Annotated in this window: 80 protein-coding genes and 1 other annotated feature (2 of these 81 cut by a window edge); of the genes, 36 read left to right on the top strand and 44 right to left on the bottom strand. The window is 56.8% G+C overall.

The window, feature by feature from the left end; genetic code table 11:
• From nhaR to nhaA, 3 genes are all read right to left on the bottom strand, one after another.
• Window positions 1-605: the 5' portion of a transcriptional activator NhaR gene (nhaR, locus tag NH461_RS13695; RefSeq protein ID WP_261600884.1), read on the bottom strand. It extends 283 nt beyond the left edge of the window; the window shows 605 of its 888 coding nt (coding positions 1-605); its start codon is at window positions 603-605; its stop codon lies beyond the left edge, outside the window.
• Window positions 606-706: 101 nt separating this feature from the next.
• On the bottom strand, window positions 707-973 hold the full coding sequence (locus tag NH461_RS13700) for a hypothetical protein (RefSeq protein WP_261600885.1): 267 nt from the start codon (window positions 971-973) through the stop codon (window positions 707-709).
• 1 nt (window position 974) lies between these two features.
• Window positions 975-2,135, bottom strand: a complete 1,161-nt coding sequence (gene nhaA / locus NH461_RS13705) for a Na+/H+ antiporter NhaA (RefSeq protein ID WP_261600886.1) — start codon at window positions 2,133-2,135, stop codon at window positions 975-977.
• 484 nt (window positions 2,136-2,619) lie between these two features.
• On the opposite strand from nhaA, the gene NH461_RS13710 reads away from it, so the two are divergent.
• Window positions 2,620-3,762, top strand: a complete 1,143-nt coding sequence (locus tag NH461_RS13710) for a Na/Pi symporter (protein WP_261600887.1) — start codon at window positions 2,620-2,622, stop codon at window positions 3,760-3,762.
• 123 nt (window positions 3,763-3,885) lie between these two features.
• Window positions 3,886-5,223, top strand: coding sequence for an IS4 family transposase (locus NH461_RS13715; protein WP_261600266.1), 1,338 nt, complete (start codon window positions 3,886-3,888; stop codon window positions 5,221-5,223).
• Window positions 5,224-5,406: 183 nt separating this feature from the next.
• Here NH461_RS13715 and NH461_RS13720 read toward each other — a convergent pair whose 3' ends face one another.
• The 5 genes from NH461_RS13720 to rppH form a co-directional block, all read right to left on the bottom strand.
• Window positions 5,407-6,258 carry a thymidylate synthase gene (locus tag NH461_RS13720; RefSeq protein ID WP_261600888.1) on the bottom strand — a complete coding sequence of 284 codons (852 nt, stop codon included), beginning with the start codon at window positions 6,256-6,258 and terminating at the stop codon, window positions 5,407-5,409.
• Between the two features lie 141 nt (window positions 6,259-6,399).
• Window positions 6,400-7,206 carry a prolipoprotein diacylglyceryl transferase gene (lgt, locus tag NH461_RS13725; RefSeq protein ID WP_261600889.1) on the bottom strand — a complete coding sequence of 269 codons (807 nt, stop codon included), beginning with the start codon at window positions 7,204-7,206 and terminating at the stop codon, window positions 6,400-6,402.
• A gap of 56 nt (window positions 7,207-7,262) precedes the next feature.
• Window positions 7,263-8,066 carry a sulfite exporter TauE/SafE family protein gene (locus NH461_RS13730; RefSeq protein ID WP_261600890.1) on the bottom strand — a complete coding sequence of 268 codons (804 nt, stop codon included), beginning with the start codon at window positions 8,064-8,066 and terminating at the stop codon, window positions 7,263-7,265.
• Window positions 8,067-8,075: 9 nt separating this feature from the next.
• Window positions 8,076-10,331, bottom strand: a complete 2,256-nt coding sequence (gene ptsP, locus NH461_RS13735) for a phosphoenolpyruvate--protein phosphotransferase (RefSeq protein ID WP_261600891.1) — start codon at window positions 10,329-10,331, stop codon at window positions 8,076-8,078.
• A 26-nt stretch (window positions 10,332-10,357) separates the two neighbouring features.
• Window positions 10,358-10,879, bottom strand: coding sequence for an RNA pyrophosphohydrolase (gene rppH / locus NH461_RS13740; RefSeq protein ID WP_255388501.1), 522 nt, complete (start codon window positions 10,877-10,879; stop codon window positions 10,358-10,360).
• A gap of 698 nt (window positions 10,880-11,577) precedes the next feature.
• Here rppH and mutH point away from each other — a divergent pair.
• The gene (gene mutH, locus NH461_RS13745; protein WP_261600892.1) at window positions 11,578-12,246 is read left to right on the top strand and encodes a DNA mismatch repair endonuclease MutH; all 669 of its coding nucleotides are present in this window, start codon (window positions 11,578-11,580) and stop codon (window positions 12,244-12,246) included.
• Window positions 12,247-12,254: 8 nt separating this feature from the next.
• Here mutH and NH461_RS13750 read toward each other — a convergent pair whose 3' ends face one another.
• Window positions 12,255-12,557, bottom strand: coding sequence for a DUF6482 family protein (locus NH461_RS13750; protein ID WP_261600893.1), 303 nt, complete (start codon window positions 12,555-12,557; stop codon window positions 12,255-12,257).
• Window positions 12,558-12,782: 225 nt separating this feature from the next.
• Between NH461_RS13750 and NH461_RS13755 the strand changes: the two genes are divergently transcribed.
• A complete protein-coding gene (locus NH461_RS13755; RefSeq protein ID WP_261600894.1) occupies window positions 12,783-13,817 on the top strand; it encodes an NADP(H)-dependent aldo-keto reductase in 1,035 nt (344 codons plus the stop codon).
• Between the two features lie 55 nt (window positions 13,818-13,872).
• On the opposite strand, the gene NH461_RS13760 is transcribed toward NH461_RS13755, so the two are convergent.
• The 10 genes from NH461_RS13760 to xerD all read right to left on the bottom strand — a co-directional run bounded on the left by NH461_RS13760 (window position 13,873) and on the right by xerD (window position 26,304).
• Window positions 13,873-15,210, bottom strand: coding sequence for an IS4 family transposase (locus NH461_RS13760; protein ID WP_261600266.1), 1,338 nt, complete (start codon window positions 15,208-15,210; stop codon window positions 13,873-13,875).
• A gap of 173 nt (window positions 15,211-15,383) precedes the next feature.
• Window positions 15,384-15,629, bottom strand: coding sequence for a hypothetical protein (locus NH461_RS13765; RefSeq protein WP_261600895.1), 246 nt, complete (start codon window positions 15,627-15,629; stop codon window positions 15,384-15,386).
• A 354-nt stretch (window positions 15,630-15,983) separates the two neighbouring features.
• Window positions 15,984-17,324 (bottom strand): sigma-54-dependent transcriptional regulator, encoded by a 1,341-nt coding sequence (locus NH461_RS13770; protein ID WP_261600896.1) that lies wholly within the window; start codon window positions 17,322-17,324, stop codon window positions 15,984-15,986.
• A 226-nt stretch (window positions 17,325-17,550) separates the two neighbouring features.
• Window positions 17,551-18,825: a dicarboxylate/amino acid:cation symporter gene (locus NH461_RS13775; protein WP_261600897.1), complete on the bottom strand. Its 1,275-nt coding sequence runs from the start codon at window positions 18,823-18,825 to the stop codon at window positions 17,551-17,553.
• A 420-nt stretch (window positions 18,826-19,245) separates the two neighbouring features.
• Window positions 19,246-19,683, bottom strand: coding sequence for a hypothetical protein (locus NH461_RS13780; protein WP_261600898.1), 438 nt, complete (start codon window positions 19,681-19,683; stop codon window positions 19,246-19,248).
• A gap of 141 nt (window positions 19,684-19,824) precedes the next feature.
• Window positions 19,825-21,330, bottom strand: a complete 1,506-nt coding sequence (lysS, locus tag NH461_RS13785) for a lysine--tRNA ligase (RefSeq protein ID WP_261600899.1) — start codon at window positions 21,328-21,330, stop codon at window positions 19,825-19,827.
• A gap of 33 nt (window positions 21,331-21,363) precedes the next feature.
• Window positions 21,364-22,462, bottom strand: a protein-coding gene (gene prfB / locus NH461_RS13790; protein ID WP_261600900.1) for a peptide chain release factor 2 whose coding sequence is annotated in 2 segments (ribosomal slippage) — window positions 21,364-22,386 and window positions 22,388-22,462 — 1,098 coding nt in all. Because the reading frame shifts where the segments join, the coding sequence is not laid out codon by codon here.
• A 197-nt stretch (window positions 22,463-22,659) separates the two neighbouring features.
• The gene (recJ, locus tag NH461_RS13795; RefSeq protein ID WP_261600901.1) at window positions 22,660-24,384 is read right to left on the bottom strand and encodes a single-stranded-DNA-specific exonuclease RecJ; all 1,725 of its coding nucleotides are present in this window, start codon (window positions 24,382-24,384) and stop codon (window positions 22,660-22,662) included.
• 124 nt (window positions 24,385-24,508) lie between these two features.
• Complete coding sequence (gene dsbC / locus NH461_RS13800; RefSeq protein ID WP_261600902.1) at window positions 24,509-25,231, bottom strand: bifunctional protein-disulfide isomerase/oxidoreductase DsbC; 723 nt, start codon at window positions 25,229-25,231, stop codon at window positions 24,509-24,511.
• 191 nt (window positions 25,232-25,422) lie between these two features.
• Window positions 25,423-26,304 (bottom strand): site-specific tyrosine recombinase XerD, encoded by an 882-nt coding sequence (gene xerD, locus NH461_RS13805; RefSeq protein WP_261602915.1) that lies wholly within the window; start codon window positions 26,302-26,304, stop codon window positions 25,423-25,425.
• Between the two features lie 220 nt (window positions 26,305-26,524).
• Between xerD and fldB the strand changes: the two genes are divergently transcribed.
• Window positions 26,525-27,043 carry a flavodoxin FldB gene (gene fldB, locus NH461_RS13810; protein WP_261600903.1) on the top strand — a complete coding sequence of 173 codons (519 nt, stop codon included), beginning with the start codon at window positions 26,525-26,527 and terminating at the stop codon, window positions 27,041-27,043.
• A gap of 111 nt (window positions 27,044-27,154) precedes the next feature.
• On the opposite strand, the gene brnQ is transcribed toward fldB, so the two are convergent.
• Window positions 27,155-28,444, bottom strand: coding sequence for a branched-chain amino acid transport system II carrier protein (gene brnQ, locus NH461_RS13815; RefSeq protein WP_410000082.1), 1,290 nt, complete (start codon window positions 28,442-28,444; stop codon window positions 27,155-27,157).
• A 483-nt stretch (window positions 28,445-28,927) separates the two neighbouring features.
• On the opposite strand from brnQ, the gene NH461_RS13820 reads away from it, so the two are divergent.
• Window positions 28,928-29,650 (top strand): tRNA1(Val) (adenine(37)-N6)-methyltransferase, encoded by a 723-nt coding sequence (locus NH461_RS13820; RefSeq protein ID WP_261600905.1) that lies wholly within the window; start codon window positions 28,928-28,930, stop codon window positions 29,648-29,650.
• Between the two features lie 170 nt (window positions 29,651-29,820).
• Window positions 29,821-31,050 carry an ATP-dependent RNA helicase SrmB gene (gene srmB, locus NH461_RS13825; protein WP_261602916.1) on the top strand — a complete coding sequence of 410 codons (1,230 nt, stop codon included), beginning with the start codon at window positions 29,821-29,823 and terminating at the stop codon, window positions 31,048-31,050.
• Window positions 31,051-31,153: 103 nt separating this feature from the next.
• Here srmB and yaaA read toward each other — a convergent pair whose 3' ends face one another.
• The gene (yaaA, locus tag NH461_RS13830; protein ID WP_261600906.1) at window positions 31,154-31,927 is read right to left on the bottom strand and encodes a peroxide stress protein YaaA; all 774 of its coding nucleotides are present in this window, start codon (window positions 31,925-31,927) and stop codon (window positions 31,154-31,156) included.
• Window positions 31,928-32,036: 109 nt separating this feature from the next.
• Window positions 32,037-33,467: an alanine/glycine:cation symporter family protein gene (locus NH461_RS13835; protein WP_261600907.1), complete on the bottom strand. Its 1,431-nt coding sequence runs from the start codon at window positions 33,465-33,467 to the stop codon at window positions 32,037-32,039.
• A 497-nt stretch (window positions 33,468-33,964) separates the two neighbouring features.
• Here NH461_RS13835 and NH461_RS13840 point away from each other — a divergent pair, with 497 nt between their 5' ends.
• Window positions 33,965-34,144: a DUF3545 family protein gene (locus NH461_RS13840; RefSeq protein ID WP_261600908.1), complete on the top strand. Its 180-nt coding sequence runs from the start codon at window positions 33,965-33,967 to the stop codon at window positions 34,142-34,144.
• Window positions 34,145-34,259: 115 nt separating this feature from the next.
• On the opposite strand, the gene NH461_RS13845 is transcribed toward NH461_RS13840, so the two are convergent.
• From NH461_RS13845 to nfo, 3 genes are all read right to left on the bottom strand, one after another.
• The gene (locus NH461_RS13845) at window positions 34,260-34,793 is read right to left on the bottom strand and encodes a hemerythrin domain-containing protein (RefSeq protein WP_261600909.1); all 534 of its coding nucleotides are present in this window, start codon (window positions 34,791-34,793) and stop codon (window positions 34,260-34,262) included.
• A 120-nt stretch (window positions 34,794-34,913) separates the two neighbouring features.
• Window positions 34,914-35,585, bottom strand: coding sequence for a uracil-DNA glycosylase (gene ung / locus NH461_RS13850; protein ID WP_261600910.1), 672 nt, complete (start codon window positions 35,583-35,585; stop codon window positions 34,914-34,916).
• A gap of 429 nt (window positions 35,586-36,014) precedes the next feature.
• Window positions 36,015-36,869: a deoxyribonuclease IV gene (gene nfo, locus NH461_RS13855; RefSeq protein ID WP_261600911.1), complete on the bottom strand. Its 855-nt coding sequence runs from the start codon at window positions 36,867-36,869 to the stop codon at window positions 36,015-36,017.
• Window positions 36,870-37,175: 306 nt separating this feature from the next.
• On the opposite strand from nfo, the gene grcA reads away from it, so the two are divergent.
• Window positions 37,176-37,553, top strand: coding sequence for an autonomous glycyl radical cofactor GrcA (gene grcA, locus NH461_RS13860; RefSeq protein WP_261600912.1), 378 nt, complete (start codon window positions 37,176-37,178; stop codon window positions 37,551-37,553).
• Between the two features lie 240 nt (window positions 37,554-37,793).
• Here grcA and thrC read toward each other — a convergent pair whose 3' ends face one another.
• Genes thrC through thrA form a run of 3 tightly spaced genes read right to left on the bottom strand, consistent with a single transcriptional unit; the run spans window position 37,794 to window position 42,500 of the window.
• The gene (thrC, locus tag NH461_RS13865; protein ID WP_261600913.1) at window positions 37,794-39,080 is read right to left on the bottom strand and encodes a threonine synthase; all 1,287 of its coding nucleotides are present in this window, start codon (window positions 39,078-39,080) and stop codon (window positions 37,794-37,796) included.
• Between the two features lie 2 nt (window positions 39,081-39,082).
• Window positions 39,083-40,039: a homoserine kinase gene (gene thrB, locus NH461_RS13870; RefSeq protein WP_261600914.1), complete on the bottom strand. Its 957-nt coding sequence runs from the start codon at window positions 40,037-40,039 to the stop codon at window positions 39,083-39,085.
• A gap of 1 nt (window position 40,040) precedes the next feature.
• A complete protein-coding gene (gene thrA, locus NH461_RS13875) occupies window positions 40,041-42,500 on the bottom strand; it encodes a bifunctional aspartate kinase/homoserine dehydrogenase I (RefSeq protein ID WP_261600915.1) in 2,460 nt (819 codons plus the stop codon).
• A gap of 87 nt (window positions 42,501-42,587) precedes the next feature.
• Window positions 42,588-42,705 (bottom strand) — a sequence feature (Thr leader region).
• A 360-nt stretch (window positions 42,706-43,065) separates the two neighbouring features.
• On the opposite strand from thrA, the gene aceK reads away from it, so the two are divergent.
• Window positions 43,066-44,781: a bifunctional isocitrate dehydrogenase kinase/phosphatase gene (gene aceK, locus NH461_RS13880; RefSeq protein ID WP_261600916.1), complete on the top strand. Its 1,716-nt coding sequence runs from the start codon at window positions 43,066-43,068 to the stop codon at window positions 44,779-44,781.
• A gap of 160 nt (window positions 44,782-44,941) precedes the next feature.
• A complete protein-coding gene (locus tag NH461_RS13885) occupies window positions 44,942-45,400 on the top strand; it encodes a hypothetical protein (RefSeq protein ID WP_261600917.1) in 459 nt (152 codons plus the stop codon).
• A 96-nt stretch (window positions 45,401-45,496) separates the two neighbouring features.
• Here the strand turns inward: NH461_RS13885 and NH461_RS13890 are convergent, their stop codons facing one another.
• Both NH461_RS13890 and NH461_RS13895 read right to left on the bottom strand, forming a co-directional pair.
• The gene (locus NH461_RS13890) at window positions 45,497-46,000 is read right to left on the bottom strand and encodes a putative 4-hydroxy-4-methyl-2-oxoglutarate aldolase (protein WP_261600918.1); all 504 of its coding nucleotides are present in this window, start codon (window positions 45,998-46,000) and stop codon (window positions 45,497-45,499) included.
• Window positions 46,001-46,036: 36 nt separating this feature from the next.
• Window positions 46,037-46,441, bottom strand: a complete 405-nt coding sequence (locus NH461_RS13895) for a DUF3293 domain-containing protein (RefSeq protein ID WP_261600919.1) — start codon at window positions 46,439-46,441, stop codon at window positions 46,037-46,039.
• A gap of 397 nt (window positions 46,442-46,838) precedes the next feature.
• Here NH461_RS13895 and arcA point away from each other — a divergent pair, with 397 nt between their 5' ends.
• A complete protein-coding gene (gene arcA, locus NH461_RS13900; protein ID WP_261600920.1) occupies window positions 46,839-47,558 on the top strand; it encodes a two-component system response regulator ArcA in 720 nt (239 codons plus the stop codon).
• Window positions 47,559-47,669: 111 nt separating this feature from the next.
• Here arcA and NH461_RS13905 read toward each other — a convergent pair whose 3' ends face one another.
• From NH461_RS13905 to NH461_RS13920, 4 genes are all read right to left on the bottom strand, one after another.
• Window positions 47,670-48,296 (bottom strand): hypothetical protein, encoded by a 627-nt coding sequence (locus NH461_RS13905; RefSeq protein ID WP_261600921.1) that lies wholly within the window; start codon window positions 48,294-48,296, stop codon window positions 47,670-47,672.
• A 3-nt stretch (window positions 48,297-48,299) separates the two neighbouring features.
• Entirely contained in the window at window positions 48,300-50,666 is a 2,367-nt protein-coding gene (arcB, locus tag NH461_RS13910; RefSeq protein WP_261600922.1) for an aerobic respiration two-component sensor histidine kinase ArcB, read from the bottom strand.
• Between the two features lie 128 nt (window positions 50,667-50,794).
• Window positions 50,795-52,621, bottom strand: a complete 1,827-nt coding sequence (locus NH461_RS13915; protein WP_261600923.1) for a diguanylate cyclase — start codon at window positions 52,619-52,621, stop codon at window positions 50,795-50,797.
• Window positions 52,622-52,681: 60 nt separating this feature from the next.
• Entirely contained in the window at window positions 52,682-53,614 is a 933-nt protein-coding gene (locus tag NH461_RS13920; RefSeq protein WP_261600924.1) for a TIGR01212 family radical SAM protein, read from the bottom strand.
• Window positions 53,615-54,248: 634 nt separating this feature from the next.
• On the opposite strand from NH461_RS13920, the gene gltB (NH461_RS13925) reads away from it, so the two are divergent.
• From gltB (NH461_RS13925) to NH461_RS13965, 9 genes are all read left to right on the top strand, one after another.
• Window positions 54,249-58,796: a glutamate synthase large subunit gene (gene gltB / locus NH461_RS13925; RefSeq protein ID WP_261600925.1), complete on the top strand. Its 4,548-nt coding sequence runs from the start codon at window positions 54,249-54,251 to the stop codon at window positions 58,794-58,796.
• The gene (locus NH461_RS13930) at window positions 58,789-60,261 is read left to right on the top strand and encodes a glutamate synthase subunit beta (protein ID WP_261600926.1); all 1,473 of its coding nucleotides are present in this window, start codon (window positions 58,789-58,791) and stop codon (window positions 60,259-60,261) included. Before gltB (NH461_RS13925) ends, NH461_RS13930 begins: the two co-directional genes overlap by 8 nt.
• A gap of 425 nt (window positions 60,262-60,686) precedes the next feature.
• Entirely contained in the window at window positions 60,687-65,150 is a 4,464-nt protein-coding gene (gene gltB, locus NH461_RS13935) for a glutamate synthase large subunit (protein WP_261600927.1), read from the top strand.
• Window positions 65,151-65,163: 13 nt separating this feature from the next.
• Entirely contained in the window at window positions 65,164-66,576 is a 1,413-nt protein-coding gene (locus NH461_RS13940; protein WP_261600928.1) for an FAD-dependent oxidoreductase, read from the top strand.
• 121 nt (window positions 66,577-66,697) lie between these two features.
• On the top strand, window positions 66,698-67,396 hold the full coding sequence (gene mtnN, locus NH461_RS13945) for a 5'-methylthioadenosine/S-adenosylhomocysteine nucleosidase (RefSeq protein WP_261600929.1): 699 nt from the start codon (window positions 66,698-66,700) through the stop codon (window positions 67,394-67,396).
• Entirely contained in the window at window positions 67,396-68,352 is a 957-nt protein-coding gene (locus NH461_RS13950; RefSeq protein WP_261600930.1) for a cobalamin biosynthesis family protein, read from the top strand. The genes mtnN and NH461_RS13950 overlap by 1 nt, the downstream gene beginning before the upstream one ends.
• 2 nt (window positions 68,353-68,354) lie before the next feature.
• A complete protein-coding gene (gene btuF, locus NH461_RS13955; RefSeq protein ID WP_261600931.1) occupies window positions 68,355-69,176 on the top strand; it encodes a vitamin B12 ABC transporter substrate-binding protein BtuF in 822 nt (273 codons plus the stop codon).
• 132 nt (window positions 69,177-69,308) lie between these two features.
• Entirely contained in the window at window positions 69,309-69,920 is a 612-nt protein-coding gene (locus NH461_RS13960; RefSeq protein ID WP_261600932.1) for a TRIC cation channel family protein, read from the top strand.
• A gap of 170 nt (window positions 69,921-70,090) precedes the next feature.
• Window positions 70,091-70,507, top strand: a complete 417-nt coding sequence (locus tag NH461_RS13965) for a VOC family protein (RefSeq protein WP_261600933.1) — start codon at window positions 70,091-70,093, stop codon at window positions 70,505-70,507.
• 95 nt (window positions 70,508-70,602) lie between these two features.
• Here the strand turns inward: NH461_RS13965 and tyrS are convergent, their stop codons facing one another.
• Window positions 70,603-71,790: a tyrosine--tRNA ligase gene (gene tyrS / locus NH461_RS13970; RefSeq protein WP_261600934.1), complete on the bottom strand. Its 1,188-nt coding sequence runs from the start codon at window positions 71,788-71,790 to the stop codon at window positions 70,603-70,605.
• A 129-nt stretch (window positions 71,791-71,919) separates the two neighbouring features.
• Between tyrS and NH461_RS13975 the strand changes: the two genes are divergently transcribed.
• Window positions 71,920-73,239 carry a peptidoglycan DD-metalloendopeptidase family protein gene (locus tag NH461_RS13975; RefSeq protein ID WP_261600935.1) on the top strand — a complete coding sequence of 440 codons (1,320 nt, stop codon included), beginning with the start codon at window positions 71,920-71,922 and terminating at the stop codon, window positions 73,237-73,239.
• A gap of 210 nt (window positions 73,240-73,449) precedes the next feature.
• Here NH461_RS13975 and erpA read toward each other — a convergent pair whose 3' ends face one another.
• Together erpA and clcA are read right to left on the bottom strand one after the other, a co-directional pair.
• A complete protein-coding gene (gene erpA / locus NH461_RS13980; protein ID WP_261600936.1) occupies window positions 73,450-73,791 on the bottom strand; it encodes an iron-sulfur cluster insertion protein ErpA in 342 nt (113 codons plus the stop codon).
• A gap of 60 nt (window positions 73,792-73,851) precedes the next feature.
• Window positions 73,852-75,255, bottom strand: a complete 1,404-nt coding sequence (gene clcA, locus NH461_RS13985; RefSeq protein ID WP_261600937.1) for a H(+)/Cl(-) exchange transporter ClcA — start codon at window positions 75,253-75,255, stop codon at window positions 73,852-73,854.
• A gap of 247 nt (window positions 75,256-75,502) precedes the next feature.
• Here clcA and hemL point away from each other — a divergent pair, with 247 nt between their 5' ends.
• The 14 genes from hemL (at window position 75,503) to NH461_RS14055 (ending at window position 98,021) form a co-directional block, all read left to right on the top strand.
• Complete coding sequence (hemL, locus tag NH461_RS13990) at window positions 75,503-76,798, top strand: glutamate-1-semialdehyde 2,1-aminomutase (RefSeq protein ID WP_261600938.1); 1,296 nt, start codon at window positions 75,503-75,505, stop codon at window positions 76,796-76,798.
• A gap of 322 nt (window positions 76,799-77,120) precedes the next feature.
• On the top strand, window positions 77,121-78,170 hold the full coding sequence (locus NH461_RS13995) for an AI-2E family transporter (RefSeq protein ID WP_410000113.1): 1,050 nt from the start codon (window positions 77,121-77,123) through the stop codon (window positions 78,168-78,170).
• Between the two features lie 110 nt (window positions 78,171-78,280).
• Window positions 78,281-79,300, top strand: a complete 1,020-nt coding sequence (gene rsmC, locus NH461_RS14000; RefSeq protein ID WP_261600940.1) for a 16S rRNA (guanine(1207)-N(2))-methyltransferase RsmC — start codon at window positions 78,281-78,283, stop codon at window positions 79,298-79,300.
• Window positions 79,301-79,626: 326 nt separating this feature from the next.
• Window positions 79,627-83,022, top strand: a complete 3,396-nt coding sequence (locus tag NH461_RS14005; RefSeq protein ID WP_261600941.1) for a response regulator — start codon at window positions 79,627-79,629, stop codon at window positions 83,020-83,022.
• A 661-nt stretch (window positions 83,023-83,683) separates the two neighbouring features.
• Window positions 83,684-85,363 (top strand): ABC transporter substrate-binding protein, encoded by a 1,680-nt coding sequence (locus NH461_RS14010; RefSeq protein ID WP_261600942.1) that lies wholly within the window; start codon window positions 83,684-83,686, stop codon window positions 85,361-85,363.
• Window positions 85,364-85,499: 136 nt separating this feature from the next.
• Window positions 85,500-86,486, top strand: a complete 987-nt coding sequence (locus NH461_RS14015; protein ID WP_261600943.1) for an ABC transporter permease — start codon at window positions 85,500-85,502, stop codon at window positions 86,484-86,486.
• Between the two features lie 2 nt (window positions 86,487-86,488).
• On the top strand, window positions 86,489-87,514 hold the full coding sequence (locus NH461_RS14020; RefSeq protein ID WP_261600944.1) for an ABC transporter permease: 1,026 nt from the start codon (window positions 86,489-86,491) through the stop codon (window positions 87,512-87,514).
• On the top strand, window positions 87,514-88,485 hold the full coding sequence (locus NH461_RS14025) for an ABC transporter ATP-binding protein (protein WP_261600945.1): 972 nt from the start codon (window positions 87,514-87,516) through the stop codon (window positions 88,483-88,485). Before NH461_RS14020 ends, NH461_RS14025 begins: the two co-directional genes overlap by 1 nt.
• Window positions 88,486-88,512: 27 nt before the next feature.
• The gene (locus NH461_RS14030; RefSeq protein WP_261600946.1) at window positions 88,513-89,508 is read left to right on the top strand and encodes an ABC transporter ATP-binding protein; all 996 of its coding nucleotides are present in this window, start codon (window positions 88,513-88,515) and stop codon (window positions 89,506-89,508) included.
• 10 nt (window positions 89,509-89,518) lie between these two features.
• Window positions 89,519-91,255 carry a glycoside hydrolase family 9 protein gene (locus NH461_RS14035; RefSeq protein ID WP_261600947.1) on the top strand — a complete coding sequence of 579 codons (1,737 nt, stop codon included), beginning with the start codon at window positions 89,519-89,521 and terminating at the stop codon, window positions 91,253-91,255.
• A 4-nt stretch (window positions 91,256-91,259) separates the two neighbouring features.
• Window positions 91,260-92,135, top strand: coding sequence for a BadF/BadG/BcrA/BcrD ATPase family protein (locus tag NH461_RS14040; RefSeq protein ID WP_261602917.1), 876 nt, complete (start codon window positions 91,260-91,262; stop codon window positions 92,133-92,135).
• Window positions 92,136-92,145: 10 nt separating this feature from the next.
• A complete protein-coding gene (locus NH461_RS14045; protein WP_261600948.1) occupies window positions 92,146-94,113 on the top strand; it encodes a beta-N-acetylhexosaminidase in 1,968 nt (655 codons plus the stop codon).
• A 6-nt stretch (window positions 94,114-94,119) separates the two neighbouring features.
• Window positions 94,120-96,525 carry a GH36-type glycosyl hydrolase domain-containing protein gene (locus tag NH461_RS14050; protein ID WP_261600949.1) on the top strand — a complete coding sequence of 802 codons (2,406 nt, stop codon included), beginning with the start codon at window positions 94,120-94,122 and terminating at the stop codon, window positions 96,523-96,525.
• A gap of 83 nt (window positions 96,526-96,608) precedes the next feature.
• Window positions 96,609-98,021 carry a phosphoglucomutase/phosphomannomutase family protein gene (locus NH461_RS14055; protein WP_261600950.1) on the top strand — a complete coding sequence of 471 codons (1,413 nt, stop codon included), beginning with the start codon at window positions 96,609-96,611 and terminating at the stop codon, window positions 98,019-98,021.
• A 155-nt stretch (window positions 98,022-98,176) separates the two neighbouring features.
• On the opposite strand, the gene NH461_RS14060 is transcribed toward NH461_RS14055, so the two are convergent.
• The 7 genes from NH461_RS14060 to NH461_RS14090 form a co-directional block, all read right to left on the bottom strand.
• The gene (locus NH461_RS14060; protein ID WP_261600951.1) at window positions 98,177-99,040 is read right to left on the bottom strand and encodes a glycosyltransferase; all 864 of its coding nucleotides are present in this window, start codon (window positions 99,038-99,040) and stop codon (window positions 98,177-98,179) included.
• A 73-nt stretch (window positions 99,041-99,113) separates the two neighbouring features.
• The gene (locus NH461_RS25795; RefSeq protein ID WP_315903227.1) at window positions 99,114-99,764 is read right to left on the bottom strand and encodes an acyltransferase; all 651 of its coding nucleotides are present in this window, start codon (window positions 99,762-99,764) and stop codon (window positions 99,114-99,116) included.
• Window positions 99,765-99,768: 4 nt separating this feature from the next.
• Window positions 99,769-105,222, bottom strand: coding sequence for a non-ribosomal peptide synthetase (locus NH461_RS14070; RefSeq protein ID WP_261600952.1), 5,454 nt, complete (start codon window positions 105,220-105,222; stop codon window positions 99,769-99,771).
• Window positions 105,219-107,015: an ABC transporter ATP-binding protein gene (locus tag NH461_RS14075; protein WP_261600953.1), complete on the bottom strand. Its 1,797-nt coding sequence runs from the start codon at window positions 107,013-107,015 to the stop codon at window positions 105,219-105,221. Before NH461_RS14075 ends, NH461_RS14070 begins: the two co-directional genes overlap by 4 nt.
• Complete coding sequence (locus NH461_RS14080; protein ID WP_261600954.1) at window positions 107,008-108,783, bottom strand: ABC transporter ATP-binding protein; 1,776 nt, start codon at window positions 108,781-108,783, stop codon at window positions 107,008-107,010. Before NH461_RS14080 ends, NH461_RS14075 begins: the two co-directional genes overlap by 8 nt.
• A 75-nt stretch (window positions 108,784-108,858) precedes the next feature.
• Entirely contained in the window at window positions 108,859-112,437 is a 3,579-nt protein-coding gene (locus tag NH461_RS14085; RefSeq protein ID WP_261600955.1) for a beta-ketoacyl synthase N-terminal-like domain-containing protein, read from the bottom strand.
• A 26-nt stretch (window positions 112,438-112,463) separates the two neighbouring features.
• Window positions 112,464-115,343, bottom strand: the 3' portion of a protein-coding gene (locus tag NH461_RS14090) for an SDR family NAD(P)-dependent oxidoreductase (protein ID WP_261600956.1). It continues 1,890 nt past the right edge of the window; the window shows 2,880 of its 4,770 coding nt (coding positions 1,891-4,770); its start codon lies off the right edge, out of view; it ends in the stop codon at window positions 112,464-112,466.

Consider the following 115,343-nt stretch of genomic DNA (forward strand, 5'->3'; position numbering starts at 1 on the left):
CCCATCGCCGTCCGGCGCCCCGGCACCAGCAACTTGTAATCTTCGATACAGGCCGGAAAATTCAGGGTTTTGGCTGGAGAAGAGCAGAAAAAACTCATGCTCGACTCGCCCAGCTTCTTACTGTAGAGCCCCGGGCTTTGCGTCGAATCGACCGGACAGTCGGACAGGATCATATCGAGCTTATGCTGTGACAGCTGTTCGAGCAGCATTTCATGCGTGGACTCATAACAGCGCAGGTGGATCCGCTCATCTTCAGGGATCCCTTCGAGCAGGACCTTACTGACCAGGCGTTTTGACAGGGCATCGGCAACCCCCACTTCCAGCAACTGATTTTCCCGCTGGGTATAGTTGACGATATCGAGCATCTCATAACTGAGATCAAACATCTTATCGGCGTACTTGAACACCAGTTGCCCCAGCTCGGTCGGCTCAATGTTGCGGCCAACCCGCTTGGTCAGCTTGCCTTTGAGCCGCTCTTCCAGCGCCCGGATCTGACCGGTGACCGTTTGCGGTGCCAGAAACAGCGCATCGGCAGCCTTGGTCACCGACCCTTGTTTGCAGACCATCCAGAAGTAATAGAGGTGGTTGTAATTAAGATGAGACATGTCGCCGTTACGAATCCAATAAAAAACCCCAGAGCCGCAGCTTACGCTGAGCCTCCGGGGTCTTCAATAGCCTGAGTCAAGGATTCACCAAACCAGTGCGGTTAATTGGTCGAAGTTTCCGACAGTGTCTCCAGGTTGACCGATTTGCGGTAACGCTCGCCAACACGCTGTTCGAGGGCACGGGCGCGAAAGTTATCTTCCTGCTTCATCATTGCTGCAGTCTCAACACTCGCCTTACCCTGGCTAACCCCTGCCAGATAAGCCTGGCAAATTTCCGTATCTTTGTTGTGGGTGGTACAGCTCTCATAATCCGGAGCTGCCATCGTCGCTGACGATACCAACAATGCAACGCTCAGAAGATAACGCATATTATGCCTCCGCTTTTGGTAAAGACCGACTCAACATGGCATAACCGATCACAGCCGAGACGGTGGAACCTAACAGGATACCCAGGCGCGAATAAGTGCTGAAATCTTCCGGAGCACCCACAAATGCCAGGGATGAAATAAAGATCGACATGGTAAATCCAATCCCGCACAGCACTGAGACCGCAAAAATGTGGCGGAACCCAATACCGTCAGGCAGCTTCGCAATGCCGCTTTTCACCGCCAGGTAGCTGGCACTGAAGATCCCGAGCGGCTTACCGATGAACAGACCCAAGGCAATCCCCAGCGGCAGCATCGAGGTCAGGCCGGCCAGTGACACGCCTTCCAGCGAGATCCCGGCATTGGCAAATGCGAACAGCGGCAGAATAAAGAACGCAACAGACGGATGCAGGGCATGCTCAAGATGCTTCAGCGGTGAATGCTGTTTGCCATCTTCCGATTCCTTGCCCGACAGCGGAATCGCAAAGCCAAGCACCACACCGGCCAGAGTCGCATGCACCCCAGACTTCAGCACGCTGATCCACAGCACCGCACCCACCACCAGATACCAGGACAGCTTGGTGACGTTTTTCGCATTCATCACGAACAGGGCTGCGGTGGCGGCAAAAGCAACCGTCAGGGCCATGGTTGACAGATCGCTGCTGTAGAACAGAGCAATAATGACAATCACCCCCAGGTCATCAATAATGGCCAGGGCCAGCAAAAACACCTTCAGCGACACCGGTACCCGGTTCCCCAGCAAAGCCATGATCCCCAGGGCAAAGGCAATATCCGTCGCCGCCGGGATCGCCCAGCCTTTGACGGCCAGCGGATCAGCCGCATTAAACGCCACATAAACCAGCGCCGGTGCCAGCATTCCCCCCAGCGCCGCAATGGCCGGGAAGATCGCTTTTTCTTTCGTATTCAATGCACCTTCAATCAGCTCTCGCTTCACTTCGAGGCCGATCAGCAAGAAGAAGACAGCCATCAGACCATCGTTGATCCAATGCGACACAGAAAGCCCGGCGACATAGGTATGCAGTGCGCCGTTATACAGAGGCTCCAGAGGCGAGTTAGCAATTATCATTGCAATCGCGGCGGCAACAATCAGGATAATCCCGCCGGCAGACTCTAATTTGAGAAATTTACGAATTGCATCGGTCATCGACCGTCACTCCTTACCATGAAACAAATGTCACAACGAATGTGTAAAAATAGTTTAGACGTCAGCATCCTGCTCTGAAAAATCGTTTGTTTAGAGATAAGACCTCGAAAAAACCGAAGTATTGGGCGGGATATAAAGCAATATTCCGCATAATTGATGGCCGGAGCTAAAGTTGGCTCTATGAATTACTATGGAATGACTCAATAAGGATAAAATTGCACTGGCTTTGACCGAAAATAGAGCAAAAAACGCCAACTTCAGACAAATGCTAAATGACTAACTAAGTAACTATAAAACATACAATTAATCTGAAACGTTTAAACTCCGTTACATTTCCACCCGCTCAAACTGGTCACAAAAATAACCACAAATTTCCGCTGCCATCATCAATGTCATATTTCTGAAATATTCGATCTCTACCATCGCCCGCAGATTTCACTTTAATGAAACCCAAACGACATACTCTTGTCATGGAGAAATGATTATGACTACCCAAGCCACTACTGCTGAACCGATGAGCAGCTCTATGCGCTGGGTCCGCTGGGCTAATCTGGCGTTCATGCTTTACGTACTACTGGTTGCTGTCTCTATGGTGAGCAGCGGCTTTAAATGGTCAGTAGGCGAACAAGCCAAAACCCTGTTTGAATTCGCGTCCCATCCGGTTGCCGGCCTGATGATCGGCTTGGTGGCGACGTCCCTGATTCAATCGTCCAGCACGGTTACTTCAATTATTGTCGGCCTGGTGGCCGGTGGCCTGCCGGTTGAAACGGCCATCCCGATGGTGATGGGGGCCAATATCGGCACCACGGTGACCAATACGCTGGTCAGCCTGGGCCACGCCCGCTGCAAAGATGAATTCCGCCGCGCGTTTGCCAGTGCCACCGTTCATGACTTCTTTAACCTGCTGGCTGTTGCGATTTTCCTGCCGCTGGAGATGATGTTCGGGATCCTCAATAAAGTGTCGACCTGGTTGGTCACGCCGCTGATGGATGCCGGCAACATGAGCCTCAAGGGCATGAACTTCATGAAGGTGCTGACCAAGCCCGCGGTTGCGGCGGTCAAAGGTCCGCTGGAAGCGCTGGGCAACATGGGTGGCGTGGTGATGATCTTCATCGGTATCGCTCTGATCTTCCTGGCCATTACGGCAATGGGCAAACTGATGCGCAGCCTGATGGTCGGCCGTGCCCGTGAAATTCTGAAAAGCGCCATTGGTCGTGGCCCGATCCACGGCATTGCCTCTGGCACCGTGGTGACGGTTCTGGTTCAGTCGTCATCCACCACCACCAGCCTGATGGTACCGCTGGTTGGGACCGGGGTGCTGAAAGTCCGTGATGTCTACCCGTTCACCCTGGGTGCCAACATCGGGACCTGTATCACCGCCCTGCTGGCCGCGACGGCAATCTCCGGCGAGAACGCCATCTTCGCGCTGCAAATCGCGCTGGTGCACCTGTCGTTCAATGTCCTGGCCACCCTGCTGATTTATGGCGTACCGTTCCTGCGCGAACTCCCGCTGAAAGCCGCGTTCTCCCTGAGCGACCTGGCCAGCCGTAACAAAGCCGCAGTTGCTGCCTACCTGGGCCTGGTCTTTGTCGCGATTCCGGGCTCCATCCTGGCCTTCACGGCCTAACGCCTCTGGCTGTCGCCCACGAAAAAGCCCCGCAGATGCGCAATGCTGATCAGTTAAGGATCGGTTGACTGATCCTTCTGATGCGTCAAAATCGGAAATCATTTACTGGTTTCCGGTTTTTTTATGCCCTTAGCTTCCGCACTCACAGATTTTCTTGAAGAGTCTCCTGTCGATATCTCCCAGCTGACCACTTTCTCTGAACACGTTCCCGACGAGTGGGTTGCCAGAGCTACATCTTTATCGACTCAGGCAACCATCAGACGAAGACGGCTCCCCAGTGATATGGTGCTCTGGCTTATTGTCGGTATGGCCTTTTTCCGCAATGAGCCTATAGCTGAAGTGGCCCGCCGTATGAATGTCTGTGCCGAAGGGTTGGCAAACGAGGAACTCCTGGCCAAGAGTGCTCTGACACAAGCCCGTCAGCGACTGGGAAAGGAAGCGCCTAAATGGCTGTTCAAACAGTGTGCTCAGGTATGGGGTAAAGAAAGGTACCCGGAAGACAGCTGGAATAAACTTCAGGTTTTTGCTGTTGATGGGGCTCTGTTCAGGACCCCGGATACCCCCGGGCTTCGCGAACACTTCGGTTCGGGAAACACATCCGGAAAGCGCCAGACACCTTACCCTGTACTCCGTCTTGTCACCATGATGAACGTGCGTTCCCATATCATCATTGATGCCGATATCAGCCCTTATCGCCGAGGTGAAATACCGCTGGCCCAACCCTTTATCAACTCGCTGCCGGATAACTCGGTGACTTTGCTGGATAAGGGATTTTACGGAGCAAGCCTGTTGCTGGGCATCTCTGCCAGCGGGGCAAACCGACATTGGCTTATTCCTGCTAAAAAAGGCGTGGTATACACACTTCTCGACGAGGAGGAAACCAATGACAACCTTATCGAGATGAAGGTCTCGCCCCAAGCGAGAAAGAAGAATCCGACCCTTCCTGAGAAATGGCAGGTACGGGCAGTCACCTATGAGGTAGACGGGAAAGAGAAAACGGTTTTCACCTCCCTGCCAAGAGAGATGTACAGCGCCGAGCAGGTTGCCACCCTATACCACGAACGCTGGGAGATTGAACTGGGCTACCGCGATATAAAGAGCTCCATGCAGCACAATTCTCTTACCTTGCGGAGCAAAACGGTCGAGCTGGTTTATCAAGAGTTATGGGGGTTGCTTCTCGGCTACAACCTGGTCAGGAGAGAGGCAAGCCAGGCGGCTGTGGCGCATGACAGAGCCCCCACAGAAATAAGCTTCAAGTACGCCTGCCAGTTTATTGCAAGTCAGCTCAGGGTAATGAGTAAGGCACTGTCACCGGGAAACACGCCCAAGAGGCTAAAGGCACTACGGGGGGACCTGTCAGTGCTCTTCAAGGAAAATCGCCCCAGGCCATCTAGGCCCAGGGCAGTTAAGATATCAAAGACCCGCTACCCGGTTAATCGCCATGCAGCTCCCCTTAAGTGAACTGCATTGCCCGCAGATGCGGGGCTTTTGTCATTTAACGGCCGCTACACTCACCTCAGGCTTTTTGAGGCCCGGGCCTATGCTTAGAGACCCAGAGCTCTGCTGAGGCCTAGAAATCTATGCAGAGCTCTAAAGAGCAACGCTGAGACCAGGAATGGATCCCCTTAGGCCGAAAACAGAGACCTAGACCGAAAACGGATACTTGATCGCTTCGTGGTGCTGATAGCCCGTGACTTCAAAATCATCCAGCGTCACCCAGGTTTCGAGATCGTCAAGTGAGCGGATCTCCGGGTTGATCTTCAGCTGCGGGGACGGGAACGGCTCGCGCTTGAGCTGCACATCCCGCATCAACGGCAGCTGATCCTCATAGATGTGCGCATTGATGATCTTGTGATAGGCCTGTCCCGGCTTGTGGCCGGTAATTTGCGCCATCAGCGCCAGCAGCGTAAAGACCTGAACCTGATTGAAGTTCAGCCCCAGTGGGACATCACAGGAGCGTTGATAGCTGGTGAGATGAAGCGTATCCCCCAGTAGGGAGAAGGTATGGGTGTGCATGCACGGGCGCAGACAACCGCGATCAAACTCGCCCGGGTTATAAAAAGTCAGGATTTCCCCGCGGTCATCAATGCCGCGGCTGAGATCATCGACGATTTTTCGCAGCTGATCGACCGTCGAGCCATCCGGCTTCTGCCACCGACGCCCCTGAACCCCGTACACCCGACCCATATCATCCTCACCTTGCCGGTGCGGGTTATTCAGCCAGGCTTCATTCTCGTTGGCGTTGGCATTCCAGGTGTTACAACCAATCGCACGAAACTGCGCAGCACTGTCATAGCCACGCAGATAGCCCAGCAGCTCGGCAATTGCGGCTTTCCAGAAACTTTTGCGCGTGGTGATCAACGGGAACTGGTTGTTCGCGACATCATAACTCAAATCGGCATTCACCACCGTCAGACAACGCTTCCCGGTCCGTTCATTTTCAACCCATACACCGTCATCAACAATGCGCTGACAGAGCGCTAAATACTGCTTCATTTTCCCACCCGTTGTTCGTTGCGCCGCACCGCTGCGGTACACTGTTGGCTCAATTTTATCAGAATGAACGAAAACAGGCAGCCGAAAGGCTGCCTGTCATCAACGGCTCATTCCCTCGGTGCAACCGGGGGATTTCACGGCTTATGCCGTTTTGTTGCTTGGTTGAAACTTATACGCCCACAGCATCAGCAACAGACCGCCGATCACCATCGGCAGTGACAGGATCTGCCCCATGCTGATCCAACCGCCAAACAGCCCCAGGTGCGCATCCGGTTCGCGGAAATACTCGACAATAAAACGGAAGCTGCCGTACCCCAGCAGGAACAGGCCCGATACCGCCCCGGCCGGACGCGGCTTGCGAATAAAGATATTGAGGATGAGCAACAACACCAGCCCTTCGAGGAAGAACTCATATAGCTGCGACGGGTGGCGTGGCAATGGTCCGCCAGTCGGGAATACCATGGCCCACGGCACGTCCGTGGTCCGTCCCCACAGCTCACCGTTGATGAAGTTGCCGAGCCGGCCAACCCCAAGGCCGAAAGGGACCAGCGGCGCGACAAAATCAGCCACGTTGAAGAAAGTCCGCCCCTGCTTGTGGGCATACCAGAACATCGCCGTAATCACCCCGAGCAATCCGCCGTGGAACGACATGCCGCCGGTCCAGACTTTAAATAGATACAGTGGATCGGCCAGGAACAGATCAAAGTTATAGAACAGGACATAACCTATGCGCCCACCCAGCACCACGCCAAGGAATCCAGCGAACAGCAAGTCGCTGACCTGCTCACGGGTCCAGCCACTGCCCGGCTTATCTGCCCGGCGATTGGCCAGCCACATGGCGAACAGGAACCCCAGTAAGTACATCAGCCCATACCAGCGCACTGCCAGCGGGCCGATTTCAATGACCACCGGGTCAATATTCGGAAACGTTAAATAACCTTGGCTCATTCAATCAATCTCAGTCAATCAGGCACCCGCCGGATGGCGGATGACCCGTTCAATCATTATCCCAAAAACATCTTGATACTGATACACAGCAAAAAGACCGCAAAAATTTTCTTCAGTGTCGCCGTCGGTAACTGGCTCACCAAAGCAGCCCCATAACGGGTGGTCACCATGGAGGTGATCACTATCCCGGCCAGGGCCGGCAAATACACATAACCGAGGCTCAGACTCGGCAGCGCCTCATCGCCGACACCGGCAGCAATAAACCCGACCATACCCGCGACCGCAATCAGGGCACCGGACAGGGCCGCACTACCAATGGCCCGCCGCATTTCGACCCCATGCGCACTCAGATAAGGCACCGTCAGCGAGCCACCGCCAATCCCAGCCAGGCTGGAGACAACGCCAATCACCCCGCCACTGCACACGGTCGCCAGCCGACCGGGCAGCGGCCGCGGGCTGGTCACGCGCATCGACATCAACATCTGCAACGCCAGCAGCAGTACAATCACCGCAAATATTTTCGGCAATAAGGCCGTCGGCACCAATTCGGCAATCACACTACCGCATCCCCCGCCAACAATCACCCCGGGCGCCAGACTTTTCACGATCGTAAAGTCGACATTGCCCAGGCGAAGATGGTTCCGCGCCGATGCGCCGGAAGTCAGCACAATACTGGCCAGCGATGTGGCCAGGGCAATATGCATCACCAAGCCCGCATCAATCCCCGCCTGCGGCAACAGCCAGACCAGCGCCGGCACGACCACCAGGCCACCGCCAATTCCCAATAACCCGGCCAGCACGCCAACACAACCACCTAACCCCAAACACATGGCAAACAGCCACCAGGCACTCTCTGTCATCTTTTCCTTCTACTTCCCTGCGCGGATAAAACCGCCTAAACCTTGGGCATCAACAAAAGCGGTAATTTTATCCCGCACTTCATTACCAAACGTCGCTTGCAACGCAAACTGGCTAAGCTGCTCCATGTCCTGAACTGAGATATGGCGCAGCAGATATTTGATCCGGGCAACGTTACGGGTATTCATACTCAGGGAGCGATAGCCCATCCCCACCAGCAGCAACGCACCAATCGGGTCCCCGGCTAATTCACCACACACGCTGACCGGCATCCCCATCTTCCCGGCCGTTTCTTCAATCTGCTTGAGGGCATGCAACACTGCCGGATGCAACGCATCATAGACACTGGCAACCCGGGCATTGTTCCGATCCACCGCCAGTAAATACTGCGTTAAGTCATTACTGCCGACGGAGATAAAATCCACTTTGCCACGCAGCGCCGGAAGCTGATACAAAATCGACGGCACCTCGATCATGATCCCGAGCCGCGGCCGCTTCAGGGTTTGCCCTTGCGCCTGGGCGTACTTGGCGACTTCCTGATACGCCCGGTCAATCAGGGCCTTGGAGTCATCGAGCTCGGCGATGCCGGAAATCATCGGCAACAGGATATCCATATTATCCAGGCCGATACTGGCTTTGAGCATGGCCCGCACCTGGATCAGGAATATTTCCGGGTGATCTAAGGTAAAGCGGATCCCCCGCCAGCCGAGAAACGGATTATCTTCCTCAATCGTCAGGTAAGGCAGCGGTTTATCGCCCCCGACATCCAGGGTCCGCATCACCACTTGTTTCTCACGGTAAGTCGACAGAATCGAGCGATACTGGGCCGTCTGCTCTTCTTCCGACGGGAAACTACGCTGGAGCAGGAACGGGACTTCCGTCCGGTACAGGCCGACCCCGTCAACACCCTCGTTGACGGCAATACTGGTGTCGGCACTGAGACCGGCATTGAGATGAATATAAACGCGCTGCTGATCCTGGGTATAGGTGGCTTTCCCCAGCTCCTGCTCGACCCGTGCCGACAGCTCGTCCTCTTCGCGCATCAGGCGCCGGTATTCGGTCAGCACATGGCGGTCCGGATTGACCAGCAAGTCACCGCGGTAACCATCGACGATCACCTGACGGCCATGCACCAGTTCCGGCACAAAATCCACCCCCATAATCGCCGGGATCCCCAACGCACGCGACAGGATCGCCGCATGGGAGTTGGCCGCGCCCTCCTGGGCGACCACCGCCGCCAGCTTGTCACGCGGAACGCTGGCCAGCATCGCCGCCGTCAGTTCCCGGGTCAGCAGCACAACCGGCTCGTCCCAGTCCCGCTCATGCACTTCACTGTTATGAAGAAAGAACAACAAGCGCTGGCCCAGCTCACGAATGTCCTGCGCCCGCTCCTTGAGATAATCGTCTTTCATATTGGCAAAGCGATCTGAATAAGCTTCCACCACCTGGCGGATCGCCCACTCGGCCATATCCCGGCGGGCCACTCGGGCAAACAAATCCTTGCGCAGCATGGGATCATTGAGTAAATGGCTGAACAGGTCGAAAATCGCCAGTGTTTCTTTGTGCAGCTCGCTGTCAAAGCGCTTGCGCAGGCGGCGAAACTCGTTACTGGCCAGTTCGATGGCGATACTCAGCCGCTCTTGCTCGGCTTCGATATCCAGACAGGACGCCGGCAGCACATGATCCAGTCGCGGCTGGTTGTCATCCCACCAGGCATTGGCGACAGCGACCCCGCTGGAGGCCGCAGAGCCGATCAGATGCAGCCCGTTGCGTTGATCCGGCCACATCCCCTGCGCCTTGGCATGCGCCAGAACCATGGCCAGCTGGGCTGCCAGGGTGATCAGAAAGGATTCTTCACTTTCATCAAATTCGCGCCGCTGGTGCTGCTGGATCACCAGCACGCCCAGGACCTGACGCTGATGAATAATCGGGGTGCCGAAAAAGGAGCCGAACAGCTCCTCGCCGATGCCGGGCATATGTTTGAAATGGGGATGATGATGGGCGTCAGCCACATTGATCGGCTCGGCCGTGCGTCCGACCAGTCCGACCAGCCCTTCATCAAAGGCGAGCGAGACTTGGTGATGGGGCTTGGTCAGCCCCTGAGTCGCCATCAGGGTAAACTGACGTCGCTCATAATCGGCGATATACACCGAGCAGCAATCCGTCTTCATGGCCTGGCAAGTGCTGACCACCAGTTGATCGAGCGCTTCGATCAGACTGGGCGCACTGGCGACTTTCTCCACAATTTCTCTCAGCTGCGTCAGCATAATTCACCTTATCCGGGTTGCCCGGGCTACCCTCGCCGGTTCCTGCGCTTCCCCTTGCGCTCCTTCCTTTCTTTGAACGGCATCGCCATGGCCGCAAACTCCTTTAACGCCCGTCGATAGACATCACGTTTGAAGGACACAACCTGTCGCACCGGGTACCAGTAACTCACCCACCGCCAACCATCAAACTCCGGCGTGTTGCCACGCTGCATATTCACCTTTGACTCATCGCATTCCAGGCTGAGCAAAAACCATTTCTGTTTTTGCCCGATACAAACAGGCTTCGAGTCCCACCGTACCAGACGTTTCGGTAATTTATATCGCAACCAGTGGCGGCTGGATGCCAAAATCCGTACATCTTTTTTGGTAAGCCCTACTTCCTCATACAATTCCCGGTACATGGCCTGCTCAGGCGTTTCCCCTTCATCGATGCCACCTTGGGGAAATTGCCAGGAATGTTGTCCATATCGTCGAGCCCAGAATACTTGGCCATGGCTATTACAGATCACAATCCCTACATTAGGGCGGTATCCATCGCCATCAATCACTGGACGACCTCAAGTATAAATCTTTATTAACAGTGATTTTTTCACAGACGTTGCAATGGGTAAACAAACATTCTAATTAATAACTGTTTTTTCCTACAAAACCCGCAGTTTCTGGATAACTTGTGCGACATGGGGAGTTTATAAACAGGTAAATGAGACCCACCCCACATTTATACACGATTTCTGTGGATAGATTTGTGAAGAAGCTGACATCTGCCATACTTTTGATGACACACCTATTAATAACCCTTCTCGTCAACCGAATAACTACCGACACAAAGTCACATAAAAACATGCAATTAAATAATCATACAAATACACGTTATTCCTTTCCGAACAGATCCTCCGCCCCGAGAAACGGATCGGTTAAATATCAACCAATCTAAAATTTATCCACATCCATTACGTCAAAACGCTCATAAAGCAACCACAACAATGACTAATATCGCAGCAAACCCCTGGATGTATACCCAGATCCAGCGCACTGAAAAAATTTGCCACCGGTCCTGTGGATATCTTTCCTCCTGCGCTGCCCCGAAACCGCGGATCCTCCGCTTTCCCGGTACTGCTGCGTCCGGCCTCTGTTCGCTGAGACGCGGGCGCCGCCGATACACGCAAGGGATGCCTATTATCAGCTTAGATGGGCTGTGTTAGTATGCCCCCCCAGATCCCATTGTTTCACCAGACCCAGATAAACTATGCGTCCAATTCCCCGTTCCGAGCAGGAACTGCTCGACCGCGCCCATGCGCTGGCTGGCTGCACCTTTGATGAACTGGCCGCTCAAGCCGGCATGGTGACGCCGCCGGATCTTCGCCGCGATAAAGGCTGGGTCGGCCAGTTGCTGGAATGGCACCTCGGCGCATCCGCCGGCAGCAGGCCGGTGCCCGATTTTGTCGAGCTGGGCATTGAGCTGAAAACCATTCCGATCAGCTATAGCGGCAGACCACTGGAAACCACCTTCGTCTGTGTGGCCCCGCTCGTCGGCCTGCAAGGCGTCACCTGGGAGAACAGCCATATCCGGCATAAACTGGCGCGGGTGTTGTGGATCCCGGTTGAAGGTGAACGGGATATTCCGCTGGGAGATCGTCGGGTTGGCTCCCCGCTGCTCTGGAGCCCGTCGGCAGATGAAGAGCAACGACTACGCCATGACTGGGAAGAGCTGATGGATATGATTGTGCTGGGCCAGGTAGAAACTATTACCGCCCGCCACGGAGAGGTATTACAGCTTCGGCCTAAAGCCGCGAACGGTAAAGCTCTCACCGAAGCCTACGGCGCCAACGGCCAGATCATTCTAACCCGTCCCCGCGGCTTTTACCTGAAAACCAACTTTACCGCCGAGCTCCTGTCACGCGCCTTCTTGCTATAACCAGGCAGCTATAAGGCAATCGTCATATCTTCGCGGCATTCAGACAACTGACCATCAGGCGAAAATTCATCATAGGGATCGGTCACCCGCAGGATCACGGAGGTTACCCCTAACGGCCGCAACAGATCCTTCACCTGCTCGATCGACTGGAACCGGATCATTTCCTCATTATCATGTTTCAGGGGTTCGAGCTGATTTTTGAACTCCACTTCCATCAGGTAGTCGGAGCATCCCGCATAGCTGGTTAAAATACAGGTCGGCACACTGCCACCGTCCGCTTTCAGCCAGTGCTTTAACTGAGATAATTTCATTGCATCTCCTCGGAACACCGCAGTCAAACTGCCGGTCGTCAATAGGGCGGCTTCGTGCAGCGCGATGCCTTCATGGATCGCCACGTACCGTGTTTAACTATGTGTCAGGTTCGCTCTATCGGCAAGGTCGGTGGCGTAAATTGACTTTGATTTCGATTTATTTCATTGCCTTGGCTTCAGGACAGGTTATAGTCAGACAATCACACGCCAGTCCAAGGAGGGCTCATGGACTATCATCGACTCCCCCACTCCGCGCTCGAAGTCAGTAAAATCTGCCTCGGCACCATGACCTTCGGTGAACAGAACACCGAAGCCGATGCGCATAGCCAACTGGATTTTGCCTTTGAGCGCGGCGTCAATTTTATTGATACCGCCGAAATGTATCCGGTGCCGCCGAAACCGGACACCCAGGGGCTGACCGAAACCTACATCGGTAATTGGCTGAAAAAAACCGGCCATCGGGATAAAGTCGTGCTGGCAACCAAAGTCGCCGGTCCGCGAGGGGTGCCGCATATCCGCGACAACATGGCACTGGATCGCCGCAATATTCATGATGCCGTAGAAACCAGCCTGAACCGGCTGCAAACCGACTACATCGATCTGTATCAGCTGCACTGGCCGCAGCGGGAAACCAACTGCTTTGGCAAGCTCAACTACCAGTACCAGGAGGATCACTCCGGCGTGACGCTCACCGACAGCCTGGAAGCCCTGGCTGAATTGGTGCGGGCGGGCAAAGTCCGTTATATCGGCTTATCCAACGAGACCCCCTGGGGGGTGATGTCGTTCCTGCGCCTGGCGGAAAAGCACGGATTGCCCCGGGTCATTACGATTCAGAACCCTTACAACCTGCTCAACCGCAGCTTTGAAGTCGGGCTGTCCGAGATCAGCCACCACGAGGGCGTTGAACTGCTGGCCTACTCCCCGCTGGCTTTCGGCACCCTGAGCGGGAAGTACCTCGATGGTGCACGCCCAGCCGGGGCCCGCTGTACCCTGTTCGAGCGCTTCTCACGCTATTTCACGCCGCAGGGTGTCGCGGCCACCCAAGCTTATGTGGATATCGCCCGCAAGCACGGCCTCGACCCGGCTCAGATGGCACTGGCGTTTGTCAATCAGCGTCCTTTTGTGGCCGCCAATATCATCGGCGCCACCAACCTGGCCCAGCTCGAAGCCAATATCAACAGTATCGATCTGCACCTGAGCGAGGAAGTGCTCAGCGATTTGGAAGCCGCCGGGATCACTTATTCCAATCCGTGCCCCTGAGTGCCTCGTGCGGATTGAGCTCATGAAAAAGCCCCCGATTCACGGGCAATGCAGTTCACTTAAGGGGAGCTGCATGGCGATTAACCGGGTAGCGGGTCTTTGATATCTTAACTGCCCTGGGCCTAGATGGCCTGGGGCGATTTTCCTTGAAGAGCACTGACAGGTCCCCCCGTAGTGCCTTTAGCCTCTTGGGCGTGTTTCCCGGTGACAGTGCCTTACTCATTACCCTGAGCTGACTTGCAATAAACTGGCAGGCGTACTTGAAGCTTATTTCTGTGGGGGCTCTGTCATGCGCCACAGCCGCCTGGCTTGCCTCTCTCCTGACCAGGTTGTAGCCGAGAAGCAACCCCCATAACTCTTGATAAACCAGCTCGACCGTTTTGCTCCGCAAGGTAAGAGAATTGTGCTGCATGGAGCTCTTTATATCGCGGTAGCCCAGTTCAATCTCCCAGCGTTCGTGGTATAGGGTGGCAACCTGCTCGGCGCTGTACATCTCTCTTGGCAGGGAGGTGAAAACCGTTTTCTCTTTCCCGTCTACCTCATAGGTGACTGCCCGTACCTGCCATTTCTCAGGAAGGGTCGGATTCTTCTTTCTCGCTTGGGGCGAGACCTTCATCTCGATAAGGTTGTCATTGGTTTCCTCCTCGTCGAGAAGTGTGTATACCACGCCTTTTTTAGCAGGAATAAGCCAATGTCGGTTTGCCCCGCTGGCAGAGATGCCCAGCAACAGGCTTGCTCCGTAAAATCCCTTATCCAGCAAAGTCACCGAGTTATCCGGCAGCGAGTTGATAAAGGGTTGGGCCAGCGGTATTTCACCTCGGCGATAAGGGCTGATATCGGCATCAATGATGATATGGGAACGCACGTTCATCATGGTGACAAGACGGAGTACAGGGTAAGGTGTCTGGCGCTTTCCGGATGTGTTTCCCGAACCGAAGTGTTCGCGAAGCCCGGGGGTATCCGGGGTCCTGAACAGAGCCCCATCAACAGCAAAAACCTGAAGTTTATTCCAGCTGTCTTCCGGGTACCTTTCTTTACCCCATACCTGAGCACACTGTTTGAACAGCCATTTAGGCGCTTCCTTTCCCAGTCGCTGACGGGCTTGTGTCAGAGCACTCTTGGCCAGGAGTTCCTCGTTTGCCAACCCTTCGGCACAGACATTCATACGGCGGGCCACTTCAGCTATAGGCTCATTGCGGAAAAAGGCCATACCGACAATAAGCCAGAGCACCATATCACTGGGGAGCCGTCTTCGTCTGATGGTTGCCTGAGTCGATAAAGATGTAGCTCTGGCAACCCACTCGTCGGGAACGTGTTCAGAGAAAGTGGTCAGCTGGGAGATATCGACAGGAGACTCTTCAAGAAAATCTGTGAGTGCGGAAGCTAAGGGCATAAAAAAACCGGAAACCAGTAAATGATTTCCGATTTTGACGCATCAGAAGGATCAGTCAACCGATCCTTAACTGATCAGCATTGCCGATTCACGGGGGCTTTTTCCTTTCAGCATTTAGCATTTAGCATTTAGCTTGCACCTTACTCCGGAGACACCGTAGCAAGGTGCCGACATTACGTGACCCATCGCGATTGATAGCCCCGTCTGAGACGGCGGGCCAGACGACCGGCTCTATCGGCAGGAAACGCATAGTCCACCCGGTTATCAGCGGCGATCCCGATGTCCTGTTTCAGATGCAGCGACAGGTTAGGCATATGCACCCTGACTCGACTGTGTTGGCGCCGCCACTGGGCTTCTTCCCGTTGAACATCCAGACGGATCAATAAAACGGCCAGGCGTAAATAGACTGATTGACGCATAAGTATACTCTCCATGTTAAACGTTGGAGGGTCACAGAGTCTGCCGGGAGAGGCTGAATAAAATCGTCGCCGCGACAGATCTCCGCGGCCCGAGGTTACAGCGGAAAACTGTTAAATGTTGGTGTGTTTCGAGGTATCGCCAGCAGGACACTTCGAGTTCAGATCACTGATTTTCATCTTGTTTCCTCCTGGTCAATAAAAATGGGTGAGAATGGTTTCATTGTAACCAGCCAAACGAATAAAACAAGCATATGTTAGCACTCAATTGCATAAATATGGTTTTGTCCTATTTCATTCGGCATCAGGCTTGCGAATGCCTTGGATCTCACTAAGATCTTAATACTTGGCAGGCGATCATCCCTGCCGATACTGCTGTCGTGGCGGCGGGACCAGATCGTGCTTATTGAGCAGACGATACATCGTGGCCCGCGATACCCCCAGCTCACGCGCTGCAGCCGAAATCTGGCCTTTGTTATTCTCCAGCACCGATAATAACGCGCTGCGTTCAGACTCTTCACGAATCTTTTTCAGGCTTTGCTTATCATCGGCGATCCGCGGCAAGTCGAGATGCTCTAGCTCGATGACCTTGGTTTCACTCAATAAAATCGCCCGCTTCAATTGGCTGATCAACTCACGAACATTCCCCGGCCAGGGATAGGTCAACAGTAATTTCTGAGCTTCCTCGGACAGCGACTTAACAATACTGTTGTACTGGCGCGAGAACTTAGTCAGCAGATAATCCGCCAGCAATAAAATATCTTCGCCCCGTTCACGCAGCGCCGGTACCGTCAGCCCCAGCACGTTGAGCCGATAATACAAATCTTCACGAATCTTCCCTTCAGCCAGTAACGTCTCCAACGGGTAGCGTGTCGAGACAATCAACCGAACATCGGCATGCACTTGCCGCCCGCCGGTCGTCGTGAATCCGCCATCCTCCAGGAACCGGCACAACTCCTGCTGCCGGGCATCATCCAGCAGGGCGATTTCATCGAGAAACAAGACCCCTTTATCCGCCGCGCTGAAGCAACACCGACCGGGATCGGCCGACGTTGTCTCATCAATCAACCAATCGCTGCCGATCCCCTCACCACTCAACGTGATAAAACGCCCCTTGGTCCGGGTGGACGCCTGATGAATCGCCTGGGCCACCAGCTCTTTGCCGGTCCCGATTTCGCCCTGAACAAACACCGGCATATCCGCAGCCGCCATCCGTTTCACCTGATGGCGCAGTTTTTTCATCACCGCCGTGTTGCCCTGCAAGCCATGCTGGCCGAACTGCCCCAGCTCGGGCCAGACCTTGCGCTCCAACTGCAACATGCCGCGTTGGTGGCCGATCGTTTTGAGTAACTGGGATTCCGGGACCGGTGAGGTAAAGTAATCGATGCAGAAGCTGACGATAAACTGACAAATCGCCTCGGTGTTGAGCTGATCTTCCCGAGCCAACGCCAGCCAGCGCGCTTGTTTATTGCGGTTGACCACCCCGGCAACCCCGTTGAGGCTAAAGTTATCCTGGGTCAGATCCACCACCCCGATACAGGGACCGACTTCCAGCAGCAGCGCTTCAGCCGCACGCAAATCGTAACATCGGTAGCAGCGCCAGCCAGCCTGCTCCAGTGCAGTGATCCAAGGAATGTCATTCCCCCCCAGTACGATTAACGTTCCCAGGGCTGAAGTGCGCTTTACATCTGTTCTCATCCTTCACCGCCTATCCTTTTGCCTGCCTCTCCCCATCACGCTCAGGTCTGCCAATGGTGTCGCCATGGCACTGCTGTTTCAGCGCGTGACACTCAAATACCCGCCCAAAAATGTTGCAACTTGTTTACTATTATAATTAACATTTTGATAGTAGCTTGATTATATTTATGGTCCTGAAACGCAAAAAGCGCCCGAAGGCGCTTTAACATCCGCATTTAGTTGCGAGTTAACTCACGGTCACCGTCTCCGGCTGAGCGTCCTCGGTTTCAACACCAATCTCGTTTTCGCTCTTGGCCACAATGGTGTTCACCGCAGTGTCACCGACCACATTCGAGCTGGTACAGAACATATCGTTAATCCGATCAACCGCGGCCACAATTGCCAGGCCTTCAGCAGGCAGACCCAGTTGGTGCAGCAACACACCCACCATCACCACACCGCCCCCCGGAACACCACCGGCACCAATCGACAGCAGCAGAATCGTCAGGCCAAGGGTCACCAAGTCCGCGCTATTAATCGGCTGACCGAAGGCATTGGCAACAAACAGCGTTGCCAGGGTAATGTAAATCGACACACCGGACATATTCATGGTCGCACCCAACGGTACCCCGAAGCCGGCCACAGATTTCGACACCCCCAGCTTGTCAGTCAGGGTACGCATGGTGACCGGAATGGTCGCATTCGAGCTCGCCGTCGACAGTGAAAACAGGATCTGCTCACGAGTATGACGCAGGAACTCTGTCGGCTTGATCCCTGTCGTCAGACCAACCATCATCGGATAGAACACAAAGATCCAGAACACCAGCATGGCCACAACCAGCGCCACATAGCCCGCAACGGACATCAGCGTGGCTGCATCCAGCGTCGCGCCCAATTGCACCATCAGCGCAAAGACACCGTAAGGCGCCAGGCTCATCACCAGGCCGACCAGTTTCATCATCAGCTCATTGGCCATCTTGAAGGTGCGAATCGCCGGGCCACCGCGATGATCCAGGGCCTGGATCGCCAGGCCGGTCAGAATGGCCATAAAGATGATTTGTAACATGTCGCCATCCGCAAACGCCTGGAACGGGTTACTCGGGACAATGTTGACGATCAGCGAGAAGATATCCGGCGTTTCAGTCGTGGTCAGTTCCACGGCTTCCGACACGCTCCCGGCCAGCTCAGCACCTGCACCCGGCTGGAAGATCATCCCGACCGTCAATGCTGCAGCGATCGCAATAATGGTGTTCAGAATGTAGAGACCAAAAGTTTTTCCACCTAAGCGACCAAATGCAGTGATGTCTTTCAGCTCAACGATCCCGCATACAATTGAAACGTAAACTAAAGGAACCACCAGCAGTTTAATCAGTGAAACAAACATCCCGCCGGCACCTTCCGCCAGCCCTAGGACATAAGTGTCCATGAATGTCACGCCGTTAAACAGGTACTGAATCGCAGTCCCGATGATCAGGCCCGCGAAAAGGCCTGCAAAGATTTTTCCTGATAGCGATTGTTGCATCGTCCATCTCCAGTTTGTTGTGCTTGCATTGGATTTATTGACTTCCTGTTCCCACTGTTCCTCGTGGGTTAGGCGACATTTTACACAGTTCAACAACCGGGAAAAGCGAGATATTTACAATGTAGTTACAACAATGGAGCATGAAACAAACGCTTAAAGATCATACATATTACAATATAAATCTCTAAAGCGGTTTAAAATCCGGGGGTTATAGATAAAGCACTCAGCAAAAAAATCTGCGAACACTGTTTTATTTGGCGGGCGTTAAATTATCGTTAATGTGAATCCAGTCACACTCAAAAATTCACTATAAGGATAATTGGGGGAATTTTTCCACTATCGGAAAATAGATATCACGGCTTTGAATCGCGAGACTCAGGCAGAGACACCGCGGTCAAAGCCGTGGCAGATCACAGGGGGTTAACCCGCTTCAACCGCGTTGAGCTGGCGGCAAGTTTCATCCGTCACAACATCCGTGGCAAAGCCGCCGTTACCGGAATACCAGAAGCGCACGCCGAGCCCTGCGCTGATCGGACGGCCAAACTGTTCACAGATATACGGAAAGACATCCTGCTCTGCATCCGCCTTATGTGTATTCCAGTACCAGCGCGGATTCGGCAAACGGTAGATCACGGTCAGCAGCGAGGTCTGCGGCTCAAACTGGAAGGTCTGCACCCCACCACGAAACGGCTGGGACGGGATGTCATTGAGAGCAATCAGCTCTTCCTTGTATTCATCCGGCAGACTGCCGACAAAATCTGAAGCCGGCGGTGTCAGCTTCATCGCCTGACAACCAGAAAGAACAACAGCTGCGACAGCCATCAGGGCAGTGCGTGTTTTGATTTCGATTCGAGTCATAGTCAATCTATCTATTTGATTATCCATAATAACTGCCGGCATTATACACCAAACAAATGCAACAGGTCGCATCAGTTTCAGATCATAACCGCAATAAAAAAAGCCACCGAAGGTGGCTTTTTTCAGACAACCAACAGGCCGTTAGCCCTGTTGCGGACGCATCGCCGGGAACAGGATAACGTCACGGATGGTGTGCGTGTTGGTAAACAGCATGACCAGACGGTCAATCCCGATCCCCTGGCCTGCTGTCGGTGGCAGGCCGTGCTCCAGTGCCGTGATGTAATCGGCATCGTAGAACATGGCTTCATCATCACCGGCATCTTTGGCATCCACCTGAGCCTTGAAGCGCTGATCCTGATCTTCCGCATCGTTCAGCTCCGAGAAGCCGTTGGCCACTTCACGGCCACCGATGAAGAACTCGAAACGATCCGTGATGAACGGATTTTCGTCGTTACGGCGAGCCAGCGGCGATATATCGGCTGGATACTCAGTGATAAACGTCGGCTGGATCAGTTTCGGCTCAGCGGTTTCCCCAAAGACTTCTTCCAGGATCTGACCACAGGTCCAGAAGCTTTCAACCGCAATGCTCAGCGACTCCGCCAGGTTACGCATGAAGTTGATGTCGCTCACTTCAGCGTAAGTCATCTTCTGAATGGTTTCATGGTTCGGGTTGTACTGCTTGATCGCGTCCAGCATGCTCAGGCGCGGATACGGGCCACCGAAGTCGACCGTCTCGTCACCATATGGCAGTTGCGTCGTGCCGCACAGTTCCAGTGCGATGCCGCTCAGCATCTCTTCGGTCAGATCCATCAGATCTTTATAATCCGCATACGCCATATAGAATTCCATCATGGTGAATTCCGGGTTATGGCGCGGCGACAAACCTTCGTTACGGAAGTTACGGTTGATTTCGAACACACGCTCGAAGCCACCCACCACCAGGCGCTTGAGATACAGCTCCGGTGCAACACGCAGGTACATATCGATGTCCAGCGCATTGTGGTGGGTAATGAACGGACGCGCCGTCGCACCACCCGGGATGACATGCATCATCGGCGTTTCAACTTCCATGAACCCTTTGGTGGTCATGAAGTTACGGATCGCGCTGACCACTTTCGAGCGCATCATCATGGCGTTGCGTGATTCTTCGTTCACAATCAGATCAACATAACGCTGGCGGTAGCGCATTTCCTGATCGGTCAGGCCGTGGAATTTCTCTGGCAGCGGACGCAGTGCTTTGGTCAGCAGCACGTACTCGTCCATGTTCACATACAGGTCGCCTTTGCCTGATTTGTGCAGTGCACCTTTAATACCGATGATGTCACCAATATCCAGACCTGAGTACTTTTCTTTCAGCTCTTTCTGTACATCTTTCGCGGCGTAAGCCTGAATACGGCCTGAAACATCCTGAATCGCCAGGAATGGACCACGCTTGGCCATCACTCGGCCCGCGATGGCAACCACGTTGCCTGCTTCTTCCAGTGCTTCTTTGCTCAACTCGCCAAACTGCGCCTGCAGATCAGCAGCCAGGCTATCACGGCGGAACTCATTGGGATGGCCATTTGCCTTACAGCCTTCACGAATCATATCCAGTTTCGCACGGCGTTCAGCAATCAGCTTATTCTCATCTTGTAATTGATCAGTCATGGGTGAACCCTTAAATTCATTAACCGAGGTCGGTTACAGACCAGATTTCAGGCTGGCTTCAATAAAACGGTCGAGGTCGCCGTCCAGTACGGCCTGGGTGTTACGGTTTTCCACCCCGGTACGCAAATCTTTAATCCGGGAGTCATCCAGGACGTAAGAACGGATCTGGCTCCCCCAGCCAATGTCAGACTTGGCATCCTCATTGGCCTGCTTCTCAGCATTTTGCTTTTGCATCTCAAGCTCAAACAGTTTTGCTTTCAACTGCTTCATGGCCTGATCTTTGTTTTTATGCTGAGAGCGGTCGTTCTGACACTGCACCACGGTATTGGTTGGCACGTGGGTGATCCGTACCGCAGATTCGGTGGTGTTGACGTGCTGACCACCGGCACCCGAGGCGCGGTACACGTCAATCCGCAGATCCGACGGGTTAATGTCGATATCGATGTTCTCGTCGACTTCCGGATAAATGAACGCCGAAGCGAACGACGTATGACGACGGCCGCCGGAGTCAAACGGCGACTTACGCACCAGGCGGTGAACGCCGGTTTCCGTGCGCAGCCAACCGTAGGCATACTCGCCGCTGATACGGACCGTGGCCGATTTCAAACCGGCAACATCGCCTTCGGACACTTCGATCACCTCGGTCTTGAAGCCCTTGGCTTCCGCCCAGCGCAGATACATGCGCAGCATCATCGAGGTCCAGTCCTGGGCTTCGGTACCGCCCGAGCCGGCCTGAAGGTCGATATAACAGTCCGCGCTGTCATGATCGCCCGCGAACATCCGACGGAACTCCAGTTGCTCCAGTTTGCTTTCCAGCTCCTGTAGCTCAGGTTCAATCTCGTCAAACGTTTCCTGATCGTTTTCTTCAACCGCCAGCTCCAGCAGACCTTCGACGTCTTCGACGCCCTGATCCAACTGGTTAATGGTTTCCACGACCGCTTCCAGAGATGCACGTTCTTTCCCCAGCGCTTGGGCGCGCTCAGGTTCGTTCCATACATCCGGTTGCTCTAACTCTGCATTGACTTCTTCCAGACGCTCTTTCTTAGCATCGTAGTCAAAGGTACCCCCTAAGGACATCAGTACGCGCTGATACATCCTCAAGACGATTTTTAATAGGATTAATCTCGAACATTGCCAATCTTCACTGCCGAAATGGACATAACCGAAGGATTCTATCGAATTGTAGATAGAATATACAGAGGGGAAGAAAGGGAATCGGCGATTTTTATTATTTAACCCCGATCACAGAAACAGCATGCGGGCTCACTTGCAAAATCTGTTTTTCCCGGACCGGCCATTGCAGCGCGGCCCGGGGCAAGGATCCGGCGCTTACTGCGGCTCGAGATGCTCCACCATCAGCTGAGCACTGCTGTTACCGCGGAACTCGTTGACGTCCAGCCGATAGACCAGATGCACCTGTTGTACCGAGGCATCCGGCCAGCGCCGCAGATCGACGTTGAAGGCAATCCCGTCGATCACGCTGCCGCCATTGACCGGCTCCAGCATCATTTTCAGGTGTTTGCCGCCCACCAGTTTCTGGTGCAGCAGGCGGAAGACACCGTCAAACATCGGCTCCGGAAACTGCTGGCCCCAGGGGCCGCCGGCGCGCAGCAGCTCGGCAGTCGGCAGGTTCAGCTCCTGCGGCGACAACTCCCCGTCACTTAGCAACACGCCTTTGAGGGCATCTTCATCCAGCTCACGGCGCACCGCCTGATCAAACGCCCGGCTAAACGCTTCGAGTTGGGGTTCCAGGATCGTCAGCCCCGCCGCCATGGCGTGGCCGCCAAACTTGAGGATCATGCCCGGATTCTGGGTATCAATCCCATCCAGCACATCCCGCATGTGCAGCCCGGGAATGGAACGGCAGGAGCCCTTGATTTCGCCGTTGCCGGCATCGGCAAAGGCAATCACCGGGCGGTGATACAACTCTTTGATCCGCGAGGCCAGAATCCCAATCACGCCCTGGTGCCAGTCACGCTGGAACAGCGCCAGGCCATAGGGCATATCCTGCTGATTGAATTTGAGCCGCTCGCAGATTGCCAGCGCCTCTTCTTTCATGCCCAGCTCGATTTCCTTGCGGGTCTGGTTCAGCGCGTCGAGCTCTGAGGCCATGCGCCGCGCGGCCGGCATGTTATCGCACAGCAACAATTCCACCCCGAAGGACATATCATCCAGCCGCCCGGCCGCATTGATGCGCGGCCCGAGCGCAAACCCGAGATCGCTCGACACCAGTTTGGCCGGGTCGCGGTTGGCCACCTCAATCAGCGCCCGGATCCCCGGACGGCACTTGCCGGCCCGGATCCGCTGCAACCCCTGATGGACCAGGATCCGGTTGTTGCCATCCAGCGCCACCACGTCAGCCACCGTGCCCAGAGCCACCAAATCGAGCAACTCGGCCAGATTCGGCTCTGCCAGCCCCTGCTCAGCAAACCAGTTGGCTTCCCGCAAGGCAGCCCGCAGTGCCAGCATCAGGTAAAACGCCACACCCACCCCGCACAGCGCCTTGGATGGGAAATCACACGCGTGGAGGTTCGGGTTTACGATGGCATCGGCATCCGGCAAGGTGTCGCCCGGCAGGTGATGGTCAGTGACCAGGACCTGCATGCCTTTGGCTTTCGCGGCTGCCACCCCGGCAATCGATGAGACCCCGTTATCGACCGTCATGATCAGCTCGGCACCGCGCGCCTCGGCCTGCTCAACCACTTCCGGGCTCAGGCCGTAGCCGTCATCAAACCGGTTCGGCACCAGGTAATCGACATTGCGGCTGCCCAGCATCCGCAGCGCCAAGACCGACAACGCCGAGCTGGTCGCGCCGTCGGCATCAAAGTCACCGACCACGATGATCCGCCGCTGCTCGGCCAGCGCCGACACCAACAGCGCCACCGCAGCGTCAATCCCGTAGAGTTGATTGAAACCATGCAGTCCACGGGCACCACGCTCCAAATCGCGGTCCGTGGTCGCGCCCCGGCTGGCATAAATGCGTTTCAGCAACGGATGGATGGCATCGGAAAAGCCGCTGGTATCCGCCGCCGGACGACGTTTTATTTCAATCATAACAAGGTGCGCTCTGTACCAAATCAAGAAAATTGAGGGGGAGTATACCATCCAACCGCGATAAAAAACCCGGCTTCGCTGACACGAAGCCGGGTCTGATTGAGGTTGGCTGAGCTGCCCGGACTTAGCCGCGGCTGTCCAGCAGCTGACGCAGTCGGCTGGCCGGTTGGTAGCCCGGCAGCATGGTGCCGTCTTCCAGGACCAGAGCCGGCGTGCCGTTCACACCCATGGCAACGCCCAGCTCATAGTGCTTGCGCACCAGATCCGCGCGCTGCGGCTGGCCGTTGGCATCGAAACTGCCGTCTTTGGCTGCATCCATGGCTTTCGCCGGATCTTTCGCTGCCCAGATTGCGCTCATCTCGCCAAAGTTCCGCGAGCGCTCGCCGCCGCGCGGAAACGCCAGGTAGCGAATGGTGATCCCGGCATCATTGTAAGCCTGCATCTCACTGTGCAGCTTGCGGCAGTAACCACAGGTGGTGTCAGTAAAGACAGTCACCACATATTTTTCATCTTTGGCCGGATAGACAATCATCTCATCTTCCATTCCGGCCAGTTTCGCCTTGTTGAGCTGCGCCATTTTCTGCTCGGTCAGGTTGACCGGGCTGGCAGCGGCATTGTCATACAGATGGCCCACCAGGAAATAGTTTCCATCGTCAGAAACATAGACGATGCCGCGCTCGGTGACCGCTTCATTCATCCCCGGCATGGGCGAGCTGCTGATCGACGACGGTGCCAGGCCGATGGCCCCCAGTTTACGCTTGATCGCAGCTTCATCCGGTTTGGCAGCCGCCGTAAACGCCGTCATCGCGACCGCAGTTGCAAGTATCGTACGACCCAATAAGTGCATCGACTCTTTCCTTCATTCAGCAAAAATATAGAAACCAGTAAGACCCTCAGAGTCCGGAAATCTTTCGAAGTTCAATCCCCGCCGGCAATGACCGGGTAACCCGTGACCCACCTCGAACCTTTTGAGTATAAGTGCATCATCAGCCTGTCACCAACTTAAGGCATTGTACCGACTCTGGTCTGGGACACAAATCAGGCCCTCGGATGGTGCGTCTGATGCAGTTGTTTCAGGCGCTCGGTGGCGACATGGGTATAAATCTGGGTGGTCGACAAGTCGCTGTGGCCCAGCAGCATTTGTACCACCCGCAGATCTGCGCCGTAATTGAGCAGATGGGTGGCGAACGCGTGGCGCATCACGTGCGGCGACAGCGTGTCGGCATCGATCCCGGCAATCAGCGCATAGTGTTTGATCCGGTGCCAGAAGGTCTGGCGGGTCATCTGCTTACCGCGCTTACTCGGAAACACCACATCCGAGCTTTTCTCGCCCAGCAACGTCGGACGGCCGCTGGCCAGGAACTGTTCGATCCAGTCCACCGCATTCTCGCCCATCGGCACCAGGCGCTCTTTATCGCCCTTGCCGGTGACCCGAACCACGCCCTGGCGCAGGCTGACATTTTCCATCGTCAGGCTGACCAGCTCAGTCACCCGCAACCCGGTGGCATACAGCAGCTCCAGCATCGCCTTATCCCGCAGCTCAATCGGATCGTTCGGATCCGGCGCCTCAAGCAGCGCATCCACCTGGGCTTCGGTGATGTCTTTCGGCAGCCGCTTGGGCAACTTGGGGCTGATCAGCAACGCACTGGGATCATCCTCCCGGATGTTCTCCCGGTGCAGATACTGGAACAGACGGCGGATCGCCGACAACATCCGGGCCCGGGAAGTCTGTTTGTAATCCGCATCGAACAGCCATTGCTGATAGCGTTGCAAGTCATCGACCGACACCGAGCTCAGGCTGCTGCGCTCTTGCTCAATCCAGTGACAGAGCTTATTTAAATCATTGCGATACGACGTCAGTGTATTTTCCGACAGCCCCCGCTCCATCCACATGGCATCCAGAAACTGCTCCAGCAGCATTGCATCGTTTTCCACGCGCGCCTCACCTATATCCACAAAGACATGGATAAATAAACAGTACTTTTCGACATGGTAGTGGATTTCCCGGCAAAAGCAACGGCTCTTCTGTCAGGAAAAGTCATCATGGCGGCGGCCGGCAGCGACAGCATTAGGCAACCGGCGTCAACCTAGGTAAAATCCCCGGTATTGTTAAACTGCACAAAGCAACTGGACTCGCAGCATGAAAATTGGCTTATTCTACGGCTCAACCACCTGTTATACCGAAATGGCGGCAGAGAAAATCCGGGAGTGTATCGGCGCTGAGCTGGTCGAAATGCACAACATCAAAGAAACAGATCCCAGCACGATGAATGATTTCGACATGCTGATCCTGGGGATTTCAACCTGGGATTTCGGTGAGCTGCAGGAAGACTGGGAAGCCGTCTGGGATCAATTGGACGGACTGTCGCTGAGCGGTAAAACCGTGGCCCTGTTTGGCCTGGGCGATCAGGAAGGCTATACCGAGTGGTTTCTCGATGCCATGGGCATGCTGCATGATCAACTGCTGCCGACCGGCGTTCAGTATGTCGGCTACTGGCCGAACGAAGGCTACACCTTTGAAGCCTCGAAAGCCCTGACTGACGATCGGAAATTCTTCGTCGGTCTGGCCCTGGATGAAGACAGCCAGTACGAGCTGAGCGATGACCGCATTACCCAGTGGTGCGAACAAATCCTGACCGAGTACAGCGAGACACTCTGACGGGCTTCCCCGACGAGACAACCCCGTCCAGGGGACACCCGATCCGGCGAGATTCGCCAAGCAAAACGGGATGCCAAGGCATCCCGTTTTCGTATTCAGTCACTTGGCAGTTTAGGCCGTGCGAGCTTCTGCCTGCTCAGTGCCGCCAATAAAGAATGACATCACCAGCGCCGCCAGCGTCGGCAGCACCCACGCCATGCCGTACTCGAACAGTGGCAACACGTTCAGCGCGGACACGTCAATGCCGACAAACTTCGCCGCATCGATCAGGCTGAACAACAGCGATACCAGCAGCACCATGCGGTAACCCATGCGCGGATTGGCCATCTTGCGACGCACAAAGGTCAGGGCAACCAGGGCAACGGCCACCGGGTACAGCGCAAACAGCACTGGGATCGACAGCGCAATCAGCTGGTTCAGGCCAACGTTGGCAACCACGGCACACACTACAGCCAGGATCACAGCCCACTTTTCATAGCTCAGCTTCGTCAGCGAGCTGAAGTAGTCCGCACACGCACTGATCAGGCCGATCGCCGTGGTCAGACAGGCCAGCAACACAATCGTCGACAGGATGATCTGGCCAACCGGACCGAACAAGGCCTGTACATAGGATGCCAGGATCGCACCGCCGTTATCGGCACCAGCAGCGACGGCTGAACTGGTTGCGCCCAGGTAGAACAGGGAAATGTATACGAACGCCAAACCTGCAGCCGCAATAACACCGGCATAGATCAGGTAGGTGCAGGTCGCTTTGTCGTCCGTCACCCCTTTCTTGCGGATCACATCCACAATCAGCATCCCGAACATCAGGGCCGCGAAGGTATCCATGGTGTTGTAACCTTCCAGGAAGCCTTTGGTGAATGCCATGTTGGCGTAATCACCCTGCGCCGCCAGAATCTCGCCCTGCGGGTTGATAAAGACAGCCACGGCCAGCACTGCCAGCACTGCAAACAGCGCCGGGGTCAGGAACTTCCCGATCATGTCAATCAACTTGCCGCGCGACCAGGCAAAAAACAGGGCGACAGCAAAGAAAATGACGGAGAAAACCGTCAGGCTGGTTTGCCCGGCATCGGCGATAAACGGCTTCACTGCCATTTCGTATGCCACAAGACCTGTACGCGGTGCTGCAAAAGCGGGACCAATAATAATGAAGATCAGCACAGCCATCAGGGTCGCCACCGCCGGTGGCAAGTCACGGGTCAAACCTTGCCAGCCACCGCCGGCAACCGCGACCGCAATAATGCCGATCAGCGGCAAGCCAACCGCGGTGGCCAGGAAACCGAACATCGCCGGCAGCAGGTTGTCGCCAGCCGCCAAACCCGCCTGGGGCGGAAAGATGATGTTGCCGGCACCGAGGAAAAACGCAAAGGTCATGAAACCCAGCGCCATTATGTCTGTCATTTTGAGTGTTTTATTCAAACTGCACCTTCCCACTCGTTTGTTATCTGTATGATGTGTCTGCGATATTAGAGTTATATGGCATTCATGACTTATTGCTAAATGTGATATGCCTCGCAGCATAATGAAGAAAAAGAGAACAATAAGCAACCACACAGTCAAAAACACCACAATCTTTGGCTACATCACAAAAAAACCAACACATTCAACCAAATTGAAATTCACTTGCAGAGCATGTAGCTAATAAACTTATGTTATCAAAAAGATATCAAACAGCATCAATTGCTATGATTAACAAAAAATACAATATAACAACGAATCAATCACACCAAATCTCCCACATCCACATCAACCACCGGGGCGAAAGCACACTGCAGCCACCGGGGCTGCTCCGCCCGGCAATCCCCGCTATAATGGCCGCCACACACAGTGGGCTGCCCCTGTGCCCTGACCCCAATTGCAACACAGCGTTCTACGGTAGACACCATGGCCAAAGGCTTTACATTCAAACAATTTCACATCGATGATTTCGGCTGCGGCATGCCAGTCAGCACCGACGGTGTCTTGCTCGGTGCCTGGGCATCGCTGCCGCTCCACGGTCCGCTCCTCGACATCGGCACCGGCAGCGGATTGCTGGCCCTGATGGCCGCCCAGCGCACAGCTCACAGCCAAACCCGGATCACGGCTATCGATATCGACCCGCAGGCAGCCCAGGCCGCCAGCAACAACTTCGCCCACTCTCCCTGGGCCGATCGGTTACACAGCACGGCGCAGGATGTGACGGCCTGGGGCGCGCAGCAACCTGCCGGCAGCTTCGCCGCCATCGTGTGCAATCCGCCCTATTTTAACCATGGCCAGCAAGCCAGTTGCCCGTCCCGCGCCACTGCCCGCCATACCGAGACCTTAAGCCATGACCGCCTGCTGGCCACCATCCGCCACTTGCTGGAGGAGACCGGCCAGGCCAGCCTGATTTTACCGGCCTATGAAGGCCGCCAGTTGCTCCGCGAGGCCGAAAGCCACCAGCTGTTCTGCCACCGGATCTGCGAAATCCGCAGCACCGAGCGCAAACCCGTCAGCCGCCTGCTGATCGCGCTTTCCCCGGTGCCGACCGCGAGCCCGCCCCCGGTTGAGCACCTGTCCATTCACCACCAAGGGGAGTATTCGGAAGCTTTCTGCGCGCTGACCCGGGATTTTTACCTCAAGCTGTAACTGGCGGCGTTACCAGGGCAAATTGGCCCGGCGAAAGTTTTTACCGGGAAACGGTGATCGGAGCGGCAATAATCTCTATAATGCCGCCCCTTATGTTCCTGCATTTTGGTCATGTGCCGACAGAGCCACCCCGCATGACCGGCGTTCGTCTTATTCCCGAGGAGAAACGACTGGTGAGAGACTTTTCCGAATTAGAGCTAGATAGCGAGCTATTACGCGCGATTGAAAAAATCGGCTACGATCGCCCAACCGTGATTCAAGCCCAGGCTATCCCTCATGCCATGGACGGTCGAGATGTACTGGCTTCCGCTCCGACCGGCACCGGAAAGACGGCCGCTTTTCTATTGCCGATGATCCAGCACCTGCAGGATTTTCCGCGCAAGAAGCCGGGACCGGCCCGGGTACTGGTACTGACGCCGACCCGTGAGCTGGCGATTCAGGTTGCCGATCAGGCCCGCGCTCTGGCCCAGTTTACCGACCTGAAAATCTTTACCATCACCGGCGGTATTTCCTACGACGAGCACGCCGAGCTGCTGGGCAAAACTCAGGATATCGTGGTTGCGACCCCGGGCCGCCTGATGGAGTACATCGAGGCCGAGCGTTTTGACTGCCGGGCCATTGAATGCCTGATCCTCGACGAAGCCGACCGGATGCTGGATATGGGCTTTGGCAAAACCGTTGAGCGGCTGCATAACGAATGCCGCTGGCGCCGCCAGAGCCTGTTGTTCTCCGCGACTTTAGAAGGCAAAGGCGTACGCGACTTCTCCCGCACCATTTTGAGTGAGCCGGTTGAAGTCAACGCCGAGCCGCCGCGTCGTGAGCGCAAGAAGATCCACCAAATCTACCACCGCTGCGATCAGATGGAACACAAGCTGGCCCTGCTGGAGCACATCCTCAAGCACCAGGCTGAGCGGACGATCATCTTTGTCAAAACCCGTGAGCGCCTGGCAACCCTGCGCGATCAGCTGGCGGCGATGAAAATCCCATGCTGCTGGATCCAGGGCGAAATGGCCCAGGCATCGCGCAACAACGCCATCAGCCGCTTCCGGGACGGGACGGTCAACGTGTTGATTGCCACCGATGTCGCCGCCCGCGGGATCGATCTGCCAGACGTCAGCCACGTGATCAACTTCGATATGCCGCGCACTGCGGATATCTACCTGCATCGGATCGGCCGAACCGCCCGCGCCGGGAAAAAAGGCACCGCGATTTCCCTGATTGAAGCCCACGATCAGTCGATGATTGAGCGGGTCAGCCGTTACATGAAAGAAGAAGTGCCGGAGCGCTTCATCGAAGGCATGCGCCCGCAGCATAAGAAGCCATCGACGGTGAAAAAGAAGACCAAGAAAAAAGTCGACAAGAAACCAGCGACGGCGAAAAAGAAAAAAGCCAAGAAGTAAGTCAATGGCTTGAACGGCTTCGCTGTTTCTCAGCGGGCAGCCGCGACATAACAAATGGGCCGGTGTTTACCGGCCCGTTTTTTTCATCAAGACTCTCGGTCTGTTACTGCGCTTCGCGTTTAAACACCAGCTCTTTGGCGGTGGATTCATCCGCAGCAAAATAGTACCCGGCCACATCGAACTGCTTGAGTTGCTCAACCGAATCAACCTGGTTGTCGATGATATAACGAGCCATCAGGCCACGGGCTTTCTTGGCATAGAAACTGATCACCTTGTACTGGCCGTTCTTGCAGTCTTTAAACACCGGGGTGATCATCTCACCGTTGAGTTGCTTGGGCTTGACTGCCTTGAAATACTCGTTCGATGCCAGGTTCACCAGGATGTTATCACCCTGTGCCGCGAGTGCCTCGTTGAGCATATCCGTAATGATCCCGCCCCAGAACTGATACAGATTCGCGCCGCGCGGGTTCGCCAGCTTGGTCCCCATTTCCAGACGGTACGGCTGCATCAGATCGAGCGGGCGCAGCAGCCCGTACAACCCGGACAGCATCCGCAGGTGTTGCTGGGCATAGGCAAAATCGGCTTCACTCATGGTCTCGGCATCTAACCCGGTATAGACATCCCCCTTAAACGCCAGGATCGCCTGACGGGCGTTGTCCGGAGTAAAGTCCGGCTGCCAGTCCGCAAACCGGGCTGCATTGAGACCGGCAATCTTGTCGCTGACCTTCATCAGGCTCGCGATATCCATCGGCGTCAGCTCGCGGCAGACGGCGATCAGTTCAGCGGCATGGTCGGTCAGCGCCGGCTGGGTGTAGGTCTGCGTCGCCAGCGGCGATTCATAATCTAGCGTTTTGGCGGGTGACACCACAATCAACATAAGCTGTTCTTCCCGTAAAGGTTCATTCCCCAGAAGGGTAACATTGCTAACAAAAAAAACCACGCGATTGTCGCGTGGCTTTGTCGATTTCTCGGATAGGCAGCAGCGATTAACGCTTGTCTGACTGATCCCAAATCCCTTCTTCCAACTGAGCATGCAGCTCCGGGTAGTCATTGCTGTCGAAGGTCGGCACCTTGCCCAGGCTCAGCTGCTTGTTGTAATCGCGGGCCAGCTTCACCACCGTGCCCGAGAGCAGCACAATTGCCAGCAGGTTGATGATCGCCATCATCCCCATCGAGATGTCCGCCATCTTCCACACCGTCGGCAGATCGGCGACCGCACCGAACATCACCATGCCCAGCACCACCATCCGGAATACCGTCAGGCCGGCCTTGTGGTTATGCTCCAGGAAGATCAGGTTGGTTTCCGCATAAGAATAATTGGCCACCAGCGAGGTAAAGGCAAAGAAGAAAATCGCCACCGCGATGAACACCGCGCCCCAATCGCCGACCTGGGCGCTCAGGGCGCGCTGGGTCAGTTCGATCCCGGTCACTTCGCCGTGCGGTACATACTCTCCCGACATCAGGATAATCGCCACCGTCGCCGAGCAGATCACCAACGTGTCCATAAACACCCCCAGCATCTGTACATAGCCCTGAGACGCCGGATGCGGCGGGTAAGGCGTGGCCGAAGCCGCGGCATTCGGCGCCGAGCCCATCCCGGCCTCATTGGAAAACAAGCCGCGCTGCAGCCCGTTGATCATCCCCTGGGCGATCGAGTAGCCCAGCGCGCCCGAAGCCGCTTCCTGCAGGCCAAATGCGCTGCGGAAAATCATCCCCAGGATCTCCGGCAGCTTTTCCAGGTTCATCGCCATGATGTACAGCGCCAGCAGCAGGTAACACAAGGCCATCGCCGGAACCAGCACTTCAGCCGTACGGGCAATGGCGCGCATGCCGCCAAAAATAATCACCCCGGCCATCATCACCAGGCCAACCCCGACATAAGTCGGATTCCAGCCAAACGCCACGTTCATCGCCTGGGTGATCGAATTGGCCTGAACGGAATTAAACACCAGGCCGAAAGCAATGATCAGACAAACGGAAAACACCACGCCCATCCACCGCATTCCCAGCCCTTTTTCCATGTAATAAGCCGGGCCACCACGATAGTTGCCATCGTCATCACGGGTCTTGTACAACTGAGCCAGGGCACTCTCGGCAAATGCCGTCGCCATACCCAGCATAGCAATCAGCCACATCCAGAAAATCGCCCCCGGTCCGCCGAACGTCAGGGCCACCGCGACCCCGGCCATGTTCCCGGTGCCGACCCGGGCCGCCAGGCTGGTACACAGAGCCTGGAAAGAAGAGATCCCAGCCGGATCGGACTTCCGGCTGTTTTTCATCACACTGAACATATGGCCAAAATGGCGAAACTGAATAAAGCCCAGGCGATAGGTAAAGAAAACCCCGACGCCAATCAGCAGATAAATGAGCACGGAGCCCCATAACAGATCGTTGATAAAATTAATCTGGCTTGACACATCTACCCCTTGAAAATCATCAAAAACAAGTCCAGCCCGTCATCACGTTCGTGCACAGGTCGGATCCTTAAAAACGGGTTGCTTGGCACAACCATTCTCATTGCTATTTTGTTTTATAGTGCTAAGACAGGCAGGTGCTATCGCAGACGGCAGCACGGCCTGAACGCAGCGACCGGATGTGAGAACCATCCACGGCGCTTGCTGCAGGTGGCGCAGGATCATGCAAAGAACGCCGGCAAAAATCAATATGCTCACTAAGAATATGTGCCCAACGCCCTCTCAACAGCCAATCACAACACTCTGACGGTCAGTCCGGCCCGCCGATCCTGACGGCAATTGCTGCGCAAACTGAATACATTTCAGTCAAGTTGATCCAAGTTGCGATCATCTGCACATAAAAATTTCATCAATGAGTAACATTTGCGAAACATGGTAATTTTATTTTTAGCTTCAGTATGATATTTAACTTAGACCAACCTGTAAGAAAGAGGTGCTTTATGGATAGCTATGCATTCGATGACATTCTTGCAACAGACACGCCGCGTCGTGCGGGCCGCAGCAAGCCGGTGAAGCGAAAGTGGCGTGAGATTGAAGCGCTCAAGGACAAACAGCGGCTTCGCAAAGAGTTGGCAGAAATTGATATGTTCCGTGACTATGCCGACGAGATTGATTTCTAAAAACGATTCATTTCCAACATCATGCCCAGATAACGTCACGCGCCGGTACGACGCCGGCACGTTTTGACGCCTAGTGACGGTTCCTTCCTGTCCTGTTGTGCCCAGTCGCACGGACTCAGGCATTCAACCGTTCTGCCAGCGAACGATAGCGCTCCGAGACCTGATCGCCGAACAGCGGATCACACATACATTCCTCATACTGTGCCGAGACATTGACCCAATCCTCTGCCGTAAACGTATTGCGGATCAGCGGAAAGATATATTTCTCCTCAAATTCCAGGTGTGCTTTTTGCCGGCTGACGAACGTGTTGAGCTTGGCTGCAAACACGTCAAGCGGGATCACCGCATCCATCAGGATCATATCCACCGTTTCCGAAAACTCCTGCGTCAGCTTGGCCAACGCCACGTGCTCAGCTTCAAGATCATTCATCCCACGACTGTCAGCATAATGGGACTGGTAATAGTGGTACAGCACGTCTTCTTTCGGATGGTGGCAACACTCAGCATGTTTTTGCAGGTATTCCACAATATCTTTGATCAACTGATAATCCACGTCCTTGCCTTGCTGAATGGCCACCAGCTTGCGCTGCAGGATGTTCAGCAGCCGGATGATGTAGCCATGCTCGGTGTGAATACTTTCCAGCATCATTATCGTTCCCTCCCAAGATACTTCTCCTCATCATCTTTTGAGTGTAAGCCCTGGAAACCGATAATGCCTTGATCTTGATTATTTAATAACCAACTTATCCGAAATGGACATACACCCGACTCACGCCGTCCCGCTCAGCGCCCAGTGGATTTCCGGTTTGTGCATCTGCCGTAACAGTGCATTGGCCTTCGAGAAATGCTGACAGCCGAAAAAGCCGCGATAGGCCGACAACGGAGACGGATGCGCCGAGGTCAGCACGTGGTGCTTGTCACGGTTAATTTTCTTGCCTTTCTTCTGGGCATGGCTGCCCCACAGTAGAAACACCACGCCCTCAAGCTGCTGATCGAGCGCTTCAATGATCCGATCAGTGAAGGTTTCCCAACCCAGCTTGGCATGGGAGTGCGCCTTGCCCTGCTCTACCGTCAGCACCGTGTTGAGCAGCAACACCCCCTGCTCGGCCCAGTGGGTCAGACAGCCGTGCTGCGGGATCTCAAACCCCGGAATATCGGTCGCCAACTCTTTATACATATTGGCCAGGGACGGTGGCGGCTTTACCCCGGGCTTGACCGAAAAACTCAGCCCGTGTGCCTGATCCGGCCCGTGATAGGGGTCTTGTCCTAAAATCACCACTTTCACCTGAGACAACGGGGTCAGGTCAAACGCTCGATAGACTTCCGACTCCGGCGGATAAATGGCTTTGCCTGCCGCACGTTCATCTGCCAGCGTCTGCGTCAGTTGCTGAAAATAAGGCTCCGCCTGCTCGCGGGTAAGAATGTCCTGCCAGCTCATCATAAGGCTGTGGTGACTCCTGAAAATTCACTCAAACGCCTATTTTAGAGCGCTTTCGGACAAGAAGATACAGCCACCAAGCACCGGACTAAGCCCAGACCCGGGCCGGGTCCACGTCAAGCCCGGGCCGGGTTGAACTCTTATGGTTCGACCGGCGGGACAGTCCGGCGCTGTGGCGTTCGCCAATGCCCGCGCCCCTGTACCGGACGATTTGCCTGAGGAAAACGAATGGAATGATAAGTGCCTGATTCTGTCGCCATCGCTGCTGCCGCCTCTGTGAGATGTTCAAAGCAACCCATGAAAAATGTATGCCACGATAGCGATCGGGACAAAAATACAATAAAATCAAACAATTAAAGACCATACTCTCTTGTAGTTCTCCCTCAAGCCGCACCGGTTTGATACATCTGCGCCAAGCCGGTGCGGGCAGGATCAGGCCATTTCGGCTGCAGCAAAGCGACGCAACGTCGCAATTTCTTCAGCCCAGCGCTCAGGCTGGATGGTTTCCAGCACCAGCGGGATGTCATCAAATCGGCTGTCTTGCATCAGGTAGCGGAAACATTCCCAGCCAATTTCCCCCTTGCCGAGGCACTGGTGGCGGTCAATCCGGCTGCCGAGTCCACCTTTGGAGTCATTGAGATGCATGCCCCGCAAGTATTGCATCCCCACCACCTGATCGAATTCCGCAAACGTGGCTGCTGTTGCGGCTTCGGTTCGTAAATCGTAGCCGGCCGCAAAGGTATGGCAGGTATCGATACATACCCCGACCCGGGATTGATCCTCGACCTGCTCGATAATGGCGGCCAGGTGTTCAAAGCGCCAGCCCAGGTTGGTGCCCTGCCCGGCCGTATTCTCAATCACAGCGACCACATCCGGCACAGCGGCATGCGCAACATTGATCGACTCGGCGATCAGCGCCAGGCACGCCTGCTCCGAGATCTGCTTCAGATGGCTACCCGGATGGAAATTCAGCAAAGTCAGCCCCAACTGCTGACAGCGCTGCATTTCGTCAATGAATGCCTGGCGCGATTTCTCCAGCTTCTCCGCCTCAGGGGCGCCGAGATTAATCAGGTAAGAGTCATGCGGCAGAATCATTTCCGGCCGAAAGCCATATTGGCGACAGCGGGCTTTGAAGGCATCAATCACATCCGCCGTCAGCGGCTTGGCAACCCACTGGCGTTGGTTTTTGGTAAACAGGGCAAAGGCATTGGCCCCGATTTGGGCCGCATTCTGCGGCGCATTGAACACGCCGCCCGCGGCGGAAACATGTGCTCCAATAAACTTCATGGTGCTCCTTTGTCGACAAGTTCCCCTGCCGGAGGCCGCCACGGCTCAAGCCGCAGGACCTTAAAATGTAGTAAAATTACCAAAATATCGGATTTTGATTAAACGCTGAATTTATACATAAACCCAATAAATATATCTAAATTAATAATTTATTGACCAAACTCAAAATAAAACCACTTTTTAAATATGGGTTTATTTTTGTAAATTGATCCAAATCAACGACAGCATATCGCAAACCGGTTATATATTACCCAGCTCGACACCGAAATCGAAATAATTAAACGACATCCTGCGGAGGCGTAAGTCATGATCACTGGTATTCAAATTACAAAAGCAGCAAACGACGATCTACTCAACTCGATCTGGCTACTCGATACAGAAAACAATGAAGCGCGTTGCGTTGCAGCGAAAGCTGGTTACGAAGCAGACCAGGTTATCCCTGCTGCTGATCTGGGCGAATATGAGTTCCGTGAAGTGGCTATCGAAGCGCCGACGAAGATTGAAGGCGGCCAGCACCTGAACGTGAATGTGCTCAAGCGCGAAACTCTGGAAGATGCGGCCAAGCACCCGGAAAAATACCCACAACTGACCATCCGCGTTTCCGGCTACGCCGTTCGCTTTAACTCACTGACCCGTGAGCAGCAGCAGGACGTGATTGCCCGTACCTTCACCAACAGCCTGTAATTTCCGGCAAAAGCAGATCGTAGAAAACGGATCGTAGAAAAACAGATCAACAACGGCGCCCGAGGGTGCCGTTTTTGGTTGGCGGCAGGTTGACGCTCCGGATCATACGAAGCCCTCTCACCGCGATCCAATGTCACCTGAGCACAAACAAAAACACCAGCCGGAACCAACCGACTGGTGTTTTTTCAGTTCTGCTCAAGGAAGTTCCCCAAGCTCAAGCCTGATTCAAAGCCGTTTCAGTTAGCCCTGCACGCTACGCAGGACTGCCTTCAGCTGCTCGAAATCATTGTCGCGCTCCAGCGACAACAGCGCCATGGCATTGTGCTTGGCCAGCGGACCCGGCAGCGCAATATCTTTGCCCAGGATCTCATCAACGACTTCCTTGAACTTCGCCGGGTGAGCGGTACACAGGAACAGACCGGTTTCACCTTCAGCCAGTTGCTCGGTCAGGACCCGGTACGCAATCGCGCCATGCGGCTCACACAAATAGCCTTCGGCATCCATCTGACGCAGGGTCTCACTCGCCTGGGCATCGGTCACCGCGCCATAACCCAGCTCACTCAGGCCCCATCCTTTCACCTGACACAGTTCTTCAATTCGCGGCCAGTTATTCGGCTGGCTGACATCCATGGCGTTGGACAGCGTCGGTACCGTCGGCTTCGGCGCCCACTCACCGTCTTTCAGGTAACGCGGGACAGTGTCATTGACGTTGGTGGCGGCAATAAAGCGTTTGACCGGCAAGCCGAGTGCTTTGGCCAGCAGCCCGGCCGTCAGGTTGCCGAAGTTACCGCTCGGGACCGACACCACCAGGTTCTCGCGCTCGGCTTTCGGCAGTTGCGCCACCGCTTCAAAGTAATAGCAAATCTGCGCCATCAGGCGGCTGATGTTGATCGAGTTGGCCGAGTTCAGGCCCACTTCCTGGCGTAGTGCTTCATCATCAAACGCCTGCTTCACCAGCGCCTGACAGTCATCAAACGTGCCCTCGACAGCCACGGTGGTGATGTTACCGCCCAGGGTACAGAACAGTTTTTCCTGCAGCGGGCTGATCTTGCCTTTCGGATACAGGATCACCACCTTGATTTTCTCCATGCCGTAAAACGCATGGGCTACCGCAGCGCCGGTATCACCTGAGGTCGCGGTTAGAATGGTGATGTGGCCGTCATCGTCGGTGACAGCGGCCAGCGACTGGGCCATAAACCGGCCACCGAAATCCTTAAACGCCAGGGTCGGGCCGTGGAACAATTCCAGCGCATAGACCCCGTCTTTGACTTTGGCGACCGGTGCCGGGAAATGAAACGCATTCGAGACCATCTGGGCTACGGTTTCCTCAGCCAGCTCCTCGCCGATAAAAGCCGACAGTATTTTGCTGCTGCGGCTGACAAAATCCATCTCGAGTAAGCTGTCGATATCGCCCAGCTCCGGCAGCTCGTTCGGGAAAAATAAACCTTGGTTACGACCCAGTCCCTGACGGACCGCCTGGCCAAACGAAACCTGCTCTTGGTGCTCTTTTAAGTTATACAACTTCATGGTTATAGCTCACTTCCGGTTACTTGTGATCCCTGTCCGTCCAGCTGGCAGACATGGACAAATCCTTCATCATTCTGAACATAATGGGCTTCGAGCCAACGTGCAATACGCTGGGCCACTTCAATGTCGTTACAGATGCTAAACATGGTCGGCCCGGAGCCGGAGATCCCGCTGGCCAACGCCCCGGCTTGCAGCGCATACTGCCGGGCTTCGGCAAACCCCGGCAGTAATCGTTCACGATAGGGCTCCGCCACCACATCTTTGATCATCGCCGCCGCCAACTCAGGTTGTTGGGTATGACACGCATGAATGAAGCCCCCCAGGTAACGGCCGTGGGCAATCACGTCCTGACGGCGGTACTGTGACGGCAAAATCGCCCGCGCTTCCGCAGTCGGGACCTTGATCCCCGGGTAAGCCATCACCCAGTACCATTGTTCAAAGCACGGTACCGACTGGCTGATAATGCCGAGCTCCTCGACCATAAACTGCAGCCCGCCGAGATAGCAGGGGGCCACATTGTCATAGTGCAGGCTGCCGGAGATCTCCGCTTCCATCTCGCCCATCAGTGCCAGTAGCTCGGTTTCATCAAGCGGCAGATCGTGAAAACGGTTCAGCGCATCCAGTGCCGCCACAATCGAGCAGGCACTGGAGCCGAGCCCGGAGCCAATCGGCATATTCTTTTCCAGCGTCATCGCCACCGGCAGGCACGGCAGCGCGCGCTTTTCCAGCTCGCGGCAAAACACCTGCCAACAACGATAAACAATGTTCTCTTCCGCCACCTGCGGCAGCTTGTCGACAAAATGCCCGACACAGCGGAGCGAGAAGGGCTGCTCACCGGCGGCGACCTGGACCCGATCGCCCAGCAGGGTGCCGTCCACCGGGGACACCGCCGCCCCCAGGACATCAAAACCAACACTCACATTGCCAATCGAGGCGGGTGCATAAACAACAACACTCATTTTATACTCCTAGCTTCCAGCCCAAGGTCCGCATCAGATCGGCAAACACACCGGCGGCTGTCACCTCCGTGCCTGCGCCATAACCGCGCAGCACCAGAGGGATCGGTTGATAGTAACGGCTGTAGAAGGCCAGGGCATTCTCACCGTCTTTAATTTTGAACATCGGATCGTCGGGGTTTACCGCCGCGATCTTCACCGAGCAACGACCGTGATCGATCTCTCCGACATAACGCAGCACTTTTCCTTCCGCCGCAGCTTCAGCCGACAACTGGCTAAAGTAAGCATCGGCCTGCGGCAGGCGGGCCATAAACTCATCGACGCTCCCGGACGCATCAAAGCCCGGCGGCAACGCCTGCTCTACCTCAACATCGTCCAGCTCCAGCGCCAGTCCCGATTCACGCGCCAGGATCAACAACTTGCGGGCCACATCCATCCCGGAAAGATCGTCACGCGGATCCGGCTCGGTAAAGCCGTTATTGCGCGCCACGGTGGTTGCCTCGCTAAAGCTCATGCCCTCGTCCAGTTTGCCGAAGATATAAGACAACGAGCCGGACAGGATCCCGGAGAAGCGCTCCAGCTCATCGCCGGCCGCCATCAGGTTCTGCAGGTTCTCAATCACCGGTAGCCCGGCACCAACGGTGGTCTCGTACATAAATTTACGGCGAGTCCCGCGGGCTGCCTGACGCAGCTGATGATAGTAGGCCATGCTGGCAGTATTGGCTTTCTTGTTCGGGGTGATCACGTGGAAACCAGCGGCCAAGAAGTCCACATATTGCTCGGCAATGCCTTGATCCGACGTACAGTCGATCACCACCGGGTTGATAATATGATGGCGCTGCACCAACTGGATCATCCGCGCCAGTGTCAGCGGCTCATGGGCCTGGCCCATCAGATCGCGCCAGTTTTCCAGCGGCAAGCCGTTACTGTCGAGCAGCAGGCCTTTGCTGTTGGCCAGACCACACACCCGGATCACGATTCCGCTGGAGGCCAGTTTTTCCTGCTGGCGGCGGATTTGCTCCACCAGCTCGCCGCCGACGCCACCGACCCCAATCACGAACACATCGAGGAAGTGCTTACTGTTAAACAGATTTTCATGACACGCCTTGACCGCTTCGGAAACTTTCTCCGCCGGGATCACCGCCGAGATCGCCCGCTCGGACGAGCCCTGGGCAATGGCAATCACATTGACATCGACTTCAGCCAGCGAGGTGAAAAAGCGCGAGGCAACGCCGCGGGAGGTCCGCATGCCGTCACCGACCAGGGTGACGATGGCGGAGTTGTCGAGAAACTCGACCGGCTCGAGCAAACCTTCCTTAAGCTCCAGCTCAAACACATTGTGCAGCGCCTCACGGGCCACCGCTTTGTCCTCACTCTCGATACAGAAACTGATGCTGTATTCCGACGAGGACTGGGTGATCAACACAATCGACACCCCGGCCGCCGACATGGCACCAAACACCCGGGTCGCCATCCCGACCATGCCTTTCATCCCCGGGCCGGAGACGTTGACCATGGTCAGATCCTTGAGCGTGGTGATCCCTTTGATCGCCAACTTGTCTTCCCCGGTGTCCTGGCCAATCAGGGTACCGGCCCCTTGCGGGTTAAAACTGTTCTTGATTAAACACGGAATGTGGAACTGGGCAATCGGGGCGATGGTTTTCGGGTGCAGGACCGAGGCACCGAAATAGGACAGCTCCATGGCTTCCTGGTAGCTGAGCGATTTCAGCAACCGGGCATCCGGCACCAGACGCGGATCGCAGTTATACACCCCGTCAACATCGGTCCAGATCTCACAGCATTCGGCACGCAGGCAGGCAGCCAGCACGGCCGCAGAGTAATCCGAGCCGTTGCGCCCCAGCGTCACCAGTTCCCCTTTTTCGTTGCCGGCGGTAAAGCCCGGCATAATATTGACATGGCCCTGCGGCAGCGGCGACTGCACGAAATTCTGAGTCGAGGCTTCAATATCGACATGTGCTTCCAGATAATCGCCATGCGCCAGCAGGCGCTCAACCGGGTCAATCAGGCTAGCTGGCTGGCCTTTGGCTTCGAGCAGCGCCTTCATCGCCACAATCGACAGGCGCTCACCTTTGCTGATCACTTTGGCATAGACATTGTCCGGGCACAGGCCGAGCAGCTTCATGCCGTGGACATACTGGCGCAGTTGGCCCAGCGAACTGGCCAGCTTGGCATCGACCAGGGCTTTATCAAAGCCAGGCACCCGCGCTTTCAGTCCGCTGAACAAGTCATGAAACACCGCTTCCAGGTCGGCAAGCTGCAACTCGGACTCCCCGGTTTTCACCGTATTGTCAATCACCGACACCAGTTTATTGGTCACCTTGCCCGGTGCCGACAGCACCACCGCCACTTCTTCCTGCTGGGCATTATTGGCAATGATTTCTGCCGCCCGTAAAAATCGATCCGCATCTGCTAGCGATGAGCCGCCAAACTTTAGTACTCGCATTCCCTACTCCCAACGTTCCGTATTCACTGACGACCTGACTGCATAATCAGTGCGGTAGAAAGCAAACTTATTCAATAATAAAAAGGTCAAAAAAAAGCCCGCACATGGAATGTGCGGGCTTTTTTATCAAATTCGTGTGCGTGTCAGCCCGCCCCAACACACACGGTGCCGGTAATAATGGTGGTGATGGTGGTGGTGCTGAACATAACAAACATAACTGTCTTCTATAATCGCCAATGGCCTGTATTCATTAACGTTTACCTGAATCCACCGGCAGAGTCAACTCTATTTTTTGTGCAAATCGATTATCCGGCCTCCAAAACGACCTGAATTTTCCGGCGTCCCAGGCCGCCAACATACGGCCTGCGCATAAAAAAGCCACCAATCGATTGAAGTTAAAAGCGCTGCGTTGCATAGTAAGCATGATGACCCGCAACATCGGACCAGCTTGCCGCTCCCCGACTTTTACCGTCAGAACGGCATACTGCACCCCGGGCACAGATGGCCCAGGATTGAGACAGTCTGTCCGAAGAAACTGGCTACTCTTTATTCGGAGGGATCCCGAATGGCAACAGGAATGGAACAACTCGTCGCCCACACAATTTTGCAAGGTTTTGATGCCATGTACGGCCGCTTTCTCGATGTGACGGCCGGGGCACAGGATCGCTTTGAAAGCCAAAGCTGGCAGGCCGGGCACCAGGCGCTGAAAAAACGCATCAGCTTTTACGATCACCATGTCGGCCTGGTCACCAAACAAATCCAGATCATGCTCGGAAAGCGCTACGCCAACCGCACTTTTCTGATGGCGGTCAAATCCGCCTACGAGGATCTGTTGCTGGATTACCCCCGCTATGACATTGCCGAAAGTTTTTTTAATTCGGTCTACTGCCGTATTTTCGAACACCGCAATATCAACCGGGACAAGCTGTTTGTGCACAGCTCGCAAGAAGGGCGGATTGCCACCTACCCCACTTCCCTGACCCGAACCTATCACAACGGTAGCGGCCTCACCCACGTGCTGGAGCGCATGCTCGACGACACCCCGTTCACCTTGCGCTGGGAGGACAAACAACGGGATATTGCGTTGATCGTCGATAAACTCCACCAGGAGCTGGGCAGCGCCCTCGGCAGCCATCCGACCATTGAGATGATCCGCGAGCCGTTTTACCGCAACAAAGCCGCCTACCTGATCGGCCGGATCTACCTCACCGAACAGCACGCGGTGCCTCTGGTCCTGCCGGTGCTGACCAACCGCAATCGCCAGCTCTATATTGATGCCTGTCTGTGCCATGTCGATCAGGTCAGCATCATCTTTGGTTTTGCCCGCTCGTATTTCATGGTCTATGCCCCGGCTCCCGCTGCGCTGGTGCGTTTTCTGGCCGAGCTGATGCCCAAGAAAACCAAAGCCGAGCTCTATACGGCGATTGGCTGCCAGAAGCACGGCAAAACCGAGCTGTATCGCGAATTTTTACACCACCTGGCCCACTCCGACGATCAGTTCGTTCCCGCCCCGGGGATCAAAGGGATGGTGATGTCGGTATTTACCCTGCCTTCCTACGGGTTTGTGTTCAAAATTATCAAAGATAAATTTGCGCCGCAGAAAGCCATCAGCCACGCCGTGGTGCGCGAGAAATACAAGCTGGTGAAAGAGCATGATCGAGTCGGCCGGATGGCCGACACCCAAGAATATCGCCATTTTTCGTTCGATCGACGCCGGTTCAGCGAAGCGCTGCTGGAAGAGCTGCTGGCCGTCGCCCCGTCGATCATCAAGGTGACCGACGAGACCGTGATGATTGACCATCTCTACACTGAGCGGCGGATGATCCCGTTCAATCTCTATATCGAGCAGGCCGATGACGCGGATTTACGCCATGCGGTAGATGAATACGGCAAGGCAATCAAACAACTGGCAGCCGCCAACATCTTTCCCGGCGACATGCTGTTTAAAAACTTCGGCGTCACCCGCCACAAGCGCGTGGTGTTCTACGATTACGATGAAATCAGCTACATGAGCGAAATGAATTTTCGCAAAATTCCGCCGCCGCGCTATCCGGAGGATGAGCTGGCGGCCGAGCCCTGGTACAGCGTCGGCCCCAACGACGTGTTTCCGGAAGAGTTCCGGACGTTTTTGCTGATCAACCCCACGGTACGCGCCCTGTTCGAAGAGCTGCACAGCGATCTGTTCGAGGCCGAGTACTGGCAGCAACTCCAGCGCAATATCGCCAATGGCCAGTATGAGGACGTGTTCCCGTACAACGAAGAGCACAGGTTACGGAAATAATTGATCTTTGGGGGATCCGACCAGCGCATTGCACCCTGCGACATATCACATTGATGTCAATTGGCCGTATCTAATTTAAGCATTCTGGCCTAAGATTGAATGTACGCAAAAAAGTGCAATCAAATAATCATAACGAAGCAGGCACAAGGAGGGTGAAACCATGACACGATTCTGGTTCACAATGGCCTTGCTGGCAGTGGCACTGCCGACCGCAGCCGCGGAAAACAGCAACTGGGATCCGATCCCCGCCAATGAGGGATCCGGATGGTTCATCTCGTCCCAGTCCAAAAGCGTCGAGCAGTTTGATCTGTGGCAGATCGACAGCGGCTATGCATATGCGCTGGGCAAAAAGACCGAACTCTACCTCAGCACCCGCCTCAAAAGTGGCAACGAATTTCAGGGCGCAACCCGCGGCCTACTCTCCGGCGTCAAATACAATTTTTCCCCCAAACTCAGCTTGCAAAGTGCCGTCACTTCTGAATCCGTCAATGAGGAAACGGTGGTGGGGGTTGAAGTCTCCAGCCAGTATGAAGTCATTGACCGGGTCAATCTCCATGCCACAGTTGATTACGAATCCCTGGAGCAAATCTACCAAGTCGGGATTGGATTTCGTTTTTAGTCCATTCCCGTCCCGACGGTGTAAAAAACAGCTACCAACAAATATAAACGCGCGATTGGGCGCGTTTATATTCACTGAAAATCGGAAAAACTGTGTTTATGTTTCTGCCCCAAAAGGCGACAGATCCAGCACGGTTTTACTGAGCAGGATCCCGTTGCGATCGGCATAAAGCATATCCCCCGGATAAACCAGGGTATGGGCCACCGCCAGGGTGACATTCCGATCGCCGGTCTGCCTTTTTTCGGTTTTAAACGGACACGGACCCAACGCCTTGATGCCAATATCAATCGTCGCCAGGGTGGCGACATCCCGCACCGCACCGTTGACAATCACCCCTTCCCAATGATGTTTCTGAGCCAGCAGCGCCAGCTGATCGCCCAACAACGCAAACCGACACGAGCCATGGCCGTCAATAAACAAGACCTTCCCCCGGCCATCTTCCGAGACGATCTCCCGCACCAGGCTATTGTCTTCAAAGCAGCGCAAGGTCACCACCTCGCCGTAAAACAGGCTGCGCCCGCCGTAGTCCTGCAGGGTCAGCGGTAACCAGCGAACGTCCTGTTCGTAGTGATCGCATAAATCGGGTAGTAAATCTAACATCTCGGACTCCTTGATTCTTCTTGCCGGCGCTCTCCTTTACTCAGTGTAGAAAAAGTCTTTAAAATCACCCAGTTTTATTGTTGTGACACCGTCGAGCAGCACCGGCTCGAGAGACAAGACTCCATGTTCAACCCAGTAAAAGGCATGCTGCCCCCAGCGACGCGCCAACTCGGCAGCCCGCGCCCGCGATACTGGCGCGGCAAAGCTCGGCTCCAGCCAGGAGCCGTCCGGCGCGCTGCAATCGAGCGTTTGAAGCCCATTTACTTCGTGGTGGAGTTCATTTTTCAGCAATGTGTTCCGTTTTAAGTTTTCCGCTGCGTGAAGAACAATGCTTCCGGGGTTAAATGCTGTTAGAATTGCAAAACAGGGGTAAACGGGGCGTTGCCCGGCTTTAAATTGAATGGTCTGGTAGCAACACCAAAGCGAGATGTGTTCACACATGATGGCGCTCCCCTCAGTAAGTGCGGCGGATAATTTTGTAGTACATGTTAAACAAACTGACTATTCGTAATACAATTCAGTCTGTTTGATATATATCAAGGAAGCACTGAAAAGCAGTCACGAAACAAAACGAGAATATTGTTATCGGGCTGTTAAGTGCATACAATCGTCGCCATCCCACGGAAATTGTAGCCAATGCCCCTGCGATTCAGGGCTTTTTCAGCGATTCCCATAAAGAATATATTGCTGGATTACGGATGGCGTACCAAACAGGCAACTCTGTTAGCGAAGTACCCGGTGTTTTGCCCAATACTTTGCCTGTCTGTGAATTTTTTTTATAGAATTTAACTATTCAGATTTTGACCAGATTCCGTTTTTAGAGATTTAGGTACTGCCAATGCAAACCCCTCACATTCTAATTGTAGAAGACGAGCACGTAACACGTAATACCCTGAAAAGCATTTTCGAAGCAGAGGGTTATACGGTTTTTGAGGCCAACGACGGCGAAGAAATGCATCAAATGCTGTCTGAGCACCATGTTCACCTGGTGATCATGGACATCAACCTGCCGGGCAAAAACGGCCTGCTGCTGGCGCGCGAACTGCGTGAGCAAGGCGACATGGCTCTGATGTTTCTGACCGGCCGTGACAACGAAGTGGACAAGATCCTGGGACTGGAAATCGGCGCTGATGATTACATCACCAAGCCTTTCAACCCACGTGAGCTGACCATTCGTGCCCGTAACCTGCTGACTCGTGCCATGAACCAGGGTCTGCCGACCGAAGACAAGCGCTTGGTTGAACGTTACGAATTCAACGGTTGGTCACTGGAGATCAACAGCCGCTCACTGGTCAGCCCGAGTGGCGATCAGTTCAAGCTGCCGCGCTCTGAGTTCCGTGCCCTGCTGCACTTCTGCGAAAATCCGGGCAAGATCCAGACCCGTGCCGAACTACTGAAGAAAATGACCGGCCGCGAACTGAAGCCGCATGATCGGACAGTCGACGTCACCATCCGTCGTATCCGGAAACACTTTGAATCCGTGGCGGATACCCCTGAGATCATTGCCACCATTCACGGTGAAGGCTACCGTTTCTGCGGTGATCTGGGCGAAGAGTAATCATCGCGATTGCTGCCATGAACATGAAATAAGGCTCCGTACGGAGCCTTATTGTTCGGTGCTTTGCAAATTCTTGTTCGGTGCTTCGCAGATTCGTGGTCGTTACTCGGCTCAGTCGCCGGTGCGTAACGGACCGATGATCACCCCGTGCTGGATCAGGCGTATTTCCTCGCCCTTGTAGGTCAGCAACACCGCTATATCAACCGCACTGCCCGGCAACCACTCCGGTCCTTCATACAGGCTGACTTCCAGCGTCAATTCCCCTTCCGCGCGGATATCCAGATTTTCTTTGGCCAGCCACTGCTGATCGCCCTGCATCAGTAGCACCCGCTGGATCTCCAGCCCTTTCGGGATTTGATGCATCTCCTTGGTTTGCAACTTCACGGAGGCATGCACCATATCCGATGGCGCGGTGCCGTCGGCACCAATCACCGGCAGGCGCCGCAACCATAAGCGGCTGTCAAGCGTCACCACGGTGTCCCCGAGGGTGACTTCGCTGGGGGCGCTGCGCCACAGATCCGCAGGCAACGGTGTTTCGGGGGCAAGGCGCTCAGCTGCCGCTCCCTCCCCGGCTCCCGTTTCAGCCTCATCCGCACGCTCACCATCCGGCCCCTTTTCCCCAGGCGCAACCGACGGGCCGTCCTGCCCAGATTCCGGCCGGGTCGATGACGGCTCCGGCTCACTACAAGCGGCCAGCCCCAGGCTCATCACCAGGGCCAGCATCACCTGGCGTTTCATGGCTTACTTCTCCTGTCGGGCTAACCAGCCCTTCAGCACCTTAAGATCATTTTGGTAGTCATCTTTGATTTCGTCGACCCAGTCACTGATATTTTCCCACCACGCCGGCAATTCCGGAGACTGCGCCTTCTGCGCCACCTGCTGAATATGCTTGAGGCCAATTGACCCCGCAGCGCCTTTGATTTTATGGGCTTCGAACTTGATCCCGTCCTGATCCCGGGCGATCATATTCGAGTCCAGGATCTCGATGTACTCCGGCATTTTCTGCTCGAACATCGCGATGCTGTCATACACCGGCTGAGTCCCGACAATCTCCACATACGAACTCAGCATTTCCAGATCCAACAGCTGGTTGACCTTGTCATCACTCAGCTGCGCATGATTCTCCGATACCACCTCGTCCTCCGTTTCCGCTTCGTCCTCATCCAGCGGGCAGGTCAGCACCAGACGCTCAATCACACTGGTGATCGCCTTCACACTCAGCGGCTTGCTCAGGGCATCATCCATCCCTTTCTCCAGGTATTCCGCCTTGTCTTTGATCACATTGGCCGTCAGCGCCACCAGTGCCGGCAGATGATCGTACCGCTCGCGCAGTTGGCGGGCGATATCAAACCCGGACATATCCGGCAGTTGAATATCCAACAGCACTAGGTCGTAATCGTCGGGGTTAAATCTCTCCAGCGCCTCATCCCCGCGCATGGCAATTGTCACCTCATGCCCCAGGCTCTCCAGCAGCGCTTTGGCGACCGTGATGTTGAGCTCGATATCTTCGACCATGAAGATATTCAAACTCATCGGGGAGGGTGCCGGCAGCGACTCTTCCGACTCGCGTTTTTCAACCAACGGCGCGCAGATCGTCACGGTAAAAGTACTGCCCTCGCCGACTTCCGACGACACCGTGATATCCCCGCCCATCATCTGCACCAGCTGGCGGGAAACTGCCAGGCCGATCCCGGTCCCGACCGCATGCAGATTGTCACTGTCATCTTTGACCTGATAATACATGGCGAAAATCTTATCCAGCTCGTCGGGTGGGATCCCAATCCCGCTGTCTTCGACCTCGAAGGTAATATGAGCCTGCTCGTCGATCACCTCACTGCTGATCGACAGCACCACCCCACCTTCTTTGGTGAACTTGGTAGCATTGCTGATCAGGTTCCACAAGACCTGGCGCAGCCGGGTGGCGTCAGTCTCGATACAGGCCGGCAGCGCTGTCAGTTGTTCCAGATCGAAGCGCAAGCCTTTTTGCTCGGCCATCAGCGCCGAGATATTGCCCATCTCTTCGACGAACTCGGAAAAATCCAGCGGTTTGGGCAGCAGCTCCAGACGGCGACGATCGGACTTATCCATGTCGATAATGTCGTTGAAAATGTTACCCAGGGTGATCGCACTGACATAGATGGTGCGCATATAGCCGCGTTGCTCTTGATTGAGCCGGGTCTCAAGCAGCATCCGGCTCAGGCCGACAATGCCGTTCAGCGGCGTTCGCAGCTCATGGCTGATGGTCGAAATAAAGGCGGTTTTGTCCCGGCTGGCTTTCTCCTGGGCATCCTGATACTGCTTGCGCTCGGTAATATCGCGGCCAAAGCCCATCAGGCCCAGTCGCCGCCCCTCGCGGCTGTAGAACGGCACCTTGCGCAGCTCAAATACCGCCTTGCGGCCATCGGGATATTCCAGCCACTGCTCATAGGTCAGCGAGACATTCTGGTTAAAGACCTGCTGATCGGTTTCGACGATTTTTCGGGCGATGTCTTCACTGTAGACATCCCACGGGGTCAGGCCGACCAACTGTTTCTCGGTCCGGTTGGTCAGTTCTTCCATCGCCCGGTTACAGCCGGAGAACTGGCCTTTCTCATTGCGGTAGTAGATCAGATCCGGCGAGGCGTCAAGGAAGGATTTGAGCAACGCGCTTTGCTCTGCCAGCTCCAGCTGAGCATTTTCCCGCTGGTACACCTCGTTTTCGAGATCCAGCATCGCTTCTTCGCGCGCTTCCTCCGCTTTTTTCCGCTCTTCAATTTCCTGATTCAGCTGGGCGATATTCTCCTGCAACTGCTTATTGAGCTGCATATCGCGCGAGCGCATCTCTTCGAGCTTGGTGACCAGCTTCGACAACCGCTGACGCGAGTCTTCGAGCTGATCCACCACCACCGACAGAAAATAGACCGCCCACGGGGTGATCAGCAGCCCGAAAAACACCGATCGGACGATATCGATGTTGAGTACTTCGCCCTGAAGCACCAGCGTCACCCCGACCTGCACCACGACCGCCAGGGCAACCAGCGCCAGCGCCAGCAACAGGCTGAAGCGCACGATTCCGAGCTTAACCAGCAAGTCGACATAGAACTGAGCCAGCACTTTGATTTGTTTCATGAATTATTCCTGCTCATAAAAGGCTACGCTTATGATAATCATCCCGGGGCCAGAACCAAAGGAGATGTCCCACAGATATAACAAAGCCTGCTTGAAGCAGGCTCGTTTCATTCCCGGATTGGCCCGGTTCAGCGCTCGCTATCGGTCATCACCATGGTACAGTTGCGCCCGGCCGCCTTGGCTTTATAGAGCGCGATATCGGCCATTTCGACCAGGTCCCCGTAGTCCTGAGTCGGCAACGGCGTCACCGTGGCAATCCCCAGGCTGACGGTCAGCTTGTCATCCACATCTGAATAGGCATGAACAATGCCCTGCGCCGCCAGTTGCTGGTGGACCTTCTCGGCCACCACCAGCCCGCCTTCCGGGTTGGTATTGGGCAGCAGAAAGGCAAACTCCTCACCGCCGTAGCGAGCCACTTCATCGGTTTCGCGCCGGATCACGTCACGGAACACCTTGGCGACCTCCCGCAACGCATAGTCGCCCTGCTGGTGGCCATAGTTATCGTTGAACGCCTTGAAGCTGTCGATATCACACAAAATCAGGGTCAGCGGTTTTTGCTCCCGGATATGGCCATGCCAGAGCTTGCGCAACTGCTCGTCAAAGTAACGCCGGTTGGCCACCTTGGTCAGGCTGTCGACAAAACTCATTTCCTGCAGCTCCATAATCGCATCCGCCAGCTGCTGCTCGGCCATCCGCCGCTCCGTCACATCCCGGGCCATCACCAGCACCCCGGGCACGCCGTCCGTCGGGTCCCGATATGGGGTTTTCACCATCTCGTACCAAATCGGGGTGCCGTCTTCGAGAATCACATAATCATCGGTTTTGACCGTTTTGCCTTCCCGCAGGACCTGGCGGTCGGTTTCCTGAAACTCTTCCCATTTGTCCGGCTCCAGCACATCCGCCGCCGACTTGCCGAGCAAGGTCGCCTGGGTAAAGCCCAGCGCGCGGGCAAACGGCTCATTGCAGCCGACATAAATACCGTGTTCGTTATACAGGCCAATCGGATCCGAGCTGGCTTCAAAAATCGTGTTGAGCAATGAGCTGCGCTGGGCCAGGGCTTGCTCGGTGATCTCCCGTTTCTCGATCTCCTGCTTCAGACTCTCCTGCATATCATGCCAGTCCGTCACATCGTGGCTGATCGACAGCGTACCAATCACCTCGCCGAGATCATCAATCAGTTGGGTTTTATTGGTTTCCAGTAACCGACTGGCCCCGTCCGGCGCCGTGGTCCAGGTATGCAGCGGATGCAGGGAAGCCGCCATGTTCTCATCGTCCATTACCCCTTCCGAGAACCGACCGCGCCAGAAGCGGTTGAAGGCTTTATTGGTACCGATGATCTGGCCGCTGCGATCCTGGTAGTACACCAACTCAGACAAGGAGTTCAGCACCTGCTGGAAAATACGCTGCTCCTGCTCAAGCTGGGCAGACGATGCCGGCTGTTGGGGCGGTTGCGACAAATACAGCAGCCAGGACGCCTGCCATTTAAAACGAATCGGCTGCCCGGCAACCGCAAGTGATGAGGCAGACCCGGGTTTAAGCCGAAGGGGCTCGGGGGCATTCTGCAATCCAGGGCGATACGACAGCGGCCGGAGAAAATCACACAGCATCTCGGCGCCGATCTCATCCGGATAGAGATAACGGCTGCCCAGTTTGCGAACCCCTATCAACTCACAGCAGCGTTTGTTGGCATAGAGCAAGGCGCCGTCTTTGCGCCGGATAATCGCCACCGCCAACGGCAAATCGGTCAAGATAAGGTGCAACCGCCGGAACGACGCCGCATCCAGGTGTAGCAGCATCATCACCAGCAACCCGCAGCCGACCACAGCCCCGGTCACGATCAGGACCGACAGCAATACCGGATGACCGACCCGATCAGCCGTCTCGGCGGCCAGCCCGGCCACCGGGAACATGGAGAGAGCAGCCAACCCGGCCGGGCGGCGAACAAAACGCAACATGCTTGATTTTCTATCGTGGCGAAAAAATGAGTCGATAATCTAACATAGTTTGTACAGCCACTATAGCGCTGGCCGGGCAATAAATGGTTGGTCCAGCGCGCTGCCCTGCGCGCCGTCCCGGATCAGTTGCCGACTGATTTCCGTCATCGCCAGCCAGCGGTTCTCACACCAGTCCGGCGCCAGCAAGGTCGGTTTGCGGGCATTGGCCGACACCCGGTGGTAGACCACATTCGCGGGGGTATTGCGGATCATCGCGCTGGCGATATCCACATAATCCGCCAAGCTGATCTCGCTCATCCGACCGGCCTGCCAGGCCTTGGCCATGGTACTGCCGGTCACAATATGCAGCGGATGCAACTTGATGCCATCGACCCCGACCGCCACCACCCGGCGCAATGTCTCCAGGCACTCAGCCTCCCCTTCCCCCGGTAATCCGACAATCAAATGGGTACACACCTTGAGCCCCAGCGCTCGGGCCTGCTCGGCAACCCGGGCATAGCAGGCAAAATCGTGGCCGCGATTGATGCGCTTCAGCGTGTGGTCATGAGCCGTTTGCAGCCCCAGCTCGAGCCAAATTTCATAGCCCTGACGCTGGTATGCGGCCAGCAGCGTGAGTACGGCCGGCGGCACACAATCCGGCCGGGTCCCGACGCACAAGCCGACGATATCCGCCGCCGTTAACGCTTCTTCATACATCGCCTTCAAAGCCTGCACTTCCGCATAGGTACTGGTATAGGCCTGAAAATACGCCAGATAGCGCTGCGCCCGGTTCACCTCCCCCGCCCGCGCCCGGAGCTGGTCACGGATCGGCAGAAACCGGGCCTGCTCATCGGCAAAGGACGCGACGTTACAGAAGGTACAGCCGCCCCGCCCAATCGTACCGTCCCGGTTCGGGCAACTGAATCCGCCGTGCAGTGTCAGCTTATGGACCTTTTCCCCGTACCGGCGCTGTAAATCCTGCCCGAAGGTATTGACGAGTTCATGCAGTTGCATGGCATTCCCCGAATAGTGAATGAAAGCCGCGCAGGTTAGCACCAAAAAACAGCCGAAAATTTGTGCCAAAACAATAAAACCATCGTGCCAAAGCAATAAAAAGAACCACAGGCGGCCATTCTCTGTAGCACTCAAAGGGCGTGTAATTAAAAAACAACAAAATGAAACCCTGCGGCAACAAAATTACCGACATAAATGACTACTGAGCTCGCGGACTTTGTCGTCAATATTCAAAATGAGAGGCATTATCGACTAAACAACCGATTACAACCGCTAGCCATTCATCAACCCGGCAATTTTATGCAGACGACCCTTCAATAATTGTTGGTAATTAATCAATCAAAAATGTAGGATAGTTACAGCTGTGCGCAATTTATGAACAATAAAAATGACGAAATCACCCTACTTTTTAGTGATTTCTGTCACATCACCAGTACAGCCGTAGCACTTTTGCTAACCAGGACAGAGGTGCTACAGCATTAAGTTTGCTTTTGATTTGAAACATCATCCCACAGCAAACACACATTGCCCGGGCAGGACAAGAGGTCCATTTATCCCCTGCAATGTCATAACACCGATTAGGGATAACTCGGGCTTCTGGATTGAGGCCTGTTGAAACTGGAAGGAAGTATCTATGACAGATCAAGCGCAGAAGGCTCAGGGACTGTACGTACCTGAACTCGAGCACGATGCCTGTGGTATCGGCTTTGTCGCCCATCTCAAAAACCGCAAATCCCATCAGATTGTCACCCAGGCGCTGGATATGCTGGCCCGCATGGAACACCGGGGTGGCCAGGGATGTGATCCGTGCAGCGGTGACGGTGCCGGTATTTTGCTACAAAAGCCCCATGAATTCCTGCTGGAGGAAACCGTCAAGCTCGGGATCCGGCTGCCGGCCTTTGATCAGTACGGGGTGGGTGTCGTCCTGTTTCCGAAAGACGAAGACAAACGCCAGCAATGCCGCGATATTCTCGAGCGTAACGCCAAGCGTCTGGACCTGGAGATTATCGGCTACCGGGTGCTGCCGGTCGACAATTCCATGATCGGCGCCGATCCGCTCAGCACTGAGCCGCAGTTCGAACACGTGTTTGTCACCGGTGGGCCGGGCCTGGAACCTGCCGCGCTGGAGCGCAAGCTGTATGTGCTGCGAAACTACACGGTGCGGGTCTGCCTCGAAAGCATTGCCAACATCGGTGATGACTTCTACATCAACTCGCTGTCTTACAAAACGCTTGTCTACAAGGGGCAGCTCACCACCGAGCAAGTCCCGCAGTACTTCCTTGATCTGCAGAACCCGTCGATGGTGACGGCCCTGGCGCTGGTTCACTCACGCTTTTCAACCAATACCTTCCCGAAATGGCGTCTGGCGCAGCCTTTCCGTTACATCGCTCACAACGGGGAAATCAACACCGTACGCGGCAACCTGAACTGGATGAAAGCCCGCGAGGCGATCCTCGAATCGGACCTGTTTACCCAGCAGGAAATCGACATGCTGCTGCCGATCTGCCAGGAAGGCAGCTCGGACTCGTCAAACTTTGATATGGCGCTGGAGCTGCTGGTGCTCTCCGGTCGCAGCCTGCCGCATGCGCTGATGATGCTGATCCCGGAAGCGTGGCAGGAAAACAAAAATCTGGATCCCAAGCGCCGTGCGTTCTACCAGTACCACGCCAATGTGATGGAGCCGTGGGACGGCCCGGCCTCGGTCTGCTTTACCGATGGTGTCCAGGTCGGCGCAACGCTGGATCGCAACGGCCTGCGCCCGTCGCGCTACACCGTGACCAAAGACGACTTCCTGATCATGGCATCCGAATCCGGCGTGGTGGAGATCGCGCCGGAAAACATCCAGTTCCGTGGCCGCCTACAGCCGGGCCGGATCTTCGTGGCCGACCTGGAGCAGGGGCGGATCATCTCGGATGAAGAAGTCAAAGACACCATTGCCTCCACCCAACCATACGAGCAATGGGTGCAGGACAACCTGCTGAGTCTGAAATCGCTGCCGGATGCGGATAACCGCCACCATCAACCGACGCCGGAGCGTCTGCTGCACCACCAGCAAGCCTTCGGGATCAGCTCAGAAGAAGTCAATGATATCCTCGTACCGCTGGCCAAAACCGGCTACGAGCCGCTCAGCGCCATGGGGGCCGACTGGCCGCTGGCTGTGCTGTCACACCAGTCGCAACACCTGTCGAACTACTTCAAGCAGTTGTTTGCCCAAGTCACCAACCCGCCGATCGACCCGATCCGCGAGCGGATGGTCATGTCGCTCAACACCTACCTCGGCAAAGATCAGAACCTGCTGAGCGAAACCCCGGAACACTGCCAGAAAGTTGAGCTGGAGTCGCCGGTGCTGAGCAATGCTGAGCTGGAAAAACTACGCGCGATCGATAACGAGCACCTGCAGGCCAAAACGCTGGATATCGTGTTCCGTGCCAGCGGCGAGCCGGGCAAGCTCGAGCGCGCCCTCAAGCGGATTTGCCAGTATTCGGAAGATGCGGTGATCGACGGCTATTCGATCATCATCCTGACCGACCGGGCGGTGAACTCCAACCATGCGGCCATTCCGGCGATGCTGGCAGTCGGCGCAGTGCACCACCACCTGATCCGCAAGGGCCTGCGCGCCAAGTGTGACATTGTGGTCGAAACCGGGGATGCCCGTGAAACCCACCACTTTGCCACCCTGGTCGGCTACGGCGCCAACGCCGTCAACCCGTACTTGGTGACCGAAACCCTGGTTGATCTGCAACGCACCCGCAAGCTGGATCCGGCGCTGTCAGTCGACGAGCTGTTCAACAACTACCGCAAAGGGATCAACGGCGGTCTGTTGAAGATTTTCTCCAAGATGGGGATCTCCACCCTGCAGTCCTATCACGGCGCACAGATTTTCGAAGCGCTGGGGATCAGCAAATCGGTGGTCGACAAATACTTCACCGGCACCGTGTCGCGCATCGAAGGCCTGACCATTGACGACATCGCCAAAGAAGTGCTGATCCGTCACCGGGTCGGCTACCCGACCCGGGAAATCCCAATCCAGATGCTGGATGTCGGCGGGGTTTACCAGTGGAAACAGCGTGGCGAGAAACACCTGTTCAACCCGGAAACCATTTCGTTGCTGCAACAGTCGACCCGCAACAAGGACTACGGCCAGTTCAAGCAATACGCCAAAGCGGTGGACGATCAGGCCGATGACGCCGCAACGCTGCGCAGCCAGCTGGACTTTATCAAAAATCCGGCCGGGGCCATCCCGCTCGAAGACGTCGAGCCGGTCGAGAACATCCTCAAGCGCTTTGCCACCGGGGCGATGAGTTTCGGCTCGATCTCGTACGAAGCGCACTCGACCCTAGCCGTAGCAATGAACCGGATCGGCGCCAAGTCGAACTCCGGCGAAGGCGGCGAAGATCCGATCCGCTTCGAGAAAAAAGCCAACGGCGACTGGGAGCGCTCGGCGATCAAACAGGTCGCTTCCGGCCGTTTCGGCGTAACCTCCTATTACCTGACCAACGCCGATGAGCTGCAAATCAAGATGGCTCAGGGTGCCAAGCCGGGCGAAGGCGGTCAGCTGCCGGGCGATAAAGTCGATGACTGGATTGGCGCGACCCGTCACTCCACCCCGGGCGTCGGCCTGATCTCGCCACCGCCGCACCACGATATTTACTCGATCGAGGATCTGGCGCAGCTGATCTTTGACCTGAAAAACGCCAACCGCGCCGGTCGGGTGAACGTCAAGCTGGTCTCAGAAGCCGGGGTCGGCACCATTGCCTCCGGTGTCGCTAAAGCCAAAGCAGACGTGGTGCTGATCGCCGGGTTCGACGGCGGCACCGGGGCCTCACCGATGTCCTCGATCCGTCATACCGGCCTGCCTTGGGAGCTCGGCCTGGCGGAAACCCACCAGACCCTGCTGAAAAACGGCCTGCGCAACCGCATCGTGGTTCAAAGTGACGGCCAGATGAAGACCCCGCGCGACCTCGCCGTGGCGACCCTGCTCGGTGCCGAGGAATGGGGCATCGCGACCGCTGCGCTGGTGGTGGAAGGCTGTATCATGATGCGGAAGTGTCACAAGAACACCTGTCCGGTCGGGATTGCGACCCAGAACAAGACGCTGCGCGAGCGTTTCGACGGCCGGGTAGAAGATGTCGTGACCTTCTTCCATTACATGGCGCAGGGTCTGCGTGAAATCATGGCTGAACTGGGCTTCCGCACCATTGAGGAGATGGTCGGCCAGTCCCAGAAACTGAAGATCCGCGACAACATCAGCCACTGGAAATACCAGAACCTGAATCTCAGCCCGGTGCTGCACATCGAGCCTGCCCGGGCAGAAGACGGCGTCTATCAGCAGCGTGAGCAAGACCACGCGCTGGAAACCATCCTGGATCGCCGCCTGATTGAAACGGCAGCGCCAGCCCTGTATGAAGGCAAGACGGTGGAAGCCACGTTTGACATCATCAATACCGACCGCAGTACCGGGACCATGCTGTCGAACGAAATCTCCAAGATTTACAAAGACCAAGGCTTACCACAGCCGATGAAGGTCAAGTTCAACGGCTCCGCCGGCCAGAGCTTCGGGGCGTTCCTCGCCAAAGGCGTGACCTTTGAAGTGGAAGGGGATGCCAACGACTACTGGGGTAAAGGTCTGTCCGGCGGCACCCTGGCACTCTACCCGGACCGCCGGACCGACATCATTCCGGAAGACAACATCGTGGTCGGGAACGTCTGCTTCTACGGCGCGACCTCCGGGGAGTCCTATATCCGCGGCATGGCCGGCGAGCGCTTCTGCGTGCGTAACTCCGGCGCCAAGGTGGTGGTCGAAGGCGTCGGCGATCATGGCTGTGAGTACATGACCGGCGGGATCGCGGTGATCCTCGGCCAGACCGGACGCAACTTTGCCGCCGGGATGAGCGGTGGGGTCGCCTACGTCTGGGATCAGTTCGAAGACTTTGCAACCAAGCTCAATCCGGAGCTGGTCGATCTCGATCCGATTGAAGACGAAGACAAGGTCCTGCTGCGCGAAATGCTGACCAAACATATCGACTATACCGGCAGTACAGTGGCTCAAACTTTCCTCGATAACTTCGAGGGGAACCTGGCCCGGATGGTCAAAGTGATGCCGCGGGACTACAAAGCCGTCCTACAGCAGCGCAAAGCAGAAGCAGAGAACAAGGAAGTATTGGAGGCCGTCGATGGGTAAGCCGACTGGATTTTTAGAATTTGGCCGCGAGTTGCCAAAGAAAGTGGATCCGAGCGTCCGGATCCAGGACAACAAGGAGTTTGTCCTCAACGACGCGTTCGGGGACAAAATCAACACGCAGGCGTCGCGCTGCATGGATTGCGGGGTGCCGTTCTGCCACAACGGCTGTCCGATCGGCAACATCATTCCGGAGTTCAATGATGCGGTCTATCGCGACAGCTGGGAAGAAGCCTGGCATATCCTGAGCTCGACCAATAACTTCCCGGAGTTTACCGGTCGGGTGTGTCCGGCGCCGTGTGAGAGCAGCTGTGTGCTCGGCATCAACCAGGATCCGATCACCATCTGTAACATCGAGAAAACCATTGTCGAAACGGCATACCGCGAAGGGTATGCCAAACCGAAGACACCGAGAAAACGTACCGGCAAGACCGTCGCCATTATCGGCAGCGGTCCGTCCGGTCTGGCAGCGGCGGAGCAACTCAACAGCGCCGGCCACAGCGTGACTGTGTTTGAGCGCGATGAAAAAGTCGGTGGCCTGCTGCGGTTCGGGATCCCGGATTTCAAGCTCGGCATGGATATCATTGACCGTAAAATCAACCTGATGGCTGAAGCCGGGGTCAAATTTGAAGTCAACGCCCATATCGGGGTCGACATCAATGCCCAGCAGCTGCGCCAAGAGTTTGATGTGATACTGCTGACCGGCGGCTCTACGGTTCCGCGGGATCTGCCGATCCCGGGCCGCGAGCTCAAAGGCGCCCACTATGCGATGGAGTTTCTGGCCCAGAACAACCGCCGCGCCAACAACATGGATCTGAAAACCGAAGAAATCCATGCCAAAGGCAAACATGTGGTGGTGATCGGCGGCGGGGATACCGGCTCGGACTGTGTCGGTACCTCGAACCGTCACGGCGCGGCCAGTATCACTCAGGTCGAAATCATGCCGATGCCGCCGGAGCAACGCCCGGTCAATCAACCGTGGCCGGCCTATCCGATGATCCTGCGCACGTCGACCTCCCACGAGGAAGGCTGTGAACGACACTGGAATATTCTGACCAAGGAATTTATCGGTGACGAAGCGGGCAACCTCAAGGCGCTGCGCATTGCCGATATCCAGTGGCTCGAAGCCAAGCCGGGTGAGCGGCCGGGCTTTGAGGAAGTCCCGGGCTCGGAGCGAATCATTCCGTGCGATCTGGCATTCCTGGCGATGGGCTTTTTGCACCCGGAGCCGAACGGCGTGCTGGCGCAGCTGGATATTGCACTGGATGAACGCGGCAACGTCGCCACCCAGGGCTTTGCCACCAACCAGAAGGGCGTGTTTGCTGCCGGGGATATGCGGACCGGTCAGTCCCTGGTGGTCCGCTGTATCAACGAAGGCCGTGAATGTGCCCGTGAAATCGATGCTTTCCTGATGGGTAATTCCAATCTGGAGGCCAAATCCGATTCACTTATGCTGTCTGAAGCCTGATTCCATTCAGTATTATCCTGAAAACCAAGCCGGCTCTCATGAGCCGGCTTTTTGTGACCGAATGAATCAGGATTCCCGAGCAGGCGTTGCCTGATCCTGGTGAATCCTGATTTGGTATAGCCCACCCTTCCCCCCCGAACATGAGCAAGAAAGTTCTAACTTTTCAGACAGTTCCCAGCCCGTTTTTCCTGCACTAAAATGTGAATTTATTGTTGCAGAAAAAGTAAAAACAAATGAATTCCAATATGTTACGCCGAACCCTGTTCATAGATACGAGATTTTACTGCTCCTGTGATATGAATTTGACCTTTTTGTAAAATATCGTTAACTTCAAAGGATGCTGGAAGCACAGATGGCGATCAGGGAGATCGCCATAAATATGCAGTAAGACTGCCCGGAGCGGGCAGAAGCAAGGGAGAGTTGCAATGACACTGTATGACCCAACGCTGGAAAAGGATAACTGTGGCTTTGGTTTAATCGCCCATATTGAAGGCGAAACCAGTCATAAACTCGTCCGAACAGCCATATCCGCATTGGATCGTATGACCCACCGTGGCGGGATTGCCGCAGACGGCAAAACCGGTGACGGCTGTGGCTTACTGATGAAGAAGCCGGACAGTTACTTTCGCACCGTCGCCGAAGAAGCGGGCTGGAAGCTGGCCCGTGAATATGCCGTCGGGATGATTTTCCTCAGTCAGGATCCCGTCAAGGCCGAGCAGGCCCGGACCATTGTCAACGAAGAGCTGGCCAAAGAAACCCTGTCGATCGTCAGCTGGCGCGAAGTCCCGGTCAATCCGGCCGTGCTGGGCCCGATCGCCACCGAATCCCTGCCGCAAATCGAGCAGGTGTTTGTCAATGCCCCGGCAGGCTGGAAGCCTCGCGATGTCGATCGCCGCCTCTATATGGCCCGTCGCCGGATTGAAAAACGCATCGACAGCGATCCGGACTTTTATATCTGTAGTCTGTCGACTCAGGTCACCGTCTATAAAGGCCTGTGTATGCCGGCCGACCTGCCGAAGTTTTACCGGGATCTGGGCGATATCCGCCTGGAATCTTCCATTTGTCTGTTCCACCAGCGGTTTTCCACCAACACCCAGCCGCGCTGGCCGCTGGCCCAACCGTTCCGCTATCTGGCGCACAACGGGGAAATCAACACCATCGCCGGGAACCGCCAGTGGGCGCGGGCGCGGGCGTATAAGTTCTCCTCCCCGCTGCTGCCGGATTTGCAAAACGCCGCGCCGTTCGTCAACGAAACCGGCTCCGACTCGTCAAGCTTAGATAACATGCTGGAGCTGTTCCTGTCCGGCGGAATGGATCTGTTCCGCGCCATGCGGATGCTGGTGCCGCCGGCCTGGCAGAACCACCCGGATATGGATCCGGCCCTGCGTGCCTTCTACGATTTCAACACCATGCACATGGAGCCGTGGGACGGACCGGCCGGGATCGTGATGTCCGACGGCCGCTATGCCGCCTGTAACCTCGACCGCAACGGCCTGCGCCCGGCGCGCTATGTGATCACCAAAGACAAGCTGATCACCCTGGCCTCAGAAGTCGGGATCTGGGACTACGCCCCGGATGAAGTGGCAGAGAAAGGCCGGGTCGGACCGGGCGAATTACTGGTGATCGACACCAAATTCGGCAAGATCTGGCATTCCGCCGATATTGATAACGATCTCATGGGCCGCCACCCGTACAAAGAGTGGATGGACAGCCATGTCAAACGCCTGGTGCCGTTTGAAGAGCTGGGCGACGATCAGGTCGGCAGCCGCTCGCTGGACGATCAGGAGCTGGGCACCTACCAGAAACTGTTCGGGATCAGCAACGAAGAGCTGGACCAGGTGCTGCGCGTGGTCGGTGAAAACGGCCAGGAAGCCACCGGCTCCATGGGCGATGACGCCCCGATGGCAGTGCTGTCTTCCAAAGAGCGCTCGGTGACCGACTACTTCCGCCAGATGTTTGCCCAGGTCACCAACCCGCCGATTGACCCGCTGCGGGAGAAGCACGTGATGTCGCTGGCGACCTGTATCGGCCGGGAAATGAACGTCTTCTGCGAAACCGACGGCCACGCCCATCGGGTGGCATTCAAATCGCCGATCCTGCTGTATTCCGATCTGGTGCAGCTGCTGGAGCTGGACAACCAGTTCTACCGCAACAGCATCATCGACATTAACTACGATCCACGCGATAAAGATCTCAAGCAGGCGATTGTCGATGTCTGCGATCAGGCTCAGCGTCTGGTCGAGAGCGGCACCGTACTGGTGGTGCTTTCCGATCGCGGGATCAATTCGGACAAACTGCCGATCCCGGCTGCCATGGCCGTCGGTGCGGTCCAGACCCGTCTGGTCGAGGCCAATCTGCGCTGCGACGCCAACATCGTCGCTGAAACGGCCACGGCCCGCGATCCGCACCAGTTTGCGGTGCTGCTCGGCTTTGGCGCGACAGCGATTTACCCGTACCTGGCCTATGAGTCGCTGGGCAAGCTGGTCGACAGCGGTGCCATCAGCAAGCCGTACCGCGAAGTGATGGTGAACTACCGCGACGGCATGAACAAAGGCCTGTACAAGATCATGTCGAAAATGGGGATCTCCACCATTGCCTCTTACCGCTGCTCGACCCTGTTTGAAGCGGTCGGCCTGAGCGAAGACGTGGTAGATCTCTGTTTCCGTGGTGTCTCAAGTCGCATCGCCGGTGCCGACTTTGGCGACTTCCAGCAGGACCTGTTCAACTTGTCCCGCCGGGCCTGGCTCAAGCGCAAGCCGATCGACAACGGTGGCCTGCTCAAGTACGTCCATGGCGGGGAATTCCACGCCTACAACCCGGATGTTGTCGGCACTTTGCAACAAGCGGTCAAAACCGGGGACTATCAGGATTACCTGGCCTTTGCCAAAGAGGTTAACGAACGCCCGGTGGCGGCGATCCGCGACCTGCTCAAGCTCAAAACTTCAGACAACCCGCTGGATATCGACTGCGTGGAAGCAGCCACCGAGCTGTATCAGCGCTTCGATTCTGCGGCGATGTCCATCGGCGCTCTGAGTCCGGAAGCGCACGAAGCGCTGGCCATTGCCATGAACCGTCTCGGCGGCTTCTCCAACTCCGGCGAAGGCGGGGAAGATCCGCGCCGGTTCAACACCGAGCGCAACTCACGGATCAAACAGGTGGCTTCCGGCCGCTTCGGGGTCACCCCGCACTATCTGGTCAATGCCGATGTGCTGCAAATCAAAGTGGCTCAGGGTGCCAAGCCCGGTGAGGGCGGTCAGCTGCCGGGTCACAAAGTGACCACGGAGATTGCCAAGCTGCGCTATGCGGTGCCGGGGGTGACGTTGATTTCACCACCGCCGCACCACGACATCTACTCGATTGAAGATCTGGCCCAGCTGATTTTCGACCTCAAGCAAGTCAATCCGAAAGCCATGGTGTCCGTCAAGCTGGTGTCCGAGCCCGGGGTCGGCACCATTGCCACCGGGGTCGCCAAAGCCTATGCCGATCTGATCACCATTTCCGGCTACGACGGCGGCACCGGGGCCAGCCCGCTGACCTCGGTCAAATATGCCGGCAGCCCGTGGGAGCTCGGCCTGGCGGAAACCCAACAGGCACTGGTCGCCAACGGCCTGCGCCATAAGATCCGCCTGCAAGTCGACGGCGGCCTGAAGACTGGATTAGATGTGGTCAAAGCCGCGATCCTGGGGGCAGAAAGCTTCGGTTTCGGCACCGCGCCGATGGTCGCACTGGGCTGTAAATACCTGCGCATCTGCCACCTCAACAACTGTGCCACCGGCGTGGCCACTCAGGATGAGAAGCTGCGCCGCGACTTCTTCAAAGGCCTGCCGGAGCAGGTAATGAACTACTTCATCGGTCTCGGCCAGGAAGTGCGGGAGCTGCTGGCCCAGTTGGGCGTGGAGAAGCTGACCGACCTGATCGGCCGGACCGATCTGCTGTCTGTGCTCGAAGGTCATACCGCCAAGCAAAGCAAGCTGATGCTCAACGGTCTGCTGCATGCGCCGACGCCGGTTGAAGGGAAAACGCTCTATTGCAGCGAGCCGAATACCCCGTTTGATCAGGCTGAACTCAGCAATGCCCTGCTTGAAGCCGCGCTCCCCGCGATTGAGAGCCGCAGCGGCGCCGATCTCTACTTTGAGATCCGCAACACCGATCGTTCGATTGGTGCCCGTTTGTCCGGCGAAATTGCCCTGCGCTACGGCAATCAGGGCATGGCCGGCCAGCCGATCAATATCCACCTGTCCGGCACCGCCGGTCAGTCGTTCGGGGTCTGGAATGCCGGCGGCCTGAATCTGCTACTGACCGGGGATGCCAATGACTACGTCGGGAAAGGCATGACCGGCGGGAAAATCAGCATCCGTCCGCCCGTCGGTTCGGCCTTCAAATCCAATCAGGCCACCATTGTCGGCAACACCTGCCTGTATGGTGCAACCGGTGGCAAGTTCTTCGCTGCCGGCACCGCCGGAGAGCGGTTTGCGGTGCGCAACTCAGGCACCATCGCAGTGGTCGAAGGCGCCGGCGATAACGCCTGTGAGTACATGACCGGCGGGATCGTGGCCATCCTCGGCAAAACCGGAGTCAACTTCGGCGCCGGGATGACCGGTGGCTTTGCCTATATTCTGGATGAAAACGGCGACTTTGCCGGTCGGGTCAACCCGGAGCTGATTGAGGCGCTGCCGCTGGACGGACTCAAGATCCACCAGGAGCACCTGCGCGGGCTGATCGCCAGCCATCTGGAAGAAACCGGATCGAGCCGGGCACAGGAAATCCTGGCCGATTTTGACCAGTGGATCCCACGGTTCTACCTGGCCAAGCCGAAGTCTGCCGACGTAAATACCCTCTTGGGTCACCAAAGCCGCTCTGCCGCAGAGCTGCGCGTTCAAGCTCAATAAGGAGGGAAGCCGTATGAGCCAGAACATTTACCAGTTCATTGATGTCGCGCGGGTGGATCCGGCGAAAAAGCCGCTCAACATTCGTAAGATTGAATTTGTCGAAATCTACGAGCCATTTACCCAGCAGCAGGCCGGTGCTCAGGCCGACCGCTGCCTCGGCTGCGGTAATCCGTATTGTGAATGGAAGTGCCCGGTCCACAACTACATTCCGCAGTGGCTGAAACTGGCCAATGAAGGCCGGATCATTGAAGCCGTGGAGCTGTCGCACCAAACCAACACCCTGCCGGAGGTCTGCGGCCGGGTCTGCCCGCAGGATCGGCTGTGTGAAGGCGCTTGTACCCTCAATGACGATTTTGGCGCCGTCACCATCGGGAATGTCGAGAAGTATATTACCGACAAGGCGTTCGAGATGGGCTGGAAGCCGGATATGTCTGCCGTCGAATGGACCGACAAGAAGGTCGCCATCATCGGTGCCGGACCGGCGGGCCTTTCCTGTGCCGACATCCTGGTCCGCAACGGCGTCAAACCCGTGGTGTTTGATCGCTACCCGGAAATCGGCGGCCTGCTGACCTTCGGCATCCCGTCGTTCAAGCTGGAAAAAGAGGTGATGATCAACCGTCGCAGGATCTTCACCGACATGGGCGTTGAGTTCCGCCTCAATACCGAAGTCGGCAAAGATATCGAGATGGCCCAGTTGCTTGCAGAGTATGATGCGGTCTTCCTCGGCGTCGGCACCTACAAAAACATGCGCGCGGGTCTGGCCAACGAAGATGCCCCGGGCGTCTACGATGCGCTGCCGTTTCTGATCTCCAATACCTACCGGGTGATGGAACTGGAAGACAGCCCTGAATTTATCGACATGCGCAATCAAAAAGTCGTGGTCCTCGGCGGCGGGGATACCGCCATGGACTGTGTCCGCACCTCGATCCGTCAGGGCGCGAAAAACGTGATCTGCGCCTATCGCCGGGACGAAGCCAACATGCCGGGCTCCAAGCGGGAAGTCAAAAATGCCCGCGAGGAAGGCGTGAAGTTCATGTTCAACCTTCAACCGCTCAGCATTGAGCTGAACGAGCACGGCCGGGTCAGCGGCGTCAAGGTGGTGAAAACCGCCCTCGGTGAGCCCGATGAAGCCGGACGACGCCGTCCGGAGCCGGTCGAAGGCAGCGAGCATGTGCTGTCGGCCGATGCGGTGATCATGGCCTTTGGTTTCCAGCCTCACGCTATGCCGTGGCTGGCCGCCCATGATGTTGAACTGGATCAATGGGGACGGATCAAGGCACCGAAAGCGGGGGCTTTTGCCTTCCAGACCAGCAATGCCAAAATCTTCGCCGGCGGCGACGCCGTCCGCGGCTCGGATCTGGTGGTCACGGCCATCGACGAAGGCCGCAAGGCCGCCGAAGGGATCCTCGATTACCTCGACGTTTAAACCGCCGCAAGGAACGACAACGGGAATGGCCGTCAGTGCCATTCCCGTTTTTTATTTGGTACAATTTGCCCATTCTGACTCCCGTCCGGGAGCTTCAATTGACTTAGATGAGAACGAATCCATGAAGATCGGCATTATTGGTGCGATGGAACAAGAAGTGGCCATCCTGAAAGCACAACTGACCCACTGCGACACCCACACCAAGGCAGGTTGTACTTTCTATACCGGAACCCTGAACGGTGCCGATGTGGTGTTACTCCAATCCGGCATTGGTAAAGTCGCTGCGGCTGTGGGGACTGCGGTGCTGCTTGAAATATTCCAGCCGGATGTCGTCCTCAATACCGGCTCTGCCGGTGGTTTCGACAGCTCACTGAATGTCGGCGATGTGGTGATCTCAACCGAAGTACGCTACCACGATGCCGATGTGACGGCTTTTGGTTACGAAATCGGTCAGATGGCGCAGCAACCAGCCGCGTTCATCTCAGATGCCAAACTGATGGATGTTGCCGAGCAGGCACTTGCCGCGCTGGGCGACACGCACGCAGTCCGTGGCCTGATCTGCACCGGGGATGCTTTCGTCTGCTCTGCCGAGAAACAAGCCTTCATCCGTGACCACTTCCCAAGCGTGGTGGCGGTTGAAATGGAAGCGGCAGCCATTGCCCAGGCCTGTCATCAGTTCGACGTCCCGTTTGTGGTGGTACGTGCCATTTCAGATGTTGCTGACAAAGAATCGCCAATGAGCTTCGAAGAATTCCTGCCGCTGGCGGCGAAAAGCTCATCAGCCATGGTCAGCAAGATGGTGGAGCTGCTGAATCAGTAATGAACGAGCTGCTGGCGGTTCTGAATACCCATCACACCCTGCTGGTCTTGTGGGGCGCTTTGGTGATGCAATGGTTGCTCCCGATCCCGGGGGCGCTGCATCCATTGCAGTTCTGGCCGTTGATCGCGCAACGGATTGCCGAGCGGGTCAACCATCCGGACGAGTCCCGCCAGCAACAACTGCTCGCCGGCAGTCTGGCCTGGCTGCTGATGTGGCTGACCGTGCTGGTGCTGCTGATCGCCGTCGATCAGTTGGTATGGATTGAAAGTATCTATCAGCTGATCCTGCTGTGGCTGGCACTGGACTGGCGCAACACCCTGCAATTTAGCAAGCGCTTTATCCGCGCCTACAGCCGCGAAGATAAAGCCTATTGCCGCCAGTTACTCGAATCACCGCTCAATCGCGACACCCGTAATCTCTCGCTGCTCGGCCTGGGCAAGGCCGGGGCCGAAACTCAGCTGATGGCCTATGGTCGCCTGGTCGCGGGAGTGCTGTTCTGGTTCGCGTTGACCGGCGGGATCGGGGCCCTGATGTACCGCCTGGCGGTCAGTCTGGCCCGTACCTGGTCGCCCAGCCGCACCGAGTACCACGCCTTTGGTTTACCGGCGGTACGGATTCTGGCGGTGCTCGATATTATTCCGTTGCGCCTGTTTGCCCTGTTGATTTGTGTCGGCCATAACGGCAAAACTGCCCTGCAGGGAGTCCGCCAGCAAGGGGAGAACTGGCTGTTGCCCGGCCCCGGCTGGCTGCTGGCCGCCACCAGCCATAAACTCTCGCTGTCCCTGGGCGGCCCGGCCATCTATAACAGCCGTAAAATGGAGCGTCCGCGCCTCGGCGGCCCCATCGCTCCGGCAGCTTTGCACCTGAGTCAAATCAACCTGATGGTCAACCGCCGGCTGATTGTCTGGGTCATCATTCAGAGCGTGCTGCTCATTCTCATGCAAGGAGTCGCCTGACCGTGCGCCTGATTATTAGTGTCTTGCTGCTGTTGCCAGCCAGCCTGCTGGCCGCACCCGCCGAACGGGTGATCAGCCTCTCGCCTCACACCACCGAGCTGGCGTATGCCGCCGGGCTGGGTGACAAGCTGGTCGCCGCCAGCGACTACAGCGACTATCCGGAAGCAGCCAAATCCCTCGAGCGCGTTGCCAATTACCGGGGGATCAAACTCGAGCGCATTATAGCCCTGAAACCGGATTTAATTCTGGCCTGGCAAGGGGGCAATCCGCCGCGGGAAATGGCCAAGCTGGAGCAGTTGGGACTGAACGTCTTTTACTCCAACCCTAAAGCACTGGAAGACATTCCGCAGACCCTCGAAGCGCTCGGACAATATGCCGCCACACCCGCACAGGCCCACCAGAAAGCCGCCGCATTTCGGGAAAAGCTGCAGCAACTGGATGCCCGCTATCGCCAGCAACGGCCGGTGCGTTATTTCTACCAGCTCAGTGCGTCCCCGATGATCACCGTCGCTGGCAACAACTGGCCCAGCCAGGTCTTCAACCACTGCGGCGGCGAGAATATTTTTGCAGACAGCAAAGCCGCCTACCCGCAAGTTTCCGAAGAGCAGGTCGTCGTCCGCCAGCCGGAAGTGATTTTCGGCACGCCCCACGCCGGTACCCAAACCGGCCTGTGGCAGAAGTGGGACGGCAAGCTTCCGGCGGTCAATCATCAGCATATTTACAACCTGGAAGCCGACTGGCTCAACCGGCCAACCCCGCGCACGATTCAGGCGGTAGAGCAGGTTTGCCACTATCTCGAGCAGGTACGGCAGGACAAGCCATAACCATCGGACCCGTGCCGACGCAATTCCCTGTGAATAAGGTCACAAAGCACGCGCAGTAAGTTGTACCATTTACATTTCGCCGTACAATCTCAGCCGATTTTTATTCTGACTTCGCAGCGCTTAGGGACAGACATGCTTATCTACTTTCTTGATATGTTCGGCACCGCCATTTTTGCCATTTCCGGCGTATTACTGGCGGGCCGGTTACGGATGGATCCATTCGGCATTGTTGTGCTGGCCAGCGTGACCGCCATTGGCGGCGGCACCATCCGCGATATGGCGCTGGGCGCAACTCCGGTATTCTGGATCACCGATACCAATTATCTGTGGGTGATCTTCATCACCTGTCTGGTCGCGATTATCGCCATCCGCAAACCCCGGCAAATGCCCTGGTACTTCCTCCCGGTTGCCGATGCCATCGGTCTGGCGGTGTTTGTTGCCATCGGCGTTGAGAAAGCGCTGCGATTTGGTGCCACCCCGATGGTGGCGGTCATCATGGGGGTCATGACCGGCTGTGGCGGCGGGGTGATCCGGGATGTGCTGGCGCGTGAAATCCCGATGGTGCTGCGAACCGAAGTCTATGCGACGGCCTGTATTCTGGGCGGCATTGTCCATACCACCGCCCTGCAGCTCAACGCCGATGTGAATGTTGCCACCCTGGCCGGGATCGCGACGACCCTGACGATCCGACTGGCCGCGATTCGTTGGCATTTATCCCTGCCGACGTTTGCGCCCCGAAACTGATCTGCCTCGCAAACCGTCGTCCATCGTTGCATTCTACCTCATTAAAACCGCCACTCCTGGCGGTTTTCTTTATCCTTCCCCACCATAAATAAACAAAAAACTTTATTTATCAAAAATGGCGGCTATGGTTATTAGTAAATAAAAAACATTACTAATAATTCGGAGGCACCATGATCCCCTACGTCGAACATGCCAATCTCACCGTGACCGATATTGACCAGACCATCGCGTTTCTGCAAACCGCCCTGCCTGCTTTTCAAGTGCGCCATCGCGGACAAACCGACACTTACCCATGGTGTCATATCGGCACCGAAACCAGTTATCTCGCGCTCCAGGGAGTCACGGACCGTACCGACACTGATCGCGCCCCCTACCGGGACAGCGGTATCAACCACATCGGCCTGGTCACCGAAGATGTGGACGGGGTCAGAGCTCGGCTTCTGGCGGCGGGATATCAGGAAAATGAGCTCGCAACAGACCATCCCTGGCGCAAGCGGATCTACTTCTGGGATCCCAACGGGATTGAATGGGAGTTTATTGAATATCTCAGTGAAAATCCGAGCGAGCGCAACGATTATCGCCTGTAATCATGATCAGCTGTAATGCAAGCGTTCCAAAACCACAGGCATGAAAAAAGGCGCCGAGGCGCCTTTTGAAATTGTTTGATGGGATATGGACTGAATTACTTCAGGGTCACCCGGGCAAATTTACGTTTACCGACCTGGTACACGGCAGTCCCTGCCGCCGGAACCAGCTTGGTATCTTCAATCTTATCGCCGTCCATCTTAGCCGCGCCCTGGCGAATCATGCGCATCGCATCTGATGTCGAGTTCACCAGACCCGCTTCTTTCAGCAGGTTCGTAATCGCCATCCCGGCTTCGAATTCGAACTCCGGCATTTCATCGGGCATCGCACCTTTCTGGAAACGGTTGATGAATTCCTGCTCTGCGGCATCAGATTCCGCCTCAGAGTGGAAGCGGGCAATAATCTCTTTGGCCAGCAAGATCTTGATATCGCGCGGGTTCTTCCCATTGGCAATATCAGTTTTGAACTGGTCGATTTCTTCCAGCGGGCGGAAAGACAGCAGTTCGTAGTAGTTCCACATCAAATCGTCAGAAATCGACATGATCTTACCGAACATTTCACTTGGTGATTCTGCAATCCCGATATAGTTGTTCGCCGACTTGGACATCTTCTTCGTGCCGTCCAGGCCCACCAGCAGCGGCAACGTCAGCACCACCTGCGGCTTCTGACCATTGGCTTTTTGCAGCTCGCGGCCCATCAGCAGGTTGAACTTCTGATCGGTCCCGCCCAGCTCAACATCGGTTTCCATGGCGACCGAGTCATAGCCCTGCAGCAGCGGATACATAAATTCATGGATCGCAATCGGGCGGCCTTCGTTGTAACGCTTTTTAAAGTCGTCACGTTCCAGCATCCGGGCAACCGTCTGGTTGGCCGCCAGGCGGATCATCCCTTCGGCACCCAGGTCGGACAGCCAGCTCGAGTTAAATTCAATCTTGGTTTTTGCCGGGTCCAGGATTTTAAACACCTGCTCTTTGTACGTTTCTGCATTGCGCAGTACGTCTTCGCGAGTCAGCGGCGGGCGCGTGGTGTTCTTCCCGGTCGGATCACCGACCATCCCGGTGAAGTCACCAATCAGGAAGGTCACATCGTGGCCCAGCTCCTGAAATGTACGCAGCTTATTCAGAATTACCGTATGGCCAAGGTGAATATCCGGAGCCGTTGGGTCAGCACCCAATTTAATACGTAATGGACGGTTCTCTTTTAACTTGGCAATCAGCTCTTCTTCCGGAATCAGTTCATCGACACCGCGCTTGATCTCAGCTAGGGCTTTTTCAATGCTGGCCATTCTTGTTCGCTCCCACAGAATTGGCAAAAAAGTGATAATTGACCATCTTACTTGAATAGAGATGTTTTTTGAAACCAGTTAAACTTGCTGTTGTCTTATTTTTCCATTTTCGTAAAAAAATACCAATTCATGCTAGTATCGAAACTTCGCCGTCTGCCAAGGATGCACCAGATTCTGATCACTGCGCTGAGTGCGCTGGTGGTCGTGCTGCTCCTGGTCCCGGGCACAGAACATCAGGGACATCCGGAGCGAAAGTTTGAAGTGGGCAAACTTTACCCGCTCGATATCGATGTCAACGCCAACCAGCTTCGACCGATGGCGGGAGATGAAAAGCCGGTGGTCCCGGAGTTAAAGTGGAAAAATCACACCGTCAAATCCGGTGAAAGCCTGGCCGTCGTATTCGATCAGGTCGGCCTCTCCCCCCGAGCCCTGTTTCAGGTCGTCAATGCCGATGAAGGTACCAAAACGCTGTCCCACCTGCGCCCCGGCGATATCCTCAAGTTCGGCTTTGATGAGAACAATGAACTCATTCAGCTCATTCAACCCAAAAGCGGCACCGAGACGCTGGTGATCACCCGGGCCGGGGACAGTTACCACTCCCGTACCGACAGCAAAACCATCGATACCCGGGTTAACTTTGCCCGGGCCATCATTACCTCCAGTTTCTGGAATGCCGCCGAGCAAGCGGGACTGACCCCGAACCAGATCATGGAGCTGGCCGGAATTTTCGGCTGGGACGTCGACTTCGCCCTGGATATCCGTCAGGGCGACAGCTTCTCGGTCCTGTTTGAAGAGCAGTTTGTCGAAGGCGAGCTGATCGGCCGCGGCAATATTCTGGCTGCCACCTTCACCAACCTGGGTGAAACCTTTACCGCCGTGCGCAGTAAAGACGGCAACTATTACGACGCCGACGGCCGCGCCATGCGCAAGGCCTTCCTGCGCTCGCCAATCAACTTCCGCTATGTCAGCTCCAATTTCAACCCGCGCCGCCTACATCCGGTCACCGGAAAGGTCAAAGCACACCGTGGCACCGACTATGTCGCGCCAGTGGGCACCCCAATCTGGGCTGCCGGGGACGGCGTGGTCATGAAGTCCGGCTATAACCAGTTTAACGGCAACTATGTGTTTATTCGCCACAGCTCGACCTATATCACCAAGTACCTGCACATGACCAAGCGCAAGGTGAAAACCGGTGAACGGGTCAAACAGGGACAGACGGTCGGCACCTTGGGCAGCACCGGGCGGGTGACGGGTGCCCACCTACACTACGAATTCCTGGTCAATGGCGTGCACAAGAATCCACGTACCGTCAAACTGCCGGAAGCGCAGTCGCTGAAAGGGGCTGAGCGCACCCAGTTTAAGAAGTTTGCAGCCGAGCGGCTGGGACAGCTTTCCCAGTTCAGCCAGTTCCTGGCAGACAACAGCACGCTGGTCACCAACCGCAGTTAAACGCTGCGGCAAGACCTACAAAAAAACCGTCACCTGTAAGGGGGACGGTTTTTTTATGTTTACCAGCGCGGCCGGGGCCGGGCTCGCCATACTTTGGTCCTGCATTACGCCTTAGTACTACGACTGTATTGCACCTTGGGATGACAAACGACCTTGGCATGACCTGCTGTAAAGCACGACATGCCGAAAAGTATTACACGCTGAAAAGTATTACACGCTGAAAGACGCGCCGCAGCCACACGTGGTAGTGGCATTCGGGTTGTCGATGAAAAAGCGCGAACCTTCCAGACCTTCAGTGTAATCGACAGTTCCGCCGATCAGGTACTGCAGGCTCATCGGGTCAACCACCAGGGTCACCCCACTGTTCTCAATCGTGGTGTCGCCTTCATTCACTTTTTCATCGAACGTGAAGCCATACTGGAAACCGCTACATCCGCCACCTGTGATGTACACACGCAGTTTCAGTTCCGGGTTTTCTTCCTCGGCGATTAGCGCTTTGACTTTATTCGCTGCAACATCAGAAAAATTCAGCGGCAAATTGGCATCGCTCATTAAAAACCTCTCAAACAGATACGGGAGTTGATCTGATTATCTAATACCTGACTGACGCGTTCAAGTATTGACCACCGCGTGTCCACTTCTTTGCGCGATTTTTTCCTGCGCCATCTTGCGGTGCAGCAATTGTGAATAGATCGGCCGACCCCCGAGCACCTGCGCCAGCATGGTCGCGCCCAAGGTAGTAATGATCAGCGGCAGGATCAGATGGTAGTTGTTGGTCATCTCTATCACCAGCAGGATCCCGGTGATCGGCGCCCGCACCGTGGCGGCAAACAGCGCTCCCATCCCGGCAATTGCAAACATTCCCGGCTCCAGCGCCAAGTCCGGAAACAACTGCTGGGCCAGCACGCCGAACGCGGTCCCGAACAGGGTCCCGAGCGCCAACATCGGCGCGAAAATCCCCCCCGGCGCGCCGGAGCCAAAGCACAGCAGGGTGGTCACCACCCGGCCGAGAAACAGCAACAACAACAGATCCATACTGTAATCTCCCCGGGTCGCGCTCGGGATCAAGGCGATCCCGCCCCCGGTCAGCTCCGGCAAATACAGCAGCATCAGACCAAAACAACCGCCCAGCAGGCTGCCGATCACTACGGGACGGCCGCGTCGCCCGCGGTAGAGCCGGTTATATCCGTCCTGCGCCAGCGTGACCAGGCGGTTGAACACCACACCGAAGATCCCGAATGCCATCCCGAGCAATAAAAACAGCCACAACGCATTCAGCTCCGGCGCGGCATACTGCGGCATGGTGATCACTGCATCCTGCCCCTGGAGGCTGCGAAACACAATATTGGCCACAACGGCAGAGATCAGCACACATTTAATTGAGATCAGGCTGTAGCGGAACTGGGGCCGCATCTCCTCGACCACAAACATGATCCCCGCCAGCGGAGCATTGAATGCCGCCGCCAGTCCCCCGGCGGCCCCGGCGGCCAGCAGGGCATGCTGACCTTCATGATCCTTGAGCCGGAACAGATCGGCCACCATCCGGCCGAGGTTGCCGCCCATCTGCACCGACGGGCCTTCCCGGCCCAGCACCATGCCCGAGCCCAGCGCCCCTAATCCGCCGATAAACTTCACCGGCAGCACCCGCCACCAGCGCACCGGCCGAATATCATCCATCGCGCCTTCAATTTCAGGGATCCCAGAACCGGCAGCTTCCGGCGCAAACCGCTGCACCAGCCAGTAGCCGACCCATGCCAGAGCGGCGCTGATCAAAAATGCCGCCAGCCACAGCGGCAAGGTGCTGCTGAGCACATCCCGCAGCCAGGCCGTGCGCTGGCCCGACACCCAGTGAACGGTGATTTCAAACAAGGTCGCCATCAGACCGGCAGCCAACCCCACCAGCGCCGAAATAAACAGCACAGAAACCGGGGTTTTATCGCGCGCGAGAAAGCGCCGCACCAGCCCGCTGGGCTGCAGGGGTTCGGGCGCCGAAGCGTCTTGGGTGTTATCAGTCATGAATCAGCCGTTATGTTGCACAGGTTGCCCGGACAGGGCAGCAGGAAGGGGTCTACGTATCCAAAAGAATATCCGAGCCGGTCACAGTTTCATATCATCAATGTTGCAAACTAGTTTTCCATTTGTATTGGCATTCGGCCCAACGTCTTAACGGCTCACAATCCGGGAATTCATTCGCCAAGTTCCCGGAAGATTAGGTACAATGCCGGGCATTCAAATCCGATCATAATGGAAACAGGACAGCACAATGAGCAAGTCAGCAGATCTATTTGCCCAAGCACAGAAGACGATTCCTGGCGGTGTGAACTCTCCCGTCCGCGCCTTTGCCGGTGTCGGTGGCAGCCCGCTATTTATTGAACGCGCCGACGGTGCCTACATCTTTGATGCTGACGGCAAAGCCTATATCGACTATGTCGGCTCATGGGGTCCGATGATCCTGGGTCACAACCATGTCGCGATCCGCGATGCCGTGATCAACGCAGCCCAGCAGGGCTTGAGCTTCGGCGCGCCGACGGAAATGGAAGTGATCATGGCCGAGCTGGTCTCCACACTGGTACCGTCGATGGAGATGGTCCGTATGGTCAGCTCCGGGACCGAAGCCACCATGAGTGCCATCCGCCTGGCGCGCGGCTTTACCAACCGCGACAAAATCGTCAAATTCGAAGGCTGCTACCACGGCCACGCCGACTGCCTGCTGGTCAAAGCCGGCTCCGGCGCCCTGACGCTGGGTCAGCCAAGCTCTCCGGGGGTTCCGGCTGATTTCGCCAAGCACACCCTGACTTGCACCTACAACGACTTAGATTCTGTGCGCGAAGCCTTTGCCACCCACCCGCAGGACATCGCCTGTATCATTGTTGAACCGGTGGCCGGGAACATGAACTGTATCCCACCGGTCCCGGGCTTCCTGGAAGGCCTGCGCGCGATCTGTGATGAGTTCGGCGCCCTGCTGATCCTGGATGAAGTCATGACCGGCTTCCGTGTTTCAGAAGGCGGCGCGCAAGGCTACTACAACATCAAACCGGATCTGACCACGCTGGGTAAAGTCATTGGCGGCGGTATGCCGGTCGGTGCCTTTGGCGGCCGTCGTGAAGTGATGGAATATGTCGCGCCAACCGGCCCGGTCTACCAGGCAGGGACCCTGTCCGGCAACCCGGTTGCCATGGCTGCTGGCCATGCGTGTCTGAGCGTGCTGACTCAGGAAGGTAACGAGAAGCGCCTGGCCAATACCACCAAGCGTCTGGCAGACGGCTTCAAGGCCCTGGCAGAGAAACACGGCATTGCCCTGCAAACCAATCAGGTCGGCGCGATGTTCGGCTTCTTCTTCACCGATCAGCCAAGCGTCACCACCTTCAGCGACGTCTCCAAGTGTGACATCGAACGCTTCAAGCGCTTCTTTAACCTGATGCTGGAAAAAGGCGTTTACCTGGCACCGTCGGCTTATGAAGCTTGCTTTACTTCCCTGGCGCACGGCGACAAGGAAATTGACGCCACACTGGAAGCGGCAGATTACGCATTTGCCGTCCTGGCGCAAGAAGCCGCCTGATCCGCCTCCCGGCTGATCGCACCAACACAGCGCCGCCTTCGGGCGGCGATGTTGATCGCATCTCGTGCCAACGCTACTGCCAGTAGTATACGGCCAGTCCGACCAGGAGCAGCACCACCCACAGCGCCGGATGCGCCCGTCGCTTTTTGTTGGTTTTACATCCGCAATCGCAACATCCCATCGTCCGCACCTCTCAAAAAGATTTAATTTACAAAAGATTGCCACTCCGAAGCACCAATGCAATCATACAACTAGTTCCGTATTCAAAACAGGAAGGATTGCCATCGTGTCTACCCCGTTCAGAGCTGAGTCACGCCACTGGATGCTTATCGCAGCCCTGGTCCTGGCGGCCTACGCCAGCTATCGGCTGATCGAGCCCTATCTCGGCCCCATTGTGATGGCCTTTATTATTTCCCTGCTCTACTACCCGCTGCACACCCGGGTGGAGCGGAAACTGCCGGCCCACCCCAATGCCGCCGCGATGCTCTCGTGCACCCTGCTCACGGTAATGATCGTGATCCCGGTATTGGTCGTCTTTACCTCGATCATCCAGCAGGGCTCGACCTTCTCAAAAGAGAGCTACCAATGGCTGACCTCCGGCGGGGCCAAAGAGGTCTTGTCGCACCCGGTGACGGTCAAAGCGCTGGCGCTGATTGAAGAATACTCACCGTTCGAGCCCCTCGATGCCCAGGCCATCCTCCAGAAAGTGGCGGCCGCCGCCTCCAAGTTCGGTGCCCAGTTGCTCAACATCAGTGCCCGTTTGCTCGGCGATGCCACCAACTTCGTCCTCAGCTTCATGCTGATGCTGTTTGTGCTGTTTTTCCTGTTGCGGGATCATAAAAAAATGGTCACGGCGCTGCGCCACGTGATCCCACTGTCACGCAGCCAGGAAGACGCCGTCCTGAGCGAAGTCGAGCAAGTTGCCAAATCAGCGGTCCTGGGCTCTTTCCTGACCGCCCTGGCACAAGGGATCGCCGGTGGCTTTGCCATGTGGGTTGCCGGTTTCCCGGGCTTGTTCTGGGGTTCGATGATGGCCTTCGCCTCCTTTATTCCGGTGGTCGGTACCGCCCTGATCTGGCTGCCGGCGGCGCTGTATCTGTTGCTGGTCGGCCAGTGGCAGTGGAGCCTGTTCCTGGTGGGCTGGGGCGTCATCGTCGTCGGCTCGATCGACAATTTCCTCCGTCCGCTGTTGATGCAGGGCAACTCCGGCATGAACACCCTGTTGATCTTCCTGTCCATCCTCGGCGGCCTGCACCTGTTCGGCCTGATTGGCCTGATCTACGGCCCGGTTATCTTTGCCGTCACCCTGGTGCTGTTCAAGCTCTATGAGGTGGAATTTCACGACTTCCTGGCCAACCAGGACAAGAACTGAGCCTGCTCCCCCGCAACAGCGCCGTCCTCCGGCGCTGTTCACCTTTCCATCTATGGTGATTTGTGGAACAATTCGCGCCCAGAATTCCGCAAGACTAGACTGAGGCCACGATGTCCTATACTGCTGCAAGCCAGGTGGTTGCCCGCCAGCTTGAGTTTTTTGAGAACCGCAACGTGCTTGTGATCGGCGAGCTTGCCGATACCTTCCCGCTGGAACTGACCCAAGTGGCCAGCGCTGTGGCAGTATTTACCACCCACTACGGCTACTACCGCCAGATGCAGCGCCACAGCCAAATCGACGCCTATTTCGGCGCCGAGCTGACCGCCGACATCCAGTGCGACATGGTCCTGATGTACTGGCCCAAAGCCAAGGCTGAAGCCGAGTACCTGCTCACCATGGTGCTGAGCAAATTCGGTCCGGGCACGGAAGTGTGTATCGTGGGCGAGAACCGCAGTGGCGTACGCAGCGCCGAGAAGCTGTTCCAGTCGCTGGGCAGCCTGAACAAATATGATTCCGCACGGCGCTGCAGTTTCTACTGGGGCCGCTGTGAGCAGGCACCAGACGCATTCACCCTGAGTGACTGGTTCCGCAGCTATGATGTCAATGTCGCCGGTACCGCGCTGACCATTCGCTCGCTGCCGGGCGTGTTCAGTCACGGCGAGTTTGACCGGGGCTCCGAGCTGTTGCTCGAAACGCTGCCGCCGCTGAGCGGCAAAGTGCTGGACTTTGGCTGCGGTGCCGGGGTCATCGGCGCGGTGATGAAAACCCGCAATCCGGCCATCGACCTGGAGCTGTGTGATGTCAGTGCCCTGGCGATTGAATCAGCCCGCGAAACCTTCCGGGTCAACCAGCTCGAGGCAACCTTTACCCCGACAGACGTCTACGCCGCGCTGAGCGGGCCGTATGATTACCTGATCAGCAACCCGCCGTTCCATGCCGGGCTGAAAACCTTCTATACCGCGACGGAAACTTTCATCGCCGAAGCGCCGAACTACCTGACCCCGAACGGTCAGATGATTATTGTAGCTAACAGCTTCCTGCGTTACCCGCCGCTGATCGAAGCCAGCCTGGGCCAATGCGACACCCTGGCAAGCACCAACAAATTCAATATTTACGCTGCGAAAAAATAATCGCACCGGGCTGAGTAGATGCTCAGCCCTCTCACTCAATCCGCTGTAAAAAACGTCATTTATGGCAAACTTCGGACAAAAACGGCTCATCTTACCGTTAACTTTGTCAAATATGTGTTACAGAACACGCTTCCTGCGCCACTTCCTTGAACACTCAAAAAAACTCAGTATAACAGGGGGATCTGGCTGTTTTTTCAGGGCGCCCGTGTTCGGCATCCGCGACAAATACGTCAAAACAGCCCACAGATAACCTCAGTTCTGACGGAAGTTGCGACACGTTTCGCGCACTTCGTCTCGTATCTATCAGGTGAATTTCAGGCACAGGCATGCAGAAAACAGCCCGTTTTAAACGACTTCAGCATACCCTTATGCTGGCCTTTCTCGTTCTCAGTATTACCCCGCTGACCCTGTCAGCCCTCTTTTTCCTCAACTCCCATACCAATGATCTGATCGAGCAAAGCACCAACCATCTGGCCTCGCTGTTGGAGAACAAGCAAAAGCAGCTCAACAGTTACTTTGCCGCCCGCGAGTCTGAAGTCCAGAGCTTCGCCCGCTCAGAGCTGGCCAATGCCAGCGGCGGTCGCTTTTACGGCCTGGTCGGCGCCTATCACCAACTGGGGGATATCGACACGCTGATCAAAGGCGTCGGCAACCGCCGCTACTTTACCGACACCCTGACCGCCAAAACCGACAACAACAGCTACAGCGGCAACTATGTCGGCCACGAACGCTACCGGCTGATGTACAAGCGCTATAACTGGGCTTACGCTGAATATCTCAAACGCTCGGACTTTACCGATATCCTGCTGGTCGATCTCGACGGCAATATCGTCTACTCCGCCAGTAATCCGGACAAATTCAGCCTCAACCTGGCATCGAGCGCCTCGCCGTACCCGGCGCTGCACCAGACCTTCACCACTATCCGAGATAAAACCCGTCAGGCCCAACGGGAGCCCGAGCAGGTGCCGGTGGTCTTTACCGACTTCAGTACGGCCACTGTAACCGGCGAGCATGCGGCCTGGTTTGCCGCCCCGATCATCCAGCAGGGCTACCTGCACAGCTATGTCTTCTTCCGGCTCGACAACCAGTCCATCAGCGGGTTGATCACCGACACCGGTCCCCATGCCAGCCATATCCAGACCCTGCTGGTCGGCGGCGATCATCACGCCCGCCTGCCGGGCAGCCCGTCTCAGCCGAGTGACCTGTCGAGCCCGAGTATCGATCAGGCCCTCAGTGGTGAGCGCGGTGTGGGCAGCTTTTTAAACTTCAACCAAATCCCGGTGCTCAGCGCATTCGCCCCGGTGGATGTGCTGGGCAACACCTGGGCCCTGGTGATTGAGCTGCCGGAAGAAGAGGCCTTTGCCCGGGTTCATCAGCTGGAGAAAATCTTTGCCGGGGCCATGCTCACTGCCATTGCGCTGGTGATCATCGCCTCGCACTGGCTGTCGAACTCCATCACTGCCCCGCTGCTACGCCTGACCTGGGCCGCAGAGCAAGTCTCGGCTGGGGATATGGACCAGACCATCAGCAGTACCGAACGCGGTGATGAAATTGGCCGCCTGGCCGTGAGTTTTTCCCGGATGCAGCGCTCGATCCGTGAAAAAATCACCCTGATCCGGGAGCAAAATACCGAGCTGGAACACAACCTGCAGGTGATCCGCCAACAGAATGATGAGCTCCAGACCGCCGATAAACTCAAAGATGAGTTCCTGGCGACCACCTCCCACGAACTGCGCACCCCGCTGCACGGGATGGTCGGGATAGCCGAATCCCTGCTGGCCGGTGCCAGCGGCCCGATCCAACCCGCCCAGCGCCGCCAACTGGAAATGATCATCAACAGCGGCCAGCGCCTGACCAACCTGGTCGATGATCTGCTCGACTACCACAAAATGCGTTACGGCGATCTGACTATCGAGAAGCAAGCGGTCGATCTGGCGTCTGCCGTCCGCCTGGTGCTGGAGCTTTCCAGCCACCTGCTCGGCAGCAAGCCAATCCGGATCATCAACCAGATCCCCGACCACTTGCCGCTGGTGCTGGGGGATGAGCAACGGCTCGAACAAGTGCTTTATAACCTGGTCGGCAATGCCATTAAGTACACCTCGGAAGGCAAAATCATCCTGTCCGCCACGGTGCTGGATCACCAGGTCCGGATCCAGGTGGTCGACACCGGCCAGGGGATCCCGCCAGAGCAACTCGAGCATATTTTTGAGCCGCTGATCCAGGCCAATACCCAATCCGGCCACTACCGCCAGGGCGCCGGGCTGGGCTTATCCATCAGTCGGCAGCTCATTGAGCTGATGGGCGGTCGGCTCTATGTCAGCAGCCAGCCGATGGTCGGGGCGACGTTCAGTTTCACCCTCAACCTCGCCTCGGAAGCCGACATCGTCGACAGCCGGCAGGCCAGCGCCTGCAAACATTTCCAGCTCCCCGCGCTGGAAACGGCCACTTGCGACAGCCAGGATTTGCCGGAAAACCCGGATGGGGAACTACTGCTGGTCGTCGATGACGAGCCGGTCAACCTGCAGATCCTTAATAACTTCCTACGCCTGGAAGGCTACCGGGTCCTGACCGCCGACAACGGGCGCGAGGCCATGACACTGGTCGACACCGAACAGCCTGCCCTGATCCTGCTCGATATCATGATGCCGGAAATGTCCGGCTATGAAGTGTGCCACCAGCTACGGCAACGCCATTCGCTGATTGAGCTGCCGATCATCATGCTCTCGGCCCTGGGGCAGGTCCAGGATCGGATCAAGGGATTTGAATCCGGTGCCAACGACTACCTGACCAAGCCGTTCAACAAAGAAGAGCTCGTCGCCCGCATCCATGCCCACCTGCAGGCCGGGAAGACGGAAATCCAGCGCCAGAAGAATCAGGCGCTGGAGCAGGAAATTCAGCGCCGGGAGGCCGTGGAAGCCGGCCTGCTGGAAGCCCAGAGCCGTCTGCTGGGCCTGCTCGAATCGACCCAGGAGGCCATTCTGTGTATCCGCCAGGACGGTCGGATCCGCTATGCCAACAGTGCTGCCGGCAAGCTGCTGCAGCGGGCGCCGGAGCAGCTCGAACGCCATTGCATTGATGATTTTCTGGCGACCCACCTGCCGGAAGAGATCAACACCAACCACCATTACCACGGCCACCTGCTGTTCCGCTGTGGCGAGACCATGACGGGATTGGAAACCGATGTCATCCATCTGCCGGAAAGTTCCGGCCTGCAACGGATGCTGATAATCGATCACCACGGCCCCACCACCCGACAGCGCATTGAAATGCTGGAAAACGCCATTGAAGTGATCTGCGGCTTTGCCGCCGACGGGGATCGCAGCAACCTGCAGCAACTGCGCGAATTGGGTGAGGAATTTACCCATCTGGCCGATCGCCTGGACGGCAAAGAGCAGGAGAAAGCCGAGACCATCCGCGCCCTGCTGGTCGAAACCATGAAGGCCACGCTCCGGTACTGGGAAGATGCGACGCAAAAAACCAAGTTCGAATTAGCTGAAGAAAGCGGCCTGTGGCGGGTCTATCTCGACCGCAGTACGCTGCAAACCCGGACGCTGGACAAATACCTGCACCAGGAAACCCTGCCCAAATCGCCGCGCTGGCGCACAGTGCTGAACACCATCGATTTCGTTCTGGAGCGTTGCCATAGCACATCGGCAACCACCGCAGAGCGCCATCAGCTCGAGCACATGAAAGAGCAGCTCCAGCAGCTCCTGAGCGCCTGATCCGGGCAGCCCAGACCGCCACACACCATATCAGCAGCCCCCGTTTCCGGGGGCTTTCGCCAGCCCTGAAAACCATTTTTTAATCCCGATAATTAAGCTGGAACACCGGCTGAACACCCCCGAGTTCCTCCCCGATAAAGCACAGAAAATCCGCTTAAAAAAAGCACAATCACCGCCAAACCTGAGACCCAAGCGCGAGAAAGCCGGGTCTGTTTCAGATTCTGAGAAGCCAATCACAACAAATCCCACCCTAAATTTTCCGCCGGGAAATAACCTGCCCGAGGCACCGTGCGTTACATCACACACCGTATTAAAATCACACAAAGCTCTTTTATATAAATAAGATGGAAGATAGTAACCACTCACAGTAGACAGCAATTCACCGTACCTCAAATGCGATGTAGCGCACAGGCAGCACGCCTTACTGATGATACTGACAGTATTTTTTTGACGGATTTAACAGGGAGCCGGCTTATTTTAACGTTTTTAACGGGATCGCAGATTGACGGAACTGTCAATCAGGGGTTTCCTTAAGGCACTGAGAGCCTACAAGGCCATTCGCTGCGGCGCAGTACCCTGCCATTGCGGAGTAGGTTCAAAGCACCCTACGGGGATTTTTTTCCATAAGTGAAACTTAAGCGCAATCAAGTAAGGAACAGCTATGCTTGCCAATATCAACAAGAAAAAACTCTCGCTTGCAGTGATTGCTGCAACGTCGACCATGCTGACCGCGCCTGTCGCCACCGCATCAGAGCGTGCGGAACTGACCATGGTCCCTAAGTTCTTCCCAACCTTTGTTCGTAACTTTAACCCGTTCCTGGAAACCCAGCTCGATACCGTGCAGGACTTCATCTATGAGCCACTGGTTGTCTTCAATGAGCTCCAGGGGAACAAGCCGGTCATGCGTCTGGCGACAGACTACTATATGTCTGACGATCTCAAGCAGGTCACCTTTGAAATCCGCAAAGGCGTCAAATGGTCCGACGGCAAGCCCTTTAGCGCCGAAGATGTGGCATACACCTTCAACCTGCTGAAGAAGCATCCGGAGCTGGACCGCACCGGGATCAACGTCCGCCTGAAATCAATCAAAGCTGCGGGCAACAAAGTGGTGTTTGACCTCACCGAAGCCAACTCGAACGTCCCTTACCTGATCAACGAAGTGTCTGTCGTCGCCAAGCACGTCTGGAGCAAAGTTGGCGATCCAACCCGCTTTACCAATGAAAACCCGGTCGGCACCGGTCCCTTTACCCAAATTGATACATTCACCCCGCAACTGTACACCCAGTGCCGCAACCCGAACTACTGGGATAACGACAACCTGGACGTAGACTGTCTGCGCCTGCCACAAATTGCCGGCAACGATCAGTTCCTCGGCCAGGTGCTGAGCGGCAAGTTCGACTGGACCTACTCGTTCATCCCGGATGTCGACAGCACCTACGCGGCTGCCAGCCCGGATAACAAATACTGGTATCCGGCCGGCGGGACCCAGGCTTTCATGCTGAACTACAAATCGCCAAAAGACGGCAACCGCGAAGCGATCAACAACATCGACTTCCGCCGTGCCTTCTCGATGGCCATTGACCGTGAAACCATCATCGATATCGCCTTCTACGGCGGCGGTGTGTTGAACGACTACGCTTCAGGTCTGGGCAAAGCCTTTGCGGCATGGTCTGATGACAAGGTGTACAACCAGTACAAACCGTTCATGACCTACAACGTTGCCAACGCTAAAGCCCTGCTGAAAAAAGCCGGCTTTAAAGATACCGATGGCGACGGCTTTGTCGAAACGCCGACCGGCAAGCAAATCAGCCTGACCATTCAGTCCCCGAATGGCTGGACTGACTTCAACAATACCGTTCAACTGGGTGTTGAAATGCTGCAGGAAGTCGGAATTCAGGCCAAGGCCAGCACCCCGGATTTCTCGGTCTATAACCAGGCGATGCTGGATGCATCTTATGATGTTGCCTATACCAACTATTTCCACGGCGCCGACCCGTACACCTACTGGGACAGCGGTTACCACTCACGCTTCCAGGCCAATGAAGGCATGCCGCGCTTCGCGCTGCACTACTGGACCAATGCGGAGCTGGACAAGCTGCTAAACGGCTTCTATAAAACCGCGGATCGTGATGAGCAGCTGAAAATTGCGCACAAGGTTCAGAAGATTATTGCGGAGAACCAGGTGACGATTCCGGTGATGTCCGGGGCCTACACGTCGCAGTACAACACCGCGCGCTTTACCGGCTGGTGGAACGAGAAGAATCCGAAAGGACGTCCGATGCCAATCACCAACACGCAAGAGCGTCTGCTGCAAGTCCTCGACTTGAAACCAAAAGCATAATTATTACTTAATTTGCGGTGCGCGCCTTGCGCACCGCCTCTTCAACCTCCCCCTCCTGTCGTACATGGCCACTGGTCAGGGGAAGGTGTGTCTTAAATCTGGTCGGATAATACGCTGGATGATTAAGGTGTGAGTTATGGGATTTTTTCTGAGACGACTGAGTTTTTATCTGGTTGCCCTGCTGGTGGCAATTACGATCAACTTTATTATTCCCCGGGCAATGCCGGGCGACCCGGTGACCATGATGTTCGCCAATGCCTCGGTGCAGGTAACCCCGGAGCGGATTGCCGCGATGAAGGAGCTGCTGGGCTTCGTCGATGGGCCACTGTATTACCAATATCTGGTTTACCTCAAAAGCATCCTGTCCTGGGATCTGGGGATTTCAATCCAGACCTACCCGCAAACCGTCAATGACATGCTCGGCGGCGCCGTCGGCTGGTCCCTGTTCCTGGCCGGCACGGCGGTTATCCTGGCCTTCTGTATCGGCTCCATTCTGGGGATCTTCGCGGCCTGGAAACGCGGCAGTAAATACGATGCCTTTATTTCCCCGGGCATGATGGTGATCCAGGCCGTCCCGCCGGTGGTGGTCGCGATGCTGGTGCTCTATACCTTCGCGATCGGTACCAAGTGGTTCCCGTCGACCTATGCCTATACCGCCGGGACAACGCCGGACTGGACCAGTTGGGCTTTCTACAAAGATGTCGGCTACCACGCGGTGCTGCCGCTGTTCTGTGCCACCATCATTCAGATCGGCGGCTTCCTGATCAACATGCGAAACAACATGATCAACCTGCTCAACGAAGACTACATCACCATGGCCAAGGGCAAGGGCCTGAACGAGAACCGGGTGGTGTTCAAATACGCGGCGCGAAACGCCATGCTGCCGAGTGTGACGGCCCTGTCGATGGCGATTGGGATGGCGATTGGCGGCCAGCTGATCATCGAGATGATTTTCAACTATCCGGGTCTGGGCACCGTGCTGCTGAATGCGATTAATGCCCGTGATTACCAGGTACTGCAGGGCCAGCTGCTGATCATGACCCTCTTTATGCTGTTCTTTAACTTCCTGGCGGACCTGCTGATTGTCGCCCTGGATCCTCGTCTGCGCAAAGGAGGGAAATAACCATGAAAGGCCTGATAAAACTACTCCGGAGTAACCCGAAGGCAATGGCCGGGCTCACCATTATCGTGCTGTTCGTAATGGCCGCTGTGTTTGCCCCGCTGCTGGCCAAACACGCCCCGGACAAAAGGACCGGTAACCCGCACGAATACCCGGCGTTTGTGGTGAAAGCCGCGCAACACAGCCCCGATGGCTGGGTGGCTGAAAACCTGGCAGACAGCAGCCGCACCCTGCGCCTGTCCAAAAAAGCTGACCATGCACTGGGCACCACCCGCATGGGCCGGGATATCTGGGCCCAGGTCCTGTACGGCGCACGGACGTCGCTGGCCGTCGGCTTTGGTGCCGGGTTTATGGTCTGCTTCTTAGCCACTGTGGTGGGCGTCTCTGCCGGGTACTTTGGCGGCCGGGTCGACGATATCCTGTCGGCAGCCATGAACATCATGCTGGTGATCCCCCAGATGCCGCTGCTGTTTGTGATTGCAGCCTTTATCGGCCAGGCCGGTCCGCTCACCATCGCCATCGTGATCGGGATGACCTCCTGGGCCTGGGGTGCACGGGTGGTCCGGGCACAAACCCTGTCGCTGCGGGAGAAAGAGTTCGTCAAAGCTGCGGAAGTGCTGGGCGAGTCCTCCTGGCGGATCATCATGGTGGAAATCCTGCCGAACCTGATCTCGATTGTCGGCGCCAGCTTCATCGGCTCCGTCATGCTGGCCATAATGACCGAGGCAACCTTGTCCTTCCTCGGCCTGGGTGACCCGAACTCCATCAGCTGGGGCATCATGCTCTACAACGTCCAGGCTTCTTCGTCCATGCTGGTCGGCGCCTGGTGGGAACTGCTGACCCCGTGTATTGCCCTGACCTTCATCGCCATCGGCCTGGCGCTGCTGAACTTTGCCGTCGATGAAATTGCCAACCCGCAGCTGCGCTCGCACAAAGGCATGCGCCGCTGGAAAAACCTGGCGCAACAGAACAAAAATAAAACGCCGGCCGCTGTCGCGACACAACCGGCCCTTGAAGGGGGAGAAAAATAATGACCAACCCACAGATCTCCATTCGCAACCTGTGCGTCGACTACATCACCGATGCCGGCGACGTCCGGGCCGTCAACAATGTCAGCTTCGACATCGGCAAAGGCGAGGTCTTCGGTCTCGCCGGCGAATCCGGCTGCGGTAAATCCACCGTCGCCTTCTCCCTGATGCGCCTGCATAAGCCGCCGGCGTTTATCACCGGTGGGGAAGTGCTGTTTGACGGCCATGGCGACATCCTTCAGTTCAGCGAGGCCCAGATCAACGCCTTCCGCTGGAGCGAGATTTCCATGGTGTTCCAAAGTGCGATGAATGCCCTCAACCCGGTGCTGACCATGGAAGAGCAATTCTGTGACGTGATTATGCGTCACACCAACTTCACCCGTCAGCAGGCGATCCGCCGGGCCGAAGGCCTGCTGGAGATTGTCGATATCCACCCGAGCCGGCTGCAGGATTATCCGCACCAGTTCTCCGGCGGCATGCGCCAGCGCCTGGTGATCGCCATCGCCCTGGCCCTGAACCCGAAAATGATCATCATGGATGAGCCGACCACGGCTCTGGATGTGGTGGTCCAGCGCGAGATCCTGCAAAAGATCTACGCCCTGAAAGAAGAGTTTGGCTTCTCCATCCTGTTCATTACCCACGACATCTCGCTGATGGTCGAGTTCTCCGATCGCATCGGGATCATGTACTCGGGTGAGCTGGTCGAAGTGGCACCATCCAAACAAATCCTCGAAACCCCGTTCCACCCGTACACCGAGGGACTGGGCAGCTCGTTTCCGCCGTTGACCGGCCCGAAAACCCGGTTGACCGGGATCCCGGGCAACCCGCTCAACCTGCTGGAAGTCCCGACCGGATGCCGGTTCCAGGCCCGCTGCAGCAAGGCCCATGACGCCTGTTTCAGCCAGCCGACCCTGCTGACCCAGCTGGAGCCGAACCGTTTTTCCAACTGCCATCTGTTTACCAAACGCAGTTAAACCAGAACAAGAATCGAGGAAACCAAGATGAGTGCACCCGTTGGACAGCCGATTGTCGAAGGCAAGAACCTGATCAAAGACTTTCAGGTCAACAGCAACTCTTTGAAAAAGCCCATGATGCGGGCGATCAACGACGTATCCTTCAAGATGTACAAAAGCCGCGGCCTGGCCGTGGTGGGGGAATCCGGCTCGGGCAAGTCCACCACCGCCAAAATGATCGCCAAGATGTACGCCCCGACCGACGGCCACATCGAATACTACGGCCGGGATATCAGCGAGATCACCAAGCGCCGGGAGCTGATGGAGTACCGCCAGGGCATCCAGATGGTCTGGCAGGATCCGTTCGGATCGCTGAACCCGACCCACACCATTTTTCACCATATTGCTCGCCCGCTGCTGATCCACAACAAGGTCAGCAAGGGCAACAAGAAAGAGCTCGAAGAGCGGGTCTACAGCCTGCTTGAGCAGGTCGGCCTGATCCCGCCGAAAGAGACGGCGGCCAAATACCCCCACCAGCTCTCAGGCGGCCAGCGCCAGCGGGTCAACCTGGCCCGCAACATCGCGGTTGGTGCCGAAGTGGTACTGGCCGATGAGCCGACCTCGATGCTGGATGTGTCGATCCGGGCCGGGGTGCTCAACCTGATGGAAGAGATGAAATTCGAGCGCAACATGGCGCTGCTCTACATTACCCACGACATCGCCACCGCGCGTTATATCGCCGAGGATCTGGCCGTGATGTACGTCGGCCACATGGTGGAATGGGGCGATACCGAGGAAATCATCCATGATCCCCAGCACCCGTATACCCAGTTGCTAATTTCTGCCGTGCCGGATCCAAGCAAATCGATCCACGAAAAACTCAAGGGCAACAAAGGGGAGATCCCGCTCTGGACCCCGGACAGCACCGGTTGCCCGTTTGCCGGCCGCTGCACTCACGCCACGGACAAGTGTCGCGAGCAACTGCCGGGCGTGACCCAGTTGTCCGAAAACCACTTCGTCCGCTGCTACCAGTATGAGCACTAAGGAAGACATCATGCAGTTGTTGACCAACCACCTCGGCTATGAGCGTTTCGGCGCCAAGCAGGCAATTGTCCTGGCAGCCCCGGACTTGGCGCTGGCACCGGCGGAGCTGCTGCGCTGCGCCGACGGCCAGCCGGTGATGGAAATGCCGGTCCGGGTCGACGGCCCAATCGACCAATGGCACACCGGCCATGCCTACTCGGTTGATTTCAGCGCGTGGACGGCGTGCGGCCAGTACCAGGTGCGCCTTGCCGATGTGGTGTCCCCGCCATTTACCATTGCCGAAGGCCTGCTGCTGAACCGGACCTTCAGCGATGTGCTGCATTATTTTAAATCCCAACGCTGCGGCGGGATCTTTGACCGCGCCGATCGCAACGCCCCGCTGCTGGGCAGCGGGCAAACCGTGGATGTCCATGGCGGCTGGTATGACGCCTCGGGTGATGTCAGCAAATACCTCAGCCATCTTTCATACAGCAACTATTTCAACCCGCAACAGACCCCGATGGTGGTCTGGAACCTGCTCAAAGCCTTCGAGTTGCTGGACGGTGAAACCGCAATTGCCGATATCACCCGGATCCGACTGGCCGAAGAAGCCTGTTTCGGCGCTGAATTCCTGCTGCGGATGCAGCACCCGGACGGCTACTTTTACATAACGGTGTTTGACCAGTGGAGCAAATCCACCGCCAAGCGGGATATCTGTGCCTACGCCACCCAAAAAGGGATCAAATCGGACGATTACCAGGCCGGATTTCGTCAGGGCGGCGGCATCAGTATCGCAGCCCTGGCAGCGGCAGCACGCCTGTTGCTGACCCCGACGGCCGAGCGCCTGGGTCTGGCCGAGCGCAAGCTGAGCCGCACGTGTCTGGCAGCCGCAGAGCACGGCTACTGGCACCTGGTCGAGATGAACCACCATTACCTCAATGACGGCGTGGAAAACATTATTGATGAATACTGCGCCCTGCTGGCTGCGGTAGAGCTGTACCGGTCCACCCAGGATGAGCGCTACCTGGAGCAAGCCCGGCAGTGGGCCGATAAACTGGCCGCCCGCCAGCAGTCGGACGCACAGCAACAGCACTTCTGGTCAGCCACGCCGGACGGCAGCCGCCCATATTTCCATGCTGCCGAAGCCGGCCTGCCGGCCATCAGCCTGATGCAGTACCTCGATATCGAGCCGGCACCGCAGCACCACCAGCGGCTCTGTCAGGTGTTAACTCTGGCCCTTGAATTTGAACTGCGCATTACCGGCGAGGTCACTAATCCGTTTGGCTACCCGCGCCAGTATGTCCGTCCGGTGGATGGCGAGAAATGCAGCCAGTTCTTCATTCCCCACCATAACGAAACCGGTTACTGGTGGCAGGGGGAGAACGCCCGCCTGGCCTCGCTGAGCGCCATGGCTTATCTGGCCCAGCGCCATCCTATCACCCCTGCCCTGAAAGCGGCGCTGAAAGTCTACGGGCACCGGCTGACCGACTGGATCCTGGGCTTGAACCCGTTCGATATGTCGATGCTGGACGGCCACGGCCGCAACAACCCGGACTACCTGCCGGAACTGGGCTTCACCAACGCCAAAGGCGGGGTCTGTAACGGCATCACCTCAGGATTCGACAATGAGCGGGATATTGCCTTTAAACCCGCACCACATGATCAAAACATGGATCAGAACTGGCGCTGGGGGGAGCAGTGGATCCCCCATGGCGGCTGGTACTTACTGGCCATCACGACGCAATTTAAGGAGCGACACCATGACTGACACCATCCGTTATTACGTCGGGGTTGACGGCGGCGGGACCTCTTGCCGCGCCCGCATCTGTGATCCGGACGGCCGCCTGCTTGGCGAAGCCAAAACCGGCAGTGCCAATATCATGCTCGGCAGTGCCGTGGCCATGGGCTCGATTCAGGATGCCATCGCCACCGCAGCCGCCCAGGCTGGCCTCACCGATGCCGATTTTTCCGCCATGTCCGTTGGCCTGGCACTGGCCGGCGCCGAACAAAAAGAGGCCTGGTATGACTTTATGGCCCAGCCGCATCCGTATGGCGCTATCACCTTAAATACCGACGCCTACGGCGCCTGTCTGGGAGCCTGGAAAGGAGAAGAAGGCGCCATTTTGATTGCAGGCACCGGCTCCTGCGGCATCTTGCTCAAAGACAGCGCGCAGCAGGTGGTCGGCGGCCGGGAGTTCCCGATTTCCGATCATGGCGGCGGTGCTGTGATGGGGCTGCGGCTGATCCAGCAGGTCCTGCTCAGTGTCGACGATATTGTGCCGCAAACCCCGCTGGCCCAGCAGGTGTTGGCCCACTTCAACCAAGATGTGGATGCCATTGTCAGTTGGTCGAAAACGGCCCGTCCGTGTGATTACGGCCAGTTTTCACCGGCCATTTTCGCCCATGCCGCCGAAGGCGACACCTTAGGGATTGAGATGCTGCGCCAGACCGCTGCCGATGTCGAAATGCTGCTGACGGCACTGTTTACCCGTGGTGCCGGTCAGGTGTGCCTGATGGGCAGTATCGGGGAGCGGATTGTGCCTTGGCTGGCTCCACCGTTTGCCGCCCGCCTGGCCGAGCCTCAGGGCGATGCGATGGATGGTGCGCTGGCCATGGCCAAAGGGTCCCACAACCTGTACCCGTTATGAAGGACAAACCATGAGTTATCGTCTTGATCTGACCGTGATCAGCCAACACGAGCAACAGTCTCGCTTTGGCCTGACGTTACACAACCTCAGCGATCAGGCGCTGGAAAACTGGTCCCTGCACTTTACCTTTGCCCGCTGGATCCCGGTTGAAACCCTGTCTGCCGGGCAACTGGAACAGCTCGGCAGCTACTGCGTCTTGCGTCCGTCCCAACCGGAGACGCTGGCAGCCAATGGTCATTTCTATACCGAATTTGCGCTGGAGACCACGCCGTTCCTGCTTCACGACCAGGGGATCCAGGATGCCTTTATCAATACGGCGCCGGATGATCACCCGGTGCAGCCTCTGCCGGTCGAAATCACCTCGCTGAGCCTGCTGGAGCCACCGGTCGAACAACTGTCGATCCCGCTGCCGCCGGCCAAGGACATTTCCCTGATCCCCCTGCCGGATTCGCTGATCCGACTGAACGGGGAATTCAGGCTCAATGCCGACGTCGCCCTGTCAGTACCGACCGCGCTGGCGGCAGGTTGCGCGCGCTGGCTGCAAAGCGAGCTGGAGAGTCTGCTGCACGATGACATCCAGGTCGCACCGCAGGGGCAAATCCGCTATCACCACGATGACACCCTGACCGAAGGGGCCTACCTGCTGGAAGTCACGCCGAACACGATCTGGCTGCGGGCCGGCTCGGCCGCCGGGTTTACCCATGCCACGGCCAGCTTGCTGCAACTGATCCCGACGACACCGGCGCACCACGTGCAGGCCTCATACCTGCTGCCTGCGGTCAGTATTTCAGATCAGCCGAACTACCCCTACCGGGGCATGATGGTCGACTGCGCCCGGCATTTTCACCCGGTGCGTCGTCTCAAGCACCTGATCAATCAGATGGCGCGCTACAAGTTCAATTATCTGCATTGGCATCTGACTGACGATGAGGGCTGGCGCCTGGAAATCGAGGCCTATCCGGCTCTGACGGACATCGGCGCCTGGCGCGGCCCCAATGAGGCGCTCAAGCCACAGTTTCTCAACATCAACCGGCGCTACGGCGGCTATTACACCAAGGCCCAAGTCCGGGAGCTGATTGCCTATGCCGGCGATCGGGGGATCACCCTGATCCCGGAAATCGATATTCCCGGCCACTGCCGGGCCGCAATCCGCTCGCTGCCGGCGTTGCTGGTCGATCCTGAAGATCGCTCCAAGTACCGCAGCATGCAATGCTACCCGGACAATGTCCTGTCGCCGGCACTGCCGGGTACATACACCTTCCTCAAGACCGTACTCCAGGAAGTGTGCGAGCTTTTCCCCGGCCCTTACGTTCATATCGGCGGCGATGAAGTCCCGGAAGGCGCCTGGATCGACTGCCCGGCCAGCCAGGTCCTGATGGCGCAATACGGCTACCGGGATCGACTGGAGCTTCAGGGGCACATCCTGCGGTTTGCAGAAGACGTATTGCGCAGCCACGGCAAACGCATGATGGGCTGGGAGGAGGCCACCGAGGGCGACAAAATCAGCAAGCAGACCGTCGTGCTGTCCTGGCGTAGCGAAGAGGCCGGCCTGACCAGCGCCCGGGCCGGATTCGACGTCGTCATGCAGCCCGGCCAATACACCTATCTCGATATGGCGCAGGGTTTCTCGGCCGACGAACCCGGGGCCAACTGGGCCGGCAGCCTGCCGTTAGACACCGTCTACAGCTATCGCCCGCTGGCTTCACTTGAGGCCGACGATCCGGTCCACCAGCATATTCTCGGGATCCAGGCCGGCTTATGGTCCGAACACATCACCACCCAAAGCCGGTTCGAATACATGATCTACCCGCGCCTGCTGGCCATTGCCGAACTGTGCTGGACCCGGCCGGAACTGCGCCACTGGCAAGACTTCAAAGCCCGACTCAGCGGACAGCTTCGCTATCTCGACCTGGTCGGCATTAATTACCGTCGCTGTGAGTTACCGCTTGCAGCCAAGAAAAATCATGAAAAGGACTGATGCACCATGAAATACGGCTATTTTGACAATGACAACCGCGAGTATGTCATCACCCGCCCAGACGTCCCGGCGCCATGGACCAACTATCTGGGAACCGAAAAGTTCTGCACCGTGATTTCGCACAACGCAGGCGGTTACTCTTTCTATCAATCACCGGAATATAACCGGATCACCAAATTCCGCGCCAACGCCAGCTTCGATCGTCCGGGCCACTACGTGTACCTGCGCGATGACGTCAGCGGAGATTACTGGTCCATTTCCTGGCAACCGGTGGCCAAAAGCCTGGAAGAAGCCACCTATGAAGTCCGTCACGGCCTGTCTTACTCCACCTTCAAGTGTGACTATAACGGTATCTCAGCCCGCAAGACCCTATTTGTTCCCAAAGGGGAAGACGCTGAAATCTGGGATGTGGTGATCAAAAACGACAGTGACACCCCACGTACCCTATCGGCGTTCTCGTTTGTCGAGTTCTCGTTCAGCCATATTCAGTCGGACAACCAGAACCACCAGATGAGCCTGTACTCGTCCGGGACTTCCTACGAAGATGGGGTGATCCTATGCGATCTGTACTACAACACCGATGACTTTACCGGCTTTTACTACCTGGCTTCGAGCTTCGACCCAGACAGCTTTGACGGCCAGCGCGACGCCTTTATCGGCCCTTACCGGGACGAGTCCAACCCGCTTGCCGTCGAGCAAGGTCGATGCAGCAACAAGGTCCAGACCTGTTACAACCAGTGTGGTTCGCTGCATAAACAATTTACCCTCCAGCCGGGCGAAGAGATCCGCTTTAACTTCATTCTCGGCATCGGCAAGCACGAAGCCGCCCGGGTACGCGCCAAGTATCAGGATTTTGCCGAAGTTGATGCGGCGCTCGAAGCGATCAAAGCCCACTGGGACAGCCGTTGCAACAAGTTCCAAGTGAAGACACCGAACGAAGGCCTGGACACCATGATCAACGCATGGACCCTGTACCAGGCTGAAACCTGTGTGGTGTGGTCCCGTTTTGCCTCCTTCATCGAAGTCGGTGGCCGTACCGGTCTGGGCTACCGCGATACCGCTCAGGATGCGATTTCAGTCCCTCACTCGAACCCAGGCTCGACCCGTAAGCGTCTGGTTGATCTTCTGCGTGGCCAGGTGAAAGCCGGTTACGGTCTGCACCTGTTCGATCCGGACTGGTTCGATCCAGAGAAAGCCGACGTGAAACCATCGAAGTCACCCACCGTCGTCCCGACACCAAGTGACGAAGACAAGATCCACGGTATCAAGGACACCTGTTCTGATGACCACCTCTGGCTTGTACCGACCATCATTAACTACATTCAGGAAACCGGCGAAGAAAGCTTCCTTGATGAAGTGATCCCGTATGCCGATGGCGGTAATGCGACCGTTTACGAGCACATGAAAGCAGCGCTGGACTTCTCCGCAGAATACGTGGGTCAAACCGGTATTTGTAAAGGTCTGCGCGCTGACTGGAATGACTGTCTGAACCTGGGCGGCGGCGAATCAGCGATGGTTTCTTTCCTGCACTTCTGGGCCCTGCAAGAGTTCGTCGCTCTGGCGAAGCACAAAGGTAAAGCGGCAGATATCGAGAAATACACCGAAATGGCAGCGAACGTGCGTGAAGCATGTGAACAACACCTGTGGGATGACGAAGGCGGTTGGTACATCCGGGGTCTGACAAAGGACGGCGACAAAATCGGGACAGCACAGCAAACCGAAGGCCGTGTGCACCTTGAGTCAAACACGCTGGCGGTGCTCTCTGGCCTGGCCTCTCAAGAGCGCGGTGAGAAAGCAATGGATGCCGTGGATGAAAACCTGTTCTCTGAGTACGGTCTGCACCTGAACTCGCCATCTTTCGCGACACCGAACGATGACATCGGCTTCGTGACACGCGTATACCAAGGCGTGAAAGAAAACGGTGCCATCTTCTCGCATCCAAACCCATGGGCCTGGGTGGCCGAAGCCAAACTGGGCCGTGGCGACCGGGCCATGAAGTTCTATGACGCGCTGAACCCATATAACCAGAATGACATGATCGAGAAGCGGGTTGCTGAACCTTACTCTTACGTGCAGTTCATCATGGGGCGCGACCACGAAAGCCATGGCCGTGCCAACCACCCATGGCTCACGGGGACGTCTGGCTGGGCATACTTTGCCGTGACGAACTTCATTCTGGGCGTGCAAACGGGCTTCAATGGCCTGACGGTTGAGCCATGTATTCCGACAGCCTGGCCGGGCTTCGAAGTCAGCCGCCAGTGGCGTGGTGCGACCTTCAACATCAAGGTCGAAAACCCGGATCACGTCAGCAAAGGGGTTGTCTCGGTCACTCTGAACGGCGAAGCGATTGACGGCGCGATTCCGGCGCAACCGGCTGGCTCAGTCAACACCGTCACGGTGATCATGGGCTAACCCGGATCGGGGGTGGGCTGCCCACCCCCGTTTTTTGAAAACCATCTTTCAAGCCAAGGCTTGGTAAGAAAAAGGAGTGCCACATGATCAAATTTGGAACCGGCGGCTGGCGAGCCCTGATCGGCGAAGAGTTTACCCAGGCTAATGTCCGGCGCGTCGCCCAGGCGGTTGCCAATATCATCATCGCAGAAGAAGCCACCGACCGGGGCTTTGTGATCGGCTATGACCGACGCTTCCTGTCCGACAAGGCCGCCGTCTGGTTTTCTGAAGTGTTGGCCGGAAACGGCATTGTCGTCAGCTTCATCGACAAGTATGTCCCGACCCCGGTGGTGATGTTCCAGTCCCGGGCGATCGGCGCCCTATATTCGGCCTGTATTACCGCATCGCACAACCCGGCCGACTACAACGGCATTAAGGTCTTTATTGAAGGCGGCCGGGACGCTGACGAAATCATCACCGAGAAAATCGAAACACAAATTGCCGGGCTCACTGATGCGGATATCCGGCGCCTGGATTTTACGCAGGCCAAAGCCTCCGGGCAGATTGAGCTCATCAACCCGATGAATGAATTTGTCGATAGCATTATCGACTTCATCGACATCGAAGCCATCAAAAAAGCCCGGCTGTGCGTGCTGATCGATCCCATGTTCGGGGTGGCCAAGAACGCCCTGCAGACGGTATTGATCACGGCCCGCTGCGATGTGGATGTGATCAACGATGGCCAGAATCCGTCCTTTGGCGGCCTGATGCCCTCGCCCAGTGCCGCGACCCTGTACCGGCTCAAACACTTAGTGGCCCACGAAGGCTATGACATCGGCATCGGGACTGACGGCGATGCCGATCGCCTCGGCATCATTGATGAAAAGGGCAACTTCATTCACCCCAATGAAGTCATGCTACTGCTCTATTACTACCTCCTGGAATACAAAGGCTGGAAAGGCTCTGTGGTGCGTAACATTGCCACCACCCATTTGCTGGATAAGGTCGCCGCAGCCCATCAGGAGAAAAGCTTTGAAGTGCCGGTCGGCTTTAAGCATATCAGCGCCCAGATGGATGCTGATGACGCCCTGATTGGCGGCGAGAGCTCCGGCGGCCTGACGATTCGCGGCCATATCAAGGGCAAAGACGGCGTCTTCGCCTCCAGCCTGCTGGTCGAGATGATCAGCGTCACCGGCAAAAAACTGTCAGAAATGCTCGATGAAATTTACGACAAATACGGCTACGCCTACACCGCAGAAGGTGACTGTCATTTCCGGCCGGAAGAGCGCCAGCGCCTGTACGACAAGATCTATGTCGAAAAAGCGCTGCCGGACTTCGGCTATGCCATTGAGAAGGTCAGCTATGCCGACGGCGCCAAGGTCTATTTCGAAAACGGCGGCTGGGCCCTGGCCCGCTTCTCCGGTACCGAGCCGCTGCTGCGCCTGTTTGCCGAAATGGCCGATCAGCAGCAGGCCGAGCAGGTGGTCGCACAGTTGAAAAGTTTTCTGGACGTTTGAAGCAACATGGCGCCTTGAAGCACCACTGCCGCTTCAGGGCGCCGGAATCGTGAAGTCCTGTTGAAACAGCTTAGCTGTTATTTTCGCAAACCTTTGGTTTCGGTTTTTTGCGTCAAGGGTAGCCCGGCTACCCTTTTCTTTCTTTCGACGACGATTCAAGAGGCGATACTTTCGCGGCACACATCCACAATCTCCCACCAGTGTCCCGTCAGCAGTTGCTGGGTTTGCGGCAATTGATGCTTGTCGTGGGTGTAGTGCAAATTGTGCAGCAAGGACTGCTCCCGCTCGGCCGTATTCTTTTCATGCGGCAGATGAATCGCAACCGGCGCTTCAATCACATTGAGCCGCTTGTGTTGCTGCGCCAATCGCAAAGCCAGTTCAATATCTTCGCCACCCCAGGATTGATAGTGCTCATCAAACCCGCCAATCGCCAATAGATCTTGCGTCTTGCAGGAGGCATGACAGGTCCAGAAGATCACCCAGCAATGTAAGACCCGGGACAGATCATAATTGACCGACTCAAAAAAGTGCCGTCGGCAATCATGGTATTTCGCGTCTGCAAGCAAATACTCAAAGAGCGCCTCCCGATCCATCTGGTCAAATGCCGAGGCGATACTGCCCTGGTTATTCGCCTCCATCGCATCAAACCCGAGCGCTTCGCCAATCAGCACGTCGCCCTTGCCCTGGCTGAGGGCATCGTAGTGCACCTGCAGCAGGTTTTCCCGCCCGTACATCCCGGAATCAAAAAACAGCATGTATTGAAACGTGCTGTGTTGGATCCCGATATTCCGTGCTTTGGCCACGCGATATCCTTGATCACTTTGATAATGGTATTGAATGTTGATCTGATCCCGGAATGAATCCACCACCTGCCGGGTCTGATCCGTCGAGCCGTCATCAATCACAATCACCTCGTAACGTGAGGAGTGAAAGGTTTGCTCTGCCAGCGACTTTAATGTACGGCTGAGTAGTTCTGCCCGGTTATATGTCGGCACGATCACCGAAATGCCATCTTTCATGTTTCCTCTCCCTAAAACCCAATGTCGCACTCACATAGCCCCCATGCACCGCTGACGCGGCGGGGGGCAAAAACTAAAGTTGCCGGATCACCCGCGCCGGATTCCCGGCCACCACCGTATTGGCCGGAACATCTTTCGTCACCACGGCATGGGCCCCGATGACGGCATGATCGCCGACCGTGACCCCTTTCATGATCGAAACATGATTGCCAATCCAGACCGAATGGCCGATCACCACCGGCCTGACATCCAGACGGTTCACTTCATCCGGATCGCCTCGCCTCACCAGATCATGGCCGTCACAGTCCATGATCGATACCATGGTCCCGCAAACCACCTGATCACCGAGCACCACCTTGTCATAGGCGACAATGCAGGCACCCTGCAGCACCACGTTGTTACCGATCAGAATTTGGCCCGCCGGCCGGCCTGCGCGCTGCACACTGGTCAGCTTGGTCACCGTACTCGCAAATGCCGGGGCAAAACTTGAATCAATGTAGCTGCCGCCCCCAATCACGATGCGCCCCGAGTGCTGCTGAGTTTGTGCCGCCTTCTCCAAGGGTTGGCCCGACATCAAGGTCAGGTAGACCCGGGGCTCCCCGACAAACGTCACCGACGCATCCACCGTGGCCCCGAACTGTCGGAGCCTGGTTTTTATCGCGGCCTGATCGGCCTCCTCGTCGTAAGAACCTGACAACACCCGTTCATCGTAGTAATAAGCCATACCGTCATTCCCCGGTTGAAGATGCCGTTGCGGCAAACTGAGCAACCAGCCCTTTCATGGCCTGACCGACCTGGGTCAATGCATCCCGGCAAACCTGCGGATGGTTGGCCCGGGCCTGGAGTTGCAGGCCGTCATCCCAAAGATAAATCAGTTCTAGATCAAAGAGTTGACCGCGAACCACAGACTTATGGGCATCCGCAGCAAGGTAAATGCTGTAACACCCCGGTTCCTGATCCGGTGATAACTGGCTGAACGGATGCGAGGGCGACGTGGCCAGAGCATCCACCACCCGAGCAAAGAAGGCCGGTAAATTCTCGACCCCCGTGAAGTCCACGCGTACCAGGCGGCAGACATCCGGCGTCATGCTAATGTTCAAGGTCAGCACGGTTTGCCCGCTCACTGCGCCAAGCGCATAGATCAGCAACCCGGTGATGAGCTCCTCCCGGGAGACATCCAGCTGACGCCGCAAGGCTTCCAGGGCCGGACCGGAGGCGTCGCCCAGATCATCCTCCCAGGTATCCCGGCCGGAAGCCGGAACCGATGGCGCTTCCGGGAACGGCATTGCATAACAACGAACGCTTTGGCTGGCCTCAGATGCGCGGTCATACCAGGCTGCCAGCCTTGAGATGGAGCCGTGTTCCAGAATATCGATCGCCGAGACATGCATGTCCTGATCGGCCAGCGCCTTCTGGACCAGCACGACATGAAAGGAGTTGCCGCCGAGGTCGAAGAAATTGTCGGTAAAGCCAATCTCTGCCGTTGGCAGGATGGCTGCCCAGACCTGGTAGATCCGCTCTTCGGTTCGGGACTGGGCAGTGGTCCTGCCCGTCTCCGCCGGATCGCGGGCGATCTCCGGAAAGTGCTTGCGATCAATCTTGCCGTTGGCGGTTTTCGGGAAGTCCGCCAGCTGCGCCCAGGCTTCCGGCACCATATAGCCCGGCAAATGGGCCCGGACATGCTGCCGAAGCTGCTCTGCTTCAACCTTGCTGTCAGCTTGATAGAAGGCGCACAGGAAACCTTCAGCAAAGCCCTGCACCTGACGCTCTCTCACCAAACAGACCGCATCGTGAACGGCCGGATGTCGCTTCAGGACGGATTCAATTTCATGCAGCTCAATGCGGTGCCCTTTCACTTTCACCTGATGATCAAGCCGCCCCTGAATACACAACTCTCCCGAAGGCAGCCAGTACGCCAGATCGCCCGTCCGGTACATCCGCTGCCCCGGCTGAAACGGATTATCAACAAATGCCTCGGCGGTTTTATCCGGCAACCGGTGATACCCCCGGGCCAGCCCCATTCCGGCAATATAGAGCTCCCCCTGCGTCCCCATCGGGCACAAGCGGCGGTGCTGATCCAGCACGTACACCAGCGTGTTATCAATCGGCCGGCCGACTTTGCTGCGGTCGGCTTGGGTCAGTTCGCAAACAGTTGACCAGACCGTCGTTTCCGTCGGACCGTACACATTAAAGATCCGCGCCGGACTATGATTGCGAATCGTCTCGACCAGCTCAAAGCCCACATATTCACCGCCCATCAGGACTTCCCGGATCCCCCGGAAGCACTGCAAGGTCGGGTCAAACGCCAGAAACATCTTCATCCGGGTCGGCGTAAACTGCAGCGTCGTGATGTCTTCTTTCCGGATCAACGCGCTCAGTAAGGACATATCCTGCTGCTGTCGACGGCTGGCAATCACCAACTGAGCGCCGGTCAGTAACGGTAGGAAAAATTCCAGAACAAAAATATCAAACGAGAAGGTCGTCAGCACCAGAACGGTTTTCTGGGTCATCTCGCCGAGTGAGCGCGCCATCCCGTTGATGAAGTTCACCACCGACACGTTTTCGATCATGACCCCCTTGGGCTGCCCGGTAGAGCCCGAGGTGTAAATGACATAAGCCAGGTGGTGCGGGTCATAAGAGACCGAGGGGCGGCTCTGCGGCCGGTCGGCCCATGCCTCGGGCGAAGCGCTGACGATCGGACCGGCAAACAGCGATTTCGCCACCTCCGGCTGATCAGTGATCAGACACGCGACCCCGGCATTTGCAACCATGTACTGCAACCGCTCCTGCGGAAAATCAGGATCCAGGGGCACGTAGGCCATGCCTGCTTTCAGCACGGCCAGAATCGCCACCGCCAGGTCCGCAGACGGCGCCACCATGATGGCGACCCTGGCCTGCGGCTGGCCCAGCGTTTCAAGCAAGCCGTGCGCCAGTTGGTTCGCCCGCTCATCCAGCGCCCGGTAGGTCAGCTTCTGACCCTGGCTCCGGCATGCCTGCTGCATCGGCGCGCGATCCACCTGCTGGTGAAAACGTTCAATCAGGGTGCCGGGACCGGTGATCGGGTGGGCCGTTTGGTTGAGGGTATGGAGCAGCCGCTCGCGCTCTGCCGCCGGGATCCCGTCAATCTGCGTCAGCGGCTGAGACAGCGGCATGTCGGCCAGCCGCTGCAGCAACACCGACAGGGACTGGAGCAGTTGCGCAACTCTGTTCGGTGCGATCATCTGCTCGGCAAATGAGCATGCAACGGTCAGGGCGTCCCGGTAGCGATACACATCAATAATCAAGTCCGCTTTGACCTGCCGGTGGTGCAACTGGATCTCGCGAACCTGGAGACCGCCGTCTGACAGGTCGATCGCATCATGCATGGCAAACAGAGTATCGAACAGGGGCTGCCGGCTGGGATCCCGCGGCGCACGGACTGCGTCGACCAGGTGCTCAAACGCAAAATCCTGATGGGCGACGGCTTCGGCAAGCTGCTGCTGGATCAGGGTCAGGTACTGCGCTAGCGTAGCTTGCGCATGGCTGGTGCTCCTGAAAGGCAACACTCGCATAAAGACCCCGGGCATCGACACCACTTCCGGCAAATCCCGCCCGGCAACCGGAACCCCGATGATCACATCATCCTGGCCGCTAAAACGGTGGAGCGTCAGGGCATACGCAGCAAACAGGAGGGCGAACAGCGAACACCCCTGTTGCCGGGCAACCTGCTCCAACCGGCCCATTAATGCCTTGTCAATTTGCAGCAACTGCGTGCTGCCTGCGCCGTCAAACTGGCCCGGACGCTCCCTGCCCGGCGAGAGCTGCAACGGTTCCGGCATGGCTGCCAGCCGTTGTTGCCAGTACGCGAGGTTGTCCGCTTCCCGGGCTGCCAGCTGCCGGCGGTTGTAATCAATATAATCGTGATACTGCCACGGCATCGGGTCCGCAACGTCCCCCTGATAACGTGCCAGGATCATGGTGATCAGTTGGGCTGCGCTGATCCCATCGGCAATACTGTGGTGAATATCGAGTGCCAGATAAGTCCGTTCCCCGGCGACCGACCAGAGCCCGATGCGCAGCAACGGCGCAATCTCCAGCACAAACGGGCGTACAAACCGGGCCAGCTGCGCCCTCAGTTGCGCCGATTCATCCAGACGGCCGCCTTCCACCGGCACTGACACTTCAGGCTGAATCCGGCTTAACACGGTGCCATCGTCAATCACAAAAGTGGCGCGCAAAATTGCAACGTGTGCAACGCACGCATCCACAGCCTGCTGCAAGCGCTCGGTATTGAGGACCTGATCCAGCTCGACGACCCGGGTTATGTTGTAGCTACTGTCCTGTTGATGGAACTGGTGCGCCAGAATGACATTACGCTGCAAGACGGAAACCGGTCCGATATCGCCGGGCTGAACCCGGCGCAACGGCGTGTCCGGCTCCCCGCTCCCCGCAGCGTGACACGTTTGCAGATAAGCCAGCTGGGTTGCCGGCGTCAGGTGGGCAAAGAGCGCCGCGACATCCAGACGGACCGAAAACGCCTGCTCCAGCGCCGCCTTCAGGGTCATCAGCATCAATGAGTGACCGCCCCGGCGGAAAAAATGATCGTCCATCCCGATGCGATCCTGCCCGAGCACCTGCTGCCAGACCGTCAGAATTTGCTGCTCTTGCGGCGTTTCCGCTACCCGGTACGCGTCGATCTGCAGCTCGGTGCCGACGACCCCGGCCAGAGCTTTGCGATTCACCTTGCCGTTGGGCAGGGTCGGCAACGTCTCGACCAAAACCCACTCGGCCGGCACCAGTGCCCGGTTCAGCCGCTGGCTGACGAACTCTGCTATCTGCGCACCATCCGCTCGGCTTGCGACCACAAAAGCGCGGATCCGGGCGGAAGGCTGACCAGTGTCAACCACCTGGAGCACACACAGCTCCACCGTCGGCGCCTGCTGAACCACCCGCTCGAGGCCCAGCAGATCAGCCCGGATCCCCCGGATCTTGATTTGGTTATCTTTACGCCCGATGCAGACCAGCTGGCCGTCCGGCAAGCGTTTCCCCAAATCGCCGGTAAAGTAATACGGCGGGGACTGCCGGAAGCAGCGCTGGGTTTCCGCCTCCAACCCCAGATAGCCATGGGAGCGCAGGTCGGTTTCGATCACCAGCTCCCCGACCTCGTCTTCCGCACAGGGCCGGCCCTGCGGGTCCAGCACATGCACCTGCACCTGCTCGTCCAGCGGCATCCCGATGGGCACCATGTCAGCATCACTGTCGGCAGGGCTGAGGCGCTTGAACACTTTCGCCAGGGTGGTTTCCGTCGGGCCGTACAGGTTCACCAGTTGGCAGCGCTCTTCGCCGTAACTGCGATAAAACGCGGCCAGATCGCTGCCGCGCAGCGGCTCTCCGGCCAGAAACAGATATTCCAGGCTCAATGGCTGCGGCGCATCGGCTTGCAGCAAACGCTGACGAAGCAACGTCGGCACCATGTGCAGCACGCTGATCTCTGCTTGGTTAATCCAGGTCAGCAACTGATCCGTCAGTACCAGCGTTCGATCCGTGGGCATGACCAGCACTGCCCCGGCCACCAGCGGCAACAGCACTTCGCGCAGGAAGGGATCGAATGCCGGAATGGTCAACTGTCCCACCCGGTGATGCGCTTCAATGCCGAATGTCTGCTGCTGCCACATCACAAAGTGGCTCAGCCCGCGATAACTGCCGAGGATCCCCTTGGGCTCTCCTGTCGAACCCGAAGTGAAATAAATATAACAGGGGTCCTGCGAGCGCGGGGTTGCCAGCACATCGTCTTCAGTTGGCGGCAGCCCCGGCGTCCACTCATCCCAGACGATGATCTCAGGCGCACAGGACATCCCGGCGACCATCCGGCCCAGGCGCTCGGCGTGGCGAGCCGTGGTCACGACACACGTCGGTGCAATCTGCGCGAGCATGCTCGTTGCCAGCGCATCAGGTAACTCCGTATGGACCGGGGCAAACACATGCCCGGTATGCAAGCAAGCCAGCAGACTGCTGATCAGCGTCGGGCAGGCATCCAGATAGAGCGCCACATGTCCCGGGCGCGACTGAAGAAAATGAGCAATCGCGGCCGACTGCTGTCTCAGCTCCCGGTAACTGAGTTGCTGCGCGCCGCGTTCAATCGCCACGGCATCCCCACGTTTGGCACACTGCTGGGCAAACGCTTCAAGTAAATCGAATCTCATGCGACCGTCACCTCTTCCTGTTCAGATTGCATCACTAAATCAAAATAGGCCCCTTGCTGTTGCATCAACGTCTCGTGGCTTCCCTGCTCGACCAGACATCCGTCGACCAGGACCAGGATCCGATCAGCCCGGCGGATCGTTTTCAGCCGGTGCGCAATCACAATGGCGGTTTTATGCCGCAGCAAGACATCGAGTTCGGCCTGTATTTCCGCTTCCGTCCGCGCATCCAGCGAGGCGGTTGGCTCGTCCATGATCAAAATCTCGGCGTCTTTCACCAGCGCCCGCGCTATCGCCAGGCGCTGTTTCTGGCCGCCGGACACATTGCCTCCCCCCTCGCTGAGCTGAGTGTCGTACCCCTGCGGCAGCGTTGAGATAAACGGGGCGCATCCGGCACTGCGGGCCGCCTGCTCAATGTCCGCCATCGAACAATCCGGACGACCGTAAGCCAGGTTGGTTTTGATCGAGTTGGAGAACAGGAAAGAGTCCTGGGGAATATAGGAGAAATACCGGCGCCAGCGGTCAGTATCCAGCGTTTCCCGGGTCTGGCCGGCAATGGCGACCGTCCCGGCCGACGGCTGGTATAGGCGAAGCAGCAGTTTCATCAGGGTCGATTTTCCGGAGCCGCTCGGTCCCACAATCGCAATGGTTTCCCCGGCCTGAACCGAAAAAGACAACTCACGCAGCACCGGCTTCCCGGTCGGATAGGCAAACGACAGTCCCCGAATATCAATCAGCGGCTGGATCAGATCCGGGCACGCCGTCTCGGGGGGTTGCGCGGGTTGTTGCGCGGCGGGTCGGTTTGTCTGTTGCTGTTCCACCTCTTCCCCCGGCAGGGCGAAGAGTTCAAAGATCCGTTTGGCCCCCGCCAGTGATTTCTGCAGGTATGCCACCAGACCGCCCAGCTCACGGAACGTCATGTTCAACGCCGTCAGCAGCTGGATCATGGCCACAATCTCCCCCAACGGCGTCACGCCCATCGCCATCAGCACCGCGCCAAGCACCAGCATGCCCGAAAAGTTGAGGATTTTAAGGTTGAAGTTCGCCAGCTCCAGCCGCGCCCTGAGCCGGCTATTGGCTTTGGTATCGCTCAGCCACTGCCCGTTTCCCTCCTCGTAACGGACATGCTGCGCCGATTGCATCTGGTAGATCCGAACTTCTTTGGCGCCGTACACCGCGTCCATCGCCGCCGCGGACATCCGCCCCAGGGTGCTCTGGATGCGGTCACTGACCACCCGCATCTTGCCGGCATAGTATCGATTCGCCAGAGCCGTCAGAATCGCCACGGTGACCAGGACAATCCCGACCATCCAGTCAATCAACATCATGGCGACAACGGCGCAGAAACCGGTCAGCAGGGTAAAAATCAGCTGTCGGAACTGATACCCGAACACTTCCGAGACCGCGTCGACATCGCTGTTCACCCGTGACAGCAGCTCCCCCGGATGGTATCGCTCAATATCGCCCAGCCGTCCTGCAGATAAATGGTCAAATAACTGCAACCGAATATCTGCAAGGTTCTTAAACAGCCCGTGAAAAAACAGCTTGCCGAAAATAATAAAAGTCAGACCGGTGAAGATACCCATGCCAATCACGGCAAAGCTGGACTGGCGAAGGCTGTCCATATCCTGGGCGATAATGGCGTTGATCATGTCCCGCATGATGAAAGCCAGTGAGATCATGATGATGGTTTCGGTGATGGCATGTCCGAGCAAACCGGCCACATAGCCCACCCGGTGCTTTTTCATCAGAGCAAACAGTTGTGTCAACTCAGCCCATTCCGCGCGTTTAAGCATGACTTAGCTCCTTCTGGGCCGTGTGCTGAAAATAGGCCTGATGCAGTTGATAAAACGCCCCGCGTTTTGCCATCAAGTCGTGATAACTCCCGTTTTCAACCACGTTCCCTTGATCCAGCACCACGATGCGGTCCATTTCAGGGGTGATCGCCAGTTTATGGGTGATCAGGATCACGGTCCGATCATCCGCCTCCTGCAAAATGGCCTGCTCGACCAGGCTTTCACTGGTGGCATCCAGGGAAGCCGTCGGCTCATCCATCATCAGGATCGGCGAGGATTTCAAAAAGGCCCGCGCCAGCGAGATCCGCTGTTTCTGACCGTAGGAGAGAGCATTGCCGTCATCTCCCAGCACGGTCTGATACCCTTGGGGCAGCTCGCGGATAAAATTGTCGGCATACGCTTTTTGCGCAGCGTGGATCACCTCCAGCTCTGTCGCATCGGGCCGGGCCAGACGAATATTGTCCAGAATCGAGACCGGGAACAGGAAAGTACTTTGGTTCACCACAGACAACCGGGCGCGATACGCTTCGCCGAGCGGACCCTGAGTCTCGTTCTCATTGACGGTCAGGTGAATCGCCCCGGTGTGCGGATAAAACCCGCACAGGACATTCAGCAGACTACTCTTGCCGCTACCGCTTTCACCGACGATCGCAACCTTCTCACCCGGCCTGAGCGTCAGGGCGATGTCGCGCAGCGCCGTCACGCTTTGCGCATGCGACGGCTGATACACCAGCCCGACGTCCTCCAGCACCAGCGCAGACTGGTCGCCCTGGCGCAACCGAATGTTGTCGAACTGCTCGTCCTTTTCATCCAGCACCTGGAAGATCCGTTTCCCGGCCCCGAGTGCATCTTTACACCCGGCAATATGGGCCGGCAGTTGCGCCACCGGATCAATCACAAAATTCAACAGGTAGAAGAAAGCGATCAGCTCTCCCAGGCTGAAATCGCCGGACAGGGCACGGTTGCCCCCGACAATCAGACAGACAATGCTGGGCACCAGGCGGATCATGACCTGCACCGGTCCCATCCACGCATACCGCTCCACGAGCCGGAGCTGGCTCGATAACCCGGTATCCATCTGCTGCTGGAAGGCCTGATATAAAAAGCCCCTGAGCTGGAACACTTTCATGGTCGAAAAGCCCGCCAGCATCTCCGCCAGCACCGCAAAACCGCGACCAAAATAAGTTTGCGTATTCAAAGATAACTGAGACATCGAGCGGGTCATCAACATGATCAACAAGAAGCCGACCGGAATCGGAATCATGCTGAGCAGCAGCAATTGCAGATCCAGTACGCCCAAATACACCGCCCCCATCACAAACATCACCGGATGCAGGATCAACAGCGGTAGGCTGACTTCCGCAAACGTGTTGATTTTTCGGATGTCGCTGCTAAAGCGCGCGACCATATCCCCGGCGTCGTATTTATCCAGTTCGGCCACGGAAATGGACGTTACTTTGGCAAACAGCCGCTGGTTCAGCCGATGGACGAAGCACCCGCTGAAATAGCCGGACAGCTTAAAGCGAAAATACGTTGCCGTGGCCCCGATCGTCAGGACGGCCAGCAACAGGAAAAGATAACCGACCAGGCCGTTCAACTGCCCGGCCGTGGACTGATCAATAATCGTTTTGAGCAAATAGGTTTCTGCGACCCCGGCCGCGACCGTGCCGAACGCAGCAACAATCACCCCAAGCAGCAGTTTTTTAAAGACAAAAGCCTCTCCGAGCAGCCGGGAAAGCAGCTTCAGATCAGAGCGGGAAGCACCCATTGTTTATTACCCCACAGAAAACAACATCATGCCGTTCAGGCTTTTTACCCGCAGGTAAAAAGCCTGATGGAGACGCTAGCAGCACTCGGCCAGGTGGTTCAGGAAGTCCCGGAAATGCTCGGAGAGCTCCCGGATCGTTGCTTCGTCGTGGATGTTCCGGCTAAAGCCCCAAATCATAGTCAACTGACCATTTTGAATACTTCCCCGGACATCCAGAATATCGGCATGAACCAGATGAGAGTCGTCGATATCAATCACAATATCGTCCACCACCCGGGCCGGGCTGGCTTCATCCACCTCGAACATATCGCCCAGGTAATTGATCGACACCTGCTTGCGAAGGTACTCGTATCGACTGCCCGGTTGACGCTGTTCGATATTCTGGGTGATGAAGTTCCCGCACCCTTTGGCCGGCAGGGACTGCAGCTGCGACTGGACATCCAGCAGATACGCCAGCGGCGACTCGCTCTGACGGTCTCGCAGGACCAGATCACAACCCACGGCAAACAGTCCCAGCGTTTTGCTGAAATCATGGCTGCGGTCCAGAATCACATCCCGCCCGGTGATCACACTATGGATTTCCACCCACTCATGCTGCGTCCAGCGGGCGATGGTATGCGCCAAGGCCGCGACCAAAATATCGATCACCGTGACCTGATGCTGCTTCACCAACTGGCGGCACAGCTTCTCGGTCAGCTCCCGGTCAAAGACCTGCTTGACCATGTCCTTGGCGTAGCGATAGTTAATCCCGTCCGGGATATCCCGCGGCAGCAACGGCAATTGTTCCAGCGGTGTCCGGGTCATGAAGTCCGCCTGCTCCGCCTGGATTTCCCGCGCGTAACGCTGGCTTTCGTCAATGAACTGGTAATACGACAATGGCTTTTCACCCAGACTCAGCGGACCGCCATGCGCCACCTGTTGGCTCAGTGACAACAGATGACCCATATAGAGATTGAGGGAAAACGCATCCATCAGGACATGGTGGAAATAAGCCGCAAGGTAAACCGGCTGGCCTTCCCCCTGTGTAAACAGGGTGACTGCATAGAGCGGCCCCGAGGTCAGGTTGAACTCGTAAATGCTCTGGTTCACCGTCTGCTCAACCACCTGCTTGCGCTCGTCTTCTGCCACCCCGGTGAGATCCACCAGATGGAAATTCACCGTCTCCGCCGGCGACAGCACCTCCTGGCGCCACCCCGCTTCTGTGTGGGTAAAACGCGCCCGCAGGATGTCAAAGTAGCGATCAAGATACTGGACACAGTCCCGCACCACCTGCGGCTCCAGGGCATACTGCACCGACAGGACGGCACCAACCGTCAGGTGCCCCGGATTGTTCAGTGTCTGACTCACTTCCAGCATAAAAGCCTGCGTTGAGCTGATCGGCCGCTCCCCGGTGATCACCGCCTGGATCGCCGGAAGGACCTGCAGATCGACCACAGGCACCGCATCGATTGCCGCTGCCAGTGCGGTAATGGTCTGATGCCGGTACAGCAGATCGGCTTTGACCGATTTATGCAGACGATGGCTCAGGCTCTGGACCATCACCGCAGCACTCAATGAGTTGCCGCCGTAATCCACAAAACTGCGGTCAACCGCCAGGGTGTCGAGTGCAAACAGCTCGCCCCAGACATCGCCAATCACCTGCTCTGTCGCCGTGTAGGCATCGTCCTGATGCCCGGTGAGACGCACATGGGCCTGCTGCGGTTCAGCTTCCGGCTCACGGGGCGCTTCTCCACCCGCAGGGCTCGGAATCAGCACGGTATGCGGCGGCCAGCAGCGCTCGGTATTTCTCGGGTATCCCGGTAAACTGACTCGCTGAAAGGCATGCCCCTGATACAGGGATGCCCAGTCCACCCGCTGACCCGCCCGGTAGATGGCATCAACTTGCGCCAGGAGTTGAAGTTGAGGTTGGGATTGAGGATGAGGATCGATAGTATCTGCAGCCGAAGGCAGATGCAGCGATCTGGCGGCCATCGGTACCGGATCCAACGCATGGTAAAGCACCCCGCGTGGCCACGCCCCGGTATTCTCGCTGTCAATCTGACTGCCCAGCAGAACACCGGCAGCTGCCAGCTGCCGCAAGCACTCCGCCCGGGACGTGAAGGCAAGCGTCAGCACATGGCGTCGCAACTGCCGTCCGGTATTGGCCGTAAAACACACATCGCCCAACACCAGGGTGTCATCCTGCCGGATACGTGCCGCCATCGCGTTGCACTGCGCTTTCAGTTGCTCCGGATCATCACCGGAAACGGTCAGCACATACGGCACCGCCGGACGGTCTTTCTCCGGTGCAACATACTCTTCGATCACCACATGACAATTGGTTTTGTTCATGCTGAACGCGCTGATCCCGGCCAGCTTTTTCTTGCCCGGGTTCGGCCAGGCCGTGAGCCGATCCTGAATATAGACCGGCGACTGCTCCAGCTGCATATGGTGATTGGGAATATTGAAGTTCGGTGATGGCGGCAACCGATCATACTTCATCGCAAGCAAGACTTTGATAACCCGCGCCAGGCCGGAGACACCGGCCGTGTGGCCGATATTGGCCATCAGCGAGCCCAGTCCGCAGAACTGTTTTTGGGTCGTATACGGCTTGAACGCATTGGTAATGGAAGATAACTCAATGGAATCTCCCAGATGAGTCCCGGTGCCGTGGGCTTCAATATAATCCAGCAATTGCGGTTCAATTTGCCCGTCCTGCCAGGCCTTTTGCAGCACCTTGCCCTGCCGGACCGCCTGTCCGTCATGATTCACGGCCGTGCCCCGAATCACCCCGTAGATGTGATCGCCGGCTGCCACGGCGCTCCGAAGCGGTTTGATGATCAGCGTACACACCCCTTCCCCCCACAACATGCCGTTGGCGTGATCATCAAACGCGGCGCTGGTCGGGGTCGTGGCATTCATCCCCTCCATGCCGTCCGCCGCCGTACTCTGGTACAGATTCACCAGATTCACCGCAGACACCACGGCCTGCTCACACTGCTTGCTGCGGATCGCATTGACCGCCGTATCCAACGCCACCAGCCCCGAAGAGCAGCCGGTGTCAATGGCCAGGCACGGTCCTTCCAGATTGAGGGTCGTGGCCACCCGTCCCGGAAACCACCCGGTCATCGACCCCATGCTGCTGTACAGGCTCTGGTGGCGGACATAGCGTTTCAGATCAAAGCGGCCGTTATCATCCATGCCGACGAAGACACCGGTATTGGTGTTCATCCACTGCTGGGGGGTAAATCCGGCATCATCAATGGCCTGCCAGACCGACAGCAACAGCTCTCGCTGACCCGGATCCATCAACTGCGCTTCTTTGGCGAGCAACGCAAACTGCCCGGCATCGAACCGATCGACGTCACTCAGGAGGTTATTAATACAAATCCCGGCATCTTTCGGCACCGCCGGCTCCCCGAACAGATACCGCATATCAGCATGCCGCTGCGACGAATAGGTGCCGCCGCCGGTTTTCTCCCGGACCAGCTTATGCCAGAACGCGTCCGGGTTCTCTGCCGCAGAGAAGCGGCAGGCTATCCCGACAATGGCGACCTCTGCGCGGGACTGGCCGGCTCCGAGGGCCTTGATTAAGGCCAGTGCATGGCCTTTATCAAACTCTCCCTTTTGGACCTGTTCCAGCAGATAGCGCGCCAGTTCCTTGTTTTCACTCATGATTCAGCTCTCCTTTCTGCCCGAACTCAATCCACGACTTTGAGGATGTCGTCGATCGACGCGTCACCACTGTCCAGCCCGTCCAGCATTGCCATCAGCGCCGCATCATCCGGCTGCGCCGGATTCAGTGCTGCCTGATGAGCCGTCGCAGGCGCAGCTGCATCATCCGACTGCTCATTGAGGTATTCAGCCATCGTGGCAACCGACGGATAGGAGTAAATATCCGTAATATCAAACATGCCCGGGAAGTGCTTCTCGAGCGCACGTTGCAACTCAATCGCCAGAATGGAATCCCCGCCCAGGCTCGTGAAGGTATCGTAGATATCGATCTCCTTCAGGCCGAGGGTGGTGGCCCAGATCACAGCCAACTGCTGCGTGCTCTCATTGGCACTGCCTTGCTCGATACCGGTCAGGGTGACATCCGTCGCTTCCGTGGCGCCGGCAACACCGGAGGCCGATGGTGCCGGCCCGTCCTGCAACCCGGCATGCTTACGGACTTGTCGGCTGATCCCTTCAGACAACGGTACGATTGAACCTTTTTCATGGAGGTTCGCCAGATTCAGGCGCCCGCCACACAGCACCGGCTGCAGGGAGGCCAGCATGACATCCAGCATATCCAGCGCTTCAGCATTCTCGACCCCGTAGACGTACGTGCCTTCCCCGGAGCCGATGCCAAAATCAACAGCCATCCCGGTTTCTTTCCACGGTGCCCAATTCACCGACAGAGCGCGCCGCCCCTGAAGCGCGAGGTTTTCGGCATAACCGTCCATAAAGCTGTTCGCGGCGGTATAATCCCCCTGCCCCTGACCGGCAAACAATGCCGTGATCGAGGAGTAGAACACCAGGAAGTCCGGGTCATCTTGCTGCGTGAGTCGGTCCAGTAAAACGGTTCCCTGAACTTTCGGCAGCAGCACGCGATCAAACACTGGGAGCTCTTTGTCCATCAGCAGGCCCCGCCCGGCCGTACCGGCACAGTGGAAGACCCCGTTGATCCGCCCGTAGAGCGCACGCGCTTTATCCAGCGCCGAAGCCAGAGAAGCCTCATCGGTGACATCCGCGCTGAAGTACTGCACGTGGCTGCCAGCCACTTCAATCGTACTCAGGGCTTCGCTTACTTTTTCCATGCGCGGATCTTCCGGATCCAACGCACTGCGGCTCAGCAGGACGAGGTTGACCTGCTTTTTCTCGGCCAGGTGGATCGCCGTTTCCAGCGCCAGCCCGCCAGAGCCGCCGGTGATCACGTAGCAGCCATCGGATTTCAGCGCGACCGGCTCGGTTTCGAACTGCCCCTGCGCCATGACCTTCAGACGCGGCGTGAAACGTTGCCCGTCGCGGAACGCCAGGCTGAACGGCCCCGTCAGATTCATCAGTTCATCGCACAGCAACGTCGTCGCCGTCTGCGGATCCGTATCGATCACCCGGGTGGTAATCTTGCCGTATTCCTGGCGGATGGACTTACACAATCCTTCAACCGCCCGGCCGTAAGCATTCACCTGGCTTTGTTCAGATGAGATCTGCTGCGCCAGTTGCGTCAGCACCGACAGGGCGATTCCCTGGCCATGCTTGGTCGCCAGCATTGCTTTGATGATGAAAAACACACTGTGGATGCCGGTATCCAGTAACTGCCCATCAGCTGGCGTTGCGCCCAGCAAAGCACTATGGATGACATGGGAGACCGGGGTATCACTGAGCATCTCGAATAAAGCCAGGTAGTCTGACTCGCTCTGACCGACGACATAGGTTTGAGCATCCACTTTTGCCAACTGCGCACCTAAGGACACCTCAATGACCGTCGCGCCACGCTGGGCCAGCGCCGCTTTCAGTTGCTGACTTTGCGCATCCCCGCGGTGGAACAGCACCACATTGCCGGTCGCCGGTTGCGACGCCGCATCTGACGACTCAACCTGCCACGTCACCCCGTAGAAAGCACTTCCTTTGCTGTTTTGCGACTGGAAGCGTTTACGGTCAACCCGCTTGATGTTGTAGTCGGTCATCTCGGCCAGAATATTGCCTTCGACATCACAAAGCGTCAGATCAAACGTGAGTGTCTCATGATGGCCGTTTTTACCCTCCTTCAGACGGGTCACGGTATAAAACTCAGCCGGCAGCGGCTTGTAAACCTTCATCGAGGTGTACAGGTATGGGAGATACATCTCGCCGGGAATAATCGTCTGGCTAAACCCGTTGGCACTTTGATCCAGCAGGCTCGGGTGCAGGTAGTAAGTGTCCAGATCGGACAGAAACTCCGATGCCAGCTTATTGCTGTGGATAAACTCCTTGTCCCCGACCCACTGCCGCTCGGAGCACCGCCAGCGCGGGCCGAAGGAGAAATCGGTGTTATTGCTGTACATGCTGTCCTGGGCGATCTTGCCCGCTTTCAGCGCATCGAGATCCACTTTGTCCTGCGGTACAGACGATAACTGACGCAAGGTTCCGGCGGAGTGTTGCACCCAGCGGGTGCCGTCAAAGCTGATCACCTCAAGATCCAACTCTCCCTCGCGGTGCGTCACCACGTACTGCACCTCGTAGCCATCGCTCTCCGGGGTCACGACCAGAGGAGCCAGGAACGCCATATTGGCGATCTCCACCGGCACCTCGCCCCAGTAATACACGGCGATCGCCTTGAATGCCTCGACATACGCCGTGCCGGGGAGAATGTTGTTCCCCAGGATCAGGTGTTCGGTTAGCGGCCAGTGTGCATCCAGCGACAGCTCGGTGGTGAAAATATCTTTATCTTTGCTGGAGACCGCGCGTTGATGCAACAGCGGGTGCAGTATGCTCTGCACTTTGCCGGCTCCCCGGAAGGCATCAATCATGCCCGGCTCCGGCCAGAACTCCTGCCGGTCATACGGGTAAACCGGCAACCTGACCCGGCGGACCGGGGCGGCATAGAGCTGCGCGAAGTC

This window comes from Photobacterium sp. TY1-4 (genome assembly GCF_025398175.1).
In the GTDB taxonomy this organism is placed as follows: Bacteria; Pseudomonadota; Gammaproteobacteria; order Enterobacterales; family Vibrionaceae; genus Photobacterium.

Coding starts and splice junctions, on each gene's coding strand:
- NH461_RS14010 (WP_261600942.1), top strand. CDS start 83,684: ATGCTTGCCAATATCAACAAGAAAAAACTCTCGCTTGCAGTGATTGCT.
- NH461_RS13845 (WP_261600909.1), bottom strand. CDS start 34,793: ATGATGCTGGAAAGTATTCACACCGAGCATGGCTACATCATCCGGCTG.
- lysS (WP_261600899.1), bottom strand. CDS start 21,330: ATGACTGATCAATTACAAGATGAGAATAAGCTGATTGCTGAACGCCGT.
- mtnN (WP_261600929.1), top strand. CDS start 66,698: ATGAAGATCGGCATTATTGGTGCGATGGAACAAGAAGTGGCCATCCTG.
- clcA (WP_261600937.1), bottom strand. CDS start 75,255: ATGACTGATAACACCCAAGACGCTTCGGCGCCCGAACCCCTGCAGCCC.
- ptsP (WP_261600891.1), bottom strand. CDS start 10,331: ATGCTGACGCAGCTGAGAGAAATTGTGGAGAAAGTCGCCAGTGCGCCC.
- NH461_RS14045 (WP_261600948.1), top strand. CDS start 92,146: ATGAGTTATCGTCTTGATCTGACCGTGATCAGCCAACACGAGCAACAG.
- hemL (WP_261600938.1), top strand. CDS start 75,503: ATGAGCAAGTCAGCAGATCTATTTGCCCAAGCACAGAAGACGATTCCT.
- NH461_RS13775 (WP_261600897.1), bottom strand. CDS start 18,825: ATGCAACAATCGCTATCAGGAAAAATCTTTGCAGGCCTTTTCGCGGGC.
- NH461_RS13840 (WP_261600908.1), top strand. CDS start 33,965: ATGGATAGCTATGCATTCGATGACATTCTTGCAACAGACACGCCGCGT.
- recJ (WP_261600901.1), bottom strand. CDS start 24,384: ATGATTGAAATAAAACGTCGTCCGGCGGCGGATACCAGCGGCTTTTCC.
- NH461_RS13950 (WP_261600930.1), top strand. CDS start 67,396: ATGAACGAGCTGCTGGCGGTTCTGAATACCCATCACACCCTGCTGGTC.
- NH461_RS14015 (WP_261600943.1), top strand. CDS start 85,500: ATGGGATTTTTTCTGAGACGACTGAGTTTTTATCTGGTTGCCCTGCTG.
- NH461_RS14060 (WP_261600951.1), bottom strand. CDS start 99,040: ATGAAAGATGGCATTTCGGTGATCGTGCCGACATATAACCGGGCAGAA.
- NH461_RS13905 (WP_261600921.1), bottom strand. CDS start 48,296: ATGAAACGCCAGGTGATGCTGGCCCTGGTGATGAGCCTGGGGCTGGCC.
- aceK (WP_261600916.1), top strand. CDS start 43,066: ATGGCAACAGGAATGGAACAACTCGTCGCCCACACAATTTTGCAAGGT.
- NH461_RS14070 (WP_261600952.1), bottom strand. CDS start 105,222: ATGAGATTCGATTTACTTGAAGCGTTTGCCCAGCAGTGTGCCAAACGT.
- NH461_RS13710 (WP_261600887.1), top strand. CDS start 2,620: ATGACTACCCAAGCCACTACTGCTGAACCGATGAGCAGCTCTATGCGC.
- nfo (WP_261600911.1), bottom strand. CDS start 36,869: ATGAAGTTTATTGGAGCACATGTTTCCGCCGCGGGCGGCGTGTTCAAT.
- NH461_RS13885 (WP_261600917.1), top strand. CDS start 44,942: ATGACACGATTCTGGTTCACAATGGCCTTGCTGGCAGTGGCACTGCCG.
- NH461_RS13915 (WP_261600923.1), bottom strand. CDS start 52,621: ATGTTGCGTTTTGTTCGCCGCCCGGCCGGGTTGGCTGCTCTCTCCATG.
- tyrS (WP_261600934.1), bottom strand. CDS start 71,790: ATGGCCAGCATTGAAAAAGCCCTAGCTGAGATCAAGCGCGGTGTCGAT.
- NH461_RS14030 (WP_261600946.1), top strand. CDS start 88,513: ATGAGTGCACCCGTTGGACAGCCGATTGTCGAAGGCAAGAACCTGATC.
- NH461_RS13890 (WP_261600918.1), bottom strand. CDS start 46,000: ATGTTAGATTTACTACCCGATTTATGCGATCACTACGAACAGGACGTT.
- mutH (WP_261600892.1), top strand. CDS start 11,578: ATGCGTCCAATTCCCCGTTCCGAGCAGGAACTGCTCGACCGCGCCCAT.
- NH461_RS13700 (WP_261600885.1), bottom strand. CDS start 973: ATGCGTTATCTTCTGAGCGTTGCATTGTTGGTATCGTCAGCGACGATG.
- NH461_RS14050 (WP_261600949.1), top strand. CDS start 94,120: ATGAAATACGGCTATTTTGACAATGACAACCGCGAGTATGTCATCACC.
- NH461_RS13920 (WP_261600924.1), bottom strand. CDS start 53,614: ATGCAACTGCATGAACTCGTCAATACCTTCGGGCAGGATTTACAGCGC.
- brnQ (WP_410000082.1), bottom strand. CDS start 28,444: ATGACAGACATAATGGCGCTGGGTTTCATGACCTTTGCGTTTTTCCTC.
- xerD (WP_261602915.1), bottom strand. CDS start 26,304: ATGCTGCTGGAGCAGTTTCTGGATGCCATGTGGATGGAGCGGGGGCTG.
- NH461_RS13715 (WP_261600266.1), top strand. CDS start 3,886: ATGCCCTTAGCTTCCGCACTCACAGATTTTCTTGAAGAGTCTCCTGTC.
- NH461_RS13820 (WP_261600905.1), top strand. CDS start 28,928: ATGGCCAAAGGCTTTACATTCAAACAATTTCACATCGATGATTTCGGC.
- NH461_RS13780 (WP_261600898.1), bottom strand. CDS start 19,683: ATGACTCGAATCGAAATCAAAACACGCACTGCCCTGATGGCTGTCGCA.
- NH461_RS13965 (WP_261600933.1), top strand. CDS start 70,091: ATGATCCCCTACGTCGAACATGCCAATCTCACCGTGACCGATATTGAC.
- NH461_RS14085 (WP_261600955.1), bottom strand. CDS start 112,437: ATGAGTGAAAACAAGGAACTGGCGCGCTATCTGCTGGAACAGGTCCAA.
- ung (WP_261600910.1), bottom strand. CDS start 35,585: ATGATGAGCTGGCAGGACATTCTTACCCGCGAGCAGGCGGAGCCTTAT.
- NH461_RS13755 (WP_261600894.1), top strand. CDS start 12,783: ATGGACTATCATCGACTCCCCCACTCCGCGCTCGAAGTCAGTAAAATC.
- NH461_RS13750 (WP_261600893.1), bottom strand. CDS start 12,557: ATGAAATTATCTCAGTTAAAGCACTGGCTGAAAGCGGACGGTGGCAGT.
- NH461_RS25795 (WP_315903227.1), bottom strand. CDS start 99,764: ATGGCTTATTACTACGATGAACGGGTGTTGTCAGGTTCTTACGACGAG.
- NH461_RS14055 (WP_261600950.1), top strand. CDS start 96,609: ATGATCAAATTTGGAACCGGCGGCTGGCGAGCCCTGATCGGCGAAGAG.
- nhaA (WP_261600886.1), bottom strand. CDS start 2,135: ATGACCGATGCAATTCGTAAATTTCTCAAATTAGAGTCTGCCGGCGGG.
- NH461_RS13760 (WP_261600266.1), bottom strand. CDS start 15,210: ATGCCCTTAGCTTCCGCACTCACAGATTTTCTTGAAGAGTCTCCTGTC.
- yaaA (WP_261600906.1), bottom strand. CDS start 31,927: ATGTTGATTGTGGTGTCACCCGCCAAAACGCTAGATTATGAATCGCCG.
- gltB (WP_261600925.1), top strand. CDS start 54,249: ATGACAGATCAAGCGCAGAAGGCTCAGGGACTGTACGTACCTGAACTC.
- arcB (WP_261600922.1), bottom strand. CDS start 50,666: ATGAAACAAATCAAAGTGCTGGCTCAGTTCTATGTCGACTTGCTGGTT.
- NH461_RS14020 (WP_261600944.1), top strand. CDS start 86,489: ATGAAAGGCCTGATAAAACTACTCCGGAGTAACCCGAAGGCAATGGCC.
- dsbC (WP_261600902.1), bottom strand. CDS start 25,231: ATGCACTTATTGGGTCGTACGATACTTGCAACTGCGGTCGCGATGACG.
- NH461_RS13765 (WP_261600895.1), bottom strand. CDS start 15,629: ATGCGTCAATCAGTCTATTTACGCCTGGCCGTTTTATTGATCCGTCTG.
- fldB (WP_261600903.1), top strand. CDS start 26,525: ATGAAAATTGGCTTATTCTACGGCTCAACCACCTGTTATACCGAAATG.
- erpA (WP_261600936.1), bottom strand. CDS start 73,791: ATGAGCGATGCCAATTTGCCGCTGAATTTTTCTGATGTTGCAGCGAAT.
- lgt (WP_261600889.1), bottom strand. CDS start 7,206: ATGAGCCAAGGTTATTTAACGTTTCCGAATATTGACCCGGTGGTCATT.
- NH461_RS13995 (WP_410000113.1), top strand. CDS start 77,121: ATGCTTATCGCAGCCCTGGTCCTGGCGGCCTACGCCAGCTATCGGCTG.
- arcA (WP_261600920.1), top strand. CDS start 46,839: ATGCAAACCCCTCACATTCTAATTGTAGAAGACGAGCACGTAACACGT.
- thrB (WP_261600914.1), bottom strand. CDS start 40,039: ATGAGTGTTGTTGTTTATGCACCCGCCTCGATTGGCAATGTGAGTGTT.
- grcA (WP_261600912.1), top strand. CDS start 37,176: ATGATCACTGGTATTCAAATTACAAAAGCAGCAAACGACGATCTACTC.
- NH461_RS13930 (WP_261600926.1), top strand. CDS start 58,789: ATGGGTAAGCCGACTGGATTTTTAGAATTTGGCCGCGAGTTGCCAAAG.
- thrA (WP_261600915.1), bottom strand. CDS start 42,500: ATGCGAGTACTAAAGTTTGGCGGCTCATCGCTAGCAGATGCGGATCGA.
- gltB (WP_261600927.1), top strand. CDS start 60,687: ATGACACTGTATGACCCAACGCTGGAAAAGGATAACTGTGGCTTTGGT.
- NH461_RS13960 (WP_261600932.1), top strand. CDS start 69,309: ATGCTTATCTACTTTCTTGATATGTTCGGCACCGCCATTTTTGCCATT.
- NH461_RS14035 (WP_261600947.1), top strand. CDS start 89,519: ATGCAGTTGTTGACCAACCACCTCGGCTATGAGCGTTTCGGCGCCAAG.
- NH461_RS14075 (WP_261600953.1), bottom strand. CDS start 107,015: ATGCTTAAACGCGCGGAATGGGCTGAGTTGACACAACTGTTTGCTCTG.
- NH461_RS13720 (WP_261600888.1), bottom strand. CDS start 6,258: ATGAAGCAGTATTTAGCGCTCTGTCAGCGCATTGTTGATGACGGTGTA.
- NH461_RS14025 (WP_261600945.1), top strand. CDS start 87,514: ATGACCAACCCACAGATCTCCATTCGCAACCTGTGCGTCGACTACATC.
- NH461_RS13975 (WP_261600935.1), top strand. CDS start 71,920: ATGCTAGTATCGAAACTTCGCCGTCTGCCAAGGATGCACCAGATTCTG.
- NH461_RS13940 (WP_261600928.1), top strand. CDS start 65,164: ATGAGCCAGAACATTTACCAGTTCATTGATGTCGCGCGGGTGGATCCG.
- NH461_RS13770 (WP_261600896.1), bottom strand. CDS start 17,324: ATGAGAACAGATGTAAAGCGCACTTCAGCCCTGGGAACGTTAATCGTA.
- NH461_RS13895 (WP_261600919.1), bottom strand. CDS start 46,441: ATGTGTGAACACATCTCGCTTTGGTGTTGCTACCAGACCATTCAATTT.
- thrC (WP_261600913.1), bottom strand. CDS start 39,080: ATGAAGTTGTATAACTTAAAAGAGCACCAAGAGCAGGTTTCGTTTGGC.
- NH461_RS13730 (WP_261600890.1), bottom strand. CDS start 8,066: ATGACAGAGAGTGCCTGGTGGCTGTTTGCCATGTGTTTGGGGTTAGGT.
- NH461_RS14080 (WP_261600954.1), bottom strand. CDS start 108,783: ATGGGTGCTTCCCGCTCTGATCTGAAGCTGCTTTCCCGGCTGCTCGGA.
- rsmC (WP_261600940.1), top strand. CDS start 78,281: ATGTCCTATACTGCTGCAAGCCAGGTGGTTGCCCGCCAGCTTGAGTTT.
- NH461_RS14005 (WP_261600941.1), top strand. CDS start 79,627: ATGCAGAAAACAGCCCGTTTTAAACGACTTCAGCATACCCTTATGCTG.